We start from the raw sequence: 112887 nt of genomic DNA on the forward strand, positions 1-112887 counted from the left end.
ATGCCTGCCATGCCAGGCTACAAGATCCCTGAATCGGTGCTGGTCGTCATCTACCGCGATGACGGGCAGGTGCTGCTGATGCGCCGCACGGCACCGGCGCCTGAGGGCGGGGAGTTCTGGCAGTCGGTGACGGGCAGCAAGGACCATGAAGGCGAGTCCTGGCGCGAAACCGCAGTGCGCGAGGTGCGGGAAGAAACCGGCATCGACCCCGACGCGCCCGGCTGCCTGCTGCAGGACTGGGCGTTGGAGAACATCTACACCATCTACCCGGCCTGGCAGCACCGCTATGCGCCCGGTGTATGGCACAACCGCGAGAGGGTTTTCGGCCTGCGGATTCCGTCCTACACCCCTGTGTTCTTGAATCCGAGGGAACATACCGCATCTGCTTGGCATCATTGGCATGACGCTGCCGAGCGCTGCTACTCCCCGTCCAATGCGGAAGCCATCCTGATGCTGCCGCGATTCGCTCCACTGGAGCTGGACTGATCCCGATCCCTGTGTTCCTGACCGCCTATGACTGACAACGTGAAATCCTCCCACGAGGTGGACCCCGGCCCGTCCATACTGCGCGTCGCGACCTACAACATCCACAAGGGCGTGCAAGGCATGGGTCCCGTGCGCCGCCTGGAGATCCACAACCTGGGACACGCTGTGGAGCAGCTCGATGCCGACATCGTCTGCCTGCAGGAAGTGCGCAAGATGAACCACAAGGAGGCCGCCTACTTCGAGCGCTGGCCCCAGGTCTCGCAGGCGGAGTATCTGGCTCCCCTGGGCTACGAGGCCGTCTACCGCACCAATGCCTACACGCGCCATGGCGAGCATGGCAACGCGCTGCTCACCCGCTGGCCCGTGGTGGGCCACCAGCACGAAGACATCTCCGACCACCGCTTCGAGCAGCGGGGCCTGCTGCATGTGGAGGTGGAAGTGCAGAACCGGCGCGTGCACACCATCGTGGTGCACCTGGGCCTGATTCCTGGCAGCCGCGTGCGCCAGGTCTCCCAGCTCAAGCGCTTCATCGAGCGCGAGGTGCCGCCTGGCGCCCCCGTGGTGGTGGCGGGCGACTTCAACGACTGGGGTGGCCAGATCAAGCGCATGCTCGGCGGTTTCGGCCTGTACGAATACGACGAATTGCCCAGCGTGCCCACCTATCCCTCGCGCCTGCCGCTGGCCCAGCTGGACCACGTCTACGTGCGCGGCCTCACCCCGCTGGGCCTGCATGTGCCCAAGGGACGCATCTGGTGGCGCATGTCCGACCATCTGCCGCTGATTGCCGAATTCCGCCTCTAGCCCCGGGTTCTGTCACACAAGCCATTCTTTTGCTATTGAAATGATAGCTTTCAGCGCGGGCAGAACCTGCGTTTGGGTGGAAAATCCCTTGCGTGCCATGCCGCGGGTTTCGCTGTTACCATGCCAGCCATGTTCAGAGAACTCGTCGACATGAAACAAGACAGCCAGGCCGAGGGCACCCCCGTCTCGGTCAAGATCCGCGAACGGTTGAAGCAGGCGCAAAAGCGCTTTCATGCGAACGACAACATCTCCGAATTCATCGAGCCCGGTGAACTCGAGCTGCTGCTCGACGAAGTCCAGGACAAGATGCAGGGCGTGCTCGACAGCATGGTCATCGACACCACGCACGACCACAACACGCGCGCCACGGCGCGCCGCGTGGCCAAGATGTATGTCAACGAGGTGTTCCGCGGCCGCTACGTGGCGCAGCCCGCCATCACCGAGTTCCCCAACGCCGAGCACCTCAACGAGCTGATGATCGTCGGCCCGATCACGGTGCGCAGCGCCTGCAGCCACCATCTGTGCCCGGTGATCGGCAAGATCTGGATCGGCGTGCTGCCCAACAAGAACACCAATGTCATCGGCCTGTCCAAGTACGCGCGGCTGGTGGACTGGATCATGGGCCGCCCCCAGATCCAGGAAGAGGCCATCATCCAGCTGGCCGACCTGATCCTCGACAAGACCCGCCCCGACGGCCTGGCCGTGGTCATGGAGGCTTCGCACTTTTGCATGTCCTGGCGCGGCGTGCGCGAGATGGACAGCAAGATGCTGAACTCCGTCATGCGCGGCGCCTTCCTCACCAATCCTGAACTGCGCCGCGAGTTCCTCTCGCTGGTGTCCAGCCGCAGGTAACTCCCCGGGGTGGCGTCCCCGGACGCCTCAGACAAGACCCCAGGCTGCGCAGTGCGCGGCCTTTTTTCTTTCCCGCGCCAAGCCCGAGCCCCGCTTTCCCCGGACCTGACCATGTCGCTGCAAGCCTTTGCCCTGATCATCATTGCCGGCCTCATCCATGCCGGCTGGAACATCGTGGCCAAGAAGGCGGGCGGCGACTCGCGCTTCGCTTTCTTCACCTCGGTCATCATGATGGTGATCTGGGCACCGCTGGGCTGGTGGGTGGGGCGCGATGTGGTGCCCACATGGGGGCGCAACGAATGGCTGGTGGTGCTGGCCAGCGGCCTGCTGCACGTGGCCTACTACGTGACCTTGCTGCGTGGCTACCGCAGCGCGGACCTCACCGTGGTCTATCCGCTGGCGCGCGGCTCGGGGCCGCTGCTGTCGTCCATGGTGGCGGTGGTCTTCCTGGGGGAGCAGATTTCCTCGCTGGGCGTGCTGGGCATTGCCGGCGTGGTGGTTGGCGTGTTCCTGATCGCGGGCGGCCCCGGCCTGCTGCGCGCACGCCATGACCCCGAAGCGCGCGAGCGGCTGCGGCTGGGCCTGTGGTACGGCCTGCTGACGGGCGCCTTCATCGCCAGCTACACCGTGGTGGACGGCTACGGCGTGAAGATGCTGCTGATGTCGCCCATCCTCATCGACTACATGGGCAACTTCGTGCGCGTGTTCCTGCTCGCTCCCGTGGTGCTGCGCGACCTGCCCACTGCGCGCAGCCTGTGGCGCACGCAGTGGCGCTTCGCGGCCCTGGTGGCGCTGATCAGCCCCATTGCCTATGTGCTGGTGCTCTACGCCATGCAGGATGCGCCCATGTCGCACGTGGCGCCTGCGCGCGAAGTCTCCATGCTGTTCGCGGCGCTGATCGGCGGGCACATGCTGCGCGAAGGCGACCGCCTGGCGCGCATTGCAGGCGCGGTGTGCATTGCCGTCGGCGTGACGGCGCTGGGCCTGGGCTGAGCGCCATGTCGGCAATGCGGGTGCTGGGCTGCGATTTCAGCAGCCGGCCTACGGCGCGCAAGCCCATCACCATGGCCCTGGGCCACCTGCTGGCTGGCGACACGGTGGTCCTGCAGGATTTGCTGGAGTTCGCCTCGCTGGACGCATGGGCCGCCTGGCTGGCCCGGCCCGCCGATGCGGCGCAGTCGGGGCAGTCGGCCTGGGTGGGCGGTTTCGACCTGCCTTTTGGCCTGCCGCGCGAACTGGTGGAGCAACTGGGCTGGCCCACGGACTGGGCGGCCTGCATGGATCACTACGCCGGCCTCACGCGCCAGGCCATACGCGAGCAGTTCAGGGCCTTTTGCGCGGCGCGGCCCGCAGGCGGCAAGTTCGCGCACCGCGCCACGGACGGGCCTGCGGGGGCCAGCCCTTCCATGAAATGGGTGAACCCGCCCGTAGCCTACATGCTGCATGCCGGGCTGCCCTTGCTGCGCGCGGCCGGCGTGCATCTGCCGGGCCTGCATCCGCCCGGCGAAGGCGATGCGCGCCGCGTGGCGCTGGAAGCCTACCCGGGCATGCTGGCGCGCGCCGTGATCGGGCGCCTCAGCTACAAAAGCGACGAGCCCGCACGGCAGACGCAGGAACGCCATCAGGCGCGTGTGCAATTGCTGGCGGCGCTGGAGAGCGGCGACAACCCGCTGGCGCTGCGCCTGCATATCGACGCCGAAAAAGCCCGCAACCAGTTGCTGGCGGACGGCAGCGGAGACCGGCTGGACGCCGTGATCTGCATGCTGCAGGCCGCCTGGGCGGCAGCGCGCCATGCGCAGGGCGATGCGCTCTACGGGCTGCCGCACGATCTGGACCCGCTGGAAGGCTGGATCGTCACGGCCCAGGCCTGACCCAAGCCGCGCTGGAACATGCGATGAATCGAAAAGAGAGAAGCGATGCCGACCTTTGAAACCCTGCTGGCCTTTTTTGGCGTGGCCGTGCTGCTGGGCGTGAGCCCGGGGCCTGACAACCTGTTCGTGCTCATGCAATCGGCCCAGCGCGGCTGGCGCGTGGGCCTGTGCGTGGTGCTGGGCCTGTGCCTGGGGCTGGTGGTGCATACGGCGGCGGTTGCGTTGGGACTGGCGGCGCTGGTGGCTGCATCGCCCCTGCTGTTCACCGCCATCAAGCTGTGCGGCGCGGCCTATCTGGCCTGGCTGGCCTGGGGCGCGCTGCGCGCCGTGGCCCGGCCGGGCGAGATGCCGCAGGCCGCCGCAGCCGACCCGCTGACCCCCGCACAGGCGCTGCGCTGGGTGGGGCGTGGCGTGGTGATGAACCTCACCAATCCCAAGGTGCTGATCTTCTTCCTGGCCTTTCTGCCGCAGTTCGCGGACCCCGCGCGCGGCAGTGTGGCCACCCAGGTGATGGTGCTGGGCTGCGTGTTCATGCTGGCGGCGCTGCTGGTGTTCGGCGCCATCGCCTGCTGTTCGGGCTGGTTCGGCGTGCTGCTTCAGCGCTCCGTGCGCGCCCAAAACTGGCTCAACCGCGTGGCCGGGCTGGTCTTCCTGGGCATGGCCGTGCGGCTGGCCCTGGTGCAGCGTTAGGAATACTCTGCTTTTCGCTGCGGGCCACGGCGCAAGGGCCGGGCCGTGGCACAGTCCACGCCATGCTTTCTCGATTGCGCAATCTTTCATGGCCTGCCGCCTTGCTGATGGCGGGATTGTCCGGACTGGCCCTGCTGATGGCGGCGGCCTGGCTGGTGGGCAGCCTGTTGAGCCAGCCGGACCACCAGCCTGTCGGCGCGCCGCCCGCGGACTGGCCGGTCCAGACGCTGCAGTTGCCCACCGACGAGGGCGGGCAGGTCCGGGGCTGGTTCGCCAAGGGGCAGCCGGGCCATGGTGCCGTGCTGCTGCTGCACGGCGTGTACGCAGACCGGCTGGCCATGCTGGCGCGTGCGCGCATGCTCCATCGGCAGGGGTACTCCGTCTGCCTGATCGACCTGCCCGCGCACGGCGAAAGCAGTGGCGAGCGCATCAGCTTCGGCATGGTCGAAGGCGCAGGCGTGCGTGCCGCCATGGCCTATGTGCGGCAACAGCTGCCGGGCGAGAAAGTGGCGGTGATCGGCACATCGCTGGGCGGCGCGGCCCTGCTTTTGTCCCATGTGGCGCCGGGGCCGGATGCGGTGGTGCTGGAGTCCGTGTTCCCCGACATACGGCAGGCCATAGACAACCGCGTGCGCGCGCACATCGGCTGGCTGGCGGACGTGGTCACGCCCTTGCTGGCGTGGCAGCTGCCGCTGCGCTTGCATCTGGAGCTGGCGCAACTGCGTCCCATAGACCATGTGAAGGCGCTGGGCGCTCCCGTGCTGATCGCGGCCGGGCTGCAGGACCGGCACACCACGCCCGCAGAAACCCGCGAGCTGTTCGATGCGGCGCGTGAACCCAAGGCGCTGTGGATGGTGGAGGGCGCCGCGCATGTGGACCTGTACTACTACGCGCCCAAGCCCTACGAGCAGCGGGTGCTCGGATTCCTGGATCGATATCTGGGCCATTGATGGAGACAATGGCGGGCAGGCCTTGACCTGCCCATCTGACGCCGTCTCCACCAAGCCCATGCCACAGACCACGGCCCACACCATTGCCATTGCCCAGGTCCTGCAGATCGTGCAGGGCGTGCAGCGCAATGGCATGGATGTGCCAGCCATCCTGCGCCGCGCCGGCATTGCGCCGGCCCTGCTGGATGCGCCGCTGTCGCGCGTGACCCAGGCGCAGTACGCGGCGCTGATCCGCGTGCTGCGCCGCGTTTGCCGCGACGAGCTGTGGGGCCTGTGCCGCCATCCGCTGCCCGTGGGCAGTTTTGCCCAGGCCTGCCGCACCATGCTGCCCTGCCGCACGCTGGGCGAGGCATTGCAGGCCGGGCTGCGTTTCTACCGCCTGGTGCTGCGGGACTTCGCTCCCCGGCTGCAGGTGGTGGACGGCGTGGCCCGCATCGCCATGGTGTCGCTGCGCGAGCGTGATGCGCCGCTGGCCTATGCCGAGCGGTCCTTTTGCTTTCTGGGCTATGGCGTCATGTCCTGGCTGGTGTCGCGCAGGATTGAGTTGACGGGCGTGTGTGCACCGGCCGGAGCCAGCATGCCGTATGGCACGGAGGCGCAGCGCCTGTTCCTGGCGCCGCTGCAGCGTGACCGCGACTTCACGGGGCTGGAGTTCGATGCGCGCTGGCTGGAGCTGCCCGTGGTGCAGACCCCGGAGAGCCTGGCCGAATTCCTGGACCAGGCGGCCATGGGCCTGGTGATCCGCTACCGCGACCGCACGCGCCTGGGCGAGCGCATCCGCCGCCTGCTGCGCCGCGACCTGGCGGGGGAGCTGCCGTCGCTGGAGCAGGTGGGCGCCGCACTGTCCATGACACCGCAGACGCTGCGCCGCCGCCTGCGCGACGAAGGCCTGGGCTTCCAATCCCTCAAGGACGACCTGCGCCGCGACGCCGCCATCGAATTGCTGAACCGCCCGGATCTGACCCTGGCCGACATCGCGGCCCGCGTGGGGTTTGCGGAGGCCAGCACCTTTCACCGCGCCTTCAAGGGCTGGACCGGCCTGCCGCCGGGCGCCTACCGGCAGGCCCAGCATCGCGGCCGCTGATCTTTTTTGCCAATCATTTTGAGACGATCGGCGATTGGTGGCTGAAGGCCCGGTGGCCACACTGTCCATGGACCCTGCCACTGCGGCAGGGCACACCGCCCCGCCAACGAGGGCGGAGCACCGAAGGACAAGGAGACAAGCCATGGAATCGAGCCGACGCGGCTGCCTGCGGGCAGCGCTGGCATGCGCCGCCAGCGCCTCACTGAGCGCTGCCCTGGGAATGGCATCGCCGATCGCCTTTGCACAGCCGGCAGGCGGTGCCTATCCGTCCAAGCCGCTGCGCATGGTGATTCCCTATCCGGCGGGTGGCGGCACGGACATCATCGGCCGCATCATTGCCCAGCAACTGAGCCAGGCCTGGGGTCAGCCCGTGGTGGTGGAGAACCGGCCGGGCTCCAGCGGCATCATCGGCGGCGATGTGGTGGCCAAGTCGGCGCCCGATGGCTATACGCTGCTGCTGGGGATCACGGCCATGATCCAGGCGCCTGCGCTGTACGCCAGGATGCCTTATGACGTGCTCAAGGACTTTGCTCCCGTATCGCAGGTGGCCCTGTCCTCGGACCTGTTCGTGGTGCCGCGCGACGTGCCGGCCACGACGCTGCAGGAGTTCATCGCCCTGGTCAAGGCCCATCCGGGCAAGTACAGCAACGGCAACTACGGCAACGGCACCTCCTCGCACATGCATGGCGAGCTGCTTCGTGCCCGGGCCGGGCTGGATCTGGCGCTGATTCCCTACAAGGGCGCGGCGCCGCTGGTCAACGATGTGCTGGGCGGGCAGCTGTCGTCGGGCTTCATCGACGTGTCCTCGGCCAATGCGCACCTGAAGTCGGACAAGATCCGCATCCTGGCCATCACCGGCATGCAGCGCCATCCGGCGCTGCCCGATGTGCCCACCTTTGCCGAGCTGGGGCTGGCGGGCTTCGAGGCCAATGGCTGGTTTGCCACCTTCGTGGCGGCGGGAACGCCCCGGCCCATCGTGGACAAGCTCTCGGCCGAGGTGCGGCGCATCGTGGCCTCGCCCGAACTCAGCGGGCGCCTGGCGGCCATGGGGCTGCGCCCGGTGGGCGGCACACCCGAGGACCTGTCAGCGGCCATGGCGCGCGACCTGCCGCGCTGGGCGCGCATCGTCAAGGATGCGGGAATCAGGCTGGAGTAGCCGGCACTGCTCGTGCCCGTGCCCGTGCCTGTGCCCCGTCTTCGCTGTCGCCAGTGCCCTGGCCCGGAGGCAGGGGCTGTGGCCAGGCAGGCTGCGGCGGCCGCAGCTGCTCCAGCACACGGCTGAGCCGCAGCACGCCCAGGTCGTCAAAGCGGCGGCCCGCGATCTGCACGCCGATGGGCAGCTGCCCGTCATGCCCGCAGGGCACGGACGCGGCGGGCTGTTCGGACATGTTGTAGGGCACGGTGAAGGCAATGTGCTCCAGCGGTCGCAGCGGGTCGTTGGTGGGGCTGGGCAGGTGGGCCGGGAAAGCCGTGATGGGCGCCACGGGGGACAGCACGTAGTCGTAGGCCGCCGTGGCCCGCACCGTGGCCACGCGCAGAAGGTGCGACTGCTGGCTGGCCACGAACAGCTGGGTGGCGGTGATGGACCCGGCACTGTCGGCCCAGTCGCGGATGAAGGGCAGGACCACGCGGCGCTGGGCGTCCGGCAGCGACTGCATTTCCACATGCGAGCGCATGCGCCAGAAATGGTCGAGGCCGTCGAGCATGTCGCGGGTGAGCCAGGGCTGGATGATCTCGATATGGGCGCCGGCCGATTCCAGCCAGGCCGCAGCCTGCTCCACCACGGCACGCACGCGGGGCTGCAGGGGCAGGCCGCAGCCGGCATCCAGCAGCAGGCCTATGCGCAGGCCGCGCACCTGGGCAGGGTCCATGTCGAAGCCGCTCCAGGCAATGTCCTGGTGCGGCAGGCCCATGCTGTCGCGCGCATCTGGCAGCGACAGCGCCTGCATCATCAGTGCGGCATCGGCCACGCTGCGCGTCATGGGGCCGGCGCAGCGGCCGGTGTAGGGCGGGTCGATGGGCACGCGGCCCAGGCTGGGCTTGAGGCCGAAGATGCCGCACCAGCCTGCGGGCAGGCGGATGGAGCCGCCAATGTCCGTGCCCACATGCAGCGGCCCGTAGCCGGCCGCCGCAGCGGCGCCCGCGCCTGCGCTGGAGCCGCCCGGCGTCTTGTCCGGATCCCAGGGATTGAAGGTGTTGCCGTGCAGCGAGGACAGGCCCGAGGACAGCATGCCGTAGTCGGGCATGGTGGTCTTGGCGAAGAGGATGGCGCCCGCCTCGCGCAGGCGCGCAGCGGGCGGTGCGTCCAGCGGGGCAGCGACCTGGGGCGTGGCGGCCGTGCCCACGGGGGTGGGGTCGCCGCGCGTGGCGATGTTGTCCTTGACCGTGGCGGGGACTCCGTCGAGCAGGCCTGCCGGCTCGCCGCGCAGCCAGCGGGCCTCGCTGGCGCGTGCCTGGGCCAGTGCGGCCTCGGGGCGCAGCAGGTAGGTGGCGCCCAGGGCCGGCTCCCAGCGCTGCACATGGGCCAGCAGCTCGTGCATGACCTCGACGGGCGAGAGGCTGCGCTCCCGGTAGGCGCGCAGCAGCGCATGGGCGGGTAGGTCGTGCAGGGCCTGTGTCGTTCCAGTCATCGCGGCTTCCTTGAGGATGGCGGTTCCAGCGGCAGATCTGCCGCAGTGTGGACCGGGGCCACCGGCGCGCCTGTCGCCTGTGGCTCAGCCGGTGCGCGGTTCAGGTGGCCCAGGACAGTGCCGAGAGATCGTTGACGAAGATGGGCATGTCCTTCCACAGTCCGCGCAGGTTCTTGTTGGCCACGGTGACCCATTGCGGCGTGTAGAGGAAGGCGTGCACGCAATCCTGGGCCAGCAGGCGCTGGGCATCGCCCAGCAGGCGCGAGCGGTCGGCGGGGCGCGAGGCGTTCTTGATCTTGTCGTACAGCTCGTTGAACTGGGACGACTGGTAGCCCCAGTAGTAATCGGGCTTGGCGAAGTTGCCCAGGTCGAAGGGCTCGACATGGGAGATCAGCGTCAGGTCGTAGTTCTTGAGGGTGTAGGTGCCCGACAGCCACTGCGCCCATTCGACGTTCTGCAGCTTGGCGCGGATGCCGATCTTGGCCAGCTGCGCGGCAATCACCTCGCCGCCCTGGCGCGCGTAGGGCGTGGGTGGCAGGGTCATGGTCAGCTCCAGCGGAGTCTTGACGCCGACCTCGGCCAGCAGCGCCTTGGCCTTTTCCACGTCGAAGGGGTTGATGCCCGTGGTGTCCACATAGCCAAAGGCCGTGGGCACGTAGTAGCTGCCGATGGGCAGGCCGTAGCCGTCGCCCGCGCCGTCGATCACGGCCTTGCGGTCGATGGCCGCGGCGATGGCGCGGCGCACGCGCGCGTCGCCCAGGGGCTTGCGTGCGTTGTTCATGGCCAGGATGGTCTTGGCGCGCGAGCCGCTGACCACGACCTGGAAGCGCCCGTTGGCCTTGAACTGGGCCACGCTGCGCGGCGTCACGCGCGGGAAGGCATCGACGTCGCCAGCCAGCAGCGCAGCGACCTGGGCCGCAGGGTCCGAGATGAAGCGAAAGCTGGCGCGGCGAATGCGCAGGCCGGAGGCCATGCGGTGCTGCGGCCAGGCCGTGAGCGTGACCGAGGCGCCCTTGCTCCAGTTGCCCAACTGGTAGGGGCCCGTGCCCACGGGGCGCGTGGCGTTGTTGGCCGCGCTCTTGGGCTCGACGATGATGGAAGTCGCCTGGCCGAGCACGAAGAGGAAGTCCGGATCGATGTCCTTGTTGATCACGACCACGGTATGGTCGTCCACCACGCGCGTGGACAGGGAGGCGAAGGTCCGCTTGTCCTTGTTGGTGCTCTTGTCGTCGCCCGCCCGGTCGAAGGAATACTTCACGCTGTGGGCGTTGCAGGGCTCGCCGTTCTGAAAACTCACGCCCTTGCGCAGGCGGAAGGTGTAGGTCTTGAGGTCGGGCGAGACCTCCCAGCTCTCGGCCAGCAGCGGCGAGACGCTGCCGTCCGGGTTGATCTTGGTCAGCGTCTCGAACAGGTTGTAGAGCACGATCTCGCCGATGGACGATGCGGCCCCGGCCGTGGGGTCCAGCCCCGGGGGCTCCAGCGTCATCGCCAGCGTGATGCTGTCCTTGCGGCTCTGGGCCAGCGCAGGCCAGGGCATCAGCAGGGGCAGGCCGGCAGCAGCGGAGCTGGCCAGCAGGGAACGGCGGTTGAACATGAACAGGTCTCCGGAAATTCTTGCAGATGGTTCTCGGGCCGCTGTCTGCGGCCTGCAGCAGTGTTTTTACACCACGGCGCACGGGTGCGTGGCCCTGGGGGCCTGGTCCGCCCGGGCGGCCGTCAGCTTTCAGGCCCGGTGCTGCAGGGCGATGCGCGGCACGGCCCGGACCAGGGCCTGCGTATACGGGTGCTGCGGGGCGTGGAACAGCTGCTGCGGCGCTCCGCGCTCGACGATGCGGCCCTCGCTCAGCACGATGGCGTCGTCGCACAGGTGCTGGACCACGGCCAGGTCGTGGCTGATGAACAGATAGGACAGGCCCAGCTGCTGCTGCAGATCGTGCAGCAGGTTCAGCACCTGGGCCTGCACCGAGACGTCCAGCGCACTCACGGGCTCATCGGCCACGATGAGGCGGGGCCGTGTGATCAATGCCCGCGCAATGGCGATGCGCTGGCGCTGGCCGCCCGAGAACTCGTGCGGGTACTTGTCCAGATCCTGCGCGCGCAGGCCGACCTGTTCCAGCGTGGCGCGGGCCAGGTCGTGCCGGGCACTGCGTTCGGGCGACGCAGGCTGTGCGAGCAGGGGTTCGCAGACGATGTGCTCCACCGTCATGCGCGGGTCCAGCGAGCCGTAGGGGTCCTGGAACACCATCTGGAAGTCGCGGCGTGCCGTCCGCAGTGCCTGGCGGTCCAACTTGTGCAGATCCTGGCCCAGCAGCCGCACGCTGCCGGCGCTGGGCGTGTCCAGCGCCATGACCAGGCGTGCCAGCGTGGACTTGCCTGAGCCCGACTCGCCCACCACGCCCAGGCTGCGCCCCGCCGGCAGCGTGAAATCCACGCCGCGCAGCGCATGCACCTGCTCCGGCGCGCGCCACAGCGACCGGCGCGGCAGCTGGTAGCTGCGGGCCAGGCCTGTCACTTGCAGCAGGGGTGCATCGGCGGCCGGTGGCGTCTGGACCGGTGGCGTCTGGAGGGGGGGGCCTGTCATGCGCATTCCTGTGCAGGCAGGCCCTGTGCAATGGCCTCGGGGCGCAGGCAGCGCACCACATGCGGCTGTGCCCAGGCCTGCAGGGATGCGGGCGTGGGCCGCTGCGGGCGCTCCAGTACCACGGGGCGCGGGCGCTCGCTGTGGCAGGCCGGCTCGGTGAAGCTGCAGCGGCCCGCGAAGGCGCAGCCGGCCGGCAGGTCCACCAGCTCGGGCACGGTGCCGGCAATGGTGGGCAGCCGGGCCGGCGGCAGGCTGCCGGGGGCGGACAGGTCCAGCTGGGGCCTGGCCGCGAACAGGCCGCGCGTATAGGGATGGGCGCGGCGCGCGAAGATGGCCTCGGTCATGCCGCTTTCGACCACGCTGCCGCCGTACATGACCAGCAACTGCTCCACGTTCTGCGCGATCACGCCCAGGTCGTGCGAGATCAGCAGCAGGGCCATGGAATGCTCGGCCACCAGTTCCTGCAGCAGGTCCAGGATTTGCTGCTGAACGGTCACGTCCAGCGCCGTCGTGGGTTCGTCGGCAATCAGCAGGTCGGGCCCGCAGGCGAGGGCCATGGCGATGGTAATGCGCTGGCGCTGGCCGCCCGAGAACTGGTGCGGATAGTCGTCATAGCGCTGGGCCGCACGGGCAATGCCCACGCGCTCCAGCAGCGCCACCGCATGCGCGCGCGCGGCCTGGCGGCCCAGACGCAAGTGATGGCGCAGCGGCTCGGCCACCTGGCGGCCGATGCCGTGCACGGGGTTCAACGCCGTCATCGGCTCCTGGAACACCATGGCCATGCGGTTGCCGCGCAGGCGGCAAAGCGCGTTCTCGTCCATGTCCAGCAGCTCCTTGCCGTTGAGCTGGATGCTGCCGTCCACCTGCGCATGCTCGGGCAGCAGGCCCATCAGCGCCAGGGCGGTCAGCGACTTGCCGCAGCCCGACTCGCCGATCAGGCCCAGCGTGGCGCCGCGCTCCAGGATGAACTCCAGGTTCTGCACGGCGCGCGCGCGGCCGCGCGGGGTCTGCAAGGTGATGGTGAGGCCGGAGACTTCGAGCAGGGGCATGGGCGCGTGCCTTCCTCAGCGCTGGCGCGACAGGCGCGGGTCGAGCAGATCGCGCAGCCCGTCGCCCAGCAGGTTGAGCCCGAGCACCGACAGCGCAATGGCCAGGCCCGGCCACACGGCCAGCAGCGGTGCCTGGAACATGAGGGTCTGCGCCTCGCTGAGCATGCGGCCCCAGGAGGCCTGGGGCGGCTGCGTGCCCAGGCCCAGATAGGACAGGGCGGCCTCGGCCAAAATGGCCAGCGCGAACTGGATGGTGGCCTGCACCACCAGCACCGGCAGGATGTTGGGCAGCACGTGGCGCCAGGTGATGCTGGCGCGGCCATGGCCGCAGGCGCGTGCGGCCAGCACGTATTCGCGCGCCCACACGGCCTTGGCCGATGCCCGCGTGATGCGCGCGAAGGTGGGAATGTTGAAGATGCCGATGGCAATGATGGCGTTGACGATGCCCGCGCCGAACACGGCCGTGAGCATGATGGCCGACAGCAGCGCGGGAAAGGCAAAGCTGAAATCGGCCAGCCGCATGATGGCCTCTTCCACCCAGCCCCTGCAGGCTGCCGCGACCAGGCCCAGCGCCACGCCCATCGACAGCCCGATACCCACGGCAATCACGCCGACCAGGATGGAGCTGCGCGCGCCCAGGAACAGCAGCGAGGCCACGTCCCGCCCATAGGCGTCGGTGCCCAGCCAGTGCAGGGCGCCCGGTGCAGCCAGCTTGGCGTCCATGTCCATGTCGTAGGCAGAGCCCGGCGTCCACCAGAAAGACAGCAGGGCCGTGAGCAGCAGCAGCGCGGTCAGCACCGCTCCCAGCAGGAAGCTGCGGTGGCCCAGCATGCGCCGGCCCGCTCCGGCGGGCGCGCCCAGGGTGACGGCCCGCGTGGGCCGATGGCCCGCTTGCGAGGCGGAGGGCGGGGGCGAAGGAGGGCTGTGCGGCTGGTTCATACGTCGCTGGCCTCGATGCGCGGATCAATGGCCGCGTACAGCACGTCCACGATGAAGTTGATGACCACCACCATGGCCGCCAGCAGCAGCACGCAGTTGCGCACCACGATCAGGTCGCGGTTGGCGATGGACTGGAAGATCAGCCGGCCCAGGCCCGGCAGGTAGAACACGTTCTCCACCACGATGGTGCCTGCCAGCAACTGGGCGAACTGCAGGCCCATGACCGTGAGCACGGGAATCATGGCGTTGCGCAGCACATGGCCCCAGAGCACGGCACGGCGCGACAGTCCCTTGGCGCGGGCCGTGCGCACGAAGTCCTCGCGCAGCACCTCCAGCACGGCCGAGCGCGTGATGCGCGCCAGGATGGCCGCCTGCACCACGGCCAGCGAGATGGCCGGCAGCAGCAGCGCCTGCAGTGCCTGCAGCGGGCCACCGCCGTCGGCCTCGCTCCAGCCGGGAAAGCCGCCGGCGGAAAACCATTGCAGTTTCACCGAGAACACCAGGATCAGCAGGATGGCAAACCAGAAATTGGGGATGGCGATGCCGACCTGTGCCAGGCCCATGATGCCCAGGTCGCCCCAGCGGTTGTGGCGCGAGGCGGCATAGATGCCGGCGGCCAGTGCCAGCACGGTCGTGATGAGCATGGCCATCACGGCCAGCGGCACGGTGACGGCCAGCCGCTCCAACACCAGCTCGCTGACCGGCGTGCTATAGGCGTAGCTCAGGCCCATGTCGCCGTGCAGCAGCCCCTGCAGCCACTGCAGGTAGCGCTGCCAGGCCGGCTGGTCCAGCCCCAGTTGCACGGCCAGCGCCTGCACCGCCTCGGGCGCGGCATCGGGGCCCATCAGCGTCTGGGCGGCATTGCCGGGCAGCACTTCCAGCACGCCGAAAACCACGGCCGATGCGCCCAGCAGCGTGGCTGCCAGCATCAGCAGGCGCTTGAGCAGAAAGATGCTCATGGGCAATCGGCCTCGGCAGGGTGGGTGGCGGTCACGTCGGCGGAGTGGGTGGGTTGTTCTTGGAAGGGCCCGAATGGTACTGCGCACGGCCCATGCGCGCAGCATAGCGGCCTTTGAAGCGGCAGGGCCCCGATGGACGGGGACGCGGCCATCGATTTCAGGGCGCCGGGCTTGCCCGTGCAGCCTCCATGCTTATGTGGCGGACAGGATAATGGCGGCATGACTGATGCCACCTTGCTGCAAGGCCCGTTCGGGGCGCATGGGCCCGCCCGGCCCGGAGCGTGGCTGGCACTTGCGAGGGACCTGCCATGGCTTTGATGATCACCGACGAATGCATCAACTGCGATGTCTGCGAGCCCGAGTGCCCGAACGATGCGATCTCCATGGGCGAGGAGTACTACGAGATCGAGCACAGCAAGTGCACGGAGTGCGTGGGCCATTTCGATGAGCCCCAGTGCGTGCAGATCTGCCCGGTGGCCTGCATTCCCGTGAATCCCGCCCATGTGGAAGACCGCGAGACGCTGATGCAGAAGTACCTGCGTCTGCAGTCCCAGGCTCCCGCTTCTTCCTGAACGTTCAGCCCTTGTCGCTCTCGGCCGTGGCCGGGCGTGCGGGCTTGGGGCGCGGCGGCTTGGTGGTGTGGATCAGCAAGGTTGCCTTGTCCATATTGCCGGCCTGCAGTTCGGGCCAGGCCTTGAGGGAGTGGGCGATGCTGTCCTCGATCAGCTGGCGCTGGTCCGGCGCGGGCTTCTTGAGCACCCAGTTGGCGACTTCGGCCTTGTGCCCCGGATGGCCTATGCCGATGCGCAGCCGCCAGTAGTCGGCCGAGCCCAGCTGGGCATGGATATCGCGCAGGCCGTTATGGCCACCGTGGCTGCCGCCGCGCTTGAGCTTGACCTGACCGGGCTCGAAGTCCAGTTCGTCATGGACCACCAGGACTTCCTCGGGCTGGATCTTGAAGAAGCGCGCCAGCGCGCCCACCGACTTGCCCGACAGGTTCATGAAGGTCTGCGGCTGCAGCAGCCAGACGTTCTCGCCGCGCACGCTGGCACGGGCCATGAGGCCGAAGTAGCTGCGCTCGGGTACCAGCTGGACCTTGAGTTCGCGCGCCAGCGCATCAATCCACCAAAAGCCCGCGTTGTGGCGGGTGTCCTCATACTCCGGCCCGGGGTTGCCCAGGCCGACAAACAATTTGATCATCGGGCGATTATCTCCATGGCGGCCGCAGCAGGTGGGTGAGGGTGCTTCCCCATGCAAAAGGCCCACGCGAGGTGGGCCTTTTGCAGGTTTGCGGCAGCCGGGGCCACCGCAAGGGAAAGCCAAGAATTACTTCTTGCCCTTCTTGGCCGGAGCGGCCGGGGCTGCCACGGGAGCTGCCGATGCATCAGGAGCCACTTCGGGCAGCTTGATGGAGATCAGGGCGGGGTTCTTGTTGGAACCGCGCACCACGGCCTTCACGCCGTTGGGCAGCTTGACGCCTTGCAGGCCCAGGGTGGACTTGGAAGTCAGGCCGCTCAGGTCCACGGTGATGAACTCGGGCAGTTGGGCGGGCATGCACACCACGTCCAGTTCATGGACCAGGGGAGTGATCGTGCAGTTCTCGACCTTGACGGCCTGGGACTGTTCCATGCCTTCGAAGTGCAGCGGCACCTTCAGGTGAACCTTGGTCTTGTCGTCAACGCGCTGGAAGTCCACGTGCAGGATGAGCTGCTTGTAGGGGTGGAATTGCACGTCGCGCAGCACGACCTTGGAGGTCTGGCCGTTGACTTCCATGTCCAGGATGCTGGAGTGGAACACTTCCTTCTTCAGGGCGTGCCACAGGGCGTTGTGATCGATTTCGATCAGTTGGGCTTCGGCAGCACCGCCGTAGACGATGCCAGGGGCCTTGCCCGAATTGCGCAGACGGCGGCTCGCACCCGTACCTTGCTTGGCGCGCTCAAAAGCGACGAATTGCATAACTAACTCCTAGATGGATGGACCGCGACCAGCCTCATCCGTTGATAAAAGAACGCCTGTCCGATGCGGACCAGGCTGCTCTTGCGGTGTCCCGGGATGGTCCTGAAACCACTCCGGAACGCGCAAACCTCCCGAAGGAGGTTTGCTGGGTTCCGACCACGGGGGCCGATATTTTATTCAGAGAACAGGCTCAGCACCGAATCACCGGTGGAAATCCGCTGGATCGTCTGGGCAATCAGGGGTGCCACGGACAGTTGGCGGATCTTGCCGCAGGCCTGTGCCTCGGCGCTCAGGGGAATGGTGTTGGTCACCACGACCTCGTCCAGGGCGTTGCCGTTGCCGATGCGCTCGATGGCCGGACCCGAGAAGATCGGGTGCGTGCAGTAGGCATAGACGCTCTTGGCGCCGCGCTGCTTGAGCACTTCGGCCGCCTTCACCAGCGTGCCGGCGGTGTCGATCATGTCATCCATGATCACGCAGTTGCGGCCGTCGATATCGCCGATGACATGCATGACTTCGGAGACATTCGCCTTGGGGCGGCGCTTGTCGATGATGGCCAGGTCGCAACCGAGCTGCTTGGCCAGCGCACGTGCGCGGACCACGCCGCCGACGTCAGGGGAGACGACGATCAGGTCTTCGTAGTTCTTCTGGCGCAGATCGCCCAGCAGCACCGGCGTGGCATAGATGTTGTCCACGGGGATGTCGAAGAAGCCCTGGATCTGGTCTGCGTGCAGGTCCATGGTCAGGACGCGCTCGACGCCCACGGCCTGCAGCATGTTGGCCACGACCTTGGCCGTGATCGGCACGCGGGTGGAGCGCGGGCGGCGGTCCTGGCGGGCGTAGCCGAAGTAGGGAATCACCGCGCAGATGCGCTCGGCCGATGCACGCTTGAGCGCGTCCACCATAACCAGCAGTTCCATCAGGTTGTCGTTGGTCGGTGCGCAGGTGGATTGCACGACGAAGACGTCGCGCGTACGCACGTTCTGCTTGATCTCGACGGCGACTTCTCCATCGGAGAAACGACCCACGTCGGCTGCGCCCAGCGTGGTGCCGAGGTGCTGAACGATTTCAGTGGCCATGCCAGGATTGGCATTGCCGGTGAAGACCATGATGTCAGGATGATGTGAATGCATTGAGCGCCCCAGTACGATGGGTTTGCCTTGACGCGAAAGACGTTTGGCAGGGGAGGAAGGACTCGAACCCTCGCATGCCGGAATCAAAATCCGGTGCCTTTACCAACTTGGCGACTCCCCTACACAGGCCTTCTGCCGCAGGCAGACAGCCTATAAACTTTCATCTTTCAGCCAATCCTTGAGAGGATGGGCCTGCAGATTGCTGCAAACTCTGACATTCCAGGCGCCAGGGGCATCCTTTAAGTCAATCGTTTGCGTCAGTGGTGCAAATACTGCACTTCCTGAGCCCGTCATTCTAGCATGCAGTTTTAGTGAGTTTAGCCAAACAATGGCTTTTTTCACTTCAGGCTGCAGCCTTTCGGCGACAGGCTGCAAGTCGTTTTGGCCAAAGCCATAGTGATCTGCAGCAAAGTCTTCGATTGTAGCATGGGCATGATCGCGCTTGAGGGTTGCGTCGCGGAAGATGGATAGGGTCTCCAGCCCCGCCTCGGGCTTGACCACCACGAACCGTTGGGGCGGCAGGGCATTGGCCTGTTCCAGCGGCGTGATGTGCTCGCCTATGCCTTCCACCCAGGCGGAGTTGCCGCACAGAAAGAAGGGCACATCGGCGCCCAGGTCCAGTGCAATGCGCTGCAGCTCGCGCCGCGTCAGGTTCAACTGCCACAGGCGGTTCAGTGCGATGAGGGTCGATGCCGCATCCGACGAGCCCCCGCCCATCCCGGCCTGCGCCGGCAGGCGCTTTTCCACGCCGATGTGCACGCCCGCGCTGCAGCCGGTGGCCTGCTGCAGGGCCCGTGCGGCCCGCACGATGAGATCGTCGGCAGGAAGTGCCATGCCCGACAGGTCCTCGCGGCTGATCTGGCCGTCGCCACGCCTGTCGAAATGCAGCGTGTCATGCCAGTCCAACAGCATGAAGACCGATTGCAGCAGGTGATAGCCATCGGCGCGGCGGCCGGTGATGTGGAGGAACAGGTTGAGCTTGGCCGGAGCCGGCACGTCGTGGAGCGAGCGCATGGGCTGGAGAGGATGAGGGAAAAGAGGCAGGGGCGGCAGCTGGGGATGGAGCAGGCGCGCCCGGCGGAAATCAGGGCGTGTCGAGCACGATGCGCAGCACGGCCGGCGGCTGCGGGTCATGGCGCCGGGCGGACAGGCGGCCCTGCTCCATGCGGGAGAGGTCGACCTGCCAGCCTGCGGCAGCGGTGGCCCGGCCCTGCAGCCAGTCGAACAGGGCGGCAATGGGCAGATCGCTGCCCGTCAGCTCCTGCACCAGGGCGGGCAGCGAGTCCGAGGTCTTGCGCTCCTCGCCTTGTTGCAGGCTTGCCTGTCCCGGTTCCCAGAGCAGGCGCGCCAGTGTCGAGCCCAGGGGCGTGAACAGCAGCAGTTCGCCGCGCTGGGGGGTGCCCAGCAGCTCGAAGCCTGCGCTGAAGGATTGGTTTTGCGCATCTTCCACCTGCAGCGCCAGCCGGCCCGCCCAGTGGCCCGCAGCGGTGGGGGCGGTTGCGTCGGCCTGCAGCTGGCGGGGTGGCAGCGCACAGCCGGCCAGGGCCAGCAGTGCGGCGGCGGCCGCCGTGGCGCACAGCTGCCGGCGTGCAAGGGCGGGATGCGGCAACCCGGGCACGGCGCGGTGGCTCAAAGCGAGACGCCCAGGCGGCGCAGGGTTTCGCGCAGGGTCGTGTTGTCGGGACTGGTGGCCAGGCCCTGGCGCCAGATCTTCTGCGCGCGTTCGCGATCACCCTTGGCCCAGAGCACTTCGCCCAGGTGTGCGGCGATCTCCACGTCGGGGCGTGATGCGTAGGCGCTTTCGAGCAGCCTGAGGGCTTCGTCCAGGTCGCCCCGGCGGAATTTCACCCAGGCAAGGCTGTCGGTGATGAAGGGGTCGCCAGGCGACATTTCCAGCGCCTTGCCGACGAGCTTTTCGGCTTCATCCAGATGGATGCCGCGTTCGGCGAAGGAGTAGCCCAGCGCGTTGTAGGCGTGCTGGAAATCGGGCTGGCGCGCGATGATGCCGCGCAGCAGCCGCTCCATTTCGTCATGCTTGCCAATGCGCTCCGCCAGCAGGGCGGTGTCATAGGCGAGCTCGGCGTCTTCAGGGTCCTGCTTTTGCAACTCGGCCTGCAGCGCGTAGGCCTGGGCATTCTGATTGGCATCGCGCAGCAGCTGCACTTCGGCCAGGCGCTTGAGCCGCTGCTGGCTGGGGCCGCTGGCGGGCACGGCCTCGATGAGAGCGCGGGCTTCCTTGAGCTTGCCCTGGCGCGCGAGCAGGGCGGCACGGCGCGCCTGCACGCTCAGCAGGTTGGGCGCGTCGTCGATGCGGCGCAGCAGGGCGTCGGCCTCGGCGAACTTGCCCTGCTTTTCTGCAATCTGGGACTGCAGCAGGTAGTACTGGGACTGGGCCGCACTGCGCGCCACACCGGCGGGAATCTGCGGCACGAGCTTGCCGAAGCGCTCGGTGGACGCCTGGGCTGCATCCACGTCGTTGGACTGCAGCTGCAGCGCGGCCAGGGTGGCCCAGGCTTCGGCGTAGTCGGGGGAATCCACGGTGATGGAGACCAACTGTTGGCGGGCCTCGTCCATGCGCTGCTGGCCCAGCAGCACGCGGGCATAGGCCATGCGCATCTGGGCTGAAGGGTTCTTGGCCAGGTAGCGTTTGACGATGGGCTCCGCCTCGGGCATGCCGGCTTCCAGCAGCTCCATGGACAGCAGGGCCACGGGGCCGGTATCGGGTGTCAGCGCCTGTGCCTTTTGCACGGCCTGCATGGCGGCAGCCTTCTGCCCGGCGCCCAGGCGCATGTGGCCGATGGTGGCCCAGGCAAGGGGGCCGCTGGCGGGGTTGTCGGTCTCGCCAGCCATGGCCTGCTCGACCACATCGGCCGCCAGGGCCTTGTCGCTGGCGTTGTTGTAGAGCTGGGTGATGCCCAGGTAGGTGGCGGGCTTGGAGGGCGCAGGCGTGGCCTCGATCTCGCGCTTCAGATAGCTGCCGGTATCGGCGATGCGGTTCAGTGCCACCAGGATCTGGAGCACGAAGCGGTTGGCGTCGCGGGACTGGGGAAACGCGTCGAGCCAGGCACGGGCATTGGCCAGTGCGCGCTCGCCGGAGCGCGACTGAAGCGCCAGCTCGGTGCCACGCCGGTACAACTGCTCGCTGCCGCTGGTGCGAGCGGCTTCCATCATCATGGCCTGGGCGTCGCCCAGCGCACCTTCGCTGGCGGCGATCTCGCCGACCAGGATCTCGTAGAACAGCTCGGCGTTGAGGGCGGCGCGATCGTCCTCCGCAGAGGCGGCGGCGGACGAGGGAGGTTCGGGGGATTCCGTCTCGATGGTGGCTGCGGTCTTGCCTGGGAGTGCCCAGGCAGTGGCGGAACCCATGGCCAGGGCTGCTGCCACGGCAAGTCCCTGAAGGCGAAGGCGATGATCCATCGAACCATAATAATCGAAGCCCAGACCACATTTCGCACAACTACAGCACAACCCGGATCGCATGCCTGAATTGCCAGAAGTAGAAGTCACGCGGCGCGCTTTTGCCGCGCAGATCGCCGGAGCGCGCATTGAATCCGTGGCCTTGGGCAAGCCCTTGCGCTGGCCGTTGGGCATTGCCCCCGAGCTGCTGGCCGGGCGCGATGTGCACGGCGTGCGCCGGCGCGGCAAGTATCTGCTGATGGAACTGAGCGAGGGCCTGCTGATGCTGCACCTGGGCATGTCGGGCAGCCTGCGTTTCGTGGCCCCCCATGAAGCACCGCTGGGACCTGCAGGGACGCATGACCATTTCGACCTGCAGACCAGCAAGGGCCTGCTGCGGCTGCACGATCCGCGGCGCTTTGGTGCGGTGATGTATGTGGCGGCCGAGAGCGATCCCTGGGCGCGCAGGCTGCTGGACCATCTGGGGATGGAGCCGCTGGATGACAGTTTCTCGTTCGAGACCTTCCGGGCCGGCCTGAAGGCCAGCCGCACGCCCATCAAGCAATTGCTGCTGAACGGCAGCGTGGTCGTGGGCGTGGGCAATATCTATGCGTCCGAGGTGCTGTTCATGGCGCGCATCGCGCCCACGCAGCCGGCCTGCGAGGTCGGGCCGCGCAAGGTGCGCCGGTTGTTCGAGGAGATCCGCCGCGTGCTGGCCCTGGCGGTGGAGCAGGGCGGCACGACGCTGCGCGATTTCTCCGCACCCGACGGCATGGCCGGCCACTTCCAGTTGCAGGCCAAGGTCTATGGCCGCGAAGGCCTGCCCTGCACGCACTGCGGCTCGCCCGTGCAAATGCTGCGCCAGGGGCAGCGCAGCACCTACTACTGCGCGCGGTGCCAGAAGGCGGGATGATCGCTTCAAAAAACGGAGCGAATTTTCAACGTCTCGTAACGCCTGTTGCGGCTGCATTGCGGCAGGTCTCGCGAAGCATTTGCACAAAACGCCTGTTTCTGTAAATTTCAGGCACCAACCGCTGCAGATTGATGGTGAAATATTGTTTCATTTGTAAATAAACGATATTTTGTCCTTAATCCCCCCGCTCCAGGGGCCGGCCTTGGGGCGCCGCAGCAGGCAAAACGGGGCGACGGTGCTATATTTTGAAGAGAACAGGCATCACGCTTGCGGCGCAATGTCGAGGCGATCACTAGGCATCGGCAGACATTGGCGATGCAATGGCGGGGGAAACACGTGGGACCATCATTCAACGAGCAATTCGACCAGCACGGCGCATGGCGCCGCGGCTTTGCGCAGCAATTGCATGCGCTGCGCGAATGGCTGCAGTCCCAGGAGCTGCTGGATGTCGCGGTGCAGGAGCGGCTGCAGCGGCTGGAAGCCCAGGTGCGTGGCGACAAGGTCATGGTGGCCTTCGTGGCCGAGTTCTCGCGCGGCAAGTCCGAGCTGATCAATGCGGTCTTCTTCGCCCACTATGGCCGCCGCCTCATGCCGGCCAGCGCAGGGCGCACGACCATGTGCCCCGCCGAGCTGGGCTGGGAAGCCGAGCTGCAGCCCAGCCTGCGCCTGCTGCCCATCGATACGCGCGAATCGCTGGAAAGCCTGGGCCAGTGGCGCGCCCGTCCCGAGGCCTGGCTGCAACTGCCGCTCGACGTGAACAATGCCCAGCAGATCGCCGACACGCTGGCCAAGGTGGCCGAAGTGCGCAAGGTTTCCGTGGAACTGGCGCGGACCTGGGGCTTCTGGCATGACGAGGACCAGGGCGGCAATCCCTTCGTGGATGAGCAGGGCCTGGTCGAGGTGCCCATGTGGCGCCACGCGCTGATCAACATGCCCCATCCCCTGCTCAAGCAGGGTCTGGTCATTCTGGACACGCCTGGCCTGAATGCCGTGGGCGCCGAGCCCGAGCTGACGGTCAACCTGATCCCCCAGGCCCATGCCGTGGTCTTCGTTCTGGCGGCCGATACCGGCGTGACCAAGTCCGATCTGGCCATCTGGCGCGACCATGTGCTGCCGCCCGATGTGGCTTCGGGCCAGCATGCGCTGGCCGACTCCCGCCTCGTGGTGCTCAACAAGATAGACACACTCTGGGACAGCCTGAGTTCCGCGTCGCAGGTGCAGGCCCAACTGCAGCGCCAGCGCCAGGAGTCGGCACAGATGCTGGGCCTGCCCATGGAGCGGGTGCTGCCCGTGTCGGCGCAAAAGGGCCTGGTGGCCAAGGTCTCCAGCAACGATGCGCTGCTGCAGGCCAGCGGACTGCCCGTTTTCGAGAACATGCTGGCCGAGGGCATCATGGGCCAGCGCCAGAAGGTGCTGCAGACGGCCGTCAGGGCCAATGTGCAGCAGTTGCAGGTCGAGGTGGAGCGCGTGCTCAACATCCGCCGCCGCGACCTGGACGACCAGATGGCCGAGCTGCGCAGCCTGCGCGGCAAGAATGCCAGCGTCATCGCCTCCATGCGCCACCGCATCGAGAGCGAGCAGCAGGATTTCGATGCCAGCGCCGCCAGGATCCAGGCCGTGCGGCTGGTGCACATGCGCATGCTGCGCGACATCTTCCGCCAGCTGGGTTCCAGCGCGCTCAAGCAGGAACTGGTCGATCTCAAGGATGCGCTGGAGCAGCGCGGCCTGAAGCTGGGCGCCCGCAAGGTCTATGCCGAAACCTTCGAGCGCCTGCGCACCGTGGCGACCCGGGCCCAGGCGCAGGCCGGAGAGATCCAGTCCATGCTGGGCGCGACCTTCAAGGAACTCAATGCAGAGTTTGGCTTCTCGCTGCAGGCTCCGGCCCAGCTGGAACTGGCCGAGTTCGGCGGCGACCTGCAGCGCATCGAGGCCAGCTATACCCAGTACCTGGGCCTGGGCCACGCGCTCAGGCGCAGCAATCCTGCGTTTGCGCAGCGCCTGATCAAGGCGCTTGCGATGCGGTTGCGCACGGTGTTCGAGTCTGCAGCCAACGACGTGGACATGTGGAGCAAATCCGCCACGGCCCAGCTCGATGCCCAATTGAAGGAGCGCAAGCGCAGCTTTGCCCGCCGCATCGAAGCGGTGGACCGCATACAGAATGCGGCCTCGGGCCTGGTGGAACGCATTGCAGAGATCGAGACCGCCGACGAACAGCTCACGGCCTTGCAGCTGCAGCTGGGGCAGGCCACCATGGAACTGCTGCAACCCCTGTCGCCCACGCCCGCCTTCCCCGGCCTGGCAAAGGCTGCACAGGAAACTTCACTGACTGCTTGATATCTTGACCTTTCCCTCGATTGCCACGCCCGTCGTGCAGTGGCAGGCGTCGCATGGACGCAATCACCTGCCCTGGCAGCAGACGCGCGATCCCTACCGCGTCTGGCTCTCCGAAATCATGCTGCAGCAGACCCAGGTGAGTACCGTGCTGGGCTACTACCAGCGCTTTCTCGATGCCTTCCCCGATGTCGCCAGCCTGGCGGCCGCACCGCAGGACGCGGTGCTGGCGCTGTGGAGCGGCCTGGGCTACTACAGCCGCGCGCGCAACCTGCACCGCTGTGCCCAGGCCGTGGTTCAGGACTGGGGTGGTGCCTTTCCCGGCAGGGCCGAGGATCTGGCCACGCTGCCTGGCATAGGCCGGTCCACGGCGGGCGCCATCGCCTCCTTTTGCTTTTCCGAGCGTGTGCCCATCCTCGATGCCAACGTGCGGCGCGTGCTCACGCGCGTGCTGGCTTTCGATGCCGATCTGGCGGTCGCCAGGAACGAGCGCGAACTGTGGGACCTGGCCCAGCAGCTGTGCCCCACCGAAGACCTGCAGCAGGCCATGCCCCGCTATACCCAGGGCCTGATGGACCTGGGTGCCACCATCTGCACGCCGCGCAAGCCCAGCTGCCTGGTCTGTCCGCTGCAGCCGCAGTGCCGGGCAGCCCGCTTTGGCAATCCCGAAAACTATCCCGTGCGAACGCGCAAGCTCAAGCGCAGTTCCGAGGCTTGGTGGCTGCTGATCGCCGTGGACGGGCAGGGCCGCGTATGGCTGGAGCGCCGTCCGCAGCAAGGCATCTGGGCGGGGCTTTATGCGCCGCCCGTGTTCACCGGGCGCGAGGCGCTGGAGCAGGCGGTGGCACAGCATTGGCCTGGAACGGCGCCCCTGGACTGGACCGATCTGCCCGCCTTCCTGCATGTGCTCACCCACCGCGATCTGCACCTGCATCCGGTGCGCCTGCGCGTGCAGGGCGGCGGCATCGATGCCGCCACGCCGGACGGCCAGGGCTGCTGGGCCGATGCCGGGGCCTGGGCCGACATGGGCCTGCCAGCCCCGGTACGCAAGCTGCTGGATGCGCAGTTCGCGGGCTGAGGCCACGGCCGGCCCGGCTGGCTAGAACCTGCGGCGCGGCAGCAGCAGGGCGCATCGCAGCAGCATCCAGGCCAGCCACTGTTCCCGTGCGCCGGGCGTGCGCCTGGCGCGTGCGGTGGCGTCGGCAATGTGCAGGCGCAGGGAGCCAAGGGCATGGCGGTCCCCGCTTTGCACGGCCTGTTGCCAGGCCTGCTCGCAGCGCTGGCGCTCCAGCGCCTGATTGTCCGGGCTGCGGATATCGCTGATGGCGGTGATGGTGCTCATGGCTGCAGCGCTCCCACGGTGGGTGGGGTGCCCGCGTCTTCACCGCCGCGGTCGCCATCCTGCCGGCCGAAGGCATACCAGTCCACATGCCGCGTGCAGACCATGATCAGGGCCAGCACCGCGAACAGCGCGATCGATCCCACGATGAGCGCGCTTTGCTCCAGTTGCAGCAGCACGTACAGCAGGCCGTAGAGGGCGGCGATGCCCGCCGCAAACGGCAGGCCGCGGCGCAGGCTGCCCAGGATGTGGCTGGCGTAGTAGCCCAGCAGCAGCACGCAGGCCGAGGCGGCAATGCCGTAGGCGCTGGCAAATCCCATGTGCTCCGACAGGCTGATCAGCAGCAGGAAGAAGCTGCACAGCGCCGATCCCACCAGCAGGTACTGGATGGGATGCACGCGCAGCTGCTTGAGCACCTCGAACAGGCCGACGGCCACGAAGGTCAGCACCACGAAGAGCAGGCCGTACTTGGTGGCGCGGTCGCTCAACGAGTAGGCGTTGATGGGGTCCACGAAGTCCGTGTCCAGCGATTCCAGGCAAGGGCCGCTGTTGGGGGCATGGGCGGTGGCCGCGTATTCCTCCATGTCGCGGCGGCCGGGCTGGCACAGCGGCTGCTGGTCGGTGAAGGCCTGGCGTGCGGACGAGGCCAGGGCCGAGAGATTCCAACTGGCTTCGAAGCCCTTGTCGCTGATCTCCCGCCGGTTGGGTAGAAAGCTGCCACCGAACGAGGGATGGGGCCAGTCGGCCGACAACTGGACCTGGCTGTGGCTGCCCAGCGGCACGAAGGCCAGCTTTTCGGTGCCCACCAGTTCCAGGGCAATCTTCAGTTCAAGGGGCCCGTCCTTCTTGAGCAGGGCCGGCGCCAGTTCCGCCTGCAGGCCCTGCGAGTAGCGCTCCAGTGATGTGCCGGGGCCCACGTCCAGGCTCTTGCCATCGGCTTCGATGGTGGCCGAGCGTATGCCGCGCGGATCGGTGAGCGACAGCGCCACGCGCAGTGCGCCGCAGCGCACGGTCTGGTTGGCCGCCGTGTCGATGGAGGGCTTTTCCAGGTACTGGGCGGCGTTCGTGAAGCTGGCGCTGATGCTGTCCTGCATGGCATAGGTGCTGACCTGGTGCAGGCCGCGCGAGCGCTCCTCCATGCGCGCCGTGGCCTGGTGGCGCAGTTGGTCGGGCAGCAGCATGCGCTGGAACTGGCGCGTGGTCCATTCGGTCTTGCTGCCTTTTTCCACGCCCGTGGTCTCGGTGCAGTTTTGCACCAGCACCGGGCCCATCAGCGTCTGGCGGCCAGCCAGGCTGGCGACCACGCCCTGCACGGCGTTGTCGCGGTTGCGTATGCGGTCCCGCACCACGTCGTGTATCAGGCCCAGGCCCAGCATCAAAAGGCCCAGCATGACCAGCAGGGCCACGCCTTTGGCAAGCAGTCGGTTCTTCATTCCACATCCCGTTCGTTGATCGTGGACGCAGTCTGGGCGGGGGCTGTGTGGCCGGAATGAAGTGTGTGAAGCGGGTGTGAAGTCGGATTCGCAGGGCCGATAGGGGGTGGGCATCAGTGTGCCCGCAGTGGCCAGTTCAGCGTGACACGCAGCCCGGGCTGGGCGTTGGCGGCCTGCATGCTGCCGCCGTGCAGCAGCATGATGCGCAGCACGATGGACAGGCCCAGGCCCGTGCCGCTGCGCTCTCCGTTGGGACGGGGGGTGGTGAAAAAGCGTTCGCCCAGCCGGCCGAGTAGCGCCTCGGGCACGCCGGGGCCGTGGTCACGCACGCTGACGCGGCCGGGCTCCAGGTCCACGTGGATGCTGCTGCCCTCGGGTGCGAAGTCGATGGCGTTGCTCAGCAGGTTGCTCAGGGCCAGCACCACCAGGTCCTGCTCCCAGGGGCCGCTGCTGTCCTGGCCTTGCAGCACCAGCTGGATGCGGCGCTGGTGCGCTGCGCTGTGGACTTGCGCCATGGCCTGTTCGGCACAGGCCTGCAGGCTGCAGGCCGTGTGCGCGTGCAGGGCGCGGCGCTGCTCCAGCTGGCTCAGGCGCAGCAACTGGTCCACGAGGTTTTGCAGGCGCTGGCACTGGTCCACCACCTGGCGCGCGAACAGTTCGCGGTCGGCCGGGGGCAGGTCTTCCTGCAGCAGCTCGCCTGCGCCACGGATGGCAGCCACGGGGCTCTTGAGTTCGTGCGTGAGGGCGCGCACATAGCCTTCGATGTAGTCGCGCCCTTCCAGGCGGCTGCGCATGTTCTCCATGGCGCGAGCCAGCTCGCCCAGCTCGCCGGGCATGCGCGGGGCCTCGGGCATGGGAGGGGCGGTGGTGGGGGAGGCGGCCTCGTTGAGCGTGGGCGCCTGTACCTGCTGGGCATAGCTGCGCAGGCGCCGCACATGGATGACCAGCCACCAGGTCACGGCAAAGCCCACGCCGGCCGACAGCAGCAGGAACAGCAGGCCGCCGCGCAGCATCTTGCTTTCCGCGCTGTCCACGATCTTCTGCACCGAGTGGGCGGGTTTGGAGGCGGTGAGCACGCCCGCCACGCGGCCATCGACCATGATGGGTGCCGAGACATACATGACGCTGCTGGCCTCGTCGTTCTGCACCTCGCGCGTGGTGCGTGCGCCGTATTCGCCGCGCAGCGTGCGGTACACGTCGCGCCAGCGCGAGTAGTCGGCGCCCTGGTCCAGGCCGGCGGAGTCGAACAGCACCAGACCCTTCTGGTCCGTGACGGTGACGCGCATATCCAGGCTGGTCTTGCGCGTGTCCCAGATCCAGACCTTGACGGTCTGGTTGGCATAGGCCTGCATGTGGCGCGCGAAGCGGCTGTCGGCGGGGCTTTGCTGCAGCACGCCGCTGGCCATGTCGTCGCTGGCCAGCGCGGCCAGGGCGTAGGCGGTTTCGATCAGCGTGTCCTCGGTCACCTTGCGCACGCTGGGCTTGACCTCGACCATGAAGACGCGCAGCACGAAGAATGCGGCCAGGCCGTTGATGACGAAAAAGGCGAAGAACAGCCGCAGTCCGAGGCGCATGGCGTGCTGCGGTGGCTCAGCCCGGCAGCGTCAGGCTGTAGCCCATGCCGCGGTGGGTGGTGATGAAGTCCTGCTGCGGCGCCTGGGCGCGCAGCTTGGCGCGCAGGGTCTTGACGTGCGTATCCACGGTGCGGTCCGTGCTGTCGCTGTCCTGGCCCCAGATGCTGTCGAGCAGGAACTCGCGGCTGAGGATGCGCCCGGGGCGCTCCAGCAGGCAGCGCAGCAACTGGTACTCGCGCCGCGTCAGCTCCAGGGGCACACCCTGCATGCGCACGCGCTGGCCTTGGGTATCGATGCTGAACAGGGCATCGGCCGGCGCTGCGCTGGCCGTTGGCGCGGGCTGCAGGCGCTGCGCACGGCGCAGCAGGGCGCGGGTACGGGCCACCAGCTCGCGCGGGCTGAAGGGTTTGGTCAGGTAGTCGTCGGCGCCCAGCTCCAGGCCCAGCACGCGGTCCATTTCCTCGCCGCGTGCGCTGAGCACCAGCAGCGGCACGGCGGCGCCGGCCTGGCGCAGCTCGCGGCACCAGTCCAGGCCGTTGCCATCGGGCAGGCCCACGTCCAGCAGCAGGGCATCGGGCGGCTGTGCCTGCCATTGCGCGCGTGCATCGGCCAACTGCAGGCAGTGGCGCACGGCGATGCCGTCACGCTCCAGCGCATAGCAGACAGTGCGCGCGATGGCGGGGTCGTCCTCCACCAGCAACACACGCGGAGCGTTCGTCATCGGCAAGCCTTGCATCGCAGTGTTCCGGAGGCGGGGCCTGGCGCTCAGACGTCGTGCGCAAGCAAGTCGGCAGGCTTGAGCGTGGGCCGGCTGTCCAGCGAGCGGTGCCGGCACAGCGTGGGCCAGCGCGGGGCAAAGTGCCGCGCCAGTTCCTCGACCAGGAAGACCGAGCGGTGCTGGCCCCCCGTGCAGCCGATGGCCACGGTGACATAGCTGCGGTGGTTGCTGGCCATCATGTCCAGCCAGGACTCCAGGAACTGCTGGATGTCTCGGCGCATCTGGTCCACGCCGGGCTGCTGGCGCAGGAACTCGGCCACGGGCGCGTCCATGCCGGTCAGCGGGCGCAGCTGGGGCTCGTAGTGCGGGTTGGGCAGCATGCGCACATCGAACACATAGTCGGAATCCGAGGGCAGGCCGTGCTTGAAGCCGAAGGACTGGAAGACCAGGGTCATCTGGCCCACCGGGGCCGCAATCAGCTCCTTGATATAGCTTTGCAGCTGGGACGAGCGCAGGTGGCTGGTGTCGATGACATGCGACTTCTCGCGCAGGTCGCCCAGCAGCTCGCGCTCGGTTTCTATGTCCTGGACCAGGGCGCGGCGGCCTTCGGCGACCGGCCCCTGCGACAGCGGATGGCGGCGCCGGGTTTCGGAGAAGCGCCGCACCAGGGTGCCCGTGGTGGCGTCCAGAAAGACCAGGTGGGGCACGACGCCCTGGCGCTGCAGCCGTTCCAGCTGGCCGGGCAGGTGGGGCAGTCCGCCGGCGCTGCGCGCATCCATGGCAATGGCCACCTTGTTGCTGTGGCGGCCGTGCTCCAGTTCGACGAAGGCGGACAGCAGCTCGGGGGGCAGGTTGTCCACGCAGTAGTAGCCGGCATCCTCCAGCGCATGCAGGGCGACGGATTTGCCCGATCCGGACATCCCGGTGATCAGCACGATCTCAAGCGACATGGCATCAGCCTCCATTGGTGTTGCGCGCGCCGTTGGCCGCGCGTCCCGGCTTGGACCGTGTGCGGTCGGCATCGGCCTGGGGCCGCTGCCGGCCGGCCCGTCGCGGGGGTGGGCGGGGTGCAGGTGCCTGGCGCGCCATGGCCAGCATTTCGCGGGCATGGGCCATCGTGGTTTCGGACTGGCGCTCGCCACCGAGCATGCGCGCCAGCTCGGCCTCGCGTGCGGCGCTGTCCAGCGGCTGCACGGTGCTGAGCGTGCCTTGCCTGGCGCGCTGCTTGGCCACCAGGTAGTGCTGGTCGGCGCAGGCGGCAACCTGCGGCAGATGGGTGACGGACAGCACCTGCCGCGATCGGCCCAGTGCGTGCATGAGGCGGCCCACGGTCTCGGCAACGGCGCCGCCCACGCCCGAGTCCACCTCGTCGAAGATCAGCGTGCCGGCCTCGCCCAGCTCGCTGGTGGTCACGGCGATCGCCAGCGAAATGCGCGACAGCTCGCCGCCCGAGGCCACCTTGGCAATCGGCTTGGGACTGGCCCCAGGATGGCCGGCAACCAGGAAGGCCACGCTGTCCACGCCAAAGGCACCAGGGGAGTCGGCCGTGGACAGGGCGGCCTCGAACAGGCCGCCTTCCATGCCCAGGCCCTGCATGGCCTGGGTGATGGCGCGCGACAGGCGCGGCGCGGCCAGGGCGCGCTGCTGCGACAGCACCCGGGCGCTGGCCTGGTAGTGCTGCTGCGCCGATTGCTCGGCCGCATGAAGGGCCTCGATGTCCACGGCGGCGTCCAGCTGCTGCAGCTCCTGGCGCCATCCGGCCAGCAGCGCGGGCAATTCATCGGGCGTGCGGCGGTAGCGGCGCGCCAGCTGCATCCACAGCGACAGGCGCTCATCGAGCTCGGCCAGGCGCTCGGGGTCCAGGTCGGCGCGGCGCAGATAGCTTTGCAGCGAATGGCGCGCATCCTGCGCCTGGGCCATGCACGAGGCCAGCACGTCGGCAATGTTCTGGAAGTCGGGCTCCAGGTGCTCCTGGTTCTGGATCAGGTGGCTGGCGCGGCCCAGCGGAGTGATCACGCCGGCCTCGTCGTCCTCCAGCATCTGCAGCGTGGTCTGGGCGGTGTCGATCAGGGTCTGGGCATGGGACAGGCGCGTGTGCTGGGCATTGAGCTCGTCCCACTCGTCGGCCTGCGGGGCCAGCTTGTCGAGTTCGGTGATCTGCCACTGCAGCCGCTCGCGCTCGCGCTGCAGGCTGTCCTGGGCGGATTGCGCATGCTGCAGCGCCTGCCGGGCCTGGGACCAACGGCTCCAGCAGCCCTGGACCTCGCGGCTGTCGATGCCCGCATAGGCATCGAGCAGGGCGCGCGCCGCATCGGGCCGCGTGAGGCTTTGCCAGGCATGCTGGCCGTGGATGTCGATGAGCTGCTCGCCCAGGGCGCGCAGCTGCGTGGCCGTGGCCGGCGTGCCGTTGATCCAGGCGCGGCTGCGGCCCTGGGTGTCCACCGTGCGCCGCAGCAGCAGGCTGCTGTCCTCGCAGGCCAGGCCTGCGGCCTCCAGCCAGGGGCGCAGCCGCGCGCAGCCGTCGAACTCCACGCAGATGTCGGCCTGGGTGCAGCCTTCGCGCACCACGTCGGCGTCGGCGCGGGCGCCCAGGGCCAGCTGCAATGCGTCGATCAGGATGGATTTGCCGGCGCCGGTCTCCCCGGTCAGCACGGTGAAGCCCGCATGCCAGTCCAGATCCAGGGCCTGCACGATCACGAAGTCGCGCAGAACGATGCGCTTGAGCGCCATGGTCAGGCGCCTCCCTCGTTCCAGCCCAGTTTCTTGCGCAGCGTGGCGAAGTAGTTCCAGCCCTTGGGGTGCAGAAAGCGCACGCTGTGGTGGGCGCGGCTCACGAGGATGCGGTCGCCGTGCTGCAGCGAGGCCAGGGACTGCATGTCGAAATTGGCGCTGACATCGCGCCCGGCCACGACCTCGATCGTGACCTCGTTGGCATCGGACAGCACGATGGGGCGGTTGGACAGGTTGTGCGGCGCAATGGGGGCCATCACCCAGGCAGGGATGGAAGGGTGCATCATCGGCCCGCCGGCGGACAGCGCATAGGCCGTGGAGCCCGTGGGCGTGGCCACGATCAGGCCGTCGGCGCGCTGGTTGGAGACAAAGCGGCCGCCCACCTCGATGCGCAGCTCCACCATGCCCGATGTGCCGCCGCGGTTGACCACCACGTCGTTCATGGCCAGGGCCTCGAACACGCACTGGCCGTCGCGGATCACGCGGGCGCACATCAGAGGACGCAGGTCCTCCTCGTATTCGCCCTGCAGCATGGGCGTGAGCGTGGCCTCGAAGTCCTCCAGCGCGATGTCCGTGACAAAGCCCAGGCGGCCCTGGTTCACCCCGATCAGGGGCGTTCCGTATTGCGCCAGGTGCCGGCTCACGCCGAGCATGGTGCCGTCGCCGCCGACGACCAGGCCCAGGTCGCAATGCCTGCCCAGGCCATCGACATCGAGGGTGGGGTAGTCTGTGAGCCCTGCGTGCAGGGCCGATTGGGTATCAAGCACGACTTCGCAGCCCTGGCGCCTGAGGAAGTCCGCAATGCGCTCAAGCGCGTTGCTGGCATTCTCGGACGGGGCGCTTGCGCTGGGAGCGTGGTACTTCCCGATCAAGGCAACGTGGCGAAACGTGGACGTCATTTCTGGAAATTACATCATTAAAATCATCACATGCTCGACGAACGTGCCAAGTTGTTGCTCAAAGCGCTGATCGAGCGTTATATCGCTGACGGCCAGCCTGTGGGCTCGCGAACCCTGTCGCGTGCGTCGGGGCTTGAATTGTCGCCTGCCACGATACGCAATGTGATGGCTGACCTCGAAGACCTGGGGTTGATCATCAGCCCGCACACCTCGGCGGGCCGCATTCCGACCGCCCGGGGCTACCGGCTGTTCGTGGACACCATGCTCACTGCAGACCGTGCCGATATCGTGACGCCCGAGCTCGTGCCCGAGCAGCCGCAGAAAGTCATCGCCAACGCCGCCAACCTGCTTTCCAGCCTTTCCCAGTTCGTGGGCGTGGTGCTGGTGCCGCGCCGCACCTCGGTGTTCAAGCACATCGAATTCGTGCGGCTGTCGGAGCGGCGTTTTCTGGTCATCATCGTATCGCCCGACGGTGACGTGCAAAACCGCGTCATCTTCACCGACGTGGACTACTCGTCCTCGCAGCTGATCGAAGCCTCCAACTTCCTCAACAGCCACTACGCGGGCCTGGCCATGGAGGAGGTGCGCGAGCGCCTCAAGGGCGAGGTGGAGCTGCTGCGCGGCGAGGTGGCCACGCTCATGCAGGCGGCCGTCAACATCGGCACGGAGGCCATGACCAGCGCCCAGGAGGACGTGGTCATCGCGGGCGAGCGCAACCTGCTGTCGGTCAGCGATTTCTCCAGCGACATGGGCAATCTGCGCCGCGCCTTCGACCTGTTCGAGCAAAAGACCCAGATCCTCAGGCTGCTGGATTTTTCCAGCCAGGCGGAAGGCGTGCGCATCTACATCGGCGGTGAAAGCCAGGTCGTGCCTTTCGAGGAGCTGTCCGTGGTCAGCGCGCCCTACGAGCTCGACGGCAAGGTGGTGGGCACGCTGGGCGTGATCGGGCCCACCCGCATGCACTACGACCGCATGATCCAGATCGTGGACATCACCTCCAAGCTCGTCAGCAATGCGCTGAGTCACAAGCGCTGAGTCCTGCGGGTTAGGCTCTACAATAGTTGTTTGCCATGGCCTGCATCCGTGCTGCCTTGGTGAATCAGGGGCCTTAGCTCATGCTTGGTTAGAGCAGCGGACTCATAATCCGTTGGTGCCCAGTTCGACTCTGGGAGGCCCTACCATCCATTGGTATGAAAAGCCTGCCGCCTTTCCGGGCGGCAGGCTTTTTTGCTGGGCGCACGGCGCTGCATGGCGATGCCATCGCCCGGTTGCCAGGAAATGCGGTCGCCGGGTTTTTTGCAGAAATATGGCGCTTTTGTCCGGGAGCCCCAAAACCCGCTGCTACAATGCGAAGCGTTGCGGCTGTAGCTCAGCTGGATAGAGTACTTGGCTACGAACCAAGGGGTCGTGGGTTCGATTCCTGCCAGCCGCACCAAAAAACGCAAAGCCCTGAAGTTGAAAAACTTCAGGGCTTTTTCGTTTTCTGCATCCGCATCCCTGAGATGCCAGTCAGGCCTGTTCCGCTTTCGGCAGCGCGATGCTGAAGGCGCTGCCCTGGCCGGGCGTGCTTTCTATCTCAAGCTGCCCGCCATGGCGGGCGGCCACGGTGCGCACAAAGGCCAGGCCCAGGCCCACGCCGTCGAGGTGCTGGTGATGGTCCAGGCGCTCGAACGGCTGGCTCAGCCGGGCGACGGCCTGCCCATCCATGCCGGGCCCGTGGTCCCGGATGGTGATGCGGCAATGGCCTGCGTCCTGCCGCAGCAGGCATTGCACCGTGGCGAGGTTGGCCTGATCTGCGCGCGCTCCGTACTTGATGGCGTTGCCGATCAGGTTGACGGCCGCGCGGTGGAGCATGCCCGCATCGCCCAGCACGGGGCATTCCTGTTCGGGCAGGTGGAACTCCAGCTGCACGTGGGCCGCAGAGGCCTGGGCCCAGCAGCTTTCCACGGCCTGGTCCAGCACCAGGCCCAGGTCCAGCCGTTCCCGGCGCAGCGCCTGCTGCTGGGCGCGTGCCAGGTGCACGAAATCGTCGGCCAGCTGCAGGGAGGCCTGGGCATAGCCTTCGATGCGCGGCAGCAGGAGGCCGAGGTCGGGCGCCTGTACGGCGCCGCGCTGCATCTCCAGCAAGGTGATGATGGATGCCACGGGCGCCCGGATGTCGTGCGAGATGAACTGCATGGCCAGGTCGCGCTGGGCCTGGGCGCTGCGCAGATCGCTGATATCGACCAGGGTGATCAGCCAGCCCGTGGTGGGCGGTGCCTCGAAGGTCTGGGTCAGCAGCATCAGGCTGCGTCCCATGGGGTCGCGCCCCTCGCTGCTGGGCGGCAGGCCGTGGGTGGCAAGTACCTCGGGCGTGAGCAAGGGCTGGCCGGCGGATGCGCCGGCTGCCGTGTCCAGTGCCCGCAGACCATCGAGCAGCCGGGGCAGGGCATCGCCGGCCCTGAGGCCATGCCCCAGGCTGCGTGCATAGGCGTGGGCTGCGGCATTGGCCAGCAGTACATGGCCCTGCCGGTCGCAGACAAAGGTGGGCGAGGGCAGCTGGCGCAGGCTTTCGCTGACGAAATGGTGCAGGGCGCGCAGTTGGCGCGAAGCCTGCTCCACGGCCGCGATGCGCTGGTCCAGCAGGTCGCCGCCCAGGCGCAGCGCGGTGGGCAGGCCCTGCCCCTGCAGGTCGCGCAGCTCCAGCGCCAGAAAGCGCGCGGCGGCGCGCAGGCGCAGCCAGCTCCATAGCGGATAGGCCAGGGCCAGGCCCAGCAGGCCGGCTGCAGGCGCCGTCTGCACCTGCCACAGGCGCGGTGCAAGCCCGGCCAGCGAAAGGCAGGCCAGGGCCAGCAGCGCGCAGGCCAGCATGCCGCCCGACGGGCCCAGCCAGGCCAGGGCCAGCAGGGCCAGCAGCACGGCTGCCGCATTGAGCGCGCGGTTGAGCGTGGCCGACGCGGGATGCACATGCGATCCCTGTAGGCTGCCGTTGAGTACATGGGCCAGCATCTCCACGCTGGAGATGGGCCGCGCGCTGGTGCCCAGCGGTGCGGTGAAGCGGCTGCCCAGGCCGGTGGCCGTCGTGCCGATGAGCACGTATTTGCCGCGGAATGCCGCTGCAGGAATGCGGCCGCGCAGCACGTCGATGTAGGAATAGGTGGTGAAGGGCGAGCGGTCCCTGGCGCCTTGCTCCGGCCTGGCCTGTGCAAAGGCAATGATCTCCTGCTGGCGGCGTTGCCAGGAGAGTGAGTCGGAGTCCATGGGCGGCACGGGCTCCGGGCGGGCGCATGCGCGGCCGTTCTCGCCCACGCAGTGCAGGGCCAGCGCCATGTGCCACCAGGGCTGCTGCGCACTGCCTTCTATGGCATGGAAGCCACGCACCGCGCCATCGGCGTCCACGGGCAGCTGGGTATGGCCCAGCGCCGCTGCCGCCTGTGCGAAGGCCGGCAGCGGACCGCTGCCTGGCGCCACGGGCAAGACGGTGCGGCCGCTGCGCTGCAGAACGCGTGCCAGCAGCAGGTCGTCGCCGGGGTAGTCCAGGTCTTCCTCGCTGAGCATCACGTCCAGGCCTATGGCGCGCGGCGGTGCCTGGCTGATGCGCTCCAGCAGGCCGGCGTGCAGTGCGCGGCGCCAGGGCCAGCGGCCAATGGCGTCGATGCTGGCATCGTCGATGGCGACGATGACGATGTCCTGCGATGCCTTGGGGCGGTGCAGCCAGCTGGCCGTGTCCTGTACGAAGCCGTTGATGCGGTCGAGCTGCCCGTCGCCGCTGAGCCAGAACACCAGGGACAGCAGGCCCGCCGCCAGCAGCAGCCAGTCCCGCCGCAGTCCACGGCCACGCGCAGGCGCTGGCTGCGCCGGCGTGGCGGGGCTGTCAGGCGGGGGCGGCTGGGTGGACAAGCGCGGTCAGGGAATGAACGGGCACGGCTACTGGCGCTGCAGGCGCTCTCCGTTGCCCGAATGCATCATCTCGCCGCTGGCGTCGACGATCCAGCTGCCGGTGCGGAATTGGCGCGCGGCCGAGAAGTCGCTGCGCAGGCCGTTGGCATCCTCGATCTGCAGGCGCAGGTAGTAGCTGCCTGCGGGCAGCTCCTCGGTGCTCCATTGCGGCTGGTCGGTCCAGAGGTCCACCAGCGGCGCGGTGAACTCCTGGTCGCGCGCCACCATCACGTGGTAGCGCTGGCCGGGCTCGCCGCTCCAGCGGATCTGGCGGCTGCCTTCTGCGGGGCCGTCACCCATCTGCAGCGCGCTGGCCGAGGGCTGGGGAGGAACGGCAGCCAGTTGCATGGCCTGGGCTGCGGCAAACGGGCCCTGGTCGGGCTGTCCATCGGCCAGCGTGCGAATGCTGGCGGCACGCCAGAGATAGCGTCCGGCCGGCAGGCGGGCCAGCGTGGTGGCGGGCAGCGTGCAGTCGTTCAGGTCGCGTGCATCGATGGCGGGCTCGGCAAAGCCGGCCTGCGCATCGGCAGAGACGACCTGGATGCGGTAGCGCGCGGCGCCCACGACCTGGGTGCATTGCAGGCTGGCGCGGCCCAGGCCCACGGTGGCGTCGGCCTGCGGTGATTCATACAGCGGCGGCACGGGATGGGCCTTGACGCGCAGGGCGCGGCGGCTGGCGGCGCCCGGAATGCCCTGGGCATCGATGCCGCGCAGGGACAGCACGTAATCGCCGTCCTCCACGCCCGCCAGGCGAAGCGGCGATGCCGTGGCCTGGAAGCTGGCGCTGCGCAGCACCTGCGTCATGTCGGCATCGCGCGACAGCTGTAGCTGGTAGCGCACGGCGCCCGGCAAGCCAGGCAGGGGCAGGCTGATCCAGTTGGCGTCTTCCGCCAGCGCGGGCCACGCCGTGATGTCGGGCGCACCCAGCATGGGGCGGGGCTCGCCTACGCGGCCATTGGCGGCCACGGCCACGCCCTGGCCCGGGCGCAGCAGCGCATCGCCAGTGTTCGCGCTTGAAGCGTCGGAGCCCACGGCGACGGTGCCTTCATCGACGGCGGCTGCCGTGCTGCCGGCGGCATCGGCCTGGACCAGGAAGCGGGTGCCGCGCACGCTGGTCGATGCAGCGGGCGTGCGGATCTCGAAGCGGCGCTGTGCGTTGCCGGGTTCGGGCGGCACGGAGGCCTCGACGCCGCCCTCGCGCAGGTCCAGTACGGACTGCAGGCTGCCGGCACGGCCTTTGCGGCGCATCTGGCGCAGCACCACATCGGACTGCGACTGCACGCGCACCAGCGAGCCATCGGCCAGGCGCACGGCGACGAATGCGTCCGGGGCCAGCTGCAGGCGCTCGCCTTCCTGCAGCGTCTGTCCCTTGCGCAGGGGCTGGCCCGCATCGTCTCCGGCCGCGCCCTGCGTATCGGCCAGGTGGTCCAGCGGGCGCGTGCTGCGCGCATCGCCCTGCACGAATTCCACGGAGGCCACTGCGGCGCGCAGCAGGCGCACGGGGATCTCCAGCACGGAACCTGGCCGCAGGCGGTAGGGATTGGCCACGCCGTTGTGCTGCTGCAGATCGGTCCACTGGCGGGCATCGCCCAGGTAGCGGGCCGCCAACTGCTCCAGCGTGTCGCCGGCGACGACCCGGTGCGCCATCGTGTCGCCGTTGCGGCCCACGGGTTTGATCTGGGCCTGCGCGCCGCCCAGGCCAAGCAGGCCGAGAGCGGCCAGCATGCAGGCCCGCGATACGGGCCTGCCCAGGGCGGCAGGCATGTGTACGGTCATGATGCCTGCTGCAGCGCCTGCAGCGCTGCGTCGGGCACATCGAGGCGATAGCCATAGCCGTACACGGCACTGATGGCGTAGGGCTGTCCAGCGCGCAGGTTCAGCAGGGCGCGCAGGCGCGAGATATGCGTGTCCAGCGAGCGCGACTGCACTTCGGCGTTGTGTCCCCACACGGCTTCGCGCAGGTGCTCGCGCGACAGCAGCCGGCCCTGGTTCTGGAACAGGGTCAGGGCCAGCGTGTACTCGCGGTGCGTCACCTCGATGGGCTGGCCGTGCATTTCCAGGCTGTTGGTGGTGGTGAGGAAACGGTAGGGGCCGAACTCCAGCACGCTTTGCGTGTTCACCGGATAGGCGCGGCGCAACAGGGCGGCCATGCGCGCGCGCAACTCGGCATGGCGCACGGGCTTGACCATGAAGTCGTCGGCGCCGCAGGACAGGCCCTCGACGATGTCGGCCTCTTCGCTGCGGTGGGTGATGATGAGGATGGGCAGCTCGCGGCTGACATGGCCACGCGCCCATCGCACCAGGTCCGTTCCTTCCATGTCCGGGAGGTGCCAGTCCACGATCAGCAGGTCGAAGCTCTCGCGGCGAAGCTCCAGTTGCAGGGCCGAGCCCGTCTGGTAGGTGTGGCAGCTGTGGCCCGTCTCCAGCGCGACCTGACGCAGCATCTCCAGTTGCAGCGGATCATCGTCCAGAGCAGCTATACGCATCCAAATGTCCTTTCACGCATGCGCCGCAATCCCGGCGCCGAGCCCGCGGGCAAGACTGCCCGCAAATAGGCGGTTTCTAAAGCGAAGCTTACCCTTACTCTGCGGCATCGCGCAGTTGCTGCAGGGCGGCCAGCACCAACTGGGGGTCTGCGGGCTGCAGCCGGGGCTGCAGTGCGGACAGGGCCGCCTCGCCTTCCTTTTGGAGCTGGCCAATGGCCTGGCCGGCTTCCTTGGGGGCGTCGAAGCCCAGGCTTTGCAGCAGCAGCTGGCCGTCGGCGGCGACGAGCTTGAAGTAGAACTTGCCGTCGGCTTCGCGGTATTGCTTGAACTGGGGCAGGGCCTGCCTGGCGGCTTTGGCCTTGGCGGCCACGGGCGCCTGTGCCAGGCTGCGCAGGCCGACGGCCGAGCGCAGTTCGCGGATCAGGGGCAGGGTCTCGCGGCGGGCCTTGGCGGCGCCGGCCTGCAGGATGTCCTCCAGCTCGGCAGGGTGGGCCACCAGGTGCTCGTAGCGCTCGCGCATGGGCGCCAGCTCGCGGTCGATGCGCTCGAACAGCTGCTGCTTGGCGTCGCCCCAGGCAATGCCTTCGGCGTACTGGCGGCGCAGCGCCTCGGTTTCCTCTTCGCTGGCAAAGCCCTGGTAGATCTGGAACAGGGCCGAGCCCTCGACTTCCTTGGGCTCGCCGGGCGTGCGCGAGTCGGTGGTGATGCTGCCGATGAGCTTGCGCAGCTGCTCGCGCGAGGAGAACAGCGGGATGGTGTTGTTGTAGCTCTTGCTCATCTTGCGGCCATCCAGGCCGGGCAGCGTGGCCACGTTCTCCTCGACCTGCGCCTCGGGCAGCGTGAAGAACTCGCCGCCGTAGATGTGGTTGAAGCTGGAGGCCATGTCGCGCGTCATCTCGATGTGCTGGACCTGGTCGCGGCCCACAGGCACCTTGTGCGCATTGAAGGCCAGGATGTCGGCCGCCATGAGCACGGGGTACATGAACAGGCCGGCGGTCACGCCGTCATCGGTCTCGGTGCCGTCCGCGTGGTTCTTGTCCACGGCCGCCTTGTAGGCGTGGGCACGGTTGAGCAGGCCCTTGCCGGTCACGCAGGTCAGCAGCCAGCACAGCTCGGGGATCTCGGGAATGTCGGACTGGCGGTAGAAGGTCACATGCTCGGGGTCCAGCCCCGCCGCCAGCCAGCTGGCCGCGATCTCGATGGTGGAGCGCTGCACGCGTGCCGGGTCCTGGCATTTGATCAGGGCGTGGTAGTCGGCCAGGAAGTAGAAGTTCTCGACCTCGCGCGAGCGGCTGGCCGCGATGGCCGGGCGCAGCATGCCGGCATAGTTGCCGAGGTGCGGGGTTCCGCTGGGAGTGATGCCGGTGAGGAAACGGATGGTGCTCATGACGGGAGGCTTCGACAGGCAGGAAAGAAAAACAGGGAGCCGCAGAGACAGCCGGTGGACCGTTCTGCAGCGCGTTCAGCGCAGCAGCGCGATCAGCGGGGTCAGCGCGAAGTCGATCACGGCGTAGCCCAGGTCCATCAGCGGGCGAAGCCACATGCTGCCGACCACGCCGGCGATGACCAGGCCCATGACGATGAAAAAGCCCCAAGGCTCGATGCGCGCCACCCACTGCGCCTGACGCCAGGGCAGCAGGCCGACAAGGATGCGGCCACCGTCCAGCGGCGGCAGCGGAAACAGGTTGAATGCCCACATCACCAGATTGACCAGGATGCCGGCGCGGCACATTTCTATGAAGAAGCGCTCGCCCACGCCCGATCCCACCAGAACCACCAGCAGCACGCCCCACAGCAGGGCCTGCACGAAATTGGAGGCCGGGCCTGCCAGGGCCACCCAGATCATGTCGCGCTTGGGGTTGCGCAACTGGTCGAAGCGCACGGGCACGGGCTTGGCGTAGCCGAACAGAAAGGCGCCCGAGGTGGCGAAGTACAGCAGCAGCGGCATCAGGATGGTGCCGATGGGGTCGATGTGCTTGATGGGGTTGAGCGTGATGCGTCCCATCATGGCGGCCGTGTTGTCGCCGAAGTGGCGCGCGGCATAGCCGTGGGCTGCCTCGTGCACCGTGATCGCGAAGAGCACGGGCAGGGCATAGATGAGTACGGTCTGGATGAGGTTGGAGATGTCCACGGCGGGCATTGTCTCAGACGCTGGCCACCCTTGCCGCTGGCAGCCGCCAGAGCCCGTGCGCTGCGCTCTGGCCGCGTAGATATGGTGGTTTCCCGCAGATTGGCAATGTCCCATTCTGTGTTGCAAAATGAAACACCGATGAGATGATTCCCTCAACAGGTTTTTCACCAAGGCCCTCGGGCCATATGTACAAGAGGTGGCACGTGGGCGTACTGGGCTTGGGCAGGCTGCCGATAGGCTGGCGGCTGGTGATTGCGTTCGGCGGTATCAATCTGCTGGTCTTCACGATGATGGCGGTCACGGTGTTTTCACTGGGGCAGGCCGAACAGGCGCTGGCGGCCGGGGGAGCGACCACGGTGGCCGAGCAGGCGCTGGTGCACACGCGCTGGTGGGTGCTGGGGCTGGGGGCTGCCGTTTGCGTGCTGGCCCTGGTGGCCTGGTTCAGCCTGCGGCGGGGAATCGTGCAGCCGCTGGGCCAGGCCATCCTGATTGCCGAGACCGTGGCGGCCGGTGATTTGAGCCAGGAGTTCTCGACCGAGCTGCAAGGCGACTTCGGCCGCCTGCTGGGCGCGCTGGGCACCATGGAGGACACGCTGACCGAGCTGGTCGGCCGCATCAAGCAGTCCACCGATTCCATCGGCCTGTCGGCTGGCGAGATCGACGCCGGCAACTCCGACCTGTCGCGCCGCACCGAGGCCCAGGTCTCGGCGCTGGCCCAGACGGCGGCCAGCATGGAGCAGCTCACCGCCACCGTGCGCCAGAACGCCGACCGCGCGCATTCGGCCAGCGGCCTGGCCGTCGATGCCTCGTCCACCGCCAAGCGCGGCGGGGCCGTGGTGAGCGAGGTGGTGCAGACCATGGAGGCCATCAGCGGCAGCTCGCGCAAGATCGTGGACATCATCCAGGTCATCGAAGGTATCGCCTTCCAGACCAATATCCTGGCGCTCAACGCGGCCGTGGAGGCGGCGCGTGCGGGCGAGCAGGGCCGGGGCTTTGCCGTCGTGGCCAGCGAGGTGCGCAGCCTGGCCGGGCGCTCGGCCGAGGCCGCCAAGCAGATCAAGGAACTGATCACCACCAGCGTGCGCCAGGTGGAAAGCGGAGCCGGCCTGGTCAACCAGGCGGGCGCCACCATGCAGGAAATCGTGGGCGCCGTGGGCCAGGTATCGGGCCTGCTGGGCGAAATGTCGCAGGCGCTGCGCGAGCAAAGCGAGGGCATCGCCCAGGTCAACGCGGCCGTGGGCCACATGGACAGCGCCACCCAGGAGAACGCAGCCCTGGTGCAGCAGGCCTCGCGCGCGGCCTCGGCGTTGAGCGAGCGCGCCCAGGATCTGGAGCAGGCGGTGGGCGCCTTCAAGCTCGATGACGAGCCAGAGTCTGCGGCGGGCGCGGGGTTCTCGGCAGCGCAGGCCAGGCCCGCGCTGGCCCCGTCCGTTGCCGTGGCGCCCACAGTAAGTTTGCCAAGTTCTCCAAGTTCGCCAAGGCCGCCGCAGCGTACGCCGACGCCTGCGGCCCGGCCGCTGCGGTCGCTGGAATTGGCGCAGCACTGATCTGCATCTCTCTCGTCAGCGTCCCTTCACAACACAAACGCCGGGCTTGCCCGGCGTTTGTCTTTCATGCGGTGCGGAGCATAGCCCCTGCTCGGGCCATCTTCGCCAGGCCATCTTCATCAGGCCATCTCAAGGCCCAGGGCGTCCAGGCTGCCCCTTCCCTGGCGCACCACGGTCGGCGGATTGCCCAGGGCCATGGGAACCAGGTCGATCACGGTGGTCGGCTCCGAAGGGCAGGCGCCTGCATCGACGATGGCGTCAAGCTCGTGGGGGAAGCGCTCCAGGATGGCATCCGCGTCGTGCAGGGCCTCGGTCTCGCCCGGCGGGATCAGCGTGGTGGCGATCAGCGGCTCGCCCAGTTGCTCCAGCAGCAGCTGCGTGCCCTTGCGGTCCGGCACGCGCAGGCCGATGGTCTTGCGCGACGGATGGCTCAGGCGCTTGGGCACTTCCTTGGAGGCTTCCAGGATGAAGGTGTACGGCCCCGGCGTGGCCAGCTTGAGCAGGCGGTACTGTCGGTTGTCCACGCGCGCATAGCTGGACAGCTCCGACAGGTCGCGGCACAGCAGCGTGAGATGGTGCTTGTCGTTGATCTGCCGGATGCGGCGAAGCCGCTCCACCGCAGGGCGGTCGTCCAGATGGCAGACCAGCGCGTAGCTGGAATCCGTGGGAATGGCCAGGATGGCGCCCTGGCGCAGCATGTCGGCGGCCTGCTTGATGAGACGGGGCTGGGGATTGTCGGGGTGGGCTTCGAAGCGTAGGACCATGGTGTGCGTTGTTGGCGGGAGGAGCTCAGGCCAGCTGTATGCGCTCGCCCAGCAGTTCCCATACCGGCGTCAGCTGGCCCGGCAGGTAGGGCAGGTCGCCCAGATCGGTGTGCGATTCCTCGGGGCTGTGGAAATCGCTGCCGCGCGATGCGGCCAGGCCGAATTCGCGCGCCATGTCGGCATAGATGGTGTATTCGCTGGGCCGGTGGCTGCCGGTGACGACCTCGACGCCCTGGCCGCCATGGGCCTTGAATTCGGAAAACAGCGCGTATTCCTCGTTGGCGGTGAGCGCGTAGCGGGCCGGATGGGCGATCACCGCCACACCGCCGGCCTGCGTGATCCAGCGCACGGCGTCGGCCAGGCGGGCCCAGGTGTGGGGCACGTAGCCGGGATGGCCTTCGGTCAGGTAGTGGCGGAACACCTCGCCCGTGTCGCGGCAGCGGCCCGATTCCACGAGAAAGCGTGCGAAATGGGTGCGTGAGATCAGGCCGGGATTGCCAGCGAAGCGCAGCGCGCCTTCGTAGCTGCCTTCGATGCCGGCCAGCTCCAGCTGGCGGGCCATCTCACGGGCGCGTGGGCCGCGCCCGTCGCGCGTGGCGTGCAGCCCTTCGAGCAGGGCGGGGTCGTCCGCGTCAAAGCCCAGTCCCACGATGTGCACGGTGGCACCTGCAAAGCTCACCGAGATCTCGGCGCCCGTCAGGTAGTCCATGCCGCAGGCGCGCGCGGCGGCGGCGGCGCGGTGCTGGCCGCCGACTTCGTCATGGTCGGTCAGCGCCCACAGCTGCACGCCCCGGGAGGCGGCGCGTTCGGCCAGTTGCTCCGGCGTCAGCGTTCCATCCGAGACCACGGAGTGGCTATGCAGATCGGCGTTCAGATAGGACTTGGGCACCGGTCCATTGTAGGTGTCGGTGCTTTTCCGAGCCGGGCAGTGCGGCTGGGGGACTTCCCTGAGTGCGGGTTAACAGGCCTCAATAGTGACGGATGCATGACGATGATCAGCCAGGCGCCGTCAAGGGTGGACAAGAATGGTTTCCGGAGCGATGGGCGGCAGGGGCGCCATGGCCTGGCTCCGGCATTGTTATAAAAAAGATCGGTTTTTCCATGAATCTGAATCAAATCACGGTCGCCCAGAAGCTGTGGGCCCTGGTGCTGGGACTGCTGGTGAGCATGCTGGTGGTCAACGGCGGCATCTTGGTCTATCTGCACGGGGTCAACGAGAAGATCAACACCGATGTGATGACCGCGCAAAGCGGCGCCACGCTGGCGCGCGAGTGGCGGCATCTGACGCAGATGAGCGTGGAGCGCTCCATCGTCGCGGCCATGTCGCCCGACGAGACGCTGGCCGCACAGCAGCGCGCGTTGATGAGCAAGGGCATAGAGCGCATCAACGTGCTGCAAAAGCAGGTGGGCGACCTGCAGCTGGGCACGCAGTCCAAGCAGGCGCTGGACGCCGTGGCGGCCGAGCGCCGCGAGACGCTCAAGGCCAACTCGGCGGCCCAGGAGGCGCGCAAGGCCAGCGATTTCGCCACCACGTTCGACATCGTTGAAAAGCAGCTGCGCCCGGCGGCCGAGCGCTACAACAGCGCGCAGGAAGCCTTCGTGCAGCAACTGGAGCGCCAAAGCGAGCTGGGGCGCGAGGAAGGCGTGGCCCATCGGCGCCAGGCGTACTGGATCGGTGCGCTGGCCAGTGCGGTCATCGTGGCCCTGGGCCTGTTCATGGGGGTGGCCATCATGCGGTCGATCACGCGGCCGCTGGACCAGGCCGTGGCCCTGGCCGACGGCATTGCCGCAGGCGACCTCACGGGCTCGGTGCAAAGCAACCGGGGCGATGAGCTGGGCCATCTGCTGGGCGCACTCAACGGCATGGCGCAGCGGCTGCGCGGCGTGGTGGGCGAAGTGCGCTCTGGCGTGGAGTCCGTGTCCACGGCCTCCAACCAGATCGCCAGCGGCAACCAGGACCTGTCCTCGCGCACCGAGCAGACAGCGGCCAACCTGGAGGAGACGGCGGCCAGCATGGAAGAGCTGACGGCCACCGTCACCCAGTCGGCCGACACGGCGCGCCAGGCCAACCAGCTGGCGGCCACGGCCGCACAGGCGGCCGAGCAGGGCGGTGCCGTGGTGGCCCAGGTGGTCACCAGCATGCAGCAGATCACGGACAGCAGCCGCAAGATCGCCGACATCATCGGCGTGATCGACGGCATTGCCTTCCAGACCAATATCCTGGCGCTGAACGCCGCCGTGGAAGCGGCCCGCGCTGGCGAGCAGGGCCGGGGCTTTGCCGTGGTGGCGGGCGAGGTCCGTTCGCTGGCCCAGCGCAGCGCCGAGGCGGCCAAGGAAATTAAGCTGCTGATCACCACCAGCGTGGACAACGTGCAGTCGGGCTCGAAGCAGGTGGAGCAGGCGGGGCGTTCCATGGAGGAAATCGTCTCCAGCGTGCGCCGCGTCAGCGACCTCATCGGCGAGATCACGGCCTCGTCCACCGAGCAGCGCGACGGCATCGGCCAGGTCAACCAGGCCGTGACCCAGCTCGACCAGATGACCCAGCAGAACGCGGCCCTGGTCGAGGAATCCAGCGCGGCTGCGCTGGCCATGCAGGACCAGGCGCGGCGCCTGTCCGAGGTGGTGGCGGTGTTCAAGCTGGGGCAGGAGGGCAGCGCACTGGCGCCGGCCAGGGCACACATGCCGGCCACCGCAGCGGCACGCCGGCCGGCATCTATCGGTGCAACCGGTGCAACTGCTGCGGTGCGCCCTGCGCCTGCGGCACCCGTCCGTCCAGCGCCGGCCGTGCGCAATGCACCGGCGCCCCAGAAGATCCAGCAGCCCGTGGCGAAGGCCCCCGCCAGGACAGCGGCCAAGGCCGGGGCGGACGACGACTGGGAGACCTTCTGACCGGGAGGAGCGGGGATGCAGGCCGGCGTGCAAGTCAGCGCCGGCCTGCAGGCCTTCGTCAGTTGCGCGGCTTGCCGTAGTCGGGCGAGCGCGGGCCTGGCAGCAGTCCGCGCTGCGCCATGGGCGACAGCAGGCGCTGGTTGGCGATGGAGGCGATCTGCACGCTGCGGTCGTTCATGGTGTCCAGGATCTGGTTGAGCAGTGCCGTCACCAGGATGCCGACCAGTCCGCCGCCTGAGCTTTGCCCTTCGGCGCTGGAGGCCGTGGCACTGCCATCCCACAGCTGGGTGCCGGTGCGCAGGTCCACCAGCCTGGCCTCCAGCGTGACCACCGAGGCGCTGCTGATCACCGCATAGCTGGTGCCGTAATTGCGGATGTTCAGGTACAGGGCCGCATCGGCGCCAAAGATTTCACGGAGCTTGGCCACGGGCAGTTCCTGGGCGTCGTCGGCGCTGACGATGCCGTTCTGGCGGAACATTTCCTCGGTGACAGCCACGGGCAGAACGTAGTAGCCGGCCTCGGCCAGCGGCAGCGTGATCTGGGACAGCACGCCCGCCGGTGCATTCACTTCCGGGGACTGGTTCAGCGCAGGCATGACCAGGATGGAGGCAGGCTTGGATGCCCGCAGCGCCGAATAGTCATAGGGCGCGGTAGTGGCGCACCCGGTCAGCGCCACGGTCATGGCAAGTGCCAGGGTCTTGATGTGATCGGTCAGGCGCATGTCAATTCTTGCGGGCCGTGAAGGTTTGCAGCAGCGTGTCCATGAAGGTGGCGGACTCGGGGAAATGCTGTTTTTCCTCGGCCAATTGCTCCACCGTCTTTTCGTTGTTGCCGGTCCGGGAATAGAGCATGGCCATATGGGCGCGGTAGCCGGGCGGCAGCGCCTTTCCCTCGGCCTGGACCTTCATGCGGGCTTCTTCCAGCTTGAGCAATTGGTCCTCGGCGCCGGTACTGCCGTCATCCTTGAGGTATTGGTAGACCTGGGGCTGGTAGTCATTCCAGGCATACAGCGGCTGGCGCGGCGCAGCGCAGCCGGCCAAAGTGGCGCAGATGGCCAGCGCGGCCAGGGCCGTTGCCGAATGGATGGGGCGCTTCATTGCGCGGGCTTCCATGCGCCGCTGTCAATGCCGGCCGCCAGCTTGTCCACGGCTTCGCGGATGGCCAGATCCAGTACCTTGCCGTTGAGCGTGGAGTCATAGCCGGCCGTGCTGCCGAATCCCACGATTTCGCGGTTCGACAGGCTGTATTCGCCCGCACCCTGCACCGAATAGACGACTTCGGAGGTCTGCACCCGGACGATGTTCAGGCTGACCTTGGCATAGGCCACCTGCTCCTTGCCACGGCCGAGCACGCCGAAGAACTGGCGGTCCCCGACCACCTTGCGGCCGAACTCGCTCACGTCGCCGGTCACGACATAGGTGGCGCCCTTGATCGCTTGCTCCTGCTTGTTGAAGCCCGCTTCCTGGCGGGTCTCGGACATGTTGTCGCGGTCCAGCACGCTGAATCGGCCGCTTTGCTGCAGGTGGGTTACCAAGATGGTTCTGGCCTGGCCACCGAGGCGATCGACGCCGTCCGAGAAAATGCCGCGCTGAAAGCTGGAGCGGTTGTCGAATTTGCCCACGGAAATGGGGCTGCGCGGGCCTTGATAGACGCTGGATGCAGAAGCGGGTTTGGCCGTTTCAAGCGTGCGCGATTGCTCGGTGGTGGCGCAGCCGGAAAGGCCGGCGGCCAGGGTAATGGCAATGGCCGTGCAAGGCCACAGGCGAGAGGTCATGAGTATTTCCCCGGTTTTCTTGGAATGAATTTGCAATAATTTGTTGCAAAAACCGGGGATATTAACCGAGGGGCACCGTGAATGGCGCCCCGGGTCTCTAGGACGCGTCCGAATGCACTCCCTCGATCAGGAATTGCACCTTGCGCTCTCCGCGCCATTCATTGATGTCCATGCGAAAGGCAATGCAGGCCGATGGCGGCAGCGGGTCGGTATGGCCGAACCAGATTCCGTCCACGGTTTCGCCCTGATGGCGCAATTGCAGTTTCAGGTGCTTTTCACCGACCAGGCGCTGTGACAGCACTTCCAGCTGTTCGCTGAAGGTGGGCGGGGCAAAGCCCTGGCCCCAGACCGCGAGATTGAGCTGCTCGACCATTTCGGGCTTGCGGAAATCCGGGTCCAGCGGTCCGTCGGTCTCTATGCGGCGCGTCAGCGTGGCCGCGTCCAGCCATTCCTGTGCCACCTGGGCCAGGGCCTTCTCGAACACCGCGAAACCGGCCTCGGCAATGGTGCAGCCGGCCGCCATGGCGTGGCCGCCAAAGCGCAGCAGCAGGCCCGGGTGGCGCTTGGATACCAGGTCCAGCGCGTCGCGCAGGTGAAAGCCGGGAATGGAGCGGCCCGAGCCCTTGAGTTCATGCTCGTGCCCCGGCGCGCCGCTGGCGGCGAAGACGAAGCTGGGCCGGTGCATGCGGTCCTTGATGCGCGAGGCCACGATGCCGACCACACCCTCGTGGAAGTCGGGGTCGAACACGCTGATGGCGGCCGGCGGCGTCATGCCGTCCTCGCACAGGCCTTCGGCCATGAGCAGGGCCTGCTCGCGCATGCCACCTTCCAGTTCGCGGCGTTCGCGGTTGATGGCGTCCAGCATCTGCGCCAGGTTGGCGGCGCGGCCCGCATCGTCCGTGGTCAGGCACTCGATGCCGATGGTCATGTCGGACAGCCGGCCTGCGGCATTGATGCGCGGGCCCAGGGCAAAGCCGAAGTCGAACGTGGTGGCTGCAAAGGCCTTGCGGCCAGCGGCTTCGAACAGGGCCAGCAGGCCCGGCTGCATCTGGCCACGGCGGATCTGCTTCAGGCCCAGGGCGACCAGGCGGCGGTTGTTGGCGTCCAGCCGCACCACGTCGGCCACCGTGCCCAGGGCGACCAGGGGCAGCAGGGCCTCCAGCCGGGGCTGATTGGCCTTGTCGAAGCGGCCGCGCGCGCGCAGCTCGGCACGCAGGGCCAGCAGCACGTAGAACATCACGCCGACACCGGCCATGGACTTGCTCTCGAAGCTGCAGCCGGGCTGGTTGGGGTTGACGATGGCATCGGCCAGCGGCAGGTGGTTGCCGGGCAGGTGGTGGTCGGTGACGACCACCTGCAGGCCCAGGGCCTTGGCCTCGGCCACGCCTTCGACGCTGGCAATGCCGTTGTCCACGGTGACCATCACCTCGGCGCCGGTTTCCTTGACGCGGCGTGCGATGGGCGGCGTCAGGCCGTAGCCGTCCACCACGCGATCCGGCACCAGGTAGCTGACCTCGGTCGCGCCCAGCATGCGCAGGCCGCGCCAGCCCACGGCGCAGGCGGTGGCGCCGTCGCAGTCGTAGTCGGCCACGATGCACAGGCGCAGGCCGCGTTCTATGGCGTCGGCCAGCAGCCGCACGGCGGCCTCCATGCCCAGCAGGCCGGAGGGGGCCAGAAGGCGTGCAGGGGTGTCGTCCAGTTCGTCGGCGGAACACACGCCGCGTGCGGCGTAGAGCTGGGCCAGCAGCGGATGGACGCCGGCCTGGCGCAGTGCCGAGGCCTGCTGCGCAGGGATCTCGCGGGGGATGATTTTCATGGGCAATGTGTCAGAGCATGCGGCCCAGGTCAGGCAGGGCGCGGGGGCCGAAAAGGCCCGTCAGCCTGTCCAGCCAGCGCGGCGGGCGGCTGCTCCATGCGATGGCATGGCGTTCGCCGCACAGCGTCAGCGTGAGCGGGTGGCCTGCGCGCACGCGCTCCAGCAGGCGGGCGATGAGCCCGGCGTCCAGCGCCTTCCAGGCCTCGCGCCACGCAGCGGGGTTGCCCTGCAGGGCTGCGGCGTGAAGGTCGTCCAGGCATTGCACGGCGGCCTTGGCGCCGGTGGCCGTGCCGGGCTGCAGGCGCCCGGCGCCGTGGACCCAGAAGGCGTTGATGGGCACCTGGCCGCGGGCGGCGCGGGCATCGTTGAAGACATGGGTGTAGAGCAGCATCTGCACCTCGCTTTGCAGGCGGTGCAGGGCGCGCGCCTGCTGCGCATCGGGCAGCCAGGGCCGCACGTCGCGGCCGATGACGCGGTCCATGGAGGCCGTGGCCAGGTCATCGAACAGCGCACCGCGCGCTAGCCAGCGCTGCGGCTGCTGGTACTCCAGCACGATGCCGTCGTCAGCGAACCAGGGCGCCAGCAGGGCCAGCAGCTGGCGGGATTCCTCATCGCTGAGGGGTGTGGTGGCGGGATCGCTCTGGTGGACCTGGTCTGCGCCTATGTGCCAGTGGCAGGGCGTGACATAGGCGCAGGCCTGCGCCGTCTCACCGGCCTGCCAGGCGGCCCAGGCAATCAGGCCCGGCGCATCGGGCAGGCCCAGCGAGCGCGCCAGGGCGCGTTCGTGGGGGGGAGAAAAATCCATCTCCGTGCCGGTCTGTGCGGGCGCGGGCTGCATCAGCGCCAGCAGGGATTGGAGATGGGGCAGCTCCAGTCCGCCCCAGACGGCCGCGACGGCAGCGTCATCCGCTGCATCCGAGGACGGACCGCCGGCATAGGGAATGATCCATTCGGTCGTTTCCTCCAGCGGGGCTTGGGTGGAGGACACCAGGGGCGCGGTCAAAAGCATGGCCGCTATTGTCGGGCATGGGGTGCCGCAGTGCCGGCGCCTCCGTTTTTCCCCTTGGAGCGCGGTTCAGCGCTGGGGCATGTCGCGGGCCGAAGAGACCAGGCTGACCGTGGCGTCCTCGGGGATGGGCGGCATGCCCTGGTTCCAGTCTTCCCAGGCGCTGCGCATGGCGGCCAGACGCTCGGGCGCGCGCACTGCCTGGTTGGCGCGCTCGCGCTCGTCGGCGGCAAGGTCGAACAGGTAGTCGATGCCGTCCACGCGCAGGTACTTCCAGTCGCCATCGCGCAGGGCACGTTGGCCCCGGTGCTTCATGCGCCAGTGCAGGGTGCGCGGGAATTCGGCATCTTCGGCGCGCAGCACGGGCAGCAGCGAGATGCCGTCCAGCGCATGGCCCTTTGGCGCCTGCACGCCGGCGGCATCCAGCACCGTGGCCGACCAGTCCATGCTCATGCAGTGCTGGGTGCTGCTGCGGCCGGGTGCGATCACGGCCGGCCAGTGCGCGATCCAGGGCACGCGTATGCCGCCCTCGGTCAGGTCCATCTTGCCGCCGACCAGGGGCCAGTTGTCGGAGAAGCGTTCGCCGCCGTTGTCGCTGGTGAAGACGATGAGGGTGTTGTCCAGCTGCCCGTTGGCGCGCAGCGCCTCGACGATCCAGCCTATGCCTTCGTCCATGTGGTGGATCATGCGGCGGTACTGGTGGATGTTGCCGCCGTCCAGGTGGGCAATGCCTGCGCCCAGCGCCTCGGCCGTGCTGCGGTCATCGCGCGTTTCCCAGGGCCAGTGTGGCGCCGTGTAGTGCAGGCTCAGGAAGAAGGGCGCATCGCCTTGGGCCATGCGGTGGACGAAGTCCACGCTGCGCTGCGACAGCAGGTCGGTCAGGTAGCCCTCGTCATGGTGCTCCTCCTCGCCCACCCACAGGTCGTGCTGGCCCGAGCTGCTCAGGTGGGTGAAGTAGTCCACGCCGCCCGACATGGGGCCGAAGTATTCCTCGTAGCCCGAGCGCAGCGGGCCGAAGTGCGGCGGGTAGCCCAGGTGCCATTTGCCGATCAGCGCCGTGCGGTAGCCCGCATCCCTGAGCATGGAGGCCACGGTGGGCATGTCCGGCGGCAGGCCCAGCTTCTCGCCCAGCGGCGTGCCGCGTGTCTTGCTGTTGATGGGCTCCTCGGCCGCACCGCGCAGGCGGTACTGGTAGCGCGCCGTGGCCAGGGCAAAGCGCGTGGGAGAGCACACGGGCGAGTTGGCATAGCCCTGGGTGAGCCTGAGGCCGCTGGCGGCCAGGCGGTCGAGCACCGGGGACACCGCTCCGAAGTCGGCCGCGCGGCCGCCGTAGCAGCCGAGGTCGGCATAGCCGAGGTCGTCGGCCACGATGAAAAGGATATTGGGACGGGACATGGACATGCGCTCTGTGCAGGGTTGTGGGCGGGAAGCGGCGGCGCTCATTCCATCTTCATTCTGGTGGACTGGATCACGGTCCGGTAGCGGTCGGCCAGCGCCTGTATGCGTTCGGCGGCGGCCGGGCCGGTCAGGCCTTCGTAGAACAGGTCGTTGGCGCGCATGCGCTCGCGCAGGGCCGGATCCTTCATGGCCTTTTCCAGCGCGGACTGGATTCTTGCGACCAGGGGCTCGGGCGTGGCGGCAGGCACCCACAGGGCGAACAGCACTTCCTGCTCCAGGTCCTTGTGGCCCAGCTCGCCCACGGTGGGCACGCCGGGCACCAGCGGGTTGCGCTGGCGCGTGGTCACGGCCAGCGGCACGACCTTGCCGGCCGCCACCTGGCCCAGCATGGCCGAGGAGCTGATGATGCCGCCGTCCACCTCGCCCGCCAGCACGGCCGTGCTGGCCGGGGCGTTGCCCTTGTAGGGCACGTGGCTGACCTTGGCGCCCGTGGCATGGGTCAGGATGGCCGAGGCCAGGTGGCCCGGCGTGCCGTAGCCGGCCGAGCCCAGCGTCAGGCCGCTTCTCTTGCCCTGGGCGATGAACTGGTCCAGGGTCCTGAGGCCGGTGCGCGGGTTGACGGCCACCATCATTCCCTGCGAGGCAATCATCATCACGGGACGCAGGTCCGTGCCCTTGAACGGCATGCTCTTGTAGATGAAGGGATTGACGGTGAAGGTCGTGTCTATGCCGACCAGCAGCGTATAGCCGTCGCCGGGCGCCTTGGCCGCGTTGTCGGTGCCGATGTTGCCGCCCGCGCCGGGCCGGTTGTCCACGACGAAGGGCTGTTTGAGTTCACGCTGCAGTACCTCGCCCAGGCTGCGCGCCAGGATGTCGGCGGCGCCGGCGGGCGCGAAGGCGACGACGATGCGCACGGGTTTGGCGGGCCAGGCCGAGGCATCGGCGGCCGCATCGGCCCGGGCGCCAGCGCCGGAGCCCAGGCCCAGCAGAAGGGCCAGGCCGGCCCGCAGCAGCGGGCTGCGCAAGGCATGGGTGGCATGGGTGGCTTGGAACAGGGAAAACATGGTGGCGAACTTTCTGCGCTGCGGGGGCGCCGGGCTTTGCGAGAATCCCCAGGCCGGCTCCGGACGGTGGCTCCCGTTGTCTCCTTTCCGGACGGGGCCACTGTAGAAGTCCCCGCAGCAATTGATCTAATCAACTGTTCCCCGTGAATACCCGTCCCGCTCCCACCTCCATCCAGCAGATGCTGCTGTTTCGCATCAACCGCTACTTCGGTGCAGCGGGCGGCGTGGCCATGCGCATGTGCGAGGCGCATTTCGGCATCACGCGCCGCGAGTGGGGCGTGATGGCCACGGTGGCTGCCAACGAGGGCCTGCTGTCGTCGGAGCTGGCCGAACGCGCGCAGCTGGACCGCGCACGCACCTCGCGCGCCCTCAGCGGGCTGGAGGAAAAGGGCTGGGTGCAGCGCAGCCCCATGCCCGGCGACCGCCGCCGCGTGGCCGTGTCGCTGACGGCCGAGGGGCGGCGCATGTACGGCCTGATCCTGCCGCGCATGGCCCAGATCCACCTGGACCTGGTGTCCGTGCTCAGCGACGAGGAGCTCGCACAATTCGATACCTTGCTGGCCAGGCTGCAGCGCCATGCGCTGACGCTGGAGGCAGAGGGCCGCTACGACGCCCTGCCGCGTGTGGACCGCGGACGGCACCGGCGCTGACACGCCGACGGCAAAGCCTGCCGCCATGCAGGGCCTGTGGGCGATGACACAATGCATGCCCATGCAATTTCCCTACGAACTGGCCGTCGGCTGGCGCTACACCCGGGCGGGGCGTGCCACGCGCCGCAACGGCTTCATCTCGTTCATCTCCGGCGTCTCCATGCTGGGCATCGCCCTCGGTGTGGCGGCGCTGATCATCGTGCTCAGCGTGATGAACGGCTTCCAGAAGGAAGTGCGCGACCGCATGCTCAGCGTGGTCTCGCACATCGAGATCTTCGCGCCCCAGGGCGCGGCGCTGCCCGATCTGGAGCGCACCATGCGCGAGGCGCGCGCCAACCCCGATGTGCTGGGCGCCGCCCCCTTCGTCGCGGCCCAGGCGCTGCTGGCGCGTGGCGAGGACATGAAGGGCACCCTGGTGCGCGGCATCGACCCGGCGCGCGAGGGCGAGGTCACCGACGTGGCCGCCACCAATGCCGAGGTGCTCAAGCGCCTGGTGCCCGGCGAATTCAACGTGGTGCTGGGTGTGGAGCTGGCGCGCTCGCTGGGCGTGCGCCAGGGCGACATGGTCACGCTGATCGCCCCGGGCGGCCAGGTCACGCCGGCCGGCGTGGTGCCGCGCCTCAAGCAGATGCATGTGGTCGGCACCTTCGACTCCGGCCACTACGAATACGACTCGGCCCTGGTGATGATGCATTACGAGGACGCGCAGCGCCTGTTCCGCCTGGAAGGGCCGACTGGCATCCGCCTGAAGCTCAAGGACCTGCACGAAGCGCCGCGCGTGGCCATGGAACTGGCCCACACCATCACCGACCGCCTGCTGATCCGCGACTGGACCCAGCAGAACCGCACCTGGTTCGCGGCCGTGCAGCTGGAAAAACGCATGATGTTCATCATCCTCACGCTCATCGTGGCCGTGGCCGCGTTCAACCTCGTGTCCACGCTGGTGATGACGGTGACCGACAAGCGCGCCGACATCGCCATCCTGCGCACGCTGGGTGCCTCGCCGTCCAGCATCATGGGCATCTTCATGGTGCAGGGCGCCATGGTGGGCGTCATCGGCACCTTCGCGGGCCTGCTGCTGGGCCTGGGCATCGCCTTCAACATCGATGTCATCGTGCCGGCCATCGAGCGCCTGCTGCACGCCAACTTCCTGCCCAAGGACATCTACCTGATCAGCAAGATGCCCAGCGATCCGCAGTACAGCGACATCATGCCCATCGCCGTGATCTCCCTGGTCCTGGCCTTTGTCGCCACCATCTATCCCAGCTGGCGCGCCAGCCGCGTGAACCCCGCCGAGGCGCTGCGCTATGAATGAAGTGAATGTGATGCCCGGTTTCGAAGTGTCCCAGCAGGGCGCCGTGGTCCTGGATGCGCGCGGCCTGACCAAGCGCTTTGCCGAAGGACGGCTCAACGTGCAGGTGCTGGCAGGTGTCGACCTGCAGGTGCGTGCGGGCGAGACGCTGGCCATTGTCGGCGCCTCGGGTTCGGGCAAGAGCACGCTGCTGCACCTGCTGGGCGGGCTGGACGCCCCCACCAGCGGCAGCGTCACCCTCAAGGGCGAGCCCCTGCATGAACTCAGCGCCCAGAAGCAGGGCGCGCTGCGCAACCGGCACCTGGGCTTCATCTACCAGTTCCACCATCTGCTGCCCGAATTCAGCGCCCAGGACAACGTGGCCATGCCGCTGCGCATACGCCGCGACGACAGGGCCGAGTGCATGGAGCGCGCCGCGCGCATGCTGGCGGCCGTGGGCCTGGGCGAACGCATGCTGCACCGTCCGGCTGAACTGTCGGGGGGCGAGCGCCAGCGCGTGGCCATTGCCCGCGCCCTGGTCACCCAGCCGGCCTGCGTGCTGGCCGACGAGCCCACGGGCAACCTGGACCGCAGCACGGCCGACACCGTGTTCCGCCTGATGCTGGAGCTGGCGCGCAGCCATGGCACGGCCTTCGTCATGGTCACCCACGATGAGCAGCTGGCGGCGCGCTGCGACCGCATGGTGCGCCTGGTGCAGGGCCAACTGGCCTGACCGGCAGGCCTGGGTGTGGCCTCAGGCCATGCGCAGCAAGGTGCCCGGCAGGCGCTGGGCGCCTACGGGAAGCACGGCCGCTGCCGGGGCCGACTTGATCTGCGGCGCAGCGGGAACGATGGATGCCGGCAGCGGCTTGCGCTGCGCCTGGTCCCTGGATGCATCCGCGACGGCCGCGCTCTGCGCCGTCAGGTCGGCCGTCACCTCGCGCAGGCGTGCCGACTGGGCCATGGACGCCTGCACCACATCGCCCATGATGGCCGTGACCTGGTGCGAGGAGTCCACGATCTCCTGCATGGTGCCGCCGGCCTGGCGCACCTGATTGGCGCCCAGTGCCACCTGCTCCACCGAGGTGTGGATGAGCTGCTTGATTTCCTTGGCGGCGGCGGCGCTGTTCTGTGCAAGTGCCCGTACCTCGCCCGCCACCACGGCAAAGCCCCGGCCCTGCTCGCCTGCGCGGGCCGCCTCCACGGCAGCGTTGAGCGCGAGGATATTGGTCTGGAAGGCGATGCCGTCCATCACGCCGATGATGTCGCTGATCTTGCGCGAGCTGGCGCTGATGGACTCCATGGTGCCCATGACCTCGTGCACCGTGCGCCCGCCCTGCTCGGCCACCAGGCAAGCCTGGCGGGCCAGTTCGTTGGCCTGGCCTGCGTGCTCGGCGCTTTCGCTCAGGCCCTGCATGGCCTCGCCCAGGGTCTGCGCAGCCGTGAAGCGGCGCGTGATATCGCGGGCGTACTTGACCACCTTGAACGGCCGGCCATCGGCGTCGAGGATGGGGTTGTAGCTGGCCTCGATCCAGACCTGGCGGCCGTGCTTGCCGATGCGCAGGTACTGGCCCGCATCGTGCTGGCCGCTGGCCAGCTTGCGCCAGAACTGCGCGTATTCGGGGCTGTGGCGTTCATGGGGCTGGACGAACATGCTGTGGTGCCGTCCCGTGACCTCATCCAGCGTGTAGCCCATGGCCTGCAGGAACAGGCGGTTGGCATGCAGGATGTTGCCCTGCAGGTCGAACTCGATGATGGCCTGCACCTTGGAGATGGCGGCCAGCTGGCCTTCGGCGTCGGCGTTGCGGCGCTGCTGCTCGGTGATGTCGGTAGCGTACTTCACCACCTTGAAGGGCCTGCCATGGCGATCGAAGATGGGGTTGTAGCTGGCCTGCAGCCAGACATCGCGCCCGTCCTTGGCAATGCGGCGGTAGCGCCCCGCGTCGTGGATGCCGCTGCCCAGGCGCTGCCAGAACGCCGTGTATTCGGGCGACTCGCTCATCTGGTGGTCCACGAACATGCGGTGGTGCTGGCCGATGACCTCGCCTTCCTCATAGCCCATGGTGTCCAGGAAGTTCTGGTTGGCGGCCAGCACATGGCCTTGCAGGTCGAACTCGATCACGGCCTGGGACTTGTGGATGGCTGCCAACTGCCCATCCAGTTCCGCCTGGCGGCGTGCGCCACCCAGGTCCAGGATCCGACTCCATGCTGAGCGCTTCATGGGAAATTCCTCTCTCCAAAGAATGCCTGCCGGTGTTGCGAGAGCTCGACGCGGGGATGTAAATGTTTCTTTATGTATTTATATGGACCGCCAAGTGTTTCGGGTATTGATTTTGTCAAATGGAGCCAGCTCGCAATAAGCCCAGGGTTTGCCCTTGGTTTACGCATTGCCTGCCTCTGGCGGGCTGGGTGCAGGCCGGTGGCATGATGCGGCCATGCCCGCCTGGATAGACACCCATTGCCACCTCGACGCCCCTGAATTCGATGCCGACCGCGATGCCGTGCGCGCGCAGGCGGCCGAGGCCGGCGTTGCACATCTGGTGATTCCGGCCGTGGCGCGCGAGCACTGGGACACGGTGGTGGCGCTGGCGCGGCGCCATGGCGACAGCTATGCGCTGGGCATCCATCCGCTGTACACGCCCAATGCCCGCGAGCAGGACATTGCCGCATTGCGCGAGACGCTGGCGCGGCTGCGCGGCGATGCGCAACTGGTGGCCGTGGGCGAGATCGGCCTGGACTTCTTCGTGCCCGGGCTGGATGCGGACCGGCAGATCTGGTTCTACGAGCAGCAGATCGCGCTGGCGCGCGAGTTCGACCTGCCCGTCATCCTGCATGTGCGCAAATCCAGCGACCGGCTGCTCAAGACCCTGCGCGCGCGGCCTGTGGCGGGCGGCATTGCCCATGCCTTCAACGGCAGCGTGCAGCAGGCCCAGGCCTTCATCGACCTGGGCTTCAAGCTGGGCTTTGGCGGGGCCGTGACCTATGACCGGGCGCTCAAGCTGCGCGAGCTGGCAGCCGCCCTGCCGCTGGATGCGCTGGTGCTGGAAACCGATGCCCCCGACATTCCGCCGCACTGGCTCTACACCACGGCCGGGCAGCGTGCCCAGGGCCAGGCCCAGGGCCGCAACACGCCGGCCGAGCTGGCACGCATTGCGGACGTGATTGCGCAGTTGCGCGGCATCACGCCCCAGGCCCTGGCCGAGGCCACGGGCCGCAACGCGCGTGCCGCGCTGCGAGGCCTGCCCGCCATGGCCTGAACCAGGCTTGCGCGGAACCTGAACCTGAGCGGTCTTGCCGCCCGCTGCCAGCAGCCCGGCGACCGCTGGGCGACAATGCCGGCCATGTCCTTGACCGTTCCCGACCTGCCGCCCCCCGGCGCCCCGCGCTGGCAGGGCCTGGCGCCGGTGGCCGATGCGCGGACCCGGGCCCTGGTGCTGGGCAGCTTTCCGGGCCTGCGATCGCTGCAATTGCAGCAGTACTATGCCCATCCGCAAAACCAGTTCTGGCCCTTGCTCCAGGCCCTGTGGCCCGGGCATCCGCAGCCCGGCCGAGACGACTATGCGGGCCGCTGCGAATGGCTGCTGGCCCGCGGCCTGGGCCTGTGGGACGTGTATGCCAGCTGCGAGCGCGAAGGCAGCCTGGACAGCGCCATCCGCGCGGCCGAGGTGAATGATTTCGTGGCGCTGCGCACGCATTGCCCGCAGCTGACGCTGGCCCTGCACAACGGTGGCGAGAGCTACAAGCATGCCGGCCGCACGCAGGCGCTGGGCCTGGCCGCCGTGAAGCTGCCATCGACCAGCCCGGCCAACGCGAGCTGGAGTTTCGCGCGCAAGGTCCAGGCCTGGCGCGAGGCGCTGGCTGCCCATCAATTGCTCTGATTTTTTTGACTGTTCCCGACGTGATACGCAAGACCCGCGGCGCCGCCAAGGCAGCCCCATCCTCTTCCTCCAGCGCCACCAACGCCGCAGACATCGAGCTGCCCGAAGTCAGCGTCTCCGACGATGGCGATGTGCGCCACCTGCACCTGGGCACGCCCTGGATCCAGGGCTCCATGCGCATACGCGAGCCGTTCGAGATCGAGCTCGAATACGTGCAGCGCATGATGGGCTGGCTGCTGTTCATGGAGCCCGCCAGCGTGGCCGGCCGCCATGCCATGCAGCTGGGCCTGGGCGCCGCGGCCATCACCAAGTTCTGCCACAAGAAGCTGCGCATGCGCACCACGGCCATCGAGCTGAACCCGCAGGTGCTTGCCGTGTGCCGCAGCTGGTTCAAGCTGCCGCCCGACAGCGACACGCTGCGCGTGGTCCTGGCCGATGCGGCCCAGGAAATCCGCAAGAGCCAGTGGCTGGGCACGGTCGATGCGCTGGCCGTTGATCTCTATGACCACGATGCGGCCGCGCCCGTGCTGGACAGCGCCGAGTTCTATGCCGACTGCCGCAATCTGCTGACCGAGGACGGCATCATGACCGTCAACCTGTTCGGCCGCACCTCCAGCTACGAGCGCAGCCTGGCGCGCATGGCCGAAGCCTTTGGCGAAGAGGCCATGTGGGCCTTCCGCCCCACGCGCGAGGGCAACACCGTGGTGCTGGCCCAGCGCACGCCGCGCGCGCTCGACCCAGCCGCGCTGCAGGCTGCCAGCGCCCAGGTGCAGGCCCGCTGGGACCTGCCCACGACGCGCTGGCCCAAGATCTTCGTGCGGCCCTGGTAGAACGGCCCTGGTAGAGCGGCGCTGGCCGGGCAGGGCGGCCGGCAGGCTTACCATAGGGCGCAGTTCAGCTTCCGGCCCAACGCCATGTCCGATCCGACCTCCACCACGCAGCCCAAACTCGCCGTTGTTCCAAGCAATCCTTCGGGGCCCCTGGACTGGCGCAGGCTGGTGCAGTGGCTGCTGGCCGATGGCGTGATCACGGCCGAAGAGGCCCAGCGCACCGTGGCGCGCTGCTCGCAGGCCGAGAGCACCCAGCACCCGCTGGTCCGGCTGGCCAACGTGGGCGTGGCCCGCGCCGGTGACGGGCGCGCGCTGGACATCGAGGAGCTGACCCAGTACCTGGCAACCCGCAGCGGCATGGCCTACCTGCGCATCGACCCGCTGCGCGTGGACGCGGGCCGCGTCGGCGAAATCATGAGCGCCAGCTATGCCGAGCGCCACAAGGTGCTGCCCGTGCAGGTATCGCCGCAGGAAGTGGTGGTGGCCACGGCCGAGCCCTTCATCGACGACTGGGTGGCCGAGGTCGAGCGCCAGGCGCGCCGCAAGGTGCGCCGCGTGCTGGCCAGTCCGCTGGACCTCAAGCGCTACACGGGCGAATTCTTTGCGCTGGCCAAATCGGTGCGCGCAGCCGAGAAGGCGGGCGGCGCAGCCAGCGCGGCCAGCTTCGAGCAGCTGGTGGAGCTGGGCAACAGCAGCAAGCAGCTCGACGCCAACGACCAGGGCGTGGTGCGCGTGGTGGACTGGCTGTGGCAATACGCCTTCGACCAGCGCGCCAGCGACATCCACATGGAGCCCCGGCGCGAGCAGGGCGTGATCCGTTTTCGCATCGACGGCGTGCTCCACCCGGTCTACCAGGTGCCCATGGGCGTGCTCAATGCCATGGTCTCGCGCGTGAAGCTGCTGGGGCGCATGGACGTGGTGGAAAAGCGCCGCCCGCAGGATGGCCGCATCAAGACCCGCAACCCGCGCGGTGACGAGGTGGAAATGCGCCTGTCCACGCTGCCCACGGCCTTTGGCGAGAAGCTGGTGATGCGGATCTTCGATCCCGACAACACGGTCAAGGACCTGGATGCACTGGGCTTCACCAGCCATGACGCCCAGCGCTGGAACGAGCTGGTGCGCCGCCCGCACGGCATCATCCTCGTGACCGGGCCCACGGGCTCGGGCAAGACCACCACGCTGTACTCCACGCTCAAGCGCGTGGCCACGGAGGCGGTCAATGTCAGCACCGTGGAAGACCCGATCGAAATGATCGAGCCCAGCTTCAACCAGACCCAGGTGCAGCCGCAGCTGGACTTCGGCTTCACCGAGGGACTGCGCTCGCTGATGCGCCAGGACCCGGACATCATCATGGTGGGCGAAATCCGCGACCTGGCCACCGCCGAAATGGCCGTGCAGGCCGCGCTGACCGGCCACCTGGTGTTCTCCACGCTGCACACCAACGATGCGCCCAGCGCCGTGAGCCGGCTGATGGAGCTGGGCGTGCCGCCCTACCTGATCAATGCCACGCTGCTCGGTGTGCTGGCCCAGCGCCTGGTGCGCACGCTGTGCCCGCAGTGCAAGCAGCGCGACGAGGAGACCTCGGCCGCCACGCTGGCCGAGGCCGTGCGGCCCTGGAAACTGTCAGGCAGCTACCAGCCCTACAAGCCCGTGGGCTGCGTGGAGTGCCGCATGACGGGCTTTCGCGGGCGCATGGGGCTGTACGAGCTGCTGACCGTGAGCGAGGCGCTCAAGCAGCAGGTCCACACCTCGCCTTCCATGGATGCGCTGCGCCGCCAGGCCGTGCAGGATGGCATGCGCCCGCTGCGCCTGGCAGGTGCCCTGCGCGTGGCCGAAGGCGTGACCACGCTGGACGAGGTCATGGCCAGCACGCCCTTGCTGGGATGATGGGCAGGCGATTGGTGGGTTGAAGCGTGAGTGCCCGCTCTGGCGCAGGCCTTTGCCATGGATGGATCGGGTGCCCCCTGCTGGCACCCTTTTTCATTCATGCGGGTAGGACATGAGGGTATGCCCTTTGTAGGTGGAATCCACATCCAGACACAGTTTTTCTGAACGCAAAATCGCCGGGTCGTGATTCCGTAAGGAGACATTCTCGTGAAAATCAAGAGTCAGAAAGACTTTTTTTCGGGCGTGATGTTTTTGGTTATCGGCCTCGCTTTTGCGATCGGCGCTACCAACTACACCGTCGGCACCGGTGCCCGCATGGGCCCGGGCTACTTCCCGCTGATCCTGGGTGTGCTGATGTCCATTCTGGGCACGGCCATCTGCTTCACCGGCCTGACCAAGGGTCCTTCGGGCGGTGACAAGATCGGCAAGTGGGCGTGGAAGCAAGTGTTCTTCGTCCTGGCTGCGAACTTCGCGTTCGGCGTACTGCTGGTCGGCGTTCCCAATCTGGGCATTCCCCAGTTCGGTCTGATCGTCGCCATCTACGCGCTGGTGTTCATCGCCAGCCTGGGCGGTCATAGCTTCAAGTTCAAGGAAGTGGCAATTCTGTCCACCGTCCTTGCTGTGGGCAGCTATGTGGCCTTCGTGTGGGCACTGAATCTTCAGTTCCCCGTCTGGCCCAGCTTCATCACCGGTTAAGCAGGAGCATCGTCCGTGGAACTTTTTCAGAACCTGGCGACCGGCTTCGGCGTCGCCTTCACTTTCCAGAACCTGATCTACTGCTTCGTCGGCTGTCTGCTCGGTACGCTCATCGGCGTGCTTCCAGGCATCGGCCCCGTGGCAACGATCGCCATGCTGCTGCCAGCAACCTACGCCCTGCCTCCGGTGGCGGCGCTGATCATGCTGGCCGGTATCTACTACGGTGCGCAGTACGGTGGCTCGACCACCGCCATTTTGGTGAACCTGCCTGGTGAATCCTCGTCCGTGGTGACCGTGATCGACGGCTACCAGATGGCAAGAAAGGGGCGAGCGGGACCCGCTCTCGCTGCCGCAGGCATAGGCTCGTTCTTCGCAGGTTGCGTGGGCACCGTGATCCTGGCCGCCTTCGCGCCTCCGCTGACGGAAGTCGCCTTCAAGTTCGGCCCTGCCGAGTACTTCTCGCTGATGACCCTGGGCCTGATCGGCGCCGTGGTGCTGGCTTCGGGCTCGCTGCTCAAGGCCATTGCCATGATCGTGCTGGGCCTGCTGCTGGGCATGGTCGGCACCGACGTGAACTCCGGCGTTGCCCGCTACAGCTTCGACATTCCCGAGCTGACCGACGGTATCGACTTCGTCGTGATCGCCATGGGTGTGTTCGGCTACGGCGAAATCATTGCCAACCTGTCCAAGCCTGAAGACGAGCGCGAAGTGTTCGCCGCCAAGGTGACGGGCCTGATGCCCACGAAGGAAGACTTCAAGCACATGATTCCGGCCATGCTGCGCGGCACGGCCCTGGGTTCTGCCCTGGGTATCCTGCCCGGTGGCGGTGCCATGCTGTCGGCCTTTGCTGCCTACACGATCGAGAAGAAGACCAAGCTCAAGCCGGGCGAAGTCCCCTTCGGTCAAGGCAACATCCGCGGCGTGTGCGCTCCCGAGTCGGCCAACAACGCCGGTTCGCAGACCTCCTTCATCCCGCTGCTGACGCTGGGCATTCCGCCCAACGCCGTGATGGCGCTGATGGTGGGCGCGATGACCATCCACAACATCCAGCCGGGCCCGCAGGTGATGACCAGCAACCCCGAGCTGTTCTGGGGCCTGATCGCCTCGATGTGGATCGGCAACCTGATGCTGATCGTGCTGAACCTGCCGCTGATCGGCATCTGGATCAAGCTGCTGACCGTGCCCTACCGCTGGCTGTTCCCGTCCATCGTGCTGTTCTGCGCGATCGGCGTGTACGGTACCAACAACAACACCTGGGACGTGTGGATGGTGGGTATCTTCGGCTTCGTGGGCTATGTGTTCCACAAGCTGGGCACCGAACCGGCTCCCTTGCTGCTGGGCTTCATCCTGGGCCCGATGATGGAAGAGAACCTGCGCCGTGCGCTGCTGCTGTCGCGTGGCGACTGGAGCGTGTTCGTGACCCGTCCGATCTCGGCCGGCCTGCTGCTCGCCGCCGTGGTGCTGCTGGTGGTGGTGCTGATGCCTGCAGTGAAGAACAAGCGCGAAGAAGCATTCGTAGAGGATTGATCGCCTCAGCGTTGCAACCATGTTGCTTGACGGCCCTTCGGGGCCGTTTTTTTTTGGTCAACAAGCGATCCCGGTGGAAAGCTGTTGATCCCGGATGCCTGGGAGCCGACGCGCCCGTGACTGCACAATAGCGCGCAGTCTTTCGAGGTCACGATGTCCCCACTACTGTCATCCCAGCACCCGCAGCGCGTGCTGCTGCACAACGAGATCCACGCCCGCCCGGCCGAGGAGATGCAGGCGCCGCTGGCCATCACCCATGTGGTGATGCTCACCGATGCGGCCCAGCGCGAGGCCAGCCGCGCCCATGTGGCCACCCTGCTGCGCAACCACCACCTGCCGCCGCCCGATGCGGCGACCACCCATGTGTTGATCGACCTGGGCGCCTTTCACCTGCGCTGGGAACTGCACACGGAGTTCGTCTGCTGGACCTTCAGCAAGCCCATGTCGCAGGCCGGCATGGACGATGTGCGCGAGCCCGAGGCCGCCATCGACTACGTGCCGCGCGACTGGCTGGTTGCCTTGCCCGGCCAGTGCCTGAGCGGCCTGCACCTGTGGGCCTTGCAGGAGCAGGCAATCAATGAGCCGCATCTGGTGCGCCACCTGCTGCAGGAAGACACGCTGGTGGGTGCGCGCGTGGCCGGCGATGCGGGCAAGGTCTACACCGACTTCGCCATCCATGCCGATGGCTTCTCGCGCATGCTGCTGCTGGCCGGCGAGTCATTGTCGCCACGCCGCCTGGGGCGGCTGGTGCAGCGGCTGCTGGAGATCGAGACCTACCGCATGGCGGCCCTGCTGGGCCTGCCGGCAGCCCGCCAGGCCGCTGCCGTACTGGCCACGGCCGAGCGGGATCTGGCGGCCCTGGCCCATTCCATCCGTCTTGCCGACCGCGATGCCGAGCCGGCACTGCTGGATCGGCTGACACGCCTGGCCGGGCAGGTGGAGAGCGAATACGCCACCACGCATTCGCGCTTTTCCGCCAGCGCGGCCTATTTCGAACTGGTGGACAAGCGCATTCAGGACATCCAGGAATCGCGCATCGACGGCATACAGACCATCCGCGAGTTCATGGACCGGCGCCTGACGCCGGCGCGCAGCACCTGTGAATGGGCAGCGCGGCGGCAGAACGCGCTGTCCGAGCGCGTCTCGCGCGTCAGCAGCCTGCTGCGCACGCGGGTGGAGATCGAGCAGCAGCAAAGCAGCCAGCAGTTGCTGGGCGCCATGAACCAGCGCCAGGACATGCAGTTGAAGTTGCAGTCCACGGTGGAAGGCCTGTCCGTGGCCGCCATCACCTACTACTTCACGGGCCTGATCAGCTACCTGGCCAAGGGCGCCAAGACGCTGGGCTGGCCCTGGTCGCCGGAGAGCACGGCCGCCGTCGCCATTCCCGTGGTGGCACTGGGCGTATGGTGGTCGCTGCGCAGGCTGCACCACAGATTGTTCCGTGGCCAGCACGGGTCCGGCACGCACTGAAGGGAGCTCCCGCAGCCCCGTCCATGCGCCTGTGTTCCCCTGCACCGGCGTTTTCGCGTTTTCACACGTTTGGCGTGAAAGCATCGAAGCCTCGCGCACAATGTGCGCTGCCGTTCTGCAAGGATCGAGCAAGGCTTTTTTTGTTCAGGAGTGAGACATGGATCTGGGAATCGCGGGCAAGTGGGCCCTGGTATGTGGCGCTAGCAAGGGCCTGGGCTTTGGCTGTGCCAAGGCGCTGGCGCAAGAGGGCGTGAACCTGGTGATCAATGCGCGCAATCCCGAGGCCCTGCAGGAGGCTGCGGCCAGCCTCGCCGCCCTGGCGCCGCAGGTGAAGGTGCTGGCCGTGGCGGCCGACATCACCACCGAGGAAGGCCGCGCCGCCGTGCTGTCGGCAGCCGGTGGCCCGGGCGTGGATTTCGACATTGTCGTCACCAATGCCGGCGGCCCGCCGCCCGGTGATTTCCGCGACTGGGACCGCGCGGCCTGGCTCAAGGCCGTGGACGCCAACATGCTCACGCCCATCGAGCTGATCAAGGCCACGGTGGACGGCATGGCGGCGCGCGGATTCGGCCGCATCGTCAACATCACCTCCAGCGCCGTGAAGGCGCCCATCGACATCCTGGGCCTGTCCAATGGCGCGCGCAGCGGCCTCACGGGCTTTGTGGCGGGCCTGGCGCGCAGCGGCATCGCGGCCAAGGGCGTGACCATCAACAACCTGCTGCCTGGCAAGTTCGACACCGATCGCCTGCGCACCACCTTCACGGCCGCCGCCAACAAGAGCGGCAAGAGCCTGGACGATGTGCGCCTGGTGCAGCAATCCCAGGTGCCGGCCCGCCGCTTCGGCACGCCCGATGAATTCGGCGCCATCTGCGCCTTCCTGTGCAGCGCGCACGCAGGCTACATGACGGGTCAGAACATCCTGCCCGACGGCGGCCTGTACGCAGGAACCTTCTGATGCGCCGGTGCACTGCCTCCATGAACGGGTCCAGGGCCGGCAAGGCCCGGGAAATGGTCCCTTGCATGGTTGCGCAGTGCCGAGCGGTCCATGGGCAGGTGCAGCCTTGACAGTCCCGTTCCTGCATCGTGGCCAGCGGCCTTGCCGCAGCCTGCCCATTCCAAACGCCATGCAGGGAGCCCGGAGATGACGGGCCAGCCCCATCAGACGGACTGGGCTGCGGCCGACCCCGTCCGCACGCCCGGCCCGGCAGCGGCCGCAAGCCCTGCGCGCATGCGCCATACCCTGGCGCTGATGCTGGTGCTGTTGACGGTGGCCCTGGCGGCCGCCATGGTCTGGCTGCTCAGCGGCATGCGGACCACGGCGCAGGAAGAAGCTTCGCTGCGCCTGGTGCGCTTTGTGCTGGGCACCGAGGCGGCCATCAGCCGCAGCCTGGAATCCCTGGACGCCCTGGCGCTGGGCGTGGACGAACTGCGGGGTTCGCGCAACCCCGCATCGGCATCGCAGCCGCAACTGCAGGAAATGCTGCACACCATGGTGCGGCAGAACACGCTGGCGCAGCGCGCCTCGGTGCACGATATCCAGGGCCGGGAACTGGCCGCTTCGGGCGATGGCCCGGTCATCGACCTGCCTGCGCAGGCCTGGGAGCGCCTGGCGGGCCAAAGCCGCTCCGAATTGCTGGCAAGTCCACCCTCCGTCGCGCCGCAGGTGCCGGGTGGCGAACGCATGCTGTACCTTGTGCGGCCCCTGAGCCGGGCAGAGCAGGGCGGCTATGTGCTGATGCAGGTGCCGGCTGCGGCGCTGGGCGCCGTGCTGGCCCAGGGCGGCGTGCTGGACGGCCTGGAGGTCACGCTGGAGCAGGGCAGCGGCGAGCTGCTGCTGTCCATGCCCCAGTATGGCGATGTCGCCGCTGTGCGGCTGCTGCCGACGACGTCGCAGCTGCCGTCCAGCGGCGTCATGCACATGGCCGCACGCCTGAGCCGCGTGCCTGCCCTGGTGGCTGCGCATCCGCTGCCCAAGGGACATCTGTGGGTCACGGCCAGCCTGCCCATGTCCTCCGTGCTGGCCGGCTGGCGCGTGGCTGCCTGGCTGATGGTGCTGGCCGTGATGATCTTCGGCGTGCTGCTGGCCGTGCTGGGCTGGACCGTGCACCGCTACATGGACCGCCTGCATGCCGCGCGGCGCCAGGCCCAGCGGTCCGAGCAGTGGCTGGACCAGGCGCTGGACAGCATGGTCAGCGGCTTTCTGCTGCTGGATTCGCAGCAGCGCGTGCTGCGCTGGAACCGCTGCTACGAGGAAATGTTCCCCTGGCACGCGGACCAGCTGGAGCCTGGGCGGCCCCTGCAATCGCTGCTCGATTCCTGCCCCAGCGCCGTGGGTCTGGCGGCGGCGCCGGCGCAGGCCGACGAGGCCAAGGACCTGCACCGCCAACTGGTGCTGCGGCCTGGCGTACCCTTTGAGCAGCAACTGCCCAGCGGCCGCTTTGTCCAGATGACGGCACGGCTGGCCGCCGAGGACGGCGTGGTCATCACCTACAACGATGTCACCGATATCCGGCTGGCCACGGCCGAGATCGAGAGCCTGGCCTTCTACGATCCGCTGACCAGCCTGCCCAATCGCCGCCTGCTGCTGGACCGCCTGGCCCAGGCCACGGTGCTGGCCGCACGCGAAGGCTGGACCGGGGCGCTGCTGTTCCTGGACCTGGACCAGTTCAAGATGCTCAACGACACGCTGGGCCACGAAGTGGGCGACCAGCTGCTGCAGCAGGTGGCGCACCGCCTGCGCAGCGCCGTGCGATCTTCGGACACGGTGGCGCGCCTTGGGGGGGATGAGTTCGTGGTCATGCTCTGCGAGCTGTCGCACGAGCCTGCCGAGGCGGCCACGCTGGCCCAGCGCATTGGCGAGAAGATCCTGGCGCGGCTCAACCAGTCCTATGTGCTGGGCGCCCACCTGCACCGCAGCGCCTGCAGCATTGGCGCCACGCTGTTCGGCCGCCAGCCGCAGTCGGCGGCCGAGCTGCTCAAGCAGGCCGACATCGCCATGTACCAGATCAAGGCGCGCAACGGCAGCGGCCTGTGCTTCTTCGATCCGCAGATGCAGGTGGAAATCCACCAGCGCGTGCGCATGGAAGGCGACCTGCGCCAGGCCCTGGCGCAGTCCCAGTTCGAGCTGCACTACCAGCCCCAGTTCACGCTGGCCGGCGAGGTCATAGGCGCCGAAGCCCTGCTGCGCTGGCGCCACCCCGAACGCGGCCTGGTGCCGCCCGGCATGTTCATTGCCGTGGCCGAGGAAAGCGAGATCATCGTGCCGCTGGGCATGTGGGTGATCCGCACGGCCTGCGAGCAACTGGCGATCTGGCAAAAGGATGCGCGGCTGCGCCATCTGCAGGTGGCCGTGAATGTCAGTGCCCGCCAGTTCCGGCACCAGGACTTTGCCTCCCAGGTCATCGAGCAGGTGCGCAATGCCGGCATTGCGCCCCATCTGCTCAAGCTGGAGCTGACCGAGTCGCTGGTGATCGAGAACGTGCAGGAGTCCATCGACAAGATGAAGCAGCTGCGCAGCCATGGCGTGTGCTTTTCCATGGACGACTTCGGCACCGGTCACTCCTCGCTGACCTATCTCACCCAGCTGCCGCTGAACCAGCTCAAGATCGACCAGTCCTTCGTGCGCCACCTGGGCTTGCGCCATACCGATGACGTGATCGTGCAGACCATCATCGGCATGGCGCGCAACCTGAACCTGGATGTGATCGCCGAAGGCGTGGAGACCCTGGAGCAGCGCGCCCTGCTCGCGCACTACGGCTGCGAATACTTCCAGGGCTACCTGTTCAGCCCGCCCGTGCCCATACGTGCGTTCGAGCAGCTGCTGGCCAAGGTGCCCGTGCGCACCGTGGCGCATGGCCTGCCAAAGGCTATGCCCGGCGCGAAGACACCATGATGCCGCCCACGATGAGCGCGAAGGCCAGCCCGTGGTACAGCTGCGGCGTCTGGCCCAGCAGCGGAATGGACAGCAGGGCGGTGAACAGGGGCATCAGATTGCCGAAGAAGCCCGCCACCGCAGGGCTGCTGCGCTGCACGCCCAGGCCCCAGAAGCGATAGGCCAGGATGGCCGGCCCGACGGCGATGAACAGCAGGGCGCCCAGCAGCGGCCACCCTGCCTGAAGGTGAAACCGTCCCGATGCGGCCTCCAGTCCCGTGAACAGGCCGGACCACATCAGGCCGAAGACCATCTGTGCCAGCAGAAAGCCCGACCAGTCCGCGCGCAGCTGTCCTGACACGCTGGTCCTGGACAGCAGCCACGTATAGAAGGCCCACAGGATCGTGGCCAGCACCATGAACAGGTCGCCCGGCACCAGCTGCAGCTGGCGCAGCACCTGCGGATCGCCGCGCGACAGCACCACGGCCACGCCCAGCACCGACAGCGCAGCCCCCAGCAACTGGCGGCGGCTCACGGCAATGCCCCAGCAGATGCGGCCGACGGCCAGCATCCACACCGGCATGCTGGAGCCGACCAGGGTGGCGTTCAGCGGGGTCGATGTTTTCAGCGCCAGGTACAGCAGGGCGTTGTAGCAGCCGATGCCCAGCAATCCCAGCAGCGCGAACTGGCGCCACTGCGGCCAGACGGCGCTGTCCCGGCGCAGCACCCATCCGGCCAGCGGCAGCAGCAGCATGAAGGCAATGGCCCAGCGCAGGAAATTCAACGCGAAGGGCGAGATCAGGTCATGGACCATGCGGCCCACGATGGCATTGCCGGCCCACAGCAGCGGCGGCAGCGTCAGGATGGCGGCGGTGGAAGGCTTCAGCGGCTGGCTCATCGGGATCATCCGGCTTTCGGGCTCGCCACTATAGGCGTTGCGCGCTCTTTGCGCCGACCATGCGTTGCCGTCTTCCGCGAGGCGGGCCGAAACATGGCACGATGCCGCTCTTGTCGCTTTTTGCAGGAGTGCTCCCATGGGTATTGCAGTGCAGATCCGCCACAACGGCGGCCCCGAAGTCCTGGAGCTGGTGCAGGTCGCCGTGGGCGAGCCCGGACCAGGCGAGGTACGCATACGCCACCATGCGGTGGGCCTGAACTTCATCGATGTGTACCAGCGCTCCGGCCTGTACTCGCTGCCCATGCCCCTGAGCCTGGGCATGGAAGGCGCAGGCGTGGTCGAGGCCGTGGGGGCCGGCGTGGAGCACCTGGGCGTGGGCGACCGCGTGGCCTATGCCAGCAATCCTCCGGGCAGCTACAGCGAAGTGCGCGTCATGCCCGCCATGTGCGTGTGCCGCCTGCCCGATGCCATTGCGTTCGAGACGGCTGCCGCCATGATGCTCAAGGGCCTGACCGCCCAGTACCTGCTCAAGAAATGCATTCCGGTCGAGGGCCTGGAACCGGGTGATGCCGTGCTGTTCCATGCGGCGGCCGGTGGCGTGGGTCTGATCGCCTGCCAATGGGCCAGGGCCCTGGGCCTGCAACTCATCGCCACTGCGGGCTCGGACGAGAAGTGCGCGCTGGCCCTGGCCAACGGTGCAGCCCATGCCATCAACTACCGCAGCGAGAACTTCGCCGAGCGCGTGCAGGAGATCACGGGCGGCCAGGGTGTGAAGGTGGTCTACGACAGCGTGGGCAAGGACACCTGGGAAGGCTCGCTGGCCTGCCTGCGGCGCTTCGGCCTGTTGGTGAGCTTCGGCAACGCCTCGGGCCCCGTGGCGCCTTTCGCTCCTGCCGTGCTCGCGGCCAAGTCGCTGTATGTGACGCGCCAGACTCTGTTCTCCCACATTACCAGCCGCGAGGCCACCCAGGCGATGGCCGACGATCTGTTCGCCGTGGTGGAAAGCGGTGCCGTGAAGATCCATATCGACCAGCGCTATCCGCTGGCCGAGGTGCGCCAGGCCCACCTGGACCTGGAGGCACGCAAGACCACGGGCTCGACCATCCTGCTGCCATGAGTGTGCAAAAGCGCCTGACTGATCCGGCTGACCCGGCCGTGCAGGCCTGGCTGTGCCGCCTGCGCGCCGACACGCGCCAGCCCGCGCTGCAGCCGCGCCGGCCATTGCTGGTGGTGGGGCAGGAGACAGGTTCGCTGGAAGACGGCCTGGCCGCGCTGCTGCCGGACGATGTGATGCGTGCCCACGGCGTGGCACTGTGCCTGCAGGCCGGCCAATGGCATCTGCAAGGCCAGGGCGATGCCACGGTCCTGCTCAACGCCCTGGCCCGGGTGCTGCGTGCCACGGGCCACAGCGGCCCCTGGCGCGACGAGCAACTGGCCGTGTGCAACGTCCAGGGCCAGCGCATTGCCACCGTGGAGCGCGGCGCCGTGCGCCCGCTGGGTATTGCCACCCAGGCCGTGCACCTGGTGGGCGAGACGGCCGATGGCCGCATCTGGGTGCAGCAGCGCGCCGACAACAAGCCCACCAACCCCGGCATGTGGGACACGCTGATGGGCGGCATGGTGGCCGCGTGCGATACCGTGGCCGAGGCCGTGGAGCGCGAAACCTGGGAAGAGGCCGGCCTGCGCGTGGCCGAGCTGCAGGGCCTGCGCCATGGCGGCCATGTGCTGTTCGAGCGCCCCAGCGACGAGGCCGAGGGCCGGGGCTTCATGCGCGAGCGCATCGACTGGTTCAGCGCCACCGTACCGCCGGCGCTGGAGCCCGGCAACCAGGATGGCGAGGTCCAGGCCTTTGCGCTGATCGAGCGCGACCAGCTCGTCGAATGGCTGCTGCAGGGCCGCTTCACGCCCGAGGCTGCCCAGGTGCTGGCGGCCTGGCTGGGCTGGTGAAACGCTTCAGCGCGCCGTCTTGTTCAGTGCCGATTCCTTGAGCCGGCTGGGCGCCAGGGCGCCGGCCGATTCGAGGATGGGGTAGGCCACCGAGCACAGCAGCGAGTTGATGCGCTTGAGGTCGCTGATCAGGTCGATGTGCAGCGAGCTGGTCTCTATGCTGGAGACGGTGTTGTCGGACAGGCGCGCCAGGTGGGTGGCCGAGTAGGCCAGCTCCAGGTCGCGGAAACGCGCCTTTTCCTCCAGCAGCTTCTGCGCTTCGCGCACGTTGCCGTTGAGGAACACGCTCATTGCCAGGCGCAGGTTGTCCAGCAGGTGGTGCAGCAGCTCGCGGATCTCCTGCGTGCCGGCCTCGGAGAACTGGCGGCCCTTCTTGATCTTCTTGTCCTCGATGTCCAGCAGCACGCGCTCGATGATGTCGCCGATCTGCTCCATGTTGATGGTGAAGCTGATGATTTCCGTCCAGCGCTGGCCCTCGCGCTCATCCAGTTCGGCGCGCGAGATCTTGGTCATGTAGTACTTGATGGCCGAGTACAGATCGTCCACCGTGCCTTCAAGCTCGCGCAGCTCCTGGGACAGCTTGAGGTCGTCTGTCTCCAGCACCCGCTGCATACCGATCAGCATGGACTCGACCATGTCGGCCTGGTGCAGGGCCTCGCGCGCGGCGCAGGAAATGGCCAGCGACGGCGTGCTCAGCGCCGAGGGGTCGAGGTGGCGGGGCCGCAGCAGGCTGGTGGAGCTGGCCTCGGGCTTGGGCAGCAGGGCCGTCACCCAGCGCGCCACGGTCTGCGTGAGGCCGATGAAGCACAGGCTGTTGAAGATATTGAAGGCCAGGTGGAACAGCACGATGTTCTGGCCCTTGCCGTCGATCATCGGCATCACGTAGGTGGCCCACAGCCCCAGGAAGGGCGCGACGATGGCCACCCCCATGATCTTGAACAGCATGTTGCCGATGGTGACCTGGCGCACTTCGGTGCTGGACTTGGCCGTGGTCAGCACGGCCACCAGGCCGCTGCCGATATTGGCGCCCAGCGTCAGGCCCAGCGCCACTTCCATGGGAATCGCACCCGAGCTGGCCATGGCCGCGATCAGCAGCACGATGGCCAGGCTGGAATAGGCCATCACGGCCAGCAGCGCACCCAGCAGCAACTCCATGAAGATATCGCTGGTGACCGAGCCCAGCAGGGTGCGCACGGCGGGGGCTTCCAGCAGCGGTTCGGTGGCCTCGACCACCAGGCGCAGCGCCAGCAGCATCACGCCCAGGCCGATCAGCACGCGGCCTATGCGCCCGGCCGTGGTGTCCTGGCGCGTGATGAACAGCACCACGCCCACGAAGATGAACAGCGGCGACAGCCAGGACAGGTCGGTGGAGAACAGCACGGCCATCAGCGCCGTGCCCACGTCGGCGCCGCGCATCACGGCCAGCGCGGCCGGCAGCGAGATCAGGCCCTGGCCCACGAAGGCCGAGGTCATCAGCGAGGTGGCCGTGCTCGACTGCACCAGCGCAGTCACGCCCAGGCCCGACAGCGCAGCCGAGAAACGGTTGCTCATGCTGTGGGCGAGCAGGTCGCGCAGGTTGGCGCCGAACACCCGCAGCACGCCGGTGCGGACCATGTGCGTGCCCCAGACCAGCAGGGCGATGGCGGCCAATAGATTGAGTAAGTGCTTCATGTGCTGTGAGCGGAGAAGCGGACCAATATAACCCCGGTCCCGGCTTGCGCGCAGGAGAGTCGGCCGCATGAGCGCACAGTTTGGTGCGAAATAAAGAAAATTGTAGAAATAAAACGAATCAAAAAGAATTTCGGTTGACCAAAAACGCACTCAGGAAAACCCGAGGAGAAAGCCCGTCGGCACGCAGTTGGCGGCAGCCCCCATGAAAAAGCCCCTCGCAGGAGGGGCTAGGCTGGCTGTCGTGGCGTGCGCCGCGGCGGGGATCAGGTTCTTTTGGCCCGCCGTGCGCGCAGCACCTCGTCCAGGATCAGCAGGCCCGCGCCCACGCTGATGGCGATGTCGGCGGCATTGAAGGCCGGAAAGTGCGAACGGCCCCAGTAGAAGTCCAGGAAGTCCACCACGTAGCCGTGCTGCAGGCGATCCACCACGTTGCCGATGGCGCCGCCCAGGATGCTGGCCAGCGAGAAGCAAAACAGCTTCTGCCCCGGATGCTTGCGCAACTGCCAGACGATGAGCAGCGTGGCCGCCACGCCGATGCCCACGAACAGCCAGCGCTGCCAGCCGCCCGCTCCGGCCAGGAACGAGAAGGCCGCGCCCGTGTTGTGGGCCCGCACGATGTTGAAGAAGCCCGTGATCGGCGTCCAGTCGCCCAGCTGGTAGGCACCAAGGATCCACTGCTTGGTGAGCTGGTCGATGGCGATGATCGCCAGCGACCAGGCCAGCCAGGGCCAGATGCGGCTGTTGCGGGATTCGGGGACCGCAGCAAAGGTAGGGGTCATGGCAGCGCCTCAGGGGTTGATTACGCCTTGTGGCGCTCTTCGCCAGCACCGTGCAGGTTGCTGTCGCAACGGCCGCACAGGCTGGGGTGCTCGGGGTTGATGCCCACGTCGGCGCGGTAGTGCCAGCAGCGGTCGCATTTTGCGTGGCTGCTGGGTGTGACGGCGGCCTGCAGCGCTTCGCCTGCCAGGGCCTCGGCCGCCGAGGTGATGAAGACGAACTTCAGGTCGTCGCCCAGGCTTTGCAGCAGGGCCAGGTCTTCGGGCTGGGCCGAGACACTGACTTCGGCCTGCAGCGAGGAGCCGACCCGGCCTTCGGTGCGCACGGCCTCGATGTCCTTGTTCACCACGTCGCGGATCTCGCGCAGGCGAGCCCACTTGGCCAGCAGGGCCTCGTCACCGGCCGGCAGGTCGGTGTAGGTCTCCAGGAAGATGGACTCGCTGTCGCCGAAGACCTTCCAGGCCTCCTCGGCCGTGAAGGACAGGAAGGGCGCCATCCAGCGCAGCATGGCATGCGTGATCTGGTGCAGGGCGGTCTGGGCGCTGCGGCGGGCCAGGCTCTTGGGCGCGCTGGTGTACAGGCGGTCCTTGAGCACGTCCAAGTAGAAGCCGCCCAGGTCTTCCGAGCAGAACAGCTGCAGCTTGGCCACCACGGGGTGGAATTCATAGACCTTGTAGTGGGCCAGCAGCTCGGCCTGGAACTGGGCCGCGCGGGCCAGGGCCCAGCGGTCGATCTCCAGCAGATCTTCGGTGGGAACCGAGTCCTGCGCAGCATCGAAGTCGCTGACGTTGGCCAGCAGGAAGCGCAGCGTGTTGCGGATGCGGCGGTAGGCGTCCACCACGCGGGCGAGGATCTTGTCGTCGATGCCCAGGTCGCCCGAGTAGTCGGTCGAGGCCACCCACAGGCGGATGATCTCGGCGCCCATCTTGTTGCTCACGTCCTGCGGGGCGACGGTGTTGCCCAGCGACTTGGACATTTTCTTGCCCTGGCCGTCCACGGTGAAGCCGTGGGTCAGCAGGCCGCGGTAGGGCGCGCGACCGAAGATGGCCGAGGCCAGCAGCAGCGACGAATGGAACCAGCCGCGGTGCTGGTCATGGCCTTCCAGGTAGAGGTCGGCCTCGGGGCCCTGGTCGTGGTGCATGTCGGCGTGCGTGCCGCGCATCACGTGCCAGAAGGTGGAGCCGGAGTCGAACCAGACTTCGAGGATGTCGGTGCTCTTGGTGTAGTGCACGGCCTCCTCGGCGCCCAGGATGTCCTCGGCCGTCACGCGGCTCCAGGCCTCGATGCCACCCTGCTCGACCATGGCGGCCGCCTGGTCGATGATCTCCATGGTGCGCGGGTGCAGCTCGCCGCTGTCCTTGTGCAGGAAGAAGGGCAGGGGCACGCCCCAGCTGCGCTGGCGCGAGATGCACCAGTCGGGGCGGCCGGCGATCATGTCGCGCAGGCGGGTCTTGCCGTTCTCCGGGTAGAACTGGGTGTGCTCGATGGCTTCCAGCGCGATCTGGCGCAGCGTCTGCGCGGGCTTGTCGCCGGGCTTGGTGAACACGCCCTCGCCCTCGTCCATGCGGATGAACCACTGGGCTGCGGCGCGGTAGATCACGGGCGTCTTGTGGCGCCAGCAGTGCGGGTAGCTGTGGGTGATGGTCTTGGTGTCCATCAGGCGGCCGGCCAGCTTGAGCGCGTCGATGATGACGGGCGTGGCCTTCCAGATGTGCTGGCCGCCGAACAGCGGCAGCTCGGGTGCGTAGACGCCGTTGCCCTGCACGGGGCTCAGGATGTCTTCGCGCGTCATGCCGTTGTTCATGCAGCTGTTGAAGTCGTCCACGCCATAGGCGGGGGCCGAGTGCACGATGCCGGTGCCGTCATCGGCCGTGGCGTAGTCGGCAAGGAACACGGGCGAGACGCGGTCGAAGCCCTTGTCCATATCGGCCAGCGGGTGCTTGAACTGCAGGTGGTCCAGCTTCCTGCCCACGGCGGTGGCGACGACCTGGCCTTCGAGCTTCCAGCGTGCCAGGCACTTCTCGACCAGGGCCGAGGCCACGATCAGCAGGCCGCGCTCGGTGTCCACCAGGCTGTATTCCAGCTCGGGGTTGACGTTGAGCGCCTGGTTGGCGGGGATGGTCCAGGCCGTCGTCGTCCAGATGACGATGAAGGCTGGCTTGGCCAGCGAGGGCAGGCCGAAGGCGGCCGCCAGCCTGTCGGGCTCGGCCGTGGGGAACATCACGTCCAGCGTCTGGCTTTGCTTGTCGGCGTATTCGATCTCGAACTCGGCCAGCGAGGAGCCGCAGTCAAAGCACCAGTACACGGGCTTGAGGCCGCGGTAGACGAAGCCGCGCTCCATGACGCGCTTGAGGGCGCGCAGCTCGGCGGCCTCGTTGGCGTAGTTCATGGTCTTGTAGGGATGGTCCCAGTCGCCGAGCACGCCCAGGCGCTTGAAGTCCACCATCTGCTGGGCGATCTGCTCGGTGGCGAAGGCGCGGCTCTTGGCCTGCATCTCGTCGCGCGGCAGGTTGCGGCCATGCAGCTTTTCGATGGCGTTCTCGATGGGCAGGCCGTGGCAGTCCCAGCCCGGCACGTACAGCGCGTCGAAGCCTTCGAGCTGGCGGCTCTTGACGATCATGTCCTTGAGCGCCTTGTTCACCGCATGGCCGATGTGGATCTTGCCGTTGGCGTAGGGCGGGCCGTCATGCAGGATGAACTTGGGCGCGCCGTGGCGCGCGTCGCGCAGCTTCTTGTAGAGCCCCTTGTCCTCCCATTCCTGGACCCAGCCCGGCTCGCGCTTGGGCAGGTCGCCGCGCATGGGGAAGGGCGTGTCGGGCATGTTCAGCGTGGCGCGATAGCCCGCATTGGCGTTGGGAGAGACTTTCGAATCAGACATGGAGAACCTTGAAAGCAGGCCAGAGCCCGGACCGTCTGGTCCAGGCACGGAAAAAGGGGAGGGAAGCCTGGTGCGCACCCGCGCCCGGGCAGGTGACGGAGAGCGTCAAATTCGGTCGCGCGTGGTCTGGCGACGGGTCTCGGTGTAGATGGGCGTGTGGATGGTGGCGAAGAACGCGCGCGCGTCATCGCAGTCCTTGGCGATGCCGGCGGTGAGGGCGTCGAGACTGTCGTACTTCAGCTCGTCGTGCAGTTTGTGCAGAAGTTCCACGCGGATGATTTTACCGTAGGCCTCTTCGCCTCCCGGCGCGCCGGGCCAATCGAGGCAGTGGGTTTCCAGCAGGACGCGCCCGCCGTTGACATCCGTCGGGTCCAGGGAAGGGCGCACGCCGAGGTTGGCCACGCCGCGCAGCGGTCGTTCATTCAGGCCATGGACCAGCACGGCGAAGATGCCGCTGGCCGCAGGCTTCCAGTGGTTGAAGCGCAGGTTCAGCGTGCGAAAGCCGTCGCCCGCGCCCTGGCGGCTCTCGGCCAGGCTGCGGCCCAGCTTGCGGCCGTGCACCACATGGCCGGAGATGGTGTAGGGATGGCCCAGCAGCCGCGCGGCGTCCTGCATGCGCCCCTCGGCCAGGGCTGCGCGCACATGGGTGCTGGACACGCGCAGGCCGTGCACCTCGTAGCTGTTCATGCGGGCCACGTCAAAGCCCTGGCGCTGGCCCGCCGCATCCAGCATGGCGTAGTCGCCCGCCCGCTGGGCGCCGAAGCGGAAGTCGTCGCCAACCAGCACGTATTTCGCGCCAAGGCCCGCCACCAGCACTTCGTCGATGAAGGCATGCGGCGACTGGCTGGCCAGCGTCTGGTTGAAGGGCAGAACCACAGTCTGGTCCACCCCGCAGCGCTCCAGCTCCGACAGCTTGTCGCGCAACGTGCCTATGCGCGCCGGAGCGATTTCAGGCCGTCCAAGGGTCTGGGCGAAATAGTCGCGAGGATGGGGCTCGAAAGTTAGCACGCAGGTGGGCACACTACGCTGGGCAGCTTCGGCCGACAGCAGGGCCAGCATGGCCTGGTGGCCGCGATGGACACCATCGAAATTGCCGATGGTCACGGCACAGGCCGATTCCCGCCCTGGATGGTTGAAGCCTCGAAAAATCTTCATGGGACGCTTTGTTTTCAATAGCGGCTGGCACGCGCGCAGCCAGCGCAGGCTGTCAATCCGACATGGAAACAGAGTATATTGCCTCGATAAGGCCTGCCTTGCAGGCCCTGTGCACTGGCTGCATTCCCGTTCACTTTGGTGTCAGAGGAGGCGTGTCGTGAAGGTCTTGAAGCTGTCGGCCCAAGGGCTGCCCCAATCCTGGATCACGCTGGAGCAGGCGGCGCTGCATTACGCGGCGGACGATGTGCGCTGGGAGTCCGGCGGAGAGGTCGCCTGTTTCCGCGGTGGTCACAATGCCGTCACGGGCTGCCAGTCGGTCATCCACATAAACAGCATCATCGGCACGCGCGGTGCGCCTGCGATCAATCCGCACAGCCTGCAGCCCGGCCTGACCAATGGCAAGCTGTTCGCACGCGACCGCTGCATCTGCGCCTATTGCGGCCGGGTCTTTCATGAAAACGACCTCACGCGCGAGCACATCGTGCCCATCTCCGCAGGGGGAGGCCACCAGTGGATGAACCTGGTGACGGCCTGCCGCTCCTGCAATCACCGCAAGGGTGCCCGCACACCTGAGCAGGCGCGCATGCCGCTGCTCTACACGCCCTATATACCCAGCCTCTGGGAAGACTTCATCCTGCGCAACCGACGGATCCTGGCCGATCAGATGGAGTTCCTGCTGCTGCACGTGCCCCGGAGTTCGCGCTGGGCACGGGACGGATTCGCCGAGGGCGGTGGTGCGCCCACGCACGAGGTGGCGTGGGCTTGATGAAGGCCCGTCAGGCAGCAGTCTTGGTTGCCGTCACGACAAAGCCCTGAACCGGCTCGCCACCTTCCTGGCGCAGCACCAGTTCTTCCGTCGACACACTGAAACCGGCTTGCTTGCACAGTGCCTCGATATGGCTGCGCTTGTGGGCGTAGCGCTGGCTGGATTGGAGGACCAGGTCGGGACCGTCTTCCGGGGCGGTTTCGCAGGAGAAGATAAGTTCGCCACCCGTCTTGAGAATGCGTGCGGCATTGGGGATGACCAGTTGAGGGTCGCCAATGTAGATCAGCACATCGAGCAGGGTCAGTACATCGTATTCATTGGCTGGCGTGTTCTGAAGCGCACCCAACAGGTCCACATTGTGGAAACGGTCATAGACGCCGTGTTTGGCGGCTTCCTCGATCATCTTGAGCGAGCTGTCCACACCGATCAGATAGCCTTGCATCGGACCCAGGAACAGCCCCAGCAGGCCGGTACCGCAGCCCAGATCCAGCAGGTTGAAGTCCTTCTCCGGGTGGCGAGCAATCAATTGCCCTGCAACGATTTTCGGCAGTTGGTAGTTCAGGCCGAGAACCAGGTGCCTGTCAAAGCGCTCGGCCATCTCGTCGAACATGGCTTGGTGCATTTGTACCGGAAGGTGTGCAGGCGTTTGAGCCTGTGCGAGTGACTCGTAGTGAGCCAGTGTTGAATCCTGAGGATGTTTTTCCTGCAGCATGCGGATGTCGGGCAGAGCTGCAGATGGCTCGCCGTGTGCAATGTGGAACTTGATGCGCCCCATGCGGTACGCAGAATTGTCAGGGTGTTCTTCGACGAGCGCATTCCAAAGCAGGGATGCTTCATCCTGATCCCCCAGGTCGCTCAAGTCGCCTGCCAGATGCTGGCGCAGCAAAGCATCGCCAGGAAAGAGTTTCAGCCCGCGGCGCAGATGTCTGACTGCCATCTCTAGATTTCCGGCACGGTGCGCGATGTCCACGACGCCCGCAAGCACCTGCGGATTGCGGGGCTCGATGCGCGCCACCTTTTCCGCCATTTCAATGGCGAGATCGAACTGATCGCGACGTGCGCGATAAAGGGCTGTTTCCAGGAGGCCCGGGCCCCACATCGGGGCGAGTTCAACGCAGCGATCGAAAGCCTCTTCGGCTTTGGCCGGGTTACCGGCCTTTTCTGCCATCAGCCCGGCCAGCATGAAGACACGGGCATCGCCTGGCATCTTGCGATGGGCCTTGTTCAGAGTCAGTGCGGCCTTCTGCAGATCGCCGTTGGAAATCTGCTGGCGAGCCATTTCCAGGTGCTTGCGGTTGATGTCGGCGGGGATGGAAGTAGCGCTCATGGGCAGGTGTGTGTTTATGGCCAAGGAGAGGCGGGCGTTGATTGCGGCATGTGCCGGCAGGCCACGCCAGTGGCGAACTTTTCATTATCGTGGATTCTTCGCCCGGCCATGTTTCAAGCCGATGCCTGCAAGGTCTTGGCCTGCGGTGCGGGCAAGGGGCGCGGTGGCAGCGTGAGCGTGAAGCTGGTGCCGCCCTGGGCTGATGGCGCTGCCTGTATGTCGCCGCCATGCAGGCGCGCAATGCGCCGGGCGACCCACAGGCCCAGACCGAAGCCGCGGGCCTGGTCCGCGCGGTGGCCGCGCTCGAAGCGCTCGAAGATGCGTTGCGCCAGCTCGGGTGCAAGACCCGGGCCCTGGTCGCTGACAGTGAGTTCCAGCCGGCCGTATTCGTCGGTGCGCGCGCGCACGGCGATTTCTCCGGCCTTGGCGTATTTCACCGCGTTGTCCACGAGGTTGGACAGGGCGATGCGGGTGAGCGTGGAGTCGCACTCCCATGTGGCGGGCGCCCTGGCACTGTCCAGGTTCAGGTGGTGGCGGCGTGACCAGTGCACAAGCTGCGCGGCATCATCGACCAGTTCCATGACGGGAGCGCGGTGCAATTGCAGCCGGAAGGCGGGAGCATCCAGGCGGTCGCTGATCAGGCAGTTGTCCACCAGGGCCGTCAGGCGCCTGCAGGCGCGCCGGATCTGTGCGGCGCGTTCCAGCTGGGAGTCGATGTCGGGTGAGGGAAAGGACAACTGCTCGGTGGCCGCGCTGTCCACCACGGCCAGCGGCGTGCGGAATTCATGGTTGACCATGTTGAAGAACTGGCGCTGCTCCAGCCGCAGCGTGCGTTCGCTGTGCAGTGCCGCCTGCAGTGCGTTCTGGGCGCGCAGCAGCTCGGCCGTGCGCAGGCGTACACGCTCTTCCAGCGCGTGCTCGGACTTGGCAAGGGACTCGAGCAGCTGTGCCTGGCGTGCCATGGAGTCGCGGAATTTCTGGATCAGACCGGCGCCCACGGCCACGGTGATCACGATGTTGACCAGCAAGGTGTTGAGCTGCCAGAACACGCTGGTTTCTATGGTCGGCAGGCTGGTCAGGCCGACATAGGCCGCCGTCACATACAGGCCCATCAGCCCATACATGGTGCTGGGAACCACCATCAGCACATGGACCAGATTGGCACGCTCGCGCAGCAGATTGCTCCATGCCACCACGGCGAACAGTGCGCTGATGGCCCAGGGCGCGCCAACCCCTATCCAGGCCCAGTCCTGGTAGCGGCCCAGCGGTATGCTGGGCAGGCACAGCAGCGGGATGATTCCCAGGGCGAGCAAGGCCCGATCCATGCGCCGCCAGCGTGTGTCGCGTGTCAGCAGCTCGCGCATCTGCCAGGCCAGGGCGGCGGGCAGCATCAAGGTACCCAGGCTGACGCACAGATGGCCCCAGTGCGCGAGGTGGTCGGGTAGCCAGATCTGCAGGTACCCCCGGTCGCTGGCGCCGTGGATCAGCACGGCCATGGCGGCCACGGCCATGGCGGCCAGATTGCGCAGGCGCAGGGCCAAGGCTGCGCCGATGATCAGCAGGGCCAGCATGAGGTTGATGCCCTGGTGGATGCCCGATGCCCATTCCACAGCCGAGAACTGCGTCATCAGGCCGCTGCTGCGCCAGAGCGTGGCGTCCAGCTGCATGGGGCTGGAGGTCTGCACGCGCAGGATGAAGGGCTGGCCCGAGTACAGCGGAAACACCAGCTGCCGAACATGCACGCGCGGTTCGTCGGTGGCCGTATCACCGCTGCTGCGCATGCGCCATGCGCCGTCCACGTGCTGGTAGAGCGCAACGCGGTCCAGATAACTGGGCAGGATTTCCAGCCACAGCGGATCGTGCTCGGGGTCTGCCTTGCCGGCGGCGATGTGAGGCGCCTGCACCTTGAGCCAATACACATCTCGCGTATAGCCCTTGTTCAGCGGTGTATCGAGCAGGGTGAAGGCCGTATCGGGCAGGGCTGCCACCTGATCGATGGTGAAGCCGCCCTGGGCATCGACGAGCGCCAGCATGGGCAGGTCCGTGCCCAGCTGCAGGCGCTTTGCCGGCAGGGACTGCCAGGCCGGGCTGAGAATGAAGCAGACCACCAGCACCAGCGAAAACACCAGCCAGCCCGGCAGCGCCAGCCGGTTCAGGATACGCAGCAGGTTCAGGATACGCATGGCGAGGCGGGCTGTGTTGCAGCTGTGGCAAGGCTGCTGTCTTCGGGAATGCTGCTGGGCAGCGTCAGCGTGAAGCAGGTGCCGCCGCCCGCAGCTGGCGTGACCTGCACATCGCCGCCATGCATCTGGGCCACGCGCCGGGCCACCCACAGCCCCAGGCCGAAGCCTCGGGTCTGGTCCGAACGCTCTCCGCGCTCGTGCAACTCGAAGATGCGCTGCGCCAACTCGGGCGCCAGGCCAGGGCCCTCGTCGCTGACGGTGAGTTCCAGCCTGCCCTGTGCGTCCAGGCGGGCGCATACGGCGATTTCTCCGGCCTGGGCGTATTTCACGGCGTTGTCCACGAGGTTGGACAGGGCGATCCGTACCAGGGTGGGATCGCATTCCCAGGAGGCGGGGATGCCCGCAGTCTCCAGCTTCAGATGGTGGCGGCGCGACCAGTGCACGAGCTGCACGGCATCGTCGATCAGCTCCATCACGGGCACCCGGTCGAGCTGCAGCCGGAACGCAGGCGCGTCCAGTCGGTCGCTGACCAGGCAGTTGTCCACCAGGGCCGTGAGGCGCCTGCAGGCGCGGCGGATCTGGGCTGCGCGTTCCAGCTGGGAATCGATATCGGTGGACGGAAAAGTCAGTTGCTCGGTGGCCGCGCTGTCCACCACGGCCAGCGGCGTGCGGAACTCATGGTTGACCATGTTGAAGAACTGGCGCTGCTCCAGCCGCAGCGTGCGTTCGCCATGCAAGGCGGCCTGCAGCGCGTTTTGCGCATGCAGCAGCTCCGCCGTGCGTGTGCGCACCCGTCCTTCCAGCGCATGTTCCGACCGGGCCAGCGACTCCACCAGCTGTGCCTGCCTGCCCATGGAGTTCTGGAATTTCTCGACCAGGCTGGCACCCACGGCAATGATGATGAGGATGTACAGCAGCAGCGATTCCAGCTGCCAGTACATGCCTGCCTCGATGTCGGAAGACACCAGTCCCGTATAGGCCGCAGCCACGTGGATGCCCATGACCGTGTGCAGCGTGTAGGGAATCAGCACCAGCAGGTTGACGATGCTGGGGCCCTGGCGGAACAGGTTCTGCCAGGCCACCAGCGCACTCAGCAGACTGGCCATCCAGGGCACGCTGACCCCCAGCCAGGCCCATTGCGTGTAGTGCCCCGTCGGTATGCTGAGTACGGCCAGCAGCGGTGCCACGGTCAGCAGCACCAGCATGCGATCGATGCGGCGCCAGGCCGTGCCGCGCGTCAAGGTCTCGCGTGCCTGCCAGGCAAAGGCGGCAGGCAGCAGGAAGACGCCCACGCTCACCCAGACATCCGCATGCGGCGCCCAGGGCTCGGGCAGCCACAGCTGGGCATAGCCGCGCACATTGGCGTTGTGGGTCAGCACCACGAAGGCCAGCAAGGTCATGGCCATCAGGCTGCGCATGCGCAGGGCCAGGGCCGCGCCCGCGATCAGCAGGGTCAGCACTAGGTTCACACCCTGGTGCACACCCGATGCCCACTCGACGCTGGACAACCAGGCCATCAGCCCCGTGCTGCGCCAGACCGTGGCGTACAGCTGCATGGCGCTGCTGGTCTCGATGCGCAGCACAAAGGGCTGGCCAGCGCGCAGTGGAAACACCAGCTGGCGCACATGGATGCGCTGAGCCATGGGCACGGTGTCACCGCTTTCCCTCGCCTGCCACAGGCCGTGCGCCTGCTGGTAGAGCGTGACCCTGTCCAGATAGGTGGGCGTGATCTCCAGCCACAGCGCATCGTTGTCGGCCAGCCCGCTTGTGGGCGCAAGGGCAGGCGTGGCAACCCTCACCCAGTAAGCATGGCGGGTATAGCCCTCGTTCAGAGGCGTGCGCCGGGTTTCGAAGGCATCATCGGGCAGGGCCGCGACCTGTTCAATGGTCATGCTGCGGCCCGCATCGGCAAGCACCTGCATGGGCAGGTCCTTGCCAAGACGCAGTCCCTTGTCAGGGGGAGGCATGGACGCCGGGCTCAGCACGAAAAATGCAAGCAACCCGAGCGAGACCATGATCCATGCAATAAATGTAAATTTTTGTGTGTTTCTCTGAACTGTGAGCATTCGAGAGTGTTCGTGCATGGCGGCGGACGTTCGCCCCAATGAAAATCCGCGCACCAATAGGCAAACATCATGCAGCAGACACTAGAGCCATCGATCGAGTTCACCGTCGCCGTCGTAGAGGACGACGAGGATATTCGTATCAATGTGTGTCGATTTTTAACAAAGTCTGGCTTGCATGCCTGGGGCACGGATTCTGCAGAAGACTTCTACATAAAGCTACTGCGTGAGAAGGCAGATCTGGTCGTCGTCGACCTGGGCCTGCCCGGCGAGGACGGCCTGAGCCTGGTCAAGCGCCTGGCCGAGCAGGAGATTCCCGTCGTGGTGCTCACTGCACGCGGCGATCTGGACAGCCGCATCGCCGGCCTCAATGCCGGCGCCCTGCAGTACTTCGTCAAGCCCACCGACATGAACGAGCTGGTGGCCGGCATCCGCTCCCAGCTGCGCCGCAACACGGGCCAGCCGGCCCGGGCGGCGGCACCTTTCCTGACCTGGCGCCTTGACCCCCTTTCGGCCTGCATGGTCGCGCCCAACCACCAGATCATTGCCCTGACCAGTCGCGAACTGGAATTGCTCGGCTGCCTGATGGCAACCCCCGGAACCATGGTGGCCAAGCAGACCTTGATCGAGACCATGGGATACGCCGATGTGGATGACGGCTTCCACCGCATCGAATCGCAGCTGACGCGGCTGCGCCGCAAGACCCTGGATATCTCCGGGCTGGCCCTGCCGGTGAGGGCAGTGTTCGGCCGAGGGCTGGTGTTCGTGCCTTAGGCGCCTTTTTCTTCTCCATTTCAGCTTTTTGAACCGCAGCCGTCCGGGCATGCGGAAGGGATTCGTTCGCCCATTTTTTTGCTGCAGAAGCGCGTGCGCGCGCTTGGGCGGCTTGGTGCTGGCTGCGTGCGCAGGCGGACGGCGTGGGCCGTCGGAGTTTTCAACCGTGATCAAACACACATGAAGAGAGGAATGGTATGGCGAGACAGAGTTTGCATATCCGGCCCGCAGGGCCGCGCATGAAGGCCTGGAGGCAGGCCAGAAGTCTGGTTGCAGCAGGCACCCTGGCAATGGTGGGTGCAGTTGCGCAGGCGGCATTTCTGAATGGGGACTTCGAGGCAGGGGACCTGACTGGCTGGACCCCTCAGGCCTGGACCAACAATGGCACCCAGGCCAATCCGAAACGCTTGAGCGAGTTGCGCCTGCAGCCACCTGGCACCAAGTCCCATCTGGTCGAAATCGCCAGCGGCTCGGAAAGCGCCGCAGACGAAGTCCTGTTCCGGGGTGACGCTGGCCAGTCCGCCCTCAAACTGACTTTGGCAGGCTCCCACTCTGCCCGTATCAACCTCAAGGCGAACAGCGCCACCCCAGCCAGCAACGTGATACCGCGGTCCAGCAAGGTCACGGGGGGACTCGCCGGCTGGACCCAGCAGGTCAATACGGCAAGTTCCATCACCCAGGAAGTGACGCTGACTGCAGATGACATCGACCAGGACGGCAAGATCCACATCCGATTTGTCGCGGCGCCCGTGCTTGAGTACGCCAGCAATCACGGAGGCGAGGATCGCCCCTACTTTGCCATCTCGCTGGTCAAGACCTATGACGCCCAGACCTCCACGGATCTGACGGGCTCGCCCCAGGAGTTGTTCTTCAAGTACCACTACGGCGGCGAGCCGGGAGCACCCTGGAAGACCTTTACAGACAAGGGCGGTGCCATCCAGAACTACACCGACCCTCAGGCCTACGATGTCGCACCCGGCAATGCCTACCTGCGGGTAGGCGACAAGGTCAGGCTGCAGGCCGTGGCCTCGGCCTGCAGTGCCGGTGGCCACGCAGGCCATCTGTACGTTGACAACTTCGGCACGACCCTGCCCAAGACACTGTGGATCAGCGCGTCCGGGCCTGTCAGCGCGCCCAAGGCGGACGGCACGGAGATCACCTACACCTATACCTATACGAACAACGGCAGCACCCCGGTGAACAACGTGAAGGTCACGCCCGCGATGCCCGTGGGCACGGATGCGGGCATCAGTCCGACCACGTTCGTGTCACTGGCCGGCGATGGCGGCGCTTGCACGGCCCCGGCCGTGGGCAGTTCAGACCCTGCCCAGTGCGACTTTGGGACCCTGGCACCCGGGCAGTCGGGCACGTTCACGATGACCGTGAAGGTTCCTTTGGGCACGCCGTCAGACCAGATCAACAACGGCAACTACACCATCGGAGGCGACCTGACCTCGACCCTGCTCGGTGCCATGGTGCAGACCCAATTGCTGGCTCCCGCGGCGAGCAGCGACATGGTGCCTGATGTCTCCGGACTCCCGCCCACCGCCGTGGTCGGCGAGCCCTACACCGGCAGCTTCTCCTGCAAGAACGATGGTGCAGCCAGCGCAGGCCAGGCCATCTGCGATGCCTCCGGTCTGCCCCCTGGCGTGACGGCAGGCCAATGCACGATAGACGGCGCGGGCTGGATGCAGCCCGGCGCGGTGCCTGCGGGCAAGACGGTGGTCTGCCAGGTCTCTGGCACACCGACGGGTCCAGGCGGCAGCTCGACGGTCACGGTGACCACGGGCGGCGACAACGACCTGACCCCGGGCAACAACACGACCACGTCGAACATCGCGGTCACCACAACGCCGGACATGCAGATCAATCTGAGCGGACTGCCCCCCACCTCGCCGCTGAACATTCCCTATAGCGGCAGCTTCACCTGCAGCAACCAGGGCCTGGCCAACGCCGTGAGCGGCACCTCCTGCGCCGTCACCGGCCTGCCGGCTGGCGTGACGCAAGGCGCATGCTCCATCAGCCCCGGCAATGCCGCGTGGGTGGCGGGCAATGCGGTGCCGGTGGGAGCCACGGTCACCTGTCAGGTGAGCGGTACGCCCACGGCCGCAGGTTCGTCCACGGTCACGGGCACCACGGGCGCAACGGATGATTCGAATGCGGCGAACAACACCGCGACCATGAATGTGTCCACCGTTGCAGTGCCCGACATGGGCGTTGATCTGAGCGGCCTGCCGACCGCGTTCACGGCCGGCACGCCCTACAGCGGCAGTTTTGTCTGCAAGAACCTGGGTTCGGTCGATGCATCGGCAGGCACCTCGTGCGCAGTCACGGGACTGCCCGCCGGTGTGAGCCAGGGAGCGTGCCGCATCAGCCCTGCCAATGCAGCCTGGTCGGCAGGTGATGCCGTACCTGCGGGCGCCAGCGTGACCTGCACGGTCAGTGGAACGCCCAGCTCCGTGGGAGCCGTGACACTGACGGGCAGCACCGGTGCGACCGGAGATGCCAACCCGGCCAACAACACGGCTTCCCGCGCAGTGGCAGGGGCCGTGTCGCCGGCCTCCATTCCCACCCTCTCCGAATGGGGCCTGATCCTGATGTCCGGCCTGATGGGCATCATGGGCTGGGGCATGGCGCGCCGCCGCCGCGCCAACCCGCTGTGACCGGCAGTCGGTCGTGACACAGGGCGCCCTTCGGGGCGCCCTTTTTTTTCATCTGGGCGCGGCCGCAGCCAATTGACTTGCTCAATGTGTGATCGAATAAGGGTTTATACCTAGCGATATTCCCATGATCGTCCGTGATCGCCCCGCCGGCCTCAGGCTGTTTCTGATTTTGCGGGGCTCGGTGCTCCAGCGTATCCAGGTCACGCTGCTCGTGAACATCGTGTTCGCCGCCATCATCACTCTGGTGCATGGCAACCTGTTCGACGTGAAGATCACGGTGACGCCCATCCCTTTCACGCTGATCGGCCTGCCGCTGGCCATCTTCCTGGGCTTTCGCAACAACACCGCCTATGACCGCTACTGGGAAGGCCGCAAGCTCTGGGGCGAGATGGTGATCTGCGCGCGCACGCTGGCGCGCCAGTGCCAGAGCCTGATCGTCATCGACGGCGATCCGGATCCGGCCCGGCGCAGCAGCGATGTGCGCGTGCGCATGGTGCACCGGGCGATCGCCTTCGCGCATCTGCTGCGGACGCAGTTGCGCGGGCTGCACGAGGATGTGGCCGCAGGCCGCTGGCTGGTGGACAAGGAATGGCGCCAGCTCCAGGGCCTGCCGCTGGAGCAGCGCTGCGACGCACTGATGATGTCCATGGGCCGCGATCTGGCGCAGTGCGTGCGCCGTGGCGAGATGGACCCCTGCCTGGCCGCGTCCATGGACAAGACCTTCACGCGCATGACGGCGGCAGCCGCCTCGTGCGAGCGCATTCGCAACACGCCCATGCCGTTCTCCTATGCGCTGCTGCTGCACCGCACGGCCTATATGTACTGCTTTCTGCTGCCGTTCGGCCTGGTGGACACGACCGGTTTCATGACGCCCTTTGTCGTGGCCATCGTGGCCTACACCTTCTATGGGCTCGACGCCCTGGGGGATGAACTCGAAGAGCCCTTTGGCCTGGAGAGCAACGACCTGCCGCTGGACACCATCTGCCGCTCCATCGAGATCAGCCTGGGCTGCACGCTGGGCGAGACGGATCTGCCGGCACCGCTCAGGCCGCAGGGCTACCGGCTGACCTGAGGCGGCGGGCAGACATGGGCAAAGGCCTATGAAAAAAGCCCCGCAGTTTTCTGCGGGGCTTGGTGTGGTGCGGTGCGGCGCGGTGAGGTCAGATGTCAGGCAAACACGCCGGCCATGTCCTGCATCTTCGCGGAGACGATGCCCAGGTGATGCAGGGTGTCACCGCCCGTCATCTCCATCTGCGTCAGGCGCTTGAAGTAGTGGCTGCCCGCGTACTCGTCGGTCACGCCGATGCCGCCGTGCAGCTGCACCGACTGCTGTCCGACAAAACGCAGCGACTGGCCCAGCTGGACCTTGGCGCGCGCGATGGCCACGTGGCGCTCGGCATCGGCCGCGCTCATCTTGAGGCTGGCGTAATAGCTCATGGAGCGGGCCAGCTCCAGCTGCATCTTCATGTCGGCCACGCGGTGGCGCAGGGCCTGGAAGCTGGCGATCACCGTGTTGAACTGCTTGCGCTGGTTCATGTACTCGGTGGTGAGCTTCAGTGTCTGCTCCATGGCGCCCACGCCTTCGGCGCACAGCGCGGCGTTGGCGGCGTCCTGGGCCAGCGTGAGGGCGGCCAGGCCATCGGCCGTCACCAGCGTGGCGGGGGCCGCCTGGCAGCGCAGCTCGGCCGCGCGGCTGCCGTCCTGGGTGCGGTAGCCCTGGGTGCTGACGCCGCTGGCGCTGCGCTCCACCAGGAAGAGGGCGATCTTGCCGTCCAGTTGGGCCGGCACCAGAAAGGCGTCGGCCGCGTCGCCTGCGGGCACCACGCTCTTGGTGGCGTCCACCGTGTAGCCGCTGCCGCTCTTGCTGGCCTTGGCGGCGCAGACATCGAGGCGGTAGCGGGCCTGGCGCTCCTGGTGTGCCAGCACGACCAGGGCCTCGCCGCTGGCCACGCGCGGCAGCCACTGGCCGGCCACGGTGGCGTCGGCGTGCTTGCCGAGCACTCCGGCGGCCACAAAGGCCTGCGCCAGCGGCTCCATCACCAGGCCGCGGCCCAACTCCTCCATCACCACCATCACGTCGGTGGCGCCCAGGCCCAGGCCGCCGTGCTCCTCGGGCACGGTCAAGGCCGTCAGGCCCAGTTCGGCGAGCTCGCCCCAGACCTCGCGCGAAAAACCGCCCGCCTCGACGATGGAGCGGCGGCGCTCGAAGGTATAGCCCTTGTCCACCCAGCGGCGCACGGCGTCGCGCAGTTGCTGCTGGTCATCCGAAAAATCAAAGTCCATTTTCTGTCTCCCGAAGCTGATCGAAGCGCGTCCGGCGCACTTCCGGGTTCAGCGAAACTCCAGCCAAAATCAGCCCAGCACCGTCTGAGCGACGATGTTTCTTTGCACCTCGTTGGAGCCGCCGTAGATCGTCGTCTTGCGCATGTTGAAGTACGTCGATGCCAGCGGCGCGTTGTCCACCACGCCGCCGGGGAAGTCGCCCTGCCAGCCGGCTTCCATGGCCTCTTCGATGAAGGGCAGGCTGAAGGGGCCGGCGGCCTGCATCATCAACTCGGAGTAGCGCTGCTGGATCTCGCTGCCCTTGATCTTGAGCAGGCCGGCGATGTCCAGCGGGTTCTTGCCCGATTTCTCGGCCGACAGCACGCGCAGCACCAGCATTTCCAGCGCCACCACGTCGACTTCGAGCTTGGCGATCTCGTCGCGGAAACGCTGGTCCTCGTAGACGCCTTCGGCCTTGGCGATGCGCTTGAGGCGCTCCAGCTCGCGCTTGGCGCGGTTCACGTCGGCGATGTTGGTGCGCTCGTGGCTCAACAGGTGCTTGGCGTAGGTCCAGCCCTTGTTTTCCTCGCCGATCAGGTTCTCGGCCGGCACCTCGACGTTGTCGAAGAAGACCTCGTTGACCTCGCACTCGCCGTCCAGCAGCTTGATCGGGCGCACGGTCACGCCGGGGCTCTTCATGTCCACCAGCAGGAAGCTGATGCCGGTCTGGGGCTTGCCCTCGTTGCTGGTGCGCACCAGGCAGAAGATCCACTCGCCGTACTGGCCCAGCGTGGTCCAGGTCTTCTGGCCGTTGACGATGTACTTGTCGCCCACGCGCTCGGCACGGGTCTTGAGGCTGGCCAGGTCCGATCCCGAGCCCGGCTCCGAGTAGCCCTGGCTCCACCAGACCTCGCCGCTGGCAATGCCGGGCAGAAAGCGCTGCTGCTGCTCGGGCGAGCCGTAGGCCATGATCACGGGCGCCACCATCACGGGGCCGAAGGGAATGATGCGCGGGGCGCAGGCCAGGGCGCATTCCTCCTCGAACAGATGCTTTTGCACGGCACTCCAGCCGGGGCCGCCGAACTGCTTGGGCCAGCCGTAGCCCAGCCAGCCTTTCTTGCCAAGAATCTTGGCCCAGTTCTGCAGGTCGTCGCGCGTCAGGCGCAGCGAATGGCGCACCTTGTGCGCGATGTCCTGGGGCAGGTTGGCCCGCACCCAGGCGCGGACTTCCTCGCGAAAGGACTGTTCTTCAGGGGTAAATGCCAGGTCCATGGACTGTGTCTCCTTCAATCCCGGCTTTTGTAGCACGCACGTTCTTTTTTGGACTGTCCAGGGCGTGACAACCTATGGCAATCCCTGATGCAACAAGCCCCGGGCGGCGGGACCGTCCGGGGCTTGTTGCTGGGGCCGCCTGAGCGCAGGCGATCAGCTGGATTGGCCGGGCTCCTCCAGCCCCAACTGTGCATAGACATGCGCAAGACGTGCCTGCAATTGCTGTACCTGGGCTTCGAGATCGACCACGCGCTGGGCCAGGGCATCGCCCCGTGCGCCTGCTGCAGCGGGGGGCTGGGCCATGGCGTTCACGTCCACGGGGCCGCACAGCAGATGGGCCCAGCGCTGCTCGCGTGCGCCAGGCGCGCGTGGCAGCAGCACGACCAGCGGGCCGCCTTTTTCCTCGCTGCGTTCGCGCAGCTCTTCCAGGAAGGCTTCGACGGATGAGATGTCGGCAAAGCGGTGCCAGCGCTCGGAGTTGATGCGCAGCTCGCCCGCCGTCTGCGGGCCGCGCAGCATCAGCAGGGACAGCAGCACGGCGCTCTGGTCGGGCACCCCCACGCCGCGCGGGAAGTTGTGCTCCCAGCGCGTGGCGCGCGCGCTGCTGATCTGTACGGACATGGTGCGCAGGCGCAGGCTGTCCAGCGCTTCCTGGGCCTCGCCTTCGCTGACTTCCATCACCGGATCACGGCTGCTTTTCTGGTTGCAGCCCGTGACCAGCGCGTTGAGCGTGAGCGGGTAGCTGTCGGGCACGGTGCGCGCCTTCTCCATCAGGGTGGCCAGCACGCGGGCTTCGACAGCGGTCAGGGGGGTGGTGCGGGGATCGAATGGCATGGGGGTCTGAACGGAAGAGGTGACAAGGCCCGGCAGGGCCATGGGCCTTGCCGGGGCTGGCGCAGGCCGCGCGGCCTGCGGTGCGACAATCGCCGCCCATGAAAAATATCGTGATCCTGATCTCGGGCGGCGGCTCGAACATGGCTGCCATTGTGCGTGCTTCGCAGCAACAGGACTGGGCGCGGCGTTACGGCGCCCGCGTGGCCGCCGTGGTCAGCAACAAGGCCGAGGCTTCGGGCCTTGTTTTCGCGCGCGAGCAAGGCATTGCCACTGAGGTGCTGGACCACCGCCCGTTTCCCAGCCGCGAGGCCTTTGATGCCGAGCTGGCCCAGGTGATCGACCGCCACGCGCCTTCGCTGATCGTGCTGGCCGGCTTCATGCGCATCCTCACGCCGGGCTTCGTGGCGCATTACGAGGGACGCATGATCAACATCCACCCCTCGCTGCTGCCCGCCTTCACGGGTCTGCACACGCACCAGCGGGCGATCGATGCAGGCTGCCGCTTTGCAGGCTGCACCGTGCACCGCGTTACGGCCGAGCTGGATGTGGGCCCCATCCTGGAGCAGGCCGTGGTGCCCGTGCTGCCCGGCGACACGGCCCAGGCGCTGGCCGCGCGCGTGCTGGTGCAGGAGCACCTCATCTACCCGCGCGCCGTGGCGCAGTTGATGCGGGGCTAGGGTCTGCTCACAGGCCCTCGCTCTGAAAGGCCTGCTGCTCCGGCTCGGGGCAGCGTGCAAAGCGGGGCTGCTCCACGCCGTCGATGACCACGGTTTCATTGAACATGGCGGCAGGCCGCACCCACAGGCCGCGCTCGCCATAGAGCGCGCGATACAGCGTCATGGACTCGCGCGTCTCGCTGTGGCGCACGGTGGCAAGCACTTCGTAGGGGGCGCCCTTGTAGTGGCGGTACAGGCCCGGGGGCGTGGCAATCAGAGGGGGCAGGTCGTCATCGGTCATGGGGCGCCATGGTAGCTGCGCCAGCCGGGGGCTGCTGCGGGTTCCGACCTGTGGCCCTCTCGGATTTGCAAGGCAGTGGGACAATTGCGCCCATGCATCCCAAACAGCTTCTCGACGCCTGCGCCGAACTGGTCAAGCGCACCCTGACTTTCGAACACCCGGCCGACGCCGTGGTGTCACGCTTTTTCCGTGAAAACCGCAACCTGGGCCCGCGCGAGCGTGCCGCGCTGGCCGAAACCGCCTACACCGTGCTGCGCAAGAAGCTGCTTTTTGAGAGCCTGGCACGTTCTGGCAGCGGCTCGCGCGAGCGCAGGCTGGCCATCCTGGGCTTTGCCCATAGCCAGGAAGCCCTGGCCCGCGTGGCCGGCAAGTCCGAGCAGGGCGTCAAGGAGGCGCTCGGCTTTGCGCGCGCAGCGCTGTCCCCCCAGGAACTGCAATGGCTGGACGCCTGCGATGCCGTGCGCCCCGATGAGCTGATGGAGCCGCACCGCCACAACCTGCCCGAGTGGCTGGTCGCACCGCTCAAGCAGCAGCTGGGTGAAGATTTCTGGGCCTTTGCCCAGAGCATGGAGCAGGCCGCACCGCTGGATCTGCGCGTCAATGCGCTGAACGCCAAGCGTGCCGATGTGCAAAAGGAACTGGCCGATGCCGGCATCGCCGCCGAAGCCACGCCGTACTCGCCCTGGGGCCTGCGCGTGCAGGGCAAGCCTGCGCTGGCCCGGCTGGACGCCTTCACGCGCGGCGCCATCGAGGTGCAGGATGAAGGCTCCCAGCTGCTGGCGCTGATGCTGGACGCCAAGCGCGGCGAAATGGTGGTCGATTTCTGCGCCGGCGCAGGCGGCAAGACCCTGGCCATTGGCGCTTCGATGCGCAGCACGGGGCGCCTGTACGCCTTCGATGTGTCCGGCCACCGGCTCGAAGCCCTGAAGCCGCGCCTGGCGCGCTCGGGCCTGTCGAACGTGCACCCCGCGGCCATCGCCCATGAGCGCGACGACCGCGTCAAGCGCCTGGCCGGCAAGATCGACCGCGTGCTGGTCGATGCGCCCTGCTCGGGCCTGGGCACGCTGCGCCGCAATCCCGACCTCAAGTGGCGCCAGTCGGCCAAGGCCATCGAGGAGCTCACGCAAAAGCAGGCGGCCATCCTGGCCAGTGCAGCGCGTCTGGTTAAGCCGGGTGGGCGCCTGGTCTATGCCACCTGTTCGGTCCTGCCCCAGGAAAACGAAGCCATCGCCGAGGCCTTTGCAGCGGAGCACTCTGACTTCGTGGCCATGGATGCCGGCGAACTGCTGGCCCAGCTCAAGGTGGAGCACGGCGATGCGCTGTGCAGTGGCGGCGAGACCGGCACGCAGTACCTGCGCCTGTGGCCGCAGCGCCATGAGACGGATGGCTTTTTCGCCGCCGTTTGGACCCGGAAGCCGTAACTTGCAGACGCAATAAGCTGTAAATCGCAGGAGATTGCCGAATGCCTTTGTAGGCGCATCGCCTAAAATTGAGGCATCGGTGCCACTGGGCGCCGCCTTGCCAAAGGCTTCGGTTATGTCGCTGGATTTCGGATCGGTTTGGAACCTCGCCGTGGATTGGATGGCCCATGGCCTGTGGCAGCTGTCGTGGTGGCAGCTGCTGCTGTACGCCCTGGTCACCACCCACATCACCATTGCGGGCGTCACCATCTTCCTGCACCGCTGCCAGGCCCACCGCTCGCTGGACCTGGGGCCGGTTCCTTCGCACTTCTTCCGTTTCTGGTTGTGGCTGGGCACGGGCATGGTCACCAGGGAGTGGGTGGCCATCCACCGCAAGCACCATGCCAAGTGCGAAACCGAGGACGACCCCCACAGCCCGCAGACACGCGGCCTGGACACCGTGATGCGCCAGGGTGCGGAGCTGTACCGCGAAGAGGCGGCGAACGCCGAGACACTCAGGAAGTTCGGCCACGGCACGCCCGACGACTGGATCGAGCGCCATCTCTACAGCCGGCATTCGATCTGGGGCCCTTCGCTGATGCTGATCATCAACGTGCTGCTGTTCGGCGCCATCGGACTGACGATCTGGGCCGTGCAGATGGCCTGGATTCCGTTCTGGGCTGCCGGCGTGGTCAACGGCCTGGGCCATTTCTGGGGCTACCGCAACTTCGAGGCCCAGGATGCCAGCACCAACCTCGTGCCCTGGGGCCTGATCATTGGCGGCGAGGAACTGCACAACAACCACCATACCTACCCGACCTCGGCCAAGTTCTCGGTCAAGCGCTATGAGTTCGACGTGGGCTGGGTCTACATCAGCGCCATGCAGAAGCTGGGCTGGGCCAAGGTCAAGAAGACGGCGCCGCGGCTGGTCATGGGCGCCGTCAAGCCCGTGGCCGACGAAAAGACGCTGGAGGCCGTGATCGCCAACCGCTACGAGGTCATGGCCCGCTATGCGCGCGGCGTGCGCGCCGCCGTGCAGATCGAGCTCGATGCGCTCAAGCAGCGCAAGGCCCGGCAGGCCGACCTGTCCCTGCTCAAGACGGCGCGCCGCTGGCTGCACCGCGATGCCGACAAGGTGCCCGCCCAGGCGCAGGGGCAACTGGCCCAGGCGCGCGCAGCCCACCCCGTGCTCGACCAGATGCTGGTCATGCGCGAGGAGCTGCGCCAGCTGTGGCTGAACACCTCGCTGTCGCGCGAGCAACTGACGGCCCATCTGCAGGCCTGGTGCCATCGCGCCGAGGCCAGCGGCATTGCCGCGCTCAAGGAGTTTTCCGTCAAGCTGCGCGCTGCCCACGCCTGAGGCCGCGAAGCCAGCCGGCAACCGACCATGCCCGGGGCCGCATCCCCTCTTCGGAGGCGATGCGGCTTTTTGCTGTGGGGCTCTGCCGCAGTTCCAGGCTTGTCATGGCCTGGGACAAGGAGCGGACCCGTATCTGCAGATCGGCGCCCGCGCGCCAGCCCTGGCCCGGCTGCAGCCTGAGGGCCGGCGCGGGCACCCCGTCCGCCCAGGCCTGTTGCGGGGCGGTGATTTCCAGCGGGCCGTGGCGGCAGAACAGTTCACTGCCCTCCAGCACATGCAGGTGAAGATCGTTGCCGGGGGCAAGATGGCGCAGTTCGAAGGAGCGGGTGTCGGCGTTGTGCATGGTCTGTGTCCTGTGATTCCAGGCCCTCAAGCGTAGGCACGCGGCCCTCATCGGCACAGGCACAGCCCGCGGCTTGTTGCATCGCAGCAGTGCAGATGGCGATGGATCTGTTCTGCTTTGTGGTCGATGGATCTGTATCTGTTGCGTAACAGAGCCTTGCGGCAAGATCGCGGGCAAGTCCTCTCGTCCCCGATTCGTTGTCGACCTGTTCCATGACCCTTGCTAGCGCCTCTCCGACCCTGTACCGCCGCCTGGCGGCCGACTACAGCCTGGCCATGGAACTGGGCACGCTCAAGGCGGGCGAGCGCATGCCTTCCGTGCGCGAGCTGATGCGCCGCCATGAGGTCAGCCTGTCCACGGCGCTGCAGACGCTGCGGCATCTGGAGGACCTGGGCCAGCTCGAAGCCCGCCCGCGCGTGGGCTACTTCGTGCGCGATGCCCGGCCTGCAGGCCTGGCCCCGGCCAGCGAGCCCGACCTGAGCCAGCCGGTGCAACCGCTGCCGCAGCCGCACTTCGCAGGCATCAATGAACACATTTCCCTGATGCTGGAGCGCGGCCGCCAGGCCGACGTGCGCGTGGACCTGGGCGGTGCCACGCCGCCGCCCGAACTGTTCGATCGCAGCTACCTGAACCAGACCGCCGCCCGGCTGCTGCGCGAGCAGCCCGACCTGTTGGTGCTGGGGCGCTCCATGATGGGCAGCCACCCTGATTTCCAGCGCGCCATGGCGCGGCGCGCGCTGGCGGCGGGCATCCATGTGGCACCGGCCGATGTGCTGGCGACCACGGGCAATTCCGAGGCCGTGAGCCTGGCGCTGGCCGCTGTGGCCTCGCCGGGGGATGTGGTGGCCGTGGAGTCGCCGACCTACTACGGCCTGCTGCAGGTGGTGGAGTCCTTGCAGATGCAGGCGCTGGAGATTCCCTGCAGCCCGCGCACCGGCCTGTCCATCGAGGCGCTGGAGCTGGCCCTGCAGACCCAGCCGCGCCTGAAGGCCGTGGTGGTCGTGCCCGAGCTGCAGATGCCGCTGGGTACGCGCATTCCCGATGAGCACAAGGCCAGGCTGGTCGATCTGTGCGGCGCCCACGGCGTGGCATTGATCGAGGACGACTCCTATGGACTGTTCGTGGAAAGCAGCCAGCCCGTGCGCCCCATCAAGGCCTGGGATCGCCTGCCGGGCCATGTCATCTATTGCGAGGCCTTCAACAAGAGCATGGCGCCGGGCCTGCGCCAAGGCTGGATGAACGCTGGCCAGTGGCATGGCCGGGTGCAGATGCTCAAGTTCGCGCGCAGCCGGGGCACCCAGACCCTGGCCCAGTTGCTGGCGGCCGCCTGCGTGGGCTCGCCCGCGCATCTGCGCAATCTGCAGCGCCTCAAGCAGCAGTTGCGGCGCCAGCGTGAAGGCATGGCGCAGCTGGTGGCGCGGTTTTTCCCGCTGGGCACGCGGCTGAGCCTGCCGCCCGGCGGGCTCAGCCTGTGGCTGGAGTTTCCGGCTGGCGTGTCCACGTCCGCGCTGTTCACGCAGGCGCTGGCGCGCGGCATCCGCACGGCGCCGGGCAGCATGTTCTCGAACTCGGGGCGCTACGAGCACTGCATGCGCCTGGGCTGCACCCTGCCGGTGGATGCCGTGATCGAGCAGGCCTGCCGCGAGCTGGGTGCCATGGCCTGTGCGCAGCTGGGTCAGCCGGCGCGCAGTGGGTGACACGCGAAAAACGGACGCAAAGCGGGCACAAAGCGGACGCAAAAAAACCGCCGGGCTTGCGCCGGGCGGTTTTTTGTCGGTACCGGGAACAGGCTGAATTACTTCAGCTTGATTTCCTTGTACGTGACGTGCTTGCGAGCCTTGGGATCAAACTTCATGATCGCCATCTTCTCGGGCATTGTCTTCTTGTTCTTGGTCGTGGTGTAGAAGTGGCCGGTTCCTGCAGTGGATTCCAGCTTGATCTTTTCGCGTCCGCCTTTAGCAGCCATGGTGTTTCTCCTTGAGGGATTTAGGCTTGGCCACGGGCACGCAGGTCTGCGAGCACGGAGTCGATACCGTTCTTGTCGATCAGGCGCAGAGCAGCGCTGGAAACGCGCAGGCGCACCCAACGGTTTTCGCTCTCAACCCAGAAACGGCGGTATTGCAGGTTGGGCAGGAAACGACGCTTGGTCTTGTTGTTGGCGTGGGAAACGTTGTTTCCCACCATGGGCTTCTTGCCCGTTACTTCACATACGCGTGCCATGAGGACACTCCGATAGTTGTACAGCCGCCGACGCTGATGCCCTGCATTTGCTGCATGGCTTGCCGGCAACCTCACCTCGCCATAAAGGGTGGCGGTAACCCCATGCTGAAAGTGTCCTGGCCATGCAAGCAAGGCGCGCTTCAAATTCAGCAAAGCCACGGATTATAGCGTCTCCATGAGAAAAGCCCCTGGGCCAGCCAAACACGGCTGCAGCCAGGGGCTTTTGCCGCCCTGCGGGAGAGCAGGGCGGGCGGGGTGGCGTCCTGCTTATTCCTGTTCGAGGAAGCGCTGGGCGTCCAGCGCGGCCATGCAGCCCGTGCCGGCGCTGGTGATGGCCTGGCGGTAGACATGGTCCTGCACGTCGCCGGCCGCGAACACGCCGGGCACGCTGGTCTGCGTGGCAAAGCCCTTGAGGCCGCCCTGGGTGATGATGTAGCCGGTCTCGTCCATCTCCAGGTGGCCCTTGAAGATCTCGGTGTTGGGCGCATGGCCGATGGCGATGAAGCAGCCCTGCAGCTGGATGTCCTCGGCATGGCCGTCCTGGGTGCTCTTGATGCGGATGCCGGTCACGCCGGACTGGTCGCCCAGCACCTCTTCGAGCACGAAGTGGGTCTTGAGCTCGATCTTGCCAGCCCGGACCTTGTCCATGAGCTTGTCCACGAGGATGGGCTCGGCCTTGAACTTGTCGCGGCGGTGCACCAGGGTGACCTTGCTGGCGATGTTGGACAGGTACAGGGCTTCCTCGACGGCCGTGTTGCCGCCGCCGACCACGCACACGGGCTGCTCACGGTAGAAGAAGCCGTCGCAGGTGGCGCAGCCGGAGACGCCGCGGCCCATGAAGGCCTCTTCGGAGGGCAGGCCCAGGTACTTGGCCGAGGCGCCGGTGGCGATGATCAGGCTGTCGCAGGTATAGGTGCCGGAGTCGCCGGTCAGCGTAAAGGGGCGCTTGGAGAAATCGACGCTGTGGATGTGGTCGAACACCACCTGGGTCTTGAAGCGCTCTGCGTGCTCCAGAAAACGCTGCATCAGCTCGGGGCCCTGCACGCCGTTCACGTCTGCAGGCCAGTTGTCCACCTCGGTCGTCGTCATCAGCTGGCCGCCCTGGGCCATGCCGGTCACCAGCAGCGGGTTGAGGTTGGCGCGCGCGGCATAGATGGCGGCCGTGTAGCCGGCAGGGCCGGAGCCGAGGATCAGGACTTTGGCGTGTTGGGTAGAAGACATGGATGCAGTTCTTGAAAAAGGCGCACGCCGGCAGTCGGCGTGCAGAAAAAAAGATACATCGGGAACAGCTGTGGAGTATCGCTCCGCAGTCAGGTTCCCGTTGCCATATGGATCAATGGCCCGGATTGTCAAAAATGATCGACGTGGCGCCGTCATGCGGCGGTGTCATGCTCTGTTGCAAGTGCTTGCATTACGCTTGCGGGTCGCCCTGGCTGTTTTTGCGGCCAGTCCGAGGGGGCTGGGGTAAGCTCCCGCCTGCGTATGACTTACTCATTGAACGCTCTGAACGCTTCCACATCCGCCAAGGGCAAATCCAGGTCTGCGGCGCGCCCCGGCATGGTGGCGCGCTTCGGCCACGAAATGCTGCTGCTGGCGGGGCTGCTGGCCCTGGTGTTCTGGCTTGCCTCCATGCTCAGCTACTCGCCCCAGGATCCAGCGTGGTCCACCTCCGGGGCGGGACACGCGCGCCTGGTCGCCAACTGGATGGGCCGCGTCGGAGCCTGGCTGGCCGACGCCTGCTATTTCGGTTTCGGCATGTCGGTCTGGTGGCTGGTGCTGGCCTCGCTGCAGACCTGGCTGTCTTCCTTTGCGCGCTGGCTGCGCGGCGGCGTGCCGCGCGACGGTGTGCCACTGCCGCCCCTGTGGCGCCGGCGCCTGCGCTTTTGGGGCGGGCTGCTGCTGCTGCTGGGTGCGAGCTGCGCACTGGAGTGGACGCGCCTGTACCGCTTCGAGAGCGTGCTGCCCGGCCCGGCCGGCGGCGTCTTCGGCTACATGCTGGGGTACCACAGCCTGCAGTGGCTGGGCTTCATGGGCTCGGGCCTGATCGGCATTTGCGTGGCCGTGATCGGCCTGGCAATGGTGTTCCGCTTTTCCTGGGGTCATCTGGCCGAATCCATGGGCGCACGCCTGGACGGCTGGGTGCTCTTTCTTTTTGCGCGCCGTGAAAAGGCCCGGGACGAAGCCGCAGGCCGCCGCGCTGCGCGCGAGCGCGAGGAAGTGGTGCAGGAAGAGCGCACGGAAAGCGCCGTGCAGCACCCGCAGCCCGTGCAGATCATCGAACCCGTGCTCCAGGAGGCTGCGGTGCCCAGCGTGCGCGTGGTCAAGGAGCGCCAGAAGCCCCTGTTCTCCGAACTGCCCGACAGCAAGCTGCCCCAGGTGGATCTGCTCGATGCGGCCCAGCAGCGCCAGGAAAGCGTGTCGCCCGAGACGCTGGAGATGACCAGCCGGCTGATCGAAAAGCGCCTCAAGGACTTTGGTGTCGATGTGCATGTGGTCGCCGCCATGCCCGGCCCCGTGATCACGCGCTACGAGATCGAGCCGGCCACGGGCGTCAAGGGCTCGCAGATCGTGAACCTGGCCAAGGATCTGGCGCGCTCGCTGTCCCTGGTGTCCATCCGCGTGATCGAGACGATTCCCGGCAAGAATTTCATGGCGCTGGAGCTGCCCAATGCCAAGCGCCAGTCCATCCGCCTGTCCGAGGTGCTGGGCTCGCAGGTCTACCACGACGCCAAGAGCATGCTGACCATGGGCCTGGGCAAGGACATCGTGGGCAATCCGGTCGTGGCCGATCTGGCCAAGATGCCGCACGTGCTGGTGGCCGGCACCACGGGTTCGGGCAAGTCAGTGGGGATCAACGCCATGATCCTGTCGCTGCTGTACAAGGCCGAGGCCCGCGATGTGCGCCTGCTGATGATCGACCCCAAGATGCTGGAAATGTCGGTCTACGAAGGCATTCCGCATCTGCTGTGCCCCGTAGTCACCGACATGAAGCAGGCCGCCAATGGCCTGAACTGGTGCGTGGCCGAGATGGAACGCCGCTACAAGCTCATGAGCAAGCTGGGCGTGCGCAATCTGGCGGGCTACAACACCAAGATCGACGAGGCCAAGGCGCGCGAGGAATCCATTCCCAACCCCTTCAGCCTCACGCCCGAGGAGCCCGAGCCGCTGCAGCGCCTGCCGCACATCGTCATCGTCATCGACGAGCTGGCCGACCTGATGATGGTGGTCGGCAAGAAGATCGAGGAGCTGATCGCGCGCCTGGCCCAGAAGGCCCGCGCGGCCGGCATCCACCTGATCCTGGCCACCCAGCGCCCCAGCGTGGACGTGATCACCGGCCTGATCAAGGCCAACATCCCCACGCGCATCGCCTTCCAGGTCAGCAGCAAGATCGACAGCCGCACCGTGCTTGACCAGATGGGCGCCGAATCCCTGCTGGGCATGGGCGACATGCTCTATATGGCCAGCGGCACGGGCCTGCCCGTGCGCGTGCACGGCGCCTTCGTGTCGGACGAGGAAGTGCACCGCGTGGTGGGCTACCTTAAGGAGCAGGGCGAGGCCGACTACATCGAAGGCGTGCTCGAAGGCGGCACGGCCGAGGGCGACAGCGAGTTCGGCTCGGAGTCCGGCGACGGCGGTAACGGCGAGAAGGACCCCATGTACGACCAGGCCGTGGAAGTGGTCCTCAAGGACCGCAAGGCCAGCATCTCGTATGTGCAGCGCAAGCTCAGGATTGGTTACAACCGCTCGGCACGCCTGCTGGAAGATATGGAAAAGGCGGGCCTCGTCAGCGGTCTCACGGCCAGCGGGCAGCGCGAAGTGCTGGTGCCCGCGCGCGCCGGGGAATGAGCCCGCTTCCCCCAATCATGGAGAAAGAATGAAACGTCTGTTGACTGCAGTTGTGATCGCGGCAAGCGCGACGGCCTCGTGGGCCGATGGCCTCAAGAGCCTGGAAGCCTTCATGAAGAATTCCCAGGCCGGCCGCGCCGAATTCACCCAGGCCGTCACGGCCCCGTCCAAGGATGGCCAGCCGCCGCGCACCAAGAACTCCAGCGGCCAATTCGAATTCCAGCGTCCCGGCAAGTTCAGGTTCGTCTACACCAAGCCGTTCGAGCAGACCATCGTCGCCGACGGCAAGACGCTGTGGCTCTATGACGCCGACCTCAACCAGGTCACGCAGCGCCCCCAGGCCCAGGCCCTGGGCAGCACGCCGGCCGCCATCCTGGCGTCGGCCAACGATCTCAAGGCGTTGAGCACCGACTTCGATCTGCAATCCGCGCCCGAGCAGGATGGCCTGCAATGGGTCCAGGCCAGCCCCAAGGACAAGAACGGCCAGCTCAAGAGCGTGCGCGTGGGCTTTGCGGCCGATGGCCAGCTTTCGGCGCTGGACATCCTGGACAGCTTTGGCCAGCGTTCGCTGATCCGCTTCAGCCAGCTGCAGACCCAGGCATCCCTGCCGGCCTCGACTTTCGAGTTCAAGGTGCCAGCGGGCGCCGACGTGCTCAAGCAGTAAGCCGCGTTGCCGCGCGGGGCAACCCTTCAGGCCGGTCACAGGCTGCGGTGCGCAGTTTGTGAGGTTTTGTAATGGTTTTGCCTAATATCGTCGAGACAATGGCGGCCTGCGGCCAGCGATTGTTTCGACGTCCCTCCGAGGACATGCTGGCCGGCTCTCGCATGCCTTTATGAACCTCAGTCGCAAGTTGCCGCTCGCCATTGCCATGGCGCTGCTATTCACCCTCGCTGCCGGATTCTTCGGACTCTGGTCGGCCCATCGATCCCTAGGCGTCTTTCACGGCGATGTCCAGCGCCACATGGCGGCGGAACGCCTTGCCACCGAGGTGGAAGGTCACTTCAAAACCCAGGTCCAGGAATGGAAGAACGTGCTGCTGCGCGGCTCGGACAACGCGCTGCGCGAGCAGCACTGGAAGGGTTTTCTGGCCGACGAGCGCGCCGTGCAGGACAAGACTGCCGCCTTGCTGGCCCTGGTGGACGATGCCTCCCTGCGCGAGATCGCCCAGGGCTTTGTGGCGCAGCACCGCAAGATGGCCGAAGGCTACCGCGTGGGGCTGGACAAATTCGAGGCCACGGGCTTCGACCCCTCAGTAGGCGACATGGCCGTGCGCGGCGTGGACCGCGAGCCGGCCGAGCTGCTTTCCCAGCTCAAGGCCGGCATAGCGGCGCAGAGCAAGGCGGTGGCCGACGATGCCTACAGCAGCGGCAAGCACGCCACGGAGCTGAGCCTGGTGCTGATGCTGGTGGCGGCCGTGGCCGGCGTGGCCATTGGCTGGCTCATCACCCGTGCCGTGGTGGCACCGCTGCGCAGCGCGGTCCAGCTGGCCGAGAAGGTGGCCCAGGGCCATCTGACCAATGCCATAGCGAGCGGCGGGCCAGACGAACTGGGCCAGCTGCTGCGGGCGCTGGGCGCCATGCAGGAGCAGCTGCGCAGCATCGTCGTGGAAGTGCGCGGCAATGCGGAGCAGGTGGCATCCGCCAGCTCGCAGATCGCGGCCGGCAACAGCGACCTGGCCCAGCGCACCGAGCAGCAGGCATCGGCCCTGCAGATGACGGCTTCTTCCATGGACCAGCTCGACTCCACCGTGCGCGGCAATGCCGATCACGCAGAGAAGGCCAACCTGCTGGCTTCGTCCGCCAGCGACATCGCCACGCGCGGTGGCGATGCCATCTCTGCCGTCGTGGGCACGATGCGCAGCATCCAGGATGCGTCCGAGCGCGTGGTCAGCATCATCGAGGTGATCGACGGCATCGCGTTCCAGACCAATATTCTTGCGCTCAATGCGGCCGTGGAGGCCGCACGGGCCGGCGAACAGGGCCGGGGCTTTGCCGTGGTCGCCGCCGAGGTCCGCACGCTGGCCCAGCGCAGCTCGGGCGCTGCGCGGGAAATCCGTGACCTGATCCAGGCCAACGCCCAGCGCGTGGCCCTGGGGGCCGAGGAGGTGGACAGTGCGGGTGCGACCATGGCCTCGGTGCAGGAGGTGATTGCCAAGGTCTCGCACATGATCGGCGCCATCAGTCACTCCAGCGGCGAACAGAGCGCGGGCGTAAGCCACGTCAACAGCGCCATCGTCCGCATCGAGGAGGGGACCCAGCAGAACGCCGCGCTGGTGGAGCAGACCAGTTCGGCCGCCGAGAGCCTGCGCAAGCAGGCCCATCAGCTGGTCGAACTCATGGCTCGCTTCAGGACGGCCTGAACGCGGTGGCCGGGGCCGGGCGCAGCCGGTCGTGGAGCGCCGCCAGCACCAGGGTGGCTGCCACGGGCAGGGCCCAGCCCATGCCGTTGCCTGGCAGGCTGTTCAGGAAGGCCGGCAGCCAGTCCTGCCAGCCGGCCGCCTTGGCGGCATCGACAAGGCCGAACACCAGCGCCACGGCCAGCACCGGCGCGAACACGCGCTGCGCATTGCGCCACAGGCCTGACAGCAGGCTCAACACCACCAGGGCGATGGCCAGCGGATAAATGCCCACCAGCACGGGGCCGGACAGGGCGATCAGCTGGGCCAGGCCCTGGTTGGACACCAGGATGCACGCCAGCCCAATGGCCACCACCACCGCGCGGTAGGGCAGGCGCAGCATCTCGCTGAAGTAGGCGCCACAGGCGCTGACCAGGCCCACGGCCGTGGTCAGGCAGGCCAGGGAAATCACCACGGCCAGCAGCAGGCTACCGATGGGGCCGAAGGTGTGATCCACATAGCGCGTGAGGATGAGCACGCCGGTCTGCGCCTGCGGGGCGATGGACTGGCTGGTGGCACCCAGATGGATCAGCGACAGATACACCAGGCCCAGGCCCACGGCCGCGATCACGCCCGCGATGATGGCGTAGCGCGTCTGCAGCCCGGTGTGGGAGATGCCCCGGTCCCGGATGGCGTTGACGATGACGATGCCGAAGGCCAGGGCGCCCAGCGCGTCCATGGTCTGGTAGCCCTCCAGAAACCCTTCGGTCAGGGGCGCGACCAGGTAGTCGCCGCTGGCGCTGGTGGCGGCACCGGCCGGCAGCAGCACGGCGGCGGCACCCAGCACCACCAGGGCCAGGATCAGTACGGGCGTGATCAGTTTGCCGATGGTGTCGATCAGCTTGCCGGGGAACAGGGACAGGCCCATGACCAGCACAAAGTACACCGCCGAGTAGATGAACAGCGCAGTGCTGCTGTGGCCCACGAAGGGCGCAAAGCCCATCTCGAACGACACGGTGGCCGTGCGCGGCGTGGCAAACAGCGGGCCGAGGATGAGATAGATCAGCAGGCCCAGCACCATGCCGGCCTTGCGGCCCACGGGCGAGGTCAGCGCATCGAGCCCGCCGCCCACGCGCGCCAGCGCCACCACGGTGAGCAACGGCAGGCCCACGCCCGTGAGCAGAAAGCCCGTGGCCGCAGCGGCCGCGTGCTCGCCGGCTCCCTGGCCGACCATGGGCGGAAAGATGATGTTGCCCGCGCCGAGGAACAGCGCAAAGGTCATGAAGCCTAGGGCGATAAGGTCCCGGGTCTTGAGTGTTTGCATGGATGCAGAAATGAAAAGGTCCCGCCTTGCCGCATGGCAGGCAGTTCCGGAAACGGTGGGAGGCGCGGAGCGATGGGGCAGCAATGGCGCAGGCCCGATGGCCGCGCATGCCGCGCGGCCGGCTCCGCAAAGGGCAGCATTTTAGGGCGGTGGCCCGAAGCGGGTGAAAAATGTCAGTGATTGCTCTTGATGAGATGCATGCAAACCATTCATGTCATGTGAGTGACATGCCTACAGGCGATGGCCAGGATCCTGGCTGGCGATCCATGGCTTCATCCCCCGCAGCCAGGTACAGGCATCAGGGGCTGGCGCACCCGCTGCCGCCATGGCGTGGACAATGGCGTCATGGTTTTGCAACTGCATCTGTTCCCCTCGGCAGCGCACCCGGCACCCGGGCTGCCGAGCGCCTTCTGCGCGGCGTTGCCTGCGACGGAGCTGGCCCATGGCTGATCTGTTCACCCAGGAGCCCTCCGCACCACTGGCCGAAGCGCTGCGGCCCAAGACCCTGGACGAGGTCGTGGGCCAGTCCCATCTGCTGGGCGAGGGCAAGCCGCTGCGCCTGGCCTTCCAGTCAGGCAAGCCGCATTCCATGATCTTCTGGGGGCCGCCCGGCGTGGGCAAGACCACGCTGGCCCGGCTCACGGCCACGGCCTTCAAGTGCGAGTTCATTGCGCTGTCTGCGGTGTTCTCCGGGGTCAAGGACATCCGCGCGGCCATGGAGCAGGCGCAGCAGAACCTGGCCATGGGCCGGCACACCATCCTCTTCGTGGACGAGATCCACCGCTTCAACAAGTCCCAGCAGGATGCGCTGCTGCCCTATGCGGAAAGCGGCCTGGTCACCTTCATCGGCGCCACCACGGAGAACCCGTCCTTCGAGGTGAACTCGGCCCTGCTGTCGCGTGCGCAGGTCTATGTGCTGCAATCCCTGACCGACGATGAACTCAGGCAACTGCTGCTGCGGGCGCAGGAAAAGGCCCTGGGCGGCCTGGAGTTCGACGACCTGGCGCGGGACACCATCGTCGGCTATGCCGATGGCGATGCCCGGCGGTTCCTGAACCTGCTGGAGCAATGCCAGACGGCGGCCGGCGCTGCGGGCGTCACGCGGATCGATGCCGAGTTCGTGCAGAACGCGCTGACCTTGAATGCCAGGCGCTTCGACAAGGGCGGCGACAACTTCTACGACCAGATCTCTGCCCTGCACAAGTCCGTGCGCGGCTCCCATCCCGATGCGGCGCTCTACTGGCTCACGCGCATGCTCGATGGCGGCGCCGATGCGCGCTACCTGTCGCGGCGCATTGTGCGCATGGCCTGGGAGGATATCGGCCTGGCCGATCCGCGCGCCATGCAGATCGCCAACGACGCGGCCCTGACCTATGAGCGCCTGGGCAGCCCCGAGGGCGAGCTGGCACTGGGCCAGGCCGTCATCTACCTGGCCATGGCCGCCAAGAGCAACGCCGGCTACAACGCCTACAACAAGGCCCGGGCCTTCGTGAAGCAGGACAGGAGCCGCGAGGTGCCCGTGCACCTGCGCAATGCGCCCACCAAGCTCATGAAGGAGCTGGGCTACGGCCATGAATACCGCTACGCGCACGACGAGCCCAACGCCTACGCGGCCGGCGAGACCTATCTGCCCGAGGGCATTGCGGAGCCGGGCTGGTACCAGCCCGTGCCCCGGGGCCTGGAGATCAAGATCGGCGAGAAGCTGGCCGTGCTGCGCAAGTGGGACGAAGAGGCTGGCGGCGCATAGCCGAAGCCGGTGAGGGCAGGCCGGTGCCGGGGCTAGGCGCCCGGGCCGGGCTCCACCGCCACGTCGCGCGCGTGCAGGGGGGCGTGGCACTCCGAGCAGACGACCAGGGGGTCGAACGTGTGGCCGCACACCGTATGCCGGTGCAGCAAGGGCCGGCCTTCCTCGCCGGACATGTGTACATCGCCCCAGTGCACGATGGCCATGACCACGGGATGCAGGTCCAGTCCCTTGGGCGTGAGGCGGTACTCGTGCCGTACCGGCGCCTCCTGGTAGGCCACCTTTTTGAGCACGCCTGCCTCGACCAGCCTGGCCAGCCTGTCCGACAGCATGGGGCGTGAAATGCCCAGGCGTCCCAGGAATTCATCAAAACGGCGTACGCCCAGAAAGCAGTCGCGCAGCACCAGCAGTGTCCAGCGGTCGCCGATGACCGAGACCGTGCGTGCGATGGAGCAGCGCTCCTCTTCCAGTTCGTTCCATTTCATTGGGCAGTTCCCCGCTTGACGAGTTCAGATTTTAAACCTACCGTGCACTTAGTTCAAAAAATGAACTGACCAATCATCCACGGAGATCCCATGACCGACAAGAAAGCCATTCTCGTGATCGGCGCTGGCGACGCCACGGGCGGCGCCATCGCCCGGCGTTTTGCGCGCGAAGGCTATATCGCCTGCGTCACGCGCCGCGACGCGGACAAGCTCCAGCCCCTGGTCGAACAGATCCGCGCCGCCGGTGGCCAGGCCCATGGTTTTGGCAGCGACGCGCGCAAGGAAGAGGAAATGGTGGCCCTGGTGCAGAAGATCGAGGCCGAGATCGCACCCATCGAGGTCGCCGTCTTCAACATCGGCGCCAACGTGCGCTTTGGCATCACCGAGACCACGGCGCGCGTCTACTTCAAGGTCTGGGAGATGGCCTGCTTCGCCGGCTTCCTGATGGGGCGGGAGGCGGCCAGGGTGATGCTGCCGCGCGGCCGGGGCACCATCATCTTCACGGGCGCCACCGCCAGCCTGCGCGGGCGTGAGGGCTTTGCTGCGTTTGCCGGCGCCAAGCACGGCCTGCGTGCGCTGGCCCAGAGCATGGCGCGCGAGCTTTGGCCCAAGGGCATCCATGTGGCCCACCCCGTGATCGACGGCGCCATCGACACGGAGTTCATCCGGAGCAACTTTCCCGAGCGCTATGCCCTCAAGCAGCAGGACGGCATCCTCAATCCCGACCACATCGCCGACCTCTACTGGCAACTGCACCAGCAGCCGCGCGATGCCTGGACGCATGAAACCGAAATCCGCCCCTGGATGGAGCCCTGGTAGGCCCTTCAGCCATTTGCGTCCCTTCAGCCGCTTCAGCCCCTTCGCCTCGATGTTCCCTCCCACTTGATGCAGGCCGTGCCATGAAACCCAACGTGCAATTCCTCTTCGACTTCGGCAGCCCCAACGCCTATCTCTGCCACCAGGTCATCCCCGCAATCGAGGCGCGCAGCGGCATCCGCTTCGACTATGTGCCGGTCCTGCTGGGCGGCCTGTTCAAGCTGGCCAACAACCGCTCACCGGCCGAGGCGAATGCCGGCATTCCCAACAAGCGCGCCTATGAGGCGCTGGAACTGCAGCGTTTCGTGCAAAGGCATGGGCTCACGCGCTTCCGGATGAATCCGCACTTTCCCGTCAACACCCTGCAAATCATGCGCGGGGCCGTGGCGGCGCAGGGCCTGGGCTGCTTCGAACGTTATGTGGATGCGGTGTTCTCCAGCATGTGGGAGAAGGACTGCAAGATGGACGATGCCCAGGTGATCGGCACCGAGCTGTCCGGGGCGGGCCTGGACGCCCCAGCCCTGATCGCCGCAAGCCAGACGCCCGAAGTCAAGGCCCGGCTGCTGGCAAATACCGAGCAGGCCTTCCACCGTGGCGCTTTCGGATCGCCCACCTTTTTTGTTGGCGACGAGATCTACTTCGGCAAGGACCGCCTGCGCGATGTGGAGGAACAAGCGCTGCGGGCCTGCAGCCAGCCTCAGGCCGATCGCCCGTCGTAGCGCGTGATGCGCAGCGCCTCGGGGTCCACGCCTTCCAGGCAGCGCACGTTGACGGCCGCCATGTGCCGGCCCTGGGGATCGATGGCCTCGCCGAACGGATGGATGCCGCAGGTCGGGCAGAAGCGGTGCTGGATCAGGTGCCGGTGGAAGGTGTAGGTCCGCATCTGTTCATCGGGCGTCTGCAGCTGCAGCTGTTCCCTGGGAACGAACCACATGAGGGCGCCCTTGCGCGCGCAGATGGAGCAGTTGCAGGCCATGGCCTGGGTGAGTTCGCCTTCCACATCGAAAGCGATGCCGCCGCAGTGGCAGCTGCCGTGGTATTTCATCGGGGTTCTCCGTGGCCACCGCGGGCTGGCGGCACTGCCGTTGATGGTAGGAGTTCGTGCTGGCTACGGCAAATTGCTGCAGTGCTACATAAGAGCACGTGGCTTGTAAAGCCTCGGGAAACCCCCCTGCAACAAGGCGTTGCAGGCCACCGGGGGGTGCCTAGAATCGCCAATCCCCTGCGGTTTCCGGGCCACAAGCCAGGATGCGGCGGGAGAGCTTCCACCACCATGGCATTGCTGGCTCCGTTCGTTTGGATGCGAGGCACGCTGAATGTCTCCATCCTGGACTAAAGGGGAGAGCACATATGGACATACTGCTTCAGCAGGTCATCAACGGATTGGTCCTGGGCAGCATGTACGCCCTGATCGCCCTGGGCTACACCATGGTGTACGGCATCATCCAGCTCATCAACTTCGCCCATGGCGAGGTGCTCATGGTCGGCGCGCTGACCAGCTGGAGCTGCATAGGCCTGATGCAGGAGGCCATGCCCGGTGCGCCGGGCTGGCTGATCCTGCTGCTGGCGACCGTGATCGCCTGCGTGGTGGCCGCGGCACTGAATTTCGTGATCGAGAAAGTGGCCTACCGCCGCCTGCGCAGCAGCCCGCGCCTGGCGCCGCTGATCACGGCCATCGGCGTCTCGCTGCTGCTGCAGACGCTGGCCATGATCATCTGGAAGCCCAACTACAAGGCCTATCCCACGCTGCTGCCGAGCACGCCCTTCGAGATCGGCACGGCGGTGATCACGCCCACCCAGATCCTGGTGCTCGTGGTCACGGCGATCGCGCTGGCATCGCTGACCTATCTGGTCAACTACACCAAGCTCGGGCGCGCCATGCGGGCCACGGCCGAGAATCCGCGCGTGGCGGCCTTGATGGGCGTCAAGCCTGACGTGGTGATCTCGGCCACCTTCATCATCGGCGCCGTGCTGGCGGCCATCGCGGGCATCATGTATGCCTCCAACTACGGCACGGCCCACCACACCATGGGCTTTCTGCCGGGGCTCAAGGCCTTCACGGCGGCCGTGTTCGGCGGCATCGGCAACCTGGCCGGCGCCGTGGTCGGCGCCATGCTGCTGGGGCTGATCGAGTCCATAGGCTCTGGCTACATCGGCGACCTCACGGGCGGCGTATTGGGCAGCCACTACACCGACATCTTCGCCTTCATCGTGCTCATCATCATCCTGACGCTGCGCCCCTCGGGCCTGCTGGGTGAGCGTGTGGCCGACCGCGCCTGAGGAGATCCGCATGAACAGCAAGAAGACCGTGCAATGGATTCTGGGCGGCCTGGCGCTGATGGTGCTGCCGCTGGTGCTGCAGTACTTCGGCAATGCCTG

General features: G+C 67.2%; 100 protein-coding genes and 3 tRNA genes (2 of these 103 only partly in view). 49 read left to right on the forward strand and 54 right to left on the reverse strand.

The window, feature by feature from the left end; all coding sequences use genetic code 11:
• From AC57B5_RS24765 to AC57B5_RS24810, 10 genes are all read left to right on the forward strand, one after another.
• Nucleotide 1: a 1-nt sliver of a CsgG/HfaB family protein gene (locus AC57B5_RS24765; protein ID WP_099732903.1), read on the forward strand. 815 nt of this gene lie to the left of the window's left edge; just 1 of its 816 coding nucleotides falls inside the window; its start codon lies beyond the left edge, outside the window; its stop codon straddles the left edge of the window (only 1 of its three bases is visible, at nt 1).
• Nucleotides 2-9: 8 nt separating this feature from the next.
• A complete protein-coding gene (gene nudB / locus AC57B5_RS24770) occupies nt 10-486 on the forward strand; it encodes a dihydroneopterin triphosphate diphosphatase (RefSeq protein ID WP_496400875.1) in 477 nt (158 codons plus the stop codon).
• 27 nt (nt 487-513) lie between these two features.
• Entirely contained in the window at nt 514-1287 is a 774-nt protein-coding gene (locus tag AC57B5_RS24775; protein ID WP_012207248.1) for an endonuclease/exonuclease/phosphatase family protein, read from the forward strand.
• Between the two features lie 129 nt (nt 1288-1416).
• On the forward strand, nt 1417-2139 hold the full coding sequence (gene folE, locus AC57B5_RS24780) for a GTP cyclohydrolase I (protein ID WP_013800846.1): 723 nt from the start codon (nt 1417-1419) through the stop codon (nt 2137-2139).
• Between the two features lie 111 nt (nt 2140-2250).
• Entirely contained in the window at nt 2251-3132 is an 882-nt protein-coding gene (locus tag AC57B5_RS24785) for an EamA family transporter (protein ID WP_013800847.1), read from the forward strand.
• A 14-nt stretch (nt 3133-3146) separates the two neighbouring features.
• Nucleotides 3147-4010: a DUF429 domain-containing protein gene (locus AC57B5_RS24790; protein ID WP_496400876.1), complete on the forward strand. Its 864-nt coding sequence runs from the start codon at nt 3147-3149 to the stop codon at nt 4008-4010.
• Between the two features lie 45 nt (nt 4011-4055).
• Nucleotides 4056-4700: a LysE family translocator gene (locus AC57B5_RS24795; RefSeq protein ID WP_496400533.1), complete on the forward strand. Its 645-nt coding sequence runs from the start codon at nt 4056-4058 to the stop codon at nt 4698-4700.
• Nucleotides 4701-4762: 62 nt separating this feature from the next.
• The gene (locus AC57B5_RS24800) at nt 4763-5650 is read left to right on the forward strand and encodes an alpha/beta hydrolase (RefSeq protein WP_496400534.1); all 888 of its coding nucleotides are present in this window, start codon (nt 4763-4765) and stop codon (nt 5648-5650) included.
• 58 nt (nt 5651-5708) lie between these two features.
• Nucleotides 5709-6734, forward strand: coding sequence for an AraC family transcriptional regulator (locus AC57B5_RS24805; protein WP_012207242.1), 1026 nt, complete (start codon nt 5709-5711; stop codon nt 6732-6734).
• Between the two features lie 142 nt (nt 6735-6876).
• Nucleotides 6877-7890: a Bug family tripartite tricarboxylate transporter substrate binding protein gene (locus AC57B5_RS24810; RefSeq protein WP_496400535.1), complete on the forward strand. Its 1014-nt coding sequence runs from the start codon at nt 6877-6879 to the stop codon at nt 7888-7890.
• Here AC57B5_RS24810 and AC57B5_RS24815 read toward each other — a convergent pair.
• From AC57B5_RS24815 to AC57B5_RS24840, 6 genes are all read right to left on the reverse strand, one after another.
• Nucleotides 7877-9364, reverse strand: a complete 1488-nt coding sequence (locus AC57B5_RS24815; RefSeq protein ID WP_496400536.1) for an amidase — start codon at nt 9362-9364, stop codon at nt 7877-7879. The two genes, AC57B5_RS24810 and AC57B5_RS24815, sit on opposite strands and share 14 nt — an antisense overlap.
• A 100-nt stretch (nt 9365-9464) precedes the next feature.
• On the reverse strand, nt 9465-10958 hold the full coding sequence (locus tag AC57B5_RS24820) for an ABC transporter substrate-binding protein (RefSeq protein WP_496400537.1): 1494 nt from the start codon (nt 10956-10958) through the stop codon (nt 9465-9467).
• Between the two features lie 129 nt (nt 10959-11087).
• Nucleotides 11088-11945, reverse strand: coding sequence for an ATP-binding cassette domain-containing protein (locus tag AC57B5_RS24825; protein WP_496400538.1), 858 nt, complete (start codon nt 11943-11945; stop codon nt 11088-11090).
• Nucleotides 11942-12994 (reverse strand): ABC transporter ATP-binding protein, encoded by a 1053-nt coding sequence (locus AC57B5_RS24830; RefSeq protein WP_063328213.1) that lies wholly within the window; start codon nt 12992-12994, stop codon nt 11942-11944. Before AC57B5_RS24830 ends, AC57B5_RS24825 begins: the two co-directional genes overlap by 4 nt.
• Nucleotides 12995-13009: 15 nt before the next feature.
• Nucleotides 13010-13933 (reverse strand): ABC transporter permease, encoded by a 924-nt coding sequence (locus AC57B5_RS24835; RefSeq protein ID WP_097201483.1) that lies wholly within the window; start codon nt 13931-13933, stop codon nt 13010-13012.
• The gene (locus AC57B5_RS24840; protein WP_013800857.1) at nt 13930-14892 is read right to left on the reverse strand and encodes an ABC transporter permease; all 963 of its coding nucleotides are present in this window, start codon (nt 14890-14892) and stop codon (nt 13930-13932) included. Before AC57B5_RS24840 ends, AC57B5_RS24835 begins: the two co-directional genes overlap by 4 nt.
• A 308-nt stretch (nt 14893-15200) precedes the next feature.
• Between AC57B5_RS24840 and AC57B5_RS24845 the strand changes: the two genes are divergently transcribed.
• Nucleotides 15201-15464, forward strand: coding sequence for a YfhL family 4Fe-4S dicluster ferredoxin (locus AC57B5_RS24845; protein WP_012207234.1), 264 nt, complete (start codon nt 15201-15203; stop codon nt 15462-15464).
• Nucleotides 15465-15468: 4 nt separating this feature from the next.
• Here AC57B5_RS24845 and pth read toward each other — a convergent pair whose 3' ends face one another.
• The 7 genes from pth to AC57B5_RS24880 form a co-directional block, all read right to left on the reverse strand.
• Nucleotides 15469-16092 carry an aminoacyl-tRNA hydrolase gene (gene pth, locus AC57B5_RS24850; RefSeq protein WP_012207233.1) on the reverse strand — a complete coding sequence of 208 codons (624 nt, stop codon included), beginning with the start codon at nt 16090-16092 and terminating at the stop codon, nt 15469-15471.
• Nucleotides 16093-16218: 126 nt separating this feature from the next.
• Entirely contained in the window at nt 16219-16848 is a 630-nt protein-coding gene (locus tag AC57B5_RS24855) for a 50S ribosomal protein L25/general stress protein Ctc (protein WP_013800859.1), read from the reverse strand.
• Nucleotides 16849-17021: 173 nt separating this feature from the next.
• Entirely contained in the window at nt 17022-17981 is a 960-nt protein-coding gene (locus tag AC57B5_RS24860; RefSeq protein ID WP_012207231.1) for a ribose-phosphate pyrophosphokinase, read from the reverse strand.
• A gap of 44 nt (nt 17982-18025) precedes the next feature.
• A tRNA-Gln gene (locus AC57B5_RS24865) sits at nt 18026-18102 on the reverse strand.
• Nucleotides 18103-18131: 29 nt separating this feature from the next.
• The gene (gene ispE, locus AC57B5_RS24870; RefSeq protein WP_496400539.1) at nt 18132-18995 is read right to left on the reverse strand and encodes a 4-(cytidine 5'-diphospho)-2-C-methyl-D-erythritol kinase; all 864 of its coding nucleotides are present in this window, start codon (nt 18993-18995) and stop codon (nt 18132-18134) included.
• Nucleotides 18996-19065: 70 nt separating this feature from the next.
• Nucleotides 19066-19614, reverse strand: coding sequence for an outer membrane lipoprotein LolB (locus AC57B5_RS24875; protein ID WP_496400540.1), 549 nt, complete (start codon nt 19612-19614; stop codon nt 19066-19068).
• Nucleotides 19611-21398, reverse strand: coding sequence for a tetratricopeptide repeat protein (locus tag AC57B5_RS24880; RefSeq protein WP_170962004.1), 1788 nt, complete (start codon nt 21396-21398; stop codon nt 19611-19613). Before AC57B5_RS24880 ends, AC57B5_RS24875 begins: the two co-directional genes overlap by 4 nt.
• A 61-nt stretch (nt 21399-21459) precedes the next feature.
• On the opposite strand from AC57B5_RS24880, the gene mutM reads away from it, so the two are divergent.
• The 3 genes from mutM (at nt 21460) to mutY (ending at nt 25699) form a co-directional block, all read left to right on the forward strand.
• A complete protein-coding gene (gene mutM, locus AC57B5_RS24885; protein WP_180318895.1) occupies nt 21460-22290 on the forward strand; it encodes a bifunctional DNA-formamidopyrimidine glycosylase/DNA-(apurinic or apyrimidinic site) lyase in 831 nt (276 codons plus the stop codon).
• Nucleotides 22291-22626: 336 nt separating this feature from the next.
• The gene (locus AC57B5_RS24890) at nt 22627-24624 is read left to right on the forward strand and encodes a dynamin family protein (protein WP_013800863.1); all 1998 of its coding nucleotides are present in this window, start codon (nt 22627-22629) and stop codon (nt 24622-24624) included.
• Nucleotides 24625-24628: 4 nt separating this feature from the next.
• A complete protein-coding gene (gene mutY, locus AC57B5_RS24895) occupies nt 24629-25699 on the forward strand; it encodes an A/G-specific adenine glycosylase (RefSeq protein WP_496400541.1) in 1071 nt (356 codons plus the stop codon).
• 21 nt (nt 25700-25720) lie between these two features.
• On the opposite strand, the gene AC57B5_RS24900 is transcribed toward mutY, so the two are convergent.
• The 7 genes from AC57B5_RS24900 to AC57B5_RS24930 form a co-directional block, all read right to left on the reverse strand.
• Nucleotides 25721-25963 carry a hypothetical protein gene (locus AC57B5_RS24900; protein WP_012207224.1) on the reverse strand — a complete coding sequence of 81 codons (243 nt, stop codon included), beginning with the start codon at nt 25961-25963 and terminating at the stop codon, nt 25721-25723.
• On the reverse strand, nt 25960-27393 hold the full coding sequence (gene creD / locus AC57B5_RS24905) for a cell envelope integrity protein CreD (RefSeq protein ID WP_496400542.1): 1434 nt from the start codon (nt 27391-27393) through the stop codon (nt 25960-25962). Before creD ends, AC57B5_RS24900 begins: the two co-directional genes overlap by 4 nt.
• Nucleotides 27394-27506: 113 nt before the next feature.
• Nucleotides 27507-28967: a two-component system sensor histidine kinase CreC gene (creC, locus tag AC57B5_RS24910; protein ID WP_496400543.1), complete on the reverse strand. Its 1461-nt coding sequence runs from the start codon at nt 28965-28967 to the stop codon at nt 27507-27509.
• Nucleotides 28968-28983: 16 nt separating this feature from the next.
• A complete protein-coding gene (gene creB / locus AC57B5_RS24915) occupies nt 28984-29703 on the reverse strand; it encodes a two-component system response regulator CreB (RefSeq protein WP_088163890.1) in 720 nt (239 codons plus the stop codon).
• Nucleotides 29704-29732: 29 nt separating this feature from the next.
• Nucleotides 29733-30635, reverse strand: a complete 903-nt coding sequence (gene rapZ / locus AC57B5_RS24920) for an RNase adapter RapZ (protein ID WP_012207220.1) — start codon at nt 30633-30635, stop codon at nt 29733-29735.
• A gap of 4 nt (nt 30636-30639) precedes the next feature.
• Nucleotides 30640-32415 (reverse strand): DNA repair protein RecN, encoded by a 1776-nt coding sequence (gene recN / locus AC57B5_RS24925; protein ID WP_013800868.1) that lies wholly within the window; start codon nt 32413-32415, stop codon nt 30640-30642.
• Between the two features lie 2 nt (nt 32416-32417).
• Nucleotides 32418-33314, reverse strand: a complete 897-nt coding sequence (locus tag AC57B5_RS24930) for an NAD kinase (protein WP_012207218.1) — start codon at nt 33312-33314, stop codon at nt 32418-32420.
• Between the two features lie 30 nt (nt 33315-33344).
• On the opposite strand from AC57B5_RS24930, the gene hrcA reads away from it, so the two are divergent.
• The 3 genes from hrcA to AC57B5_RS24945 all read left to right on the forward strand — a co-directional run bounded on the left by hrcA (nt 33345) and on the right by AC57B5_RS24945 (nt 34749).
• The gene (gene hrcA, locus AC57B5_RS24935) at nt 33345-34349 is read left to right on the forward strand and encodes a heat-inducible transcriptional repressor HrcA (RefSeq protein WP_012207217.1); all 1005 of its coding nucleotides are present in this window, start codon (nt 33345-33347) and stop codon (nt 34347-34349) included.
• 67 nt (nt 34350-34416) lie between these two features.
• Nucleotides 34417-34495 (forward strand) — tRNA-Ile (locus AC57B5_RS24940).
• A gap of 177 nt (nt 34496-34672) precedes the next feature.
• A tRNA-Arg gene (locus AC57B5_RS24945) sits at nt 34673-34749 on the forward strand.
• Nucleotides 34750-34823: 74 nt separating this feature from the next.
• On the opposite strand, the gene AC57B5_RS24950 is transcribed toward AC57B5_RS24945, so the two are convergent.
• From AC57B5_RS24950 to AC57B5_RS24970, 5 genes are all read right to left on the reverse strand, one after another.
• Nucleotides 34824-37193, reverse strand: a complete 2370-nt coding sequence (locus tag AC57B5_RS24950) for a CHASE2 domain-containing protein (protein ID WP_496400544.1) — start codon at nt 37191-37193, stop codon at nt 34824-34826.
• Nucleotides 37194-37220: 27 nt separating this feature from the next.
• A complete protein-coding gene (locus tag AC57B5_RS24955; protein WP_013800871.1) occupies nt 37221-39008 on the reverse strand; it encodes a FecR family protein in 1788 nt (595 codons plus the stop codon).
• The gene (locus AC57B5_RS24960; protein ID WP_012207214.1) at nt 39005-39718 is read right to left on the reverse strand and encodes a response regulator transcription factor; all 714 of its coding nucleotides are present in this window, start codon (nt 39716-39718) and stop codon (nt 39005-39007) included. Before AC57B5_RS24960 ends, AC57B5_RS24955 begins: the two co-directional genes overlap by 4 nt.
• A 94-nt stretch (nt 39719-39812) precedes the next feature.
• Nucleotides 39813-41105 carry a tryptophan--tRNA ligase gene (locus AC57B5_RS24965; protein WP_043825000.1) on the reverse strand — a complete coding sequence of 431 codons (1293 nt, stop codon included), beginning with the start codon at nt 41103-41105 and terminating at the stop codon, nt 39813-39815.
• Between the two features lie 75 nt (nt 41106-41180).
• Complete coding sequence (locus tag AC57B5_RS24970) at nt 41181-41858, reverse strand: site-2 protease family protein (RefSeq protein ID WP_496400545.1); 678 nt, start codon at nt 41856-41858, stop codon at nt 41181-41183.
• Nucleotides 41859-42034: 176 nt separating this feature from the next.
• On the opposite strand from AC57B5_RS24970, the gene AC57B5_RS24975 reads away from it, so the two are divergent.
• Nucleotides 42035-43396: a methyl-accepting chemotaxis protein gene (locus AC57B5_RS24975; protein ID WP_496400546.1), complete on the forward strand. Its 1362-nt coding sequence runs from the start codon at nt 42035-42037 to the stop codon at nt 43394-43396.
• A gap of 119 nt (nt 43397-43515) precedes the next feature.
• Here AC57B5_RS24975 and AC57B5_RS24980 read toward each other — a convergent pair whose 3' ends face one another.
• Together AC57B5_RS24980 and AC57B5_RS24985 are read right to left on the reverse strand one after the other, a co-directional pair.
• Nucleotides 43516-44160: an L-threonylcarbamoyladenylate synthase gene (locus tag AC57B5_RS24980; RefSeq protein WP_012207210.1), complete on the reverse strand. Its 645-nt coding sequence runs from the start codon at nt 44158-44160 to the stop codon at nt 43516-43518.
• A gap of 25 nt (nt 44161-44185) precedes the next feature.
• On the reverse strand, nt 44186-45049 hold the full coding sequence (locus tag AC57B5_RS24985; RefSeq protein WP_496400547.1) for a 3',5'-nucleoside bisphosphate phosphatase: 864 nt from the start codon (nt 45047-45049) through the stop codon (nt 44186-44188).
• A 212-nt stretch (nt 45050-45261) separates the two neighbouring features.
• Here AC57B5_RS24985 and AC57B5_RS24990 point away from each other — a divergent pair, with 212 nt between their 5' ends.
• Entirely contained in the window at nt 45262-47049 is a 1788-nt protein-coding gene (locus AC57B5_RS24990) for a methyl-accepting chemotaxis protein (protein ID WP_496400548.1), read from the forward strand.
• Nucleotides 47050-47107: 58 nt separating this feature from the next.
• Here the strand turns inward: AC57B5_RS24990 and AC57B5_RS24995 are convergent, their stop codons facing one another.
• From AC57B5_RS24995 to AC57B5_RS25025, 7 genes are all read right to left on the reverse strand, one after another.
• On the reverse strand, nt 47108-47770 hold the full coding sequence (locus AC57B5_RS24995) for a DUF799 domain-containing protein (protein ID WP_013800877.1): 663 nt from the start codon (nt 47768-47770) through the stop codon (nt 47108-47110).
• A 1-nt stretch (nt 47771) separates the two neighbouring features.
• The gene (locus tag AC57B5_RS25000) at nt 47772-48146 is read right to left on the reverse strand and encodes a DUF4810 domain-containing protein (RefSeq protein WP_063328200.1); all 375 of its coding nucleotides are present in this window, start codon (nt 48144-48146) and stop codon (nt 47772-47774) included.
• Nucleotides 48143-48823, reverse strand: a complete 681-nt coding sequence (locus AC57B5_RS25005) for a CsgG/HfaB family protein (RefSeq protein WP_279211915.1) — start codon at nt 48821-48823, stop codon at nt 48143-48145. Before AC57B5_RS25005 ends, AC57B5_RS25000 begins: the two co-directional genes overlap by 4 nt.
• A 97-nt stretch (nt 48824-48920) precedes the next feature.
• On the reverse strand, nt 48921-50639 hold the full coding sequence (gene recJ / locus AC57B5_RS25010) for a single-stranded-DNA-specific exonuclease RecJ (RefSeq protein ID WP_065345782.1): 1719 nt from the start codon (nt 50637-50639) through the stop codon (nt 48921-48923).
• A 10-nt stretch (nt 50640-50649) separates the two neighbouring features.
• Nucleotides 50650-51648 carry a hypothetical protein gene (locus tag AC57B5_RS25015; protein WP_063328199.1) on the reverse strand — a complete coding sequence of 333 codons (999 nt, stop codon included), beginning with the start codon at nt 51646-51648 and terminating at the stop codon, nt 50650-50652.
• Between the two features lie 66 nt (nt 51649-51714).
• Nucleotides 51715-53040: a sulfatase family protein gene (locus AC57B5_RS25020; RefSeq protein ID WP_496400549.1), complete on the reverse strand. Its 1326-nt coding sequence runs from the start codon at nt 53038-53040 to the stop codon at nt 51715-51717.
• A 44-nt stretch (nt 53041-53084) separates the two neighbouring features.
• Nucleotides 53085-54107, reverse strand: a complete 1023-nt coding sequence (locus AC57B5_RS25025) for a tripartite tricarboxylate transporter substrate binding protein (protein WP_496400550.1) — start codon at nt 54105-54107, stop codon at nt 53085-53087.
• Between the two features lie 179 nt (nt 54108-54286).
• Between AC57B5_RS25025 and AC57B5_RS25030 the strand changes: the two genes are divergently transcribed.
• From AC57B5_RS25030 to lolD, 3 genes are all read left to right on the forward strand, one after another.
• On the forward strand, nt 54287-54757 hold the full coding sequence (locus AC57B5_RS25030; protein WP_034396824.1) for a MarR family winged helix-turn-helix transcriptional regulator: 471 nt from the start codon (nt 54287-54289) through the stop codon (nt 54755-54757).
• A 61-nt stretch (nt 54758-54818) separates the two neighbouring features.
• Entirely contained in the window at nt 54819-56072 is a 1254-nt protein-coding gene (locus AC57B5_RS25035; protein ID WP_063328596.1) for a lipoprotein-releasing ABC transporter permease subunit, read from the forward strand.
• Nucleotides 56065-56781 (forward strand): lipoprotein-releasing ABC transporter ATP-binding protein LolD, encoded by a 717-nt coding sequence (lolD, locus tag AC57B5_RS25040; RefSeq protein WP_013800885.1) that lies wholly within the window; start codon nt 56065-56067, stop codon nt 56779-56781. Before AC57B5_RS25035 ends, lolD begins: the two co-directional genes overlap by 8 nt.
• Nucleotides 56782-56802: 21 nt before the next feature.
• Here lolD and AC57B5_RS25045 read toward each other — a convergent pair whose 3' ends face one another.
• Entirely contained in the window at nt 56803-58269 is a 1467-nt protein-coding gene (locus AC57B5_RS25045) for a methyl-accepting chemotaxis protein (protein WP_496400551.1), read from the reverse strand.
• Nucleotides 58270-58483: 214 nt separating this feature from the next.
• On the opposite strand from AC57B5_RS25045, the gene AC57B5_RS25050 reads away from it, so the two are divergent.
• The 9 genes from AC57B5_RS25050 to AC57B5_RS25090 all read left to right on the forward strand — a co-directional run bounded on the left by AC57B5_RS25050 (nt 58484) and on the right by AC57B5_RS25090 (nt 70228).
• Nucleotides 58484-59305, forward strand: a complete 822-nt coding sequence (locus AC57B5_RS25050) for a TatD family hydrolase (protein WP_199960318.1) — start codon at nt 58484-58486, stop codon at nt 59303-59305.
• Nucleotides 59306-59380: 75 nt separating this feature from the next.
• Nucleotides 59381-59926: a DNA-deoxyinosine glycosylase gene (locus AC57B5_RS25055; protein WP_141834973.1), complete on the forward strand. Its 546-nt coding sequence runs from the start codon at nt 59381-59383 to the stop codon at nt 59924-59926.
• A 20-nt stretch (nt 59927-59946) separates the two neighbouring features.
• Nucleotides 59947-60756 carry a class I SAM-dependent methyltransferase gene (locus AC57B5_RS25060; protein ID WP_063328195.1) on the forward strand — a complete coding sequence of 270 codons (810 nt, stop codon included), beginning with the start codon at nt 59947-59949 and terminating at the stop codon, nt 60754-60756.
• Nucleotides 60757-60840: 84 nt separating this feature from the next.
• The gene (gene tfpB / locus AC57B5_RS25065) at nt 60841-62643 is read left to right on the forward strand and encodes a type IV pilus assembly ATPase TfpB (protein ID WP_496400552.1); all 1803 of its coding nucleotides are present in this window, start codon (nt 60841-60843) and stop codon (nt 62641-62643) included.
• Between the two features lie 207 nt (nt 62644-62850).
• Nucleotides 62851-63339, forward strand: a complete 489-nt coding sequence (locus AC57B5_RS25070; RefSeq protein WP_013800891.1) for a tripartite tricarboxylate transporter TctB family protein — start codon at nt 62851-62853, stop codon at nt 63337-63339.
• Between the two features lie 15 nt (nt 63340-63354).
• Complete coding sequence (locus tag AC57B5_RS25075) at nt 63355-64866, forward strand: tripartite tricarboxylate transporter permease (RefSeq protein ID WP_012207191.1); 1512 nt, start codon at nt 63355-63357, stop codon at nt 64864-64866.
• 153 nt (nt 64867-65019) lie between these two features.
• Nucleotides 65020-66336 carry a DUF3422 family protein gene (locus tag AC57B5_RS25080; RefSeq protein WP_496400553.1) on the forward strand — a complete coding sequence of 439 codons (1317 nt, stop codon included), beginning with the start codon at nt 65020-65022 and terminating at the stop codon, nt 66334-66336.
• A 157-nt stretch (nt 66337-66493) separates the two neighbouring features.
• Entirely contained in the window at nt 66494-67291 is a 798-nt protein-coding gene (locus AC57B5_RS25085) for an SDR family oxidoreductase (RefSeq protein ID WP_013800893.1), read from the forward strand.
• A 186-nt stretch (nt 67292-67477) separates the two neighbouring features.
• Nucleotides 67478-70228 carry a bifunctional diguanylate cyclase/phosphodiesterase gene (locus AC57B5_RS25090; protein WP_496400554.1) on the forward strand — a complete coding sequence of 917 codons (2751 nt, stop codon included), beginning with the start codon at nt 67478-67480 and terminating at the stop codon, nt 70226-70228.
• On the opposite strand, the gene AC57B5_RS25095 is transcribed toward AC57B5_RS25090, so the two are convergent.
• Entirely contained in the window at nt 70203-71105 is a 903-nt protein-coding gene (locus AC57B5_RS25095; RefSeq protein ID WP_012207187.1) for a DMT family transporter, read from the reverse strand. The genes AC57B5_RS25090 and AC57B5_RS25095 overlap by 26 nt on opposite strands.
• 136 nt (nt 71106-71241) lie before the next feature.
• Between AC57B5_RS25095 and AC57B5_RS25100 the strand changes: the two genes are divergently transcribed.
• Both AC57B5_RS25100 and AC57B5_RS25105 read left to right on the forward strand, forming a co-directional pair.
• On the forward strand, nt 71242-72222 hold the full coding sequence (locus AC57B5_RS25100; RefSeq protein WP_313234478.1) for a quinone oxidoreductase family protein: 981 nt from the start codon (nt 71242-71244) through the stop codon (nt 72220-72222).
• Nucleotides 72219-73052, forward strand: a complete 834-nt coding sequence (locus AC57B5_RS25105) for an NUDIX hydrolase (RefSeq protein WP_496400555.1) — start codon at nt 72219-72221, stop codon at nt 73050-73052. Before AC57B5_RS25100 ends, AC57B5_RS25105 begins: the two co-directional genes overlap by 4 nt.
• Before the next feature lie 6 nt (nt 73053-73058).
• On the opposite strand, the gene AC57B5_RS25110 is transcribed toward AC57B5_RS25105, so the two are convergent.
• From AC57B5_RS25110 to AC57B5_RS25125, 4 genes are all read right to left on the reverse strand, one after another.
• Nucleotides 73059-74723 (reverse strand): Na/Pi cotransporter family protein, encoded by a 1665-nt coding sequence (locus AC57B5_RS25110; RefSeq protein ID WP_013800898.1) that lies wholly within the window; start codon nt 74721-74723, stop codon nt 73059-73061.
• 263 nt (nt 74724-74986) lie between these two features.
• Nucleotides 74987-75502, reverse strand: a complete 516-nt coding sequence (lspA, locus tag AC57B5_RS25115; protein WP_013800899.1) for a signal peptidase II — start codon at nt 75500-75502, stop codon at nt 74987-74989.
• 20 nt (nt 75503-75522) lie between these two features.
• Nucleotides 75523-78378: an isoleucine--tRNA ligase gene (ileS, locus tag AC57B5_RS25120; RefSeq protein WP_496400556.1), complete on the reverse strand. Its 2856-nt coding sequence runs from the start codon at nt 78376-78378 to the stop codon at nt 75523-75525.
• A gap of 105 nt (nt 78379-78483) precedes the next feature.
• Nucleotides 78484-79533, reverse strand: coding sequence for a bifunctional riboflavin kinase/FAD synthetase (locus AC57B5_RS25125; RefSeq protein ID WP_496400557.1), 1050 nt, complete (start codon nt 79531-79533; stop codon nt 78484-78486).
• Nucleotides 79534-79690: 157 nt separating this feature from the next.
• Here AC57B5_RS25125 and AC57B5_RS25130 point away from each other — a divergent pair, with 157 nt between their 5' ends.
• Nucleotides 79691-80299: an HNH endonuclease gene (locus AC57B5_RS25130; RefSeq protein ID WP_012207180.1), complete on the forward strand. Its 609-nt coding sequence runs from the start codon at nt 79691-79693 to the stop codon at nt 80297-80299.
• A gap of 10 nt (nt 80300-80309) precedes the next feature.
• Here AC57B5_RS25130 and AC57B5_RS25135 read toward each other — a convergent pair whose 3' ends face one another.
• The 3 genes from AC57B5_RS25135 to AC57B5_RS25145 all read right to left on the reverse strand — a co-directional run bounded on the left by AC57B5_RS25135 (nt 80310) and on the right by AC57B5_RS25145 (nt 85776).
• Complete coding sequence (locus AC57B5_RS25135) at nt 80310-81626, reverse strand: tetratricopeptide repeat protein (protein ID WP_496400558.1); 1317 nt, start codon at nt 81624-81626, stop codon at nt 80310-80312.
• Nucleotides 81627-81739: 113 nt separating this feature from the next.
• A complete protein-coding gene (locus tag AC57B5_RS25140) occupies nt 81740-83809 on the reverse strand; it encodes a sensor histidine kinase (protein ID WP_496400559.1) in 2070 nt (689 codons plus the stop codon).
• Nucleotides 83797-85776 carry a sensor histidine kinase gene (locus AC57B5_RS25145; protein WP_496400560.1) on the reverse strand — a complete coding sequence of 660 codons (1980 nt, stop codon included), beginning with the start codon at nt 85774-85776 and terminating at the stop codon, nt 83797-83799. Before AC57B5_RS25145 ends, AC57B5_RS25140 begins: the two co-directional genes overlap by 13 nt.
• A gap of 168 nt (nt 85777-85944) precedes the next feature.
• On the opposite strand from AC57B5_RS25145, the gene AC57B5_RS25150 reads away from it, so the two are divergent.
• The 3 genes from AC57B5_RS25150 to AC57B5_RS25160 all read left to right on the forward strand — a co-directional run bounded on the left by AC57B5_RS25150 (nt 85945) and on the right by AC57B5_RS25160 (nt 90381).
• Nucleotides 85945-86646, forward strand: a complete 702-nt coding sequence (locus AC57B5_RS25150; protein ID WP_013800907.1) for a response regulator transcription factor — start codon at nt 85945-85947, stop codon at nt 86644-86646.
• Between the two features lie 407 nt (nt 86647-87053).
• Nucleotides 87054-89309 (forward strand): IPTL-CTERM sorting domain-containing protein, encoded by a 2256-nt coding sequence (locus AC57B5_RS25155; RefSeq protein WP_496400561.1) that lies wholly within the window; start codon nt 87054-87056, stop codon nt 89307-89309.
• A 124-nt stretch (nt 89310-89433) separates the two neighbouring features.
• Complete coding sequence (locus AC57B5_RS25160; RefSeq protein WP_313234490.1) at nt 89434-90381, forward strand: bestrophin family protein; 948 nt, start codon at nt 89434-89436, stop codon at nt 90379-90381.
• Between the two features lie 95 nt (nt 90382-90476).
• On the opposite strand, the gene AC57B5_RS25165 is transcribed toward AC57B5_RS25160, so the two are convergent.
• The 3 genes from AC57B5_RS25165 to AC57B5_RS25175 form a co-directional block, all read right to left on the reverse strand.
• Nucleotides 90477-91592: an acyl-CoA dehydrogenase family protein gene (locus AC57B5_RS25165; RefSeq protein ID WP_496400562.1), complete on the reverse strand. Its 1116-nt coding sequence runs from the start codon at nt 91590-91592 to the stop codon at nt 90477-90479.
• A gap of 69 nt (nt 91593-91661) precedes the next feature.
• A complete protein-coding gene (locus AC57B5_RS25170; RefSeq protein WP_096913863.1) occupies nt 91662-92843 on the reverse strand; it encodes an acyl-CoA dehydrogenase family protein in 1182 nt (393 codons plus the stop codon).
• 153 nt (nt 92844-92996) lie between these two features.
• Nucleotides 92997-93677, reverse strand: a complete 681-nt coding sequence (locus AC57B5_RS25175) for a YceH family protein (protein WP_043783684.1) — start codon at nt 93675-93677, stop codon at nt 92997-92999.
• 98 nt (nt 93678-93775) lie between these two features.
• Here AC57B5_RS25175 and purN point away from each other — a divergent pair, with 98 nt between their 5' ends.
• Entirely contained in the window at nt 93776-94354 is a 579-nt protein-coding gene (purN, locus tag AC57B5_RS25180) for a phosphoribosylglycinamide formyltransferase (protein WP_012207170.1), read from the forward strand.
• Nucleotides 94355-94361: 7 nt separating this feature from the next.
• On the opposite strand, the gene AC57B5_RS25185 is transcribed toward purN, so the two are convergent.
• Nucleotides 94362-94634 (reverse strand): DUF1653 domain-containing protein, encoded by a 273-nt coding sequence (locus AC57B5_RS25185; RefSeq protein ID WP_197944118.1) that lies wholly within the window; start codon nt 94632-94634, stop codon nt 94362-94364.
• Between the two features lie 92 nt (nt 94635-94726).
• Here AC57B5_RS25185 and AC57B5_RS25190 point away from each other — a divergent pair, with 92 nt between their 5' ends.
• Nucleotides 94727-96055, forward strand: coding sequence for an RsmB/NOP family class I SAM-dependent RNA methyltransferase (locus AC57B5_RS25190; protein ID WP_269198353.1), 1329 nt, complete (start codon nt 94727-94729; stop codon nt 96053-96055).
• Between the two features lie 115 nt (nt 96056-96170).
• On the forward strand, nt 96171-97394 hold the full coding sequence (locus tag AC57B5_RS25195; RefSeq protein ID WP_043825050.1) for a DesA family fatty acid desaturase: 1224 nt from the start codon (nt 96171-96173) through the stop codon (nt 97392-97394).
• On the opposite strand, the gene AC57B5_RS25200 is transcribed toward AC57B5_RS25195, so the two are convergent.
• On the reverse strand, nt 97369-97737 hold the full coding sequence (locus AC57B5_RS25200) for a hypothetical protein (protein WP_448676489.1): 369 nt from the start codon (nt 97735-97737) through the stop codon (nt 97369-97371). The two genes, AC57B5_RS25195 and AC57B5_RS25200, sit on opposite strands and share 26 nt — an antisense overlap.
• Before the next feature lie 212 nt (nt 97738-97949).
• On the opposite strand from AC57B5_RS25200, the gene AC57B5_RS25205 reads away from it, so the two are divergent.
• Nucleotides 97950-99434 (forward strand): aminotransferase-like domain-containing protein, encoded by a 1485-nt coding sequence (locus AC57B5_RS25205; RefSeq protein WP_065345599.1) that lies wholly within the window; start codon nt 97950-97952, stop codon nt 99432-99434.
• 98 nt (nt 99435-99532) lie between these two features.
• On the opposite strand, the gene rpmG is transcribed toward AC57B5_RS25205, so the two are convergent.
• From rpmG to trxB, 3 genes are all read right to left on the reverse strand, one after another.
• Nucleotides 99533-99703, reverse strand: a complete 171-nt coding sequence (gene rpmG / locus AC57B5_RS25210; RefSeq protein ID WP_012207164.1) for a 50S ribosomal protein L33 — start codon at nt 99701-99703, stop codon at nt 99533-99535.
• 20 nt (nt 99704-99723) lie between these two features.
• The gene (gene rpmB / locus AC57B5_RS25215) at nt 99724-99957 is read right to left on the reverse strand and encodes a 50S ribosomal protein L28 (protein ID WP_012207163.1); all 234 of its coding nucleotides are present in this window, start codon (nt 99955-99957) and stop codon (nt 99724-99726) included.
• Nucleotides 99958-100224: 267 nt separating this feature from the next.
• Nucleotides 100225-101178, reverse strand: a complete 954-nt coding sequence (gene trxB / locus AC57B5_RS25220) for a thioredoxin-disulfide reductase (RefSeq protein ID WP_034396780.1) — start codon at nt 101176-101178, stop codon at nt 100225-100227.
• 261 nt (nt 101179-101439) lie between these two features.
• Here trxB and AC57B5_RS25225 point away from each other — a divergent pair, with 261 nt between their 5' ends.
• The 3 genes from AC57B5_RS25225 to AC57B5_RS25235 all read left to right on the forward strand — a co-directional run bounded on the left by AC57B5_RS25225 (nt 101440) and on the right by AC57B5_RS25235 (nt 106163).
• Nucleotides 101440-103803 carry a DNA translocase FtsK gene (locus tag AC57B5_RS25225; RefSeq protein WP_447915144.1) on the forward strand — a complete coding sequence of 788 codons (2364 nt, stop codon included), beginning with the start codon at nt 101440-101442 and terminating at the stop codon, nt 103801-103803.
• Between the two features lie 28 nt (nt 103804-103831).
• Nucleotides 103832-104467, forward strand: coding sequence for an outer membrane lipoprotein periplasmic chaperone LolA (lolA, locus tag AC57B5_RS25230; RefSeq protein ID WP_496400563.1), 636 nt, complete (start codon nt 103832-103834; stop codon nt 104465-104467).
• Between the two features lie 169 nt (nt 104468-104636).
• The gene (locus tag AC57B5_RS25235) at nt 104637-106163 is read left to right on the forward strand and encodes a methyl-accepting chemotaxis protein (RefSeq protein ID WP_496400564.1); all 1527 of its coding nucleotides are present in this window, start codon (nt 104637-104639) and stop codon (nt 106161-106163) included.
• Here AC57B5_RS25235 and brnQ read toward each other — a convergent pair.
• On the reverse strand, nt 106150-107463 hold the full coding sequence (gene brnQ, locus AC57B5_RS25240; protein WP_013800919.1) for a branched-chain amino acid transport system II carrier protein: 1314 nt from the start codon (nt 107461-107463) through the stop codon (nt 106150-106152). The genes AC57B5_RS25235 and brnQ overlap by 14 nt on opposite strands.
• Nucleotides 107464-107905: 442 nt before the next feature.
• Here brnQ and AC57B5_RS25245 point away from each other — a divergent pair, with 442 nt between their 5' ends.
• Nucleotides 107906-109210 carry a replication-associated recombination protein A gene (locus tag AC57B5_RS25245; protein ID WP_012207157.1) on the forward strand — a complete coding sequence of 435 codons (1305 nt, stop codon included), beginning with the start codon at nt 107906-107908 and terminating at the stop codon, nt 109208-109210.
• A 32-nt stretch (nt 109211-109242) separates the two neighbouring features.
• On the opposite strand, the gene AC57B5_RS25250 is transcribed toward AC57B5_RS25245, so the two are convergent.
• On the reverse strand, nt 109243-109692 hold the full coding sequence (locus AC57B5_RS25250) for a winged helix-turn-helix transcriptional regulator (RefSeq protein ID WP_043825062.1): 450 nt from the start codon (nt 109690-109692) through the stop codon (nt 109243-109245).
• Nucleotides 109693-109782: 90 nt separating this feature from the next.
• On the opposite strand from AC57B5_RS25250, the gene AC57B5_RS25255 reads away from it, so the two are divergent.
• Nucleotides 109783-110511, forward strand: a complete 729-nt coding sequence (locus AC57B5_RS25255) for an SDR family oxidoreductase (RefSeq protein WP_216294092.1) — start codon at nt 109783-109785, stop codon at nt 110509-110511.
• 80 nt (nt 110512-110591) lie between these two features.
• Nucleotides 110592-111227, forward strand: a complete 636-nt coding sequence (locus tag AC57B5_RS25260; RefSeq protein ID WP_496400565.1) for a 2-hydroxychromene-2-carboxylate isomerase — start codon at nt 110592-110594, stop codon at nt 111225-111227.
• On the opposite strand, the gene AC57B5_RS25265 is transcribed toward AC57B5_RS25260, so the two are convergent.
• Nucleotides 111206-111553: a GFA family protein gene (locus AC57B5_RS25265; protein WP_192366229.1), complete on the reverse strand. Its 348-nt coding sequence runs from the start codon at nt 111551-111553 to the stop codon at nt 111206-111208. The two genes, AC57B5_RS25260 and AC57B5_RS25265, sit on opposite strands and share 22 nt — an antisense overlap.
• Before the next feature lie 305 nt (nt 111554-111858).
• On the opposite strand from AC57B5_RS25265, the gene AC57B5_RS25270 reads away from it, so the two are divergent.
• Entirely contained in the window at nt 111859-112788 is a 930-nt protein-coding gene (locus AC57B5_RS25270; protein ID WP_012207152.1) for a branched-chain amino acid ABC transporter permease, read from the forward strand.
• Nucleotides 112789-112798: 10 nt separating this feature from the next.
• On the forward strand, nt 112799-112887 hold the 5' portion of the coding sequence (locus tag AC57B5_RS25275; RefSeq protein ID WP_013800924.1) for an ABC transporter permease subunit. It continues 991 nt past the right edge of the window; the window shows 89 of its 1080 coding nt (coding positions 1-89); the start codon lies at nt 112799-112801; its stop codon lies off the right edge, out of view.

Source organism: Delftia sp. BGA-UO-ETr-SB1, from assembly GCF_059567865.1.

Coding starts and splice junctions, on each gene's coding strand:
- AC57B5_RS25195 (WP_043825050.1), top strand. CDS start 96,171: ATGTCGCTGGATTTCGGATCGGTTTGGAACCTCGCCGTGGATTGGATG.
- purN (WP_012207170.1), top strand. CDS start 93,776: ATGAAAAATATCGTGATCCTGATCTCGGGCGGCGGCTCGAACATGGCT.
- creC (WP_496400543.1), bottom strand. CDS start 28,967: ATGCGCCTCGGACTGCGGCTGTTCTTCGCCTTTTTCGTCATCAACGGC.
- AC57B5_RS25200 (WP_448676489.1), bottom strand. CDS start 97,737: ATGCACAACGCCGACACCCGCTCCTTCGAACTGCGCCATCTTGCCCCC.
- AC57B5_RS25135 (WP_496400558.1), bottom strand. CDS start 81,626: ATGAGCGCTACTTCCATCCCCGCCGACATCAACCGCAAGCACCTGGAA.
- creD (WP_496400542.1), bottom strand. CDS start 27,393: ATGAAGAACCGACTGCTTGCCAAAGGCGTGGCCCTGCTGGTCATGCTG.
- AC57B5_RS25100 (WP_313234478.1), top strand. CDS start 71,242: ATGGGTATTGCAGTGCAGATCCGCCACAACGGCGGCCCCGAAGTCCTG.
- AC57B5_RS25185 (WP_197944118.1), bottom strand. CDS start 94,634: ATGACCGATGACGACCTGCCCCCTCTGATTGCCACGCCCCCGGGCCTG.
- AC57B5_RS24930 (WP_012207218.1), bottom strand. CDS start 33,314: ATGACGTCCACGTTTCGCCACGTTGCCTTGATCGGGAAGTACCACGCT.
- AC57B5_RS24965 (WP_043825000.1), bottom strand. CDS start 41,105: ATGAGCACCATCCGTTTCCTCACCGGCATCACTCCCAGCGGAACCCCG.
- AC57B5_RS24785 (WP_013800847.1), top strand. CDS start 2,251: ATGTCGCTGCAAGCCTTTGCCCTGATCATCATTGCCGGCCTCATCCAT.
- AC57B5_RS25145 (WP_496400560.1), bottom strand. CDS start 85,776: ATGCCTCCCCCTGACAAGGGACTGCGTCTTGGCAAGGACCTGCCCATG.
- brnQ (WP_013800919.1), bottom strand. CDS start 107,463: ATGCAAACACTCAAGACCCGGGACCTTATCGCCCTAGGCTTCATGACC.
- AC57B5_RS25225 (WP_447915144.1), top strand. CDS start 101,440: ATGACTTACTCATTGAACGCTCTGAACGCTTCCACATCCGCCAAGGGC.
- AC57B5_RS24980 (WP_012207210.1), bottom strand. CDS start 44,160: ATGGTCCTACGCTTCGAAGCCCACCCCGACAATCCCCAGCCCCGTCTC.
- AC57B5_RS25095 (WP_012207187.1), bottom strand. CDS start 71,105: ATGAGCCAGCCGCTGAAGCCTTCCACCGCCGCCATCCTGACGCTGCCG.
- AC57B5_RS25270 (WP_012207152.1), top strand. CDS start 111,859: ATGGACATACTGCTTCAGCAGGTCATCAACGGATTGGTCCTGGGCAGC.
- AC57B5_RS25020 (WP_496400549.1), bottom strand. CDS start 53,040: ATGTCCCGTCCCAATATCCTTTTCATCGTGGCCGACGACCTCGGCTAT.
- tfpB (WP_496400552.1), top strand. CDS start 60,841: ATGTCCGATCCGACCTCCACCACGCAGCCCAAACTCGCCGTTGTTCCA.
- AC57B5_RS25140 (WP_496400559.1), bottom strand. CDS start 83,809: ATGCGTATCCTGAACCTGCTGCGTATCCTGAACCGGCTGGCGCTGCCG.
- AC57B5_RS24820 (WP_496400537.1), bottom strand. CDS start 10,958: ATGTTCAACCGCCGTTCCCTGCTGGCCAGCTCCGCTGCTGCCGGCCTG.
- AC57B5_RS24790 (WP_496400876.1), top strand. CDS start 3,147: ATGCGGGTGCTGGGCTGCGATTTCAGCAGCCGGCCTACGGCGCGCAAG.
- AC57B5_RS24960 (WP_012207214.1), bottom strand. CDS start 39,718: ATGCGTATAGCTGCTCTGGACGATGATCCGCTGCAACTGGAGATGCTG.
- AC57B5_RS24775 (WP_012207248.1), top strand. CDS start 514: ATGACTGACAACGTGAAATCCTCCCACGAGGTGGACCCCGGCCCGTCC.
- AC57B5_RS25170 (WP_096913863.1), bottom strand. CDS start 92,843: ATGGACCTGGCATTTACCCCTGAAGAACAGTCCTTTCGCGAGGAAGTC.
- recN (WP_013800868.1), bottom strand. CDS start 32,415: ATGGCGCTCAAGCGCATCGTTCTGCGCGACTTCGTGATCGTGCAGGCC.
- AC57B5_RS25235 (WP_496400564.1), top strand. CDS start 104,637: ATGAACCTCAGTCGCAAGTTGCCGCTCGCCATTGCCATGGCGCTGCTA.
- AC57B5_RS24990 (WP_496400548.1), top strand. CDS start 45,262: ATGAATCTGAATCAAATCACGGTCGCCCAGAAGCTGTGGGCCCTGGTG.
- AC57B5_RS25150 (WP_013800907.1), top strand. CDS start 85,945: ATGCAGCAGACACTAGAGCCATCGATCGAGTTCACCGTCGCCGTCGTA.
- AC57B5_RS24835 (WP_097201483.1), bottom strand. CDS start 13,933: ATGAACCAGCCGCACAGCCCTCCTTCGCCCCCGCCCTCCGCCTCGCAA.
- AC57B5_RS24880 (WP_170962004.1), bottom strand. CDS start 21,398: ATGGATCATCGCCTTCGCCTTCAGGGACTTGCCGTGGCAGCAGCCCTG.
- AC57B5_RS24860 (WP_012207231.1), bottom strand. CDS start 17,981: ATGCATTCACATCATCCTGACATCATGGTCTTCACCGGCAATGCCAAT.
- lolD (WP_013800885.1), top strand. CDS start 56,065: ATGAATGAAGTGAATGTGATGCCCGGTTTCGAAGTGTCCCAGCAGGGC.
- AC57B5_RS24900 (WP_012207224.1), bottom strand. CDS start 25,963: ATGAGCACCATCACCGCCATCAGCGATATCCGCAGCCCGGACAATCAG.
- AC57B5_RS25050 (WP_199960318.1), top strand. CDS start 58,484: ATGCCCGCCTGGATAGACACCCATTGCCACCTCGACGCCCCTGAATTC.
- AC57B5_RS24955 (WP_013800871.1), bottom strand. CDS start 39,008: ATGACCGTACACATGCCTGCCGCCCTGGGCAGGCCCGTATCGCGGGCC.
- AC57B5_RS25055 (WP_141834973.1), top strand. CDS start 59,381: ATGCCGGCCATGTCCTTGACCGTTCCCGACCTGCCGCCCCCCGGCGCC.
- AC57B5_RS25030 (WP_034396824.1), top strand. CDS start 54,287: ATGCTGCTGTTTCGCATCAACCGCTACTTCGGTGCAGCGGGCGGCGTG.
- lspA (WP_013800899.1), bottom strand. CDS start 75,502: ATGACCCCTACCTTTGCTGCGGTCCCCGAATCCCGCAACAGCCGCATC.
- nudB (WP_496400875.1), top strand. CDS start 10: ATGCCAGGCTACAAGATCCCTGAATCGGTGCTGGTCGTCATCTACCGC.
- AC57B5_RS25260 (WP_496400565.1), top strand. CDS start 110,592: ATGAAACCCAACGTGCAATTCCTCTTCGACTTCGGCAGCCCCAACGCC.
- AC57B5_RS25085 (WP_013800893.1), top strand. CDS start 66,494: ATGGATCTGGGAATCGCGGGCAAGTGGGCCCTGGTATGTGGCGCTAGC.
- AC57B5_RS25205 (WP_065345599.1), top strand. CDS start 97,950: ATGACCCTTGCTAGCGCCTCTCCGACCCTGTACCGCCGCCTGGCGGCC.
- AC57B5_RS25165 (WP_496400562.1), bottom strand. CDS start 91,592: ATGGACTTTGATTTTTCGGATGACCAGCAGCAACTGCGCGACGCCGTG.
- AC57B5_RS24810 (WP_496400535.1), top strand. CDS start 6,877: ATGGAATCGAGCCGACGCGGCTGCCTGCGGGCAGCGCTGGCATGCGCC.
- AC57B5_RS25125 (WP_496400557.1), bottom strand. CDS start 79,533: ATGAAGATTTTTCGAGGCTTCAACCATCCAGGGCGGGAATCGGCCTGT.
- lolA (WP_496400563.1), top strand. CDS start 103,832: ATGAAACGTCTGTTGACTGCAGTTGTGATCGCGGCAAGCGCGACGGCC.
- AC57B5_RS25250 (WP_043825062.1), bottom strand. CDS start 109,692: ATGAAATGGAACGAACTGGAAGAGGAGCGCTGCTCCATCGCACGCACG.
- mutM (WP_180318895.1), top strand. CDS start 21,460: ATGCCTGAATTGCCAGAAGTAGAAGTCACGCGGCGCGCTTTTGCCGCG.
- recJ (WP_065345782.1), bottom strand. CDS start 50,639: ATGAAAATCATCCCCCGCGAGATCCCTGCGCAGCAGGCCTCGGCACTG.
- AC57B5_RS25265 (WP_192366229.1), bottom strand. CDS start 111,553: ATGAAATACCACGGCAGCTGCCACTGCGGCGGCATCGCTTTCGATGTG.
- AC57B5_RS24800 (WP_496400534.1), top strand. CDS start 4,763: ATGCTTTCTCGATTGCGCAATCTTTCATGGCCTGCCGCCTTGCTGATG.
- AC57B5_RS25175 (WP_043783684.1), bottom strand. CDS start 93,677: ATGCCATTCGATCCCCGCACCACCCCCCTGACCGCTGTCGAAGCCCGC.
- AC57B5_RS25045 (WP_496400551.1), bottom strand. CDS start 58,269: ATGAAGCGCTCAGCATGGAGTCGGATCCTGGACCTGGGTGGCGCACGC.
- AC57B5_RS25015 (WP_063328199.1), bottom strand. CDS start 51,648: ATGCTTTTGACCGCGCCCCTGGTGTCCTCCACCCAAGCCCCGCTGGAG.
- rpmG (WP_012207164.1), bottom strand. CDS start 99,703: ATGGCTGCTAAAGGCGGACGCGAAAAGATCAAGCTGGAATCCACTGCA.
- AC57B5_RS25025 (WP_496400550.1), bottom strand. CDS start 54,107: ATGTTTTCCCTGTTCCAAGCCACCCATGCCACCCATGCCTTGCGCAGC.
- AC57B5_RS25160 (WP_313234490.1), top strand. CDS start 89,434: ATGATCGTCCGTGATCGCCCCGCCGGCCTCAGGCTGTTTCTGATTTTG.
- trxB (WP_034396780.1), bottom strand. CDS start 101,178: ATGTCTTCTACCCAACACGCCAAAGTCCTGATCCTCGGCTCCGGCCCT.
- AC57B5_RS25000 (WP_063328200.1), bottom strand. CDS start 48,146: ATGAAGCGCCCCATCCATTCGGCAACGGCCCTGGCCGCGCTGGCCATC.
- AC57B5_RS24805 (WP_012207242.1), top strand. CDS start 5,709: ATGCCACAGACCACGGCCCACACCATTGCCATTGCCCAGGTCCTGCAG.
- AC57B5_RS24855 (WP_013800859.1), bottom strand. CDS start 16,848: ATGCAATTCGTCGCTTTTGAGCGCGCCAAGCAAGGTACGGGTGCGAGC.
- ileS (WP_496400556.1), bottom strand. CDS start 78,378: ATGTCTGATTCGAAAGTCTCTCCCAACGCCAATGCGGGCTATCGCGCC.
- AC57B5_RS24815 (WP_496400536.1), bottom strand. CDS start 9,364: ATGACTGGAACGACACAGGCCCTGCACGACCTACCCGCCCATGCGCTG.
- AC57B5_RS24995 (WP_013800877.1), bottom strand. CDS start 47,770: ATGCGCCTGACCGATCACATCAAGACCCTGGCACTTGCCATGACCGTG.
- folE (WP_013800846.1), top strand. CDS start 1,417: ATGTTCAGAGAACTCGTCGACATGAAACAAGACAGCCAGGCCGAGGGC.
- AC57B5_RS25190 (WP_269198353.1), top strand. CDS start 94,727: ATGCATCCCAAACAGCTTCTCGACGCCTGCGCCGAACTGGTCAAGCGC.
- AC57B5_RS24795 (WP_496400533.1), top strand. CDS start 4,056: ATGCCGACCTTTGAAACCCTGCTGGCCTTTTTTGGCGTGGCCGTGCTG.
- ispE (WP_496400539.1), bottom strand. CDS start 18,995: ATGCGCTCGCTCCACGACGTGCCGGCTCCGGCCAAGCTCAACCTGTTC.
- AC57B5_RS25255 (WP_216294092.1), top strand. CDS start 109,783: ATGACCGACAAGAAAGCCATTCTCGTGATCGGCGCTGGCGACGCCACG.
- AC57B5_RS24830 (WP_063328213.1), bottom strand. CDS start 12,994: ATGCCCCTGCTCGAAGTCTCCGGCCTCACCATCACCTTGCAGACCCCG.
- AC57B5_RS24845 (WP_012207234.1), top strand. CDS start 15,201: ATGGCTTTGATGATCACCGACGAATGCATCAACTGCGATGTCTGCGAG.
- rapZ (WP_012207220.1), bottom strand. CDS start 30,635: ATGTCGCTTGAGATCGTGCTGATCACCGGGATGTCCGGATCGGGCAAA.
- creB (WP_088163890.1), bottom strand. CDS start 29,703: ATGCAAGGCTTGCCGATGACGAACGCTCCGCGTGTGTTGCTGGTGGAG.
- AC57B5_RS24825 (WP_496400538.1), bottom strand. CDS start 11,945: ATGACAGGCCCCCCCCTCCAGACGCCACCGGTCCAGACGCCACCGGCC.
- AC57B5_RS25035 (WP_063328596.1), top strand. CDS start 54,819: ATGCAATTTCCCTACGAACTGGCCGTCGGCTGGCGCTACACCCGGGCG.
- AC57B5_RS25005 (WP_279211915.1), bottom strand. CDS start 48,823: ATGACCTCTCGCCTGTGGCCTTGCACGGCCATTGCCATTACCCTGGCC.
- AC57B5_RS25110 (WP_013800898.1), bottom strand. CDS start 74,723: ATGAAGCACTTACTCAATCTATTGGCCGCCATCGCCCTGCTGGTCTGG.
- AC57B5_RS24970 (WP_496400545.1), bottom strand. CDS start 41,858: ATGCCCGCCGTGGACATCTCCAACCTCATCCAGACCGTACTCATCTAT.
- AC57B5_RS24975 (WP_496400546.1), top strand. CDS start 42,035: ATGTACAAGAGGTGGCACGTGGGCGTACTGGGCTTGGGCAGGCTGCCG.
- rpmB (WP_012207163.1), bottom strand. CDS start 99,957: ATGGCACGCGTATGTGAAGTAACGGGCAAGAAGCCCATGGTGGGAAAC.
- AC57B5_RS24840 (WP_013800857.1), bottom strand. CDS start 14,892: ATGAGCATCTTTCTGCTCAAGCGCCTGCTGATGCTGGCAGCCACGCTG.
- AC57B5_RS25245 (WP_012207157.1), top strand. CDS start 107,906: ATGGCTGATCTGTTCACCCAGGAGCCCTCCGCACCACTGGCCGAAGCG.
- AC57B5_RS25090 (WP_496400554.1), top strand. CDS start 67,478: ATGACGGGCCAGCCCCATCAGACGGACTGGGCTGCGGCCGACCCCGTC.
- AC57B5_RS25105 (WP_496400555.1), top strand. CDS start 72,219: ATGAGTGTGCAAAAGCGCCTGACTGATCCGGCTGACCCGGCCGTGCAG.
- pth (WP_012207233.1), bottom strand. CDS start 16,092: ATGATCAAATTGTTTGTCGGCCTGGGCAACCCCGGGCCGGAGTATGAG.
- AC57B5_RS25080 (WP_496400553.1), top strand. CDS start 65,020: ATGTCCCCACTACTGTCATCCCAGCACCCGCAGCGCGTGCTGCTGCAC.
- hrcA (WP_012207217.1), top strand. CDS start 33,345: ATGCTCGACGAACGTGCCAAGTTGTTGCTCAAAGCGCTGATCGAGCGT.